The sequence below is a fragment of the Gordonia sp. KTR9 genome, from assembly GCF_000143885.2.
In the GTDB taxonomy this organism is placed as follows: Bacteria; Actinomycetota; Actinomycetes; order Mycobacteriales; family Mycobacteriaceae; genus Gordonia.
This window is the reverse complement of record NC_018581.1, coordinates 4017189-4132531: the sequence shown is the minus strand read 5'-3', so window position 1 is coordinate 4132531 and position 115343 is coordinate 4017189. Positions and strand designations below refer to the sequence as shown.

The window sequence follows — 115343 nt, the reverse complement described above, 5'->3', positions numbered from 1 at the left end:
TGGTTCGCCGAAGTCGCGTCCGAGGCGGTCGAGAATGCCGCGCGTGCCGAATCCCAGGCCGCGGCAATCACCGTCGCACGCCTGAACATGCCCGACCTCGCCGAGGTCGACGTCGTCGAGAAGCTCCACACGATTGCCACCACGGCCACCGCGATCGCTCCCATCATCGCCGGGGCAGCCGCCCAGGCCGAGCGTGCGGTCGCGCACCAACGCATGCGCGCCGCACGCGTGATGCAGACCTATGAGAGTGCCACCGAACCGGTCGCCACGCCATGGAAATCGGCGCGGCCGGCACCGGGGCTCGTGTCCGGTGACGCACTCGCGGCCGAACAGGCGGCGGCGACGCGCGAGTCGGCACCACCTCCGGCTCCGGTGTCCACCGCGCCGCCGATCGCCGCGATGCCCGTGGGCGTCGGGGGAGTGTTCACACCACCGCCCGAGAAGCTGAGGTACGCACCGACGATCGTGGCCGGCGTCCAACCGCAGGTGGCCACGACGACTCCCGGCGGCGCACCGGTAACGTCGGCACCCGGCTCGGGTCCCGGCGTGCCACCGCCCGTGGCCCCGGGCGTCGCGACCGCGGACCGCGGGGCGGTCGTCCGCACGATCAGCGCGGACGCCGCCGATCTCGACTCGCCTGACGAGTCGACGTCCTCGGCAACCGAATCCACCGAACAGGGGGCCACGTGGGCCGACCTGGCCACGTCGGATCGCCCTGCCGCGCACTATGTCTCGGCCCCGGACAGGGGCGGCCACGCCGACGTCGATCCGCGATATCTGTCGGAGACACTGATGCTCGGCGCCCCGGGTGAACACCGATGATGCCCGTGACGTACGACGCCGGGATGGCGTTCGACGCCGCGATTCTGCGTAGGCTCGGCGAACGTTTCGGAGTCCAGACCTGGCCGGTCGTCCTCGACCTCGGCGACCTCGGCGAGGTTCCCGGCGCCGACACGGAATCCGGCGCACTCGCCGAAGCCGAAGCCGAAGCCGAAGCCGACGCAGACGCAGACGCAGACGCGACGATCGCGTCGCTCGACCTCGTCGAGCACGGTGAACCGACCCCGTGGGCCTCCACGGTGCTGCGCGTGCTGGCACAACCGCAGCGCGAGATCGAGATCCGTTCCTACTCCGACGGGTTCGTCCGACGAATCTGTCTGGCGCGCAACGGTCACGACCACGTACTCGCGGCGCGGACCGGCTCTCGCGTCGACGTCACGGTCGTCGATGTCCCGGACGTCGACGCGCTCGCGACTGCCGTTCGAGCGCAATTCGCCTCATCCGGATCCGACGAGGCGTCGCCGGCCGACTTCACAGCCTTCTCGGCTCCGTCCGCCGATGTCGTCGACAGGCTCGGACGGTGCCGGACCGGCGTCGAGACGACCGACGCCCTGCACGCGCTGGGCGCCAACCCGGCCGACGCCGCCATCGTGTCGGCCGCCTTCGCGTCCTGCCGGACGCGCACCGAGATCGTCGCCTCGATGAACGAGGATGGACGATTCGCTCAATCTTCTGGAGCTGTGGCAATTTTCGACACCGAACGGGGTCGAATCGTGTCCAGTCCCAGCAAGTCCCCGGACGGTCGGGTGTGGACCACCTTCTCGCCGGGAACGGGTCATCGAATCGCACAGGCGATCAGCCTGTTGATAGAGACCCTGCCCGACGGGAAATGGATGCCATGATCCGCATCGGGGGATTCCGCGGAACAGACCGCCGCGGGAATCAACTGTCAGGGGTATCTGTGTCACGGATACCAACGGGGGCATCGCCAAACGGTGCCGTTACACAGGAGGAGCACTCATGCTGAACTTGCCCGGAGCAGGCGGCGGCGCCGGCGTCACCGTGAACGTCGCGGACGGACAGGCCACCGCAGCCAAGGTAGGCAGTCTTGTCGAGGACATGAAGGCTGTCATCAATCAGATCGCCCAGCACGCCGGCAATGCGACGCCGACATGGCAGGGCTCGGCCGGTGTCGCGTTCGACGGTACGCACACCGACTGGAACAAGGCCGCGCTGACGATGAACCAGCTGCTCGAACAGATCAAGACCCAGCTCACCAACGGCTTCGCCGGATACGAGGACCAGGACGCGGCGGCGGCGCGCGGACTGAACACCAGCGTCTGACACCGGCCCGCATCCCGCACTTCACGTTCTGCGAAAGGAACCACCATGAACGGCTCGATCAACTACGACTTCGCCGCTCTCGGCGATCTCAGCGGCGGCCTCCGGGCTGCCTTCACCCGGCTCGAGGACCTCAACACCCAGCTGAAGGCGCAGGTCGCCGCACTCGACGGAAACTGGAACTCGCAGCAGGCGAAAGCCGCCTACGTCGACGCGCAGGGCGCATTCGATCGGATCTTCACCCAGTCCCGTGACTCGCTGACCTCGCTCGAGCATGGTGTCACCAACGCCAGCCGCGTCATGCAGGACACCGACGCCGCGATCGGCACGGGTTTCCGCGGTCTCGTCTGATCGACGGACCATCCCACCGCTCGACGCCGGACGGGGATCCCACCGGGCACCACGCCCGTGGGGTCCCCGTTCGCGTTCGGGCGCGTCGAGCGCCAACCCCCACGCGGGCCCCGAGTCGTGCGATAGCGTCAGCACCTACAGGTTTCGGGACGCCATGTCCCGGGCTACGCAGATCTCGACGAGGAGGTAGCGGTGGCATCTGCCAACACCGTCGGAGGTGGTCGGGAGCAGTTCACCCGCAACTCCGGCTTCATCTTCGCCGCAATCGGTTCCGCGGTAGGGCTCGGCAACATCTGGCGGTTCCCGGGCGTCGCCTACGAGAGCGGCGGCGGCGCATTCCTCATTCCGTACCTGGTCGCCCTGCTCACCGCAGGTATCCCTGTCCTGTTCCTGGATTACGCGGTCGGACACCGCTTCCGCGGAACGGCACCACTCTCCTTCCGCCGGATCAGGAAGCCGGTCGAGACGTTGGGCTGGTTTCAGACCGGTCTGCTGTTCGTCATCGGTGTCTACTACGCGGCGGTCATCGCCTGGGCCGCCAGCTACTTCTTCTTCTCGTTCAACCAGAGCTGGGGCGACGACCCGGCGACCTTCTTCACCCAGGACTACCTCAAGGTGGGGGATCCGGGGATCTCGACGACCATCGTCGGGGGCGTCGCGTTACCGCTCGTCGTCGTTTGGCTCGCGGTGCTCGCGGTTCTGCTGCTCGGCGTCGCCAACGGAATCGAGAAGGTGAACATCGTCTTCATTCCGCTGCTGTTCGTCGGATTCGCCGGTCTGGTCATCCGCGCGATCACCCTGCCCGGTGCGGCCGATGGGCTCAACGCGCTCTTCACCCCGCAATGGGATGCCCTCAAGGATCTCGACGTCTGGATTGCGGCGTACAGCCAGATCTTCTTCTCGCTGTCCATCGCGTTCGGGATCATGATCGCCTACGCGTCGTTCCAGCGCCGACGGGCGAACATGACCAGCTCGGGGCTGGTCGTCGCGTTCGCGAACTCGTCGTTCGAGATCCTTGCCGGCATCGGAGTGTTCTCCGCGCTGGGCTTCCTCGCGTATCAGCAGCAGGTGGCGGTGTCGGACCTCGAGGGGCTGACGGGGCCGATCCTGTCGTTCGTCACGTTTCCTGCAGTGATCTCCGAGATGCCCGGAGCTGCGTTCTTCGGTGCCCTGTTCTTCGGGTCCCTTGTCGTCGCGGGCTTCACGTCGCTGATCTCCCTCATGATCGGCGTGTCCGGAGCCCTCCAGGACAAATGGGGGATCAGTCGTACCAAGGCCGCGGTCGGAGTGTCGAGCGTTTGCGGCCTGATCTCGATCGCGCTGTTCTCGACGACCTCGGGACTCATCGCTCTCGACACGGTCGACATGTTCGCCAACAACGTCGGTGTCGTCGCGTCCGCGATCATGATGACGGTCATCCTGGTCTGGGTGCTGCGTCAGGGAGACATGTTGCGTCAGCACCTGAATGCGGTGTCGACGTTCAAGGTGGGCAAGATCTGGCTCGCGCTCGTCGGGGTGGTCGCCCCGATCTTCCTGACGATCATGCTGGTCCAGAAGGTCTGGTCGGTCATCGACGAAGGTTATGAGGGTTATCCCACCTGGTATCTCGGCGTCTTCGGATGGGGGACGATCGCGTTGGTCGTCGTCGCGGCGGTGATTCTGACCCTGCCGTCGTGGAAGGGTCGTGATCAACCGGACTTCCTGCCCTGGCCGCCACTGTCCGATGCGGGTCGCGCGGGCGGCCCGACCACGAAGGAGACCGTCCGATGAGCGGAATCGCCATCGTCATGCTCATCGTGTCGATCACCATCGTGTGGGGTGGTCTCGTCGCGAGCATCGTGTTCCTGCGGCGCCGGCCCGAGGTCGAGGGGCTGGCGGAGGACCCGGACATCATCCGGGAGGACGACGAGCGTGCGACGCGGCCCCACCCCTCTCGCGACACCTGAGCTCTGACGCCCCTGCCCCTCGGAACCCCCAGGTCGTTCCGATAGCCTGGAGCGAACGCATACGCGCCTGCATCGCCGGGCGCCCGACGCGAACGACAAGGGGATCAGATGACGACTGCTCAGGACGAGCTGAAGGCCGACAGCCGCAACGGAATCGACTACAAGGTGGCCGACCTGTCCCTCGCGGACTTCGGCCGCAAGGAGATCGAGCTCGCCGAGCACGAGATGCCCGGACTCATGGCACTGCGTCGCGAGTACGCAGACGTGTTGCCGCTGAAGGGGGCTCGCATCTCCGGCTCGCTGCACATGACCGTGCAGACCGCCGTTCTCATCGAGACCCTGACCGCGCTCGGTGCGGAGGTTCGCTGGGCGTCGTGCAACATCTTCTCCACCCAGGACCATGCCGCCGCGGCGATCGTGGTCGGCCCCAACGGCACCCCGGAGGAGCCGAAGGGTGTACCGGTCTTCGCCTGGAAGGGCGAGACCCTGGAGGAGTACTGGTGGGCGGCCGAGGAGATGCTGACCTGGCCCGGTGAGCCGGCGAACATGATCCTCGACGACGGCGGTGACGCGACGATGCTCGTGCTGCGCGGCGCCGAGTTCGAGAAGGCCGGCGTGGTCCCGCCCGCGGAAGACGATCACCCGGCCGAGTACAAGGTGTTCCTCGAACTGCTGCGCAAGCGATTCGAGACCGACAAGGGCAAGTGGACCGCGATCTCCGAATCGGTCCAGGGAGTCACCGAGGAGACCACCACAGGCGTCCTGCGGTTGTACCAGTTCGCCGCCGCCGGCGACCTCGCGTTCCCCGCGATCAACGTCAACGACTCGGTCACCAAGTCGAAGTTCGACAACAAGTACGGCACCCGTCACTCGCTGATCGACGGCATCAACCGCGGTACCGATGTCCTCATCGGCGGCAAGAAGGTGCTGATCTGCGGCTACGGCGACGTGGGCAAGGGATGCGCCGAGTCGCTCGCCGGCCAGGGCGCCCGTGTCCAGGTCACCGAGATCGACCCGATCAACGCGCTGCAGGCGCTCATGGACGGCTTCGACGTCGTCACCGTCGAGGATGCGATCGGCAACGCCGACATCGTCATCACCTCGACCGGCAACCTGGGCGTCATCACCCTCGAGCACATGCGAGCGATGAAGCACCAGGCGATCCTCGGCAACATCGGTCACTTCGACAACGAGATCGACATGGCCGGACTCGAGCGGTCGGGCGCCAAGCGCATCACCGTCAAGCCGCAGGTCGATCAGTGGATCTTCGAGAACGGCAAGTCGATCATCGTGCTGTCCGAGGGGCGACTGCTCAACCTCGGCAATGCGACCGGCCATCCGTCGTTCGTGATGAGCAACAGCTTCTCGAATCAGGTCATCGCCCAGATCGAGCTGTGGACCAAGAACGACGAATACGACAACGAGGTCTACCGACTGCCCAAGCATCTCGACGAGAAGGTCGCGCGGATCCACGTCGAGGCGCTCGGCGGCAAGCTCACCAAGCTCACCAAGGAGCAGGCCGAGTACATCAATGTCGATGTCGAGGGTCCGTACAAGCCCGAGCACTACCGCTACTGATTCAGTAGCTAGAAAGGGAGCCCCACCGTGCCGGTGGGGCTCCCTTTTCGGTTCGGTGCCGACAACCGAGGCGGCGATCGAGGTGCCGGTGATCAGGTACCGATGATTCAGGCGCCGATGTCGGGTTCGGCGTCGGGGCAGTAGATCCACGAACCCTGCTCCTTGAGGAACCGCTCCTTCGACTTCTCCGAAGCCGTTCTCCCCGTGCCCTTCTCGAGGTGGGATACGACCTCGGACTGGGCGACGTCGCCGTCGAAGACCGTGTCGAGGAACCCGTCGAGGACGATGTCTCCGCCGTCCGAGGGTGGTGCACCGGTGATCCGGTCCCGAGACTGGGTGCACACCGCGGCGCGCATGCGGCCGACGTCGCGCGCGTTGCGGGCGGTGATGTAGGCGAGGAGGGCCGCGCGGATCTCCGTCAGCGCGGCGGAATCGGCCGACTCCGGCTCCGACCCGGTCCCGCTCGGGGACGGGTCGCTCGACGTCGAGGTCGGGTCCGACGACCGGGTCGAAGCGCCGGCGACCACGGAGTCGTCCGACGACGACCTGGTCACGACGACGGTCACCACCAGTGCGATCACCGCCACCACCGCGACGCCGCCGAGCACCCACGCGACGATCACGCCGGTGTTGCGGGGAGGCCGCGGCGGAGGCCCGGGCGGGCCGCCGAAGCTAGTGCCCCCGGGCCCGTGCGGGCCGTACTGTCCGGGTACGAACGGGGGACGGCCATACGAGGCGCCGGGAGGCGGCACCGGTCCGCGGCCGGGTGGGCCGTACCCACCGGGTCCCGGTGGACCGGGGTGGCGACGTCCGAAGCCCTGCTGACCCGGACCCTGCTGACCTGAACCCTGCTGACCCGGCCCCTGCCGCCCGGGGCCTCGCGGACCGTACGGCGGCGGTCCGCCACCGGGTGGAGGTGGCTGATAGGTCATCGAACGCCTTCCGAAATCGTTGGCCCAAGGCTATCGAAACGGTGCGGCGAGAGCATCGACCGTGTCATTCGGTCGGTGCCGTCCGGCCGGTGCCGAGATCATCGGCCAAGTCGTCGATGTTCTCTCCGTCGAACCGGTACCAGGGCGACATCCAGGCGGAGTCGGCGAGCTCGCGGTAGACGGCGTCGACGCGGCGCTGGAGTGCGTCGTCGCGTTCGTAGGCGTCCCGGGCGCGAGTGGCGTCCTGCTCGGCGCGCGCCGCGGCGCGGCTCATCGCCACCTCCGGTGAGACGCCGAGCAGCACCTGGCGGTCGGGGACGGGCATGCCGAATCTCCCGAACTCCAGATCGACGACCCAGCGCACCACCTCACCGCCGGCGTCCTGCCCGAGCCGCGCCGCGTTGTAGGCGGCGTTGGAAGCGACATAGCGGTCGAGGATCACGATGTCGTGGGTTTCGGTGGCGGCACGGATGTCGTCGGCCGCGCCTGCCCGGTCGAGGGCGAACAGCAAGGCCATCGCGTACACGCTGTCGCGGAGGTCACCGTGCGAACCGTGGAGGGCTTCGGCGGCGATGTCGGCGGTCGCGGACCGGCCGTAGCGCGGAAAGGTGAATGTCGCGACCCGCAGCCGGGCCGTCGACCACCGGTCGATCAGACCGGTGACCAGAGTGTTCTTGCCGGCGCCGTCGAGTCCTTCGACGGCTATCAAATGACCCACGCGGGGGAGTCTAGGTGCGAGTGACCAATCGGGTCAGAAGGCCGGTCCCGGCGCGTCGATCACCACGGTTTCATCACGGTGATGTCACCATTGACAACATGAAGCCCCGCATCCTTGTCGTCGACGACGACGCCGCGCTCGCCGAGATGCTGACGATCGTGCTGCGCGGAGAGGGTTTCGAGCCCTTCGTGGTGGGCGACGGGACGCAGGCCCTGACCGCCGTCCGGGAGATCCGTCCGGACCTCGTGCTCCTCGACCTCATGCTGCCCGGCATGAACGGCATCGACGTGTGCCGGGTGCTGCGCGCCGATTCCGGTGTACCGATCGTGATGCTGACCGCGAAGTCCGACACCGTCGACGTCGTGCTGGGCCTCGAGTCCGGCGCCGACGACTACATGGTGAAGCCGTTCAAGCCGAAGGAACTGGTGGCCCGGGTGCGTGCTCGACTGCGCCGGACCGACGAGGAACCAGCCGAATTGCTGTCCATCGGACCGGTGGAGATCGACGTGCCCGCGCACAAGGTCACCCGCGACGGTGTGCCGATCTCGCTGACCCCTCTCGAGTTCGACCTGCTCGTCGCCCTCGCCCGCAAACCGCGGCAGGTGTTCACGCGCGATGTCCTCCTGGAACAGGTGTGGGGATACCGGCATCCGGCGGACACTAGACTCGTCAACGTGCATGTCCAGCGGTTACGCGCCAAGGTCGAAACCGACCCGGAGAACCCCGAGGTCGTCCTGACGGTGAGGGGGGTCGGCTACAAGGCCGGCCCGCCGTGATCGGGCGATCTCGACGACGGGTCAACAGCACTCTCGGACGCTTCACCCGCACCGCCGGCGCTGTCGGACGTGCCTTCGGGCACATCTGGCGGCGCTCGCTGCAGTTGCGGGTCGTGGTGTCCACGTTGGTGCTGTCGGTCGTCGTGCTCCTCATCCTCGGCTTCGTCCTGGTTTCCCAGATCACCGACCGGTTGCTCGACGTCAAGCTGGCGGCGGCGACCGAGGAGATCGATCGCGCCCGCATCTCCGTGGAACGTGATCTCTCGAGCGGCGCGGGCAACATGTCGGTACAGAACCGCCTGCGCCAGACTCGATCACTGCTCACCGACCGGGATGCCGACACCGGCCAGGCGTCGGGCACTGTCGGCGCCTTCGACACCGTGCTCCTGGTTCCGGGTGGCTCGGACAACGGGGTCGCCAGCGGGGTCGGACCGACCGCCGAAGTGCCGTCGAACCTGCGCGACATGGTGCGCGGCGGGCAGGTGGCCTACCAGTACACCCAGGTCCCCGACGGGACGGGTGGGAGGGCGCCGGCACTGATCGTCGGCAGCCCCACGAACGCCTCGGTGCCCGGCCTCGAGCTGTATCTCGTGTTTCCGCTGACCGCCGAACAGAACACGCTCGATCTCGTCCGCGGGACGTTGCTGACCGGCAGCATCGTGCTGCTCGGGCTCCTCGCCGCGATCGCCTGGCTGGTCTCGCGGCAGGTCGTCATCCCGGTGCGTTCGGCCTCCCGGATCGCGGTGCGCTTCGCCGACGGGCGGCTCAAGGAACGAATGCCGGTTCGCGGCGAGGACGACATGGCACGCCTGGCCATGTCGTTCAACGACATGGCCGAGAGCCTGTCCAAGCAGATCACCCACCTCGAGGAGTTCGGCGGTCTGCAGCGCCAGTTCACCTCCGACGTCAGTCACGAGCTGCGCACCCCGCTGACGACGGTGCGGATGGCCTCCGACGTGCTCTACGAGGGCCGAGACGAACTCGACCCGGTCCGTAAGCGCTCGGTGGAGCTGCTCGACAAGGAACTCGATCGATTCGAGACGCTGCTCAACGAGCTGCTCGAGATCTCCCGCCACGACGCCGGTATGGCCGAACTGGCCGCCGAGCGAATGGACATGGCGATCCCGATCGACGGTGCGTTGGCCACGGTCGGCCATCTCGCCGAGGAGACCGGCACCGAGCTCATCCTCGACCTCCCGGCCGAACCGGTCCTGGCCGAGATCGACCCGCGTCGCGTCGAGCGCATCCTGCGCAACCTACTTGCCAACGCCATCGACCACGGTGAGCGGAAACCGGTCACGCTCACCATGCGTTCGGATGGTGACGCGGTGGCGATCACCGTGCGCGACCAGGGCATCGGCCTGCGTCCGGGGGAGGAGAAGCTGGTGTTCAACCGGTTCTGGCGTTCCGACCCGTCCCGGTTCCGACGCTCGGGCGGTACCGGGCTCGGGTTGGCCATCAGCATCGAGGACGCCCGCCTGCATCAGGGTCGGCTCGAGGCGTGGGGCGAGCCGGGCAAGGGTGCGTGCTTCCGCCTGACCCTGCCGCTCGTGCGCGGTCACAAGGTCCTCGGCTCGCCGTTGCCACTCAAGTCGGTGGGCACTGTGCAACGCACGTCCACCCCGAAGGCCGGCGGGCGCGCTCCGGCCGGCCCGGGAGTGGGTGCCGAATGACCCGGTCATCCCGCGGCGTTCTCGCGGTGGCACTGGCCGTCGCGGCGCTGCTCCTGTTCGCCGCATGCGGTGCGATCCCCAACGACTCCTCACCGCAGCCCATCAAGTCGTTCGAGCGGGAGGGCGCGACCAACGCGGTCCCGGTGCCACAGTCCGACATGGATCCCGAGGCGCTGGTGCGGGCCTTCCTCAAGTCCACCGTCGACCCCGATTCGGCGCATCGCGCGGCACGGGCGTTTCTCACCCCGGTCGCGTCCCAGCAGTGGGACGACCGCGGGGACGCGCTGATCGTCGACGAGATCAACACCTTTGTCGACCAGCGCAACGAGGACTCGGTGCGGATGCGGTTGATCGGCGACAACGTCGGGACCCTCAAGTCCGACGGCCAGCTGCTGCCCGCCTCGGGGCGCGTGGAGACCAGCATCAGCCTCACCCGCTCGGGCGACCAGTGGCGGATCGACGGGCCGCTGCCGAACGGCACGATGATCGACCGCGACCAGTTCGACAACACCTACCGCCCGGTGTCGCTGTACTTCAGCGACCGCACGGGGCGCCGGCTGGTGCCCGACCCGCGCTGGCTCTACGCCGGACAGGCCACCGACCCGACCGTCCTGATGAACCGGCTGATCGCCGGTCCCGCGTCGGATCTCGCGGCGGCCGTGGACAGCGGCTTCCCCAACGACGCCGCACTGCGGGGCCCGGTGGTGGGCCTGGCCGGCGGCGGGGTACGGGTGGACCTCGACGGCATCGGGAGCGCGCCGACCCGGGACCGGACCGTGCTCGCGGCACAGATCATCTGGACCCTCGACGGCGCCGACATCTCAGGGCCGTACGTCATCGACGCCGACGGCGCCCCGCTGGCCGCCGAGCGCGCCTCGGGTTGGCAGACCGCCGACGTGCGCGCCTTCGACCCGAACTCCGTGCCGGCGACCGACGTCGGGCTCAACATCGTCGCCGGCGGAGCCTTGCGCGCGGTGACCGACACCGCGACCGTGGCCGTCCAGGGGCCGTTGGGGGCCGCACGCGACGTGCGTTCGGCGACCATCTCCGACACCGGGGTACGGGTTGCCGCGGTCCGTGGCCCGTCCGGTCCCGACCGCAGGCTCGAGTTGGTGATCGGCGACTACGGCGGCGACGTCGGACCGATCGTGGGTGGCTCCTCCATCACCCGGCCGTCGTTCGGTGCCGACGAGAACACCGTCTGGGTCGTCGTCGACGGCAGGCCGGTCCAGTGGCAACGCGACGACGACGGCACCCAGACGGTGCCCGTCGAGGCATCGTCGATCCCGACGGTGGCGCGCGGGGCGATCACCGAGATGCAGGTGGCACCGGACGGTGTGCGGGCCGCGCTGGTGGTCGGCGGCCAGATCGTCTTCGCCGTTCTGTCGACCAACGCCGAGGGCCAGGTATCGCTGACGAGCCCGCGGATCGCGGCCTACAACATCGGCAATCGCGCGGTCTCGGTGGACTGGGCGTCGCCGACGACGCTGATGATCGCGCGGGAGGCGCCGGAATCGCCGGTCGTCCAGCTGTCGATCGACGGCACCCCGGCGGTGGGTCTGCTGAGCGGGAACGTGTCGCCGCCGGTGCGGGCGGTGGTCGCCAACACGTCCACGATCTACGTGGGCGATCAACGTGGGGTGCTCCGGCTCGGCAGCAGCAACGGACAACCCGACCAGTACTGGACCGAGGTCGAGCCGGCGATGATCGAGGGCGCGATCCCGGTCCTGCCCTGAGGCGCGCGTCGCCCCCCCAGCGCGGATCCATGTCAGGTGGCGCTCCTGTCGCGCCGACGCGAGTCAGGCCGCCGCCAGCACGACGACCGCCACGACGTCGATCCCGTTCTCGGACAGCACGCGCACGGACTCGGCCGCGGTCGCGCCGGTCGTCAGCACGTCGTCGACCAGGATGGCGGCGGCCCCGCGGGTGGGTGTGACGCCCGCGCGCAGCCGCACGGCACCGCGGAGATTGCGGGCACGCGCCCGGGCGTCGAGTCCGGCGGAGTCCCGTGCCGTCGCCGAGGTCCTCAGCAGCGGTGCCACCTGTACACGTCGGCCGAGGACCGGTGCCGCATGCGTCGCCACCGAGGTGACCGGGTCTCCACCGCGGCGTCGGGCGGTCATGCGACGTGTCGGGGCCGGGATCAACAGCATCCGGTCGGCGTCGGGCAGCTCGCCCCAGCCGGCGAGCACGCGGATACCGCGTGCGAGTGCGGCGCCGAGTGGCCGCGCGAGATCGCGCCGGTCGTGTTCCTTGATCGCGATGATCGCCTGCCGGTGCGGACCGCGGTACCGGCCCAGCGCCCACACCGCGACGCCCGGCTCCATCCGCGGATGAGCGGCGACCGGCGCGTCGGACAACGCTGCCTCGCACCGCCGACACCACCCGGATCCCGGGCGTCCGCACCCGCCGCAGAGCATGGGGAACACCAGATCGGCACCCGCGTCGAAAACCTCCCGCCGCCATGTCACGCGCCGACGGTAGAACACTCCGCACCGCGGTGGCGGGCCCCGAGCGAAGGTGTGGACAACCGGCGTGCGGGGCTCGACCGGGACCTTCTACCCCGATCGTCCCGACATGCCGACGCGGCACCGGCAAAACGTGGCCGATACCGGAACTTGCGGCTACGGTCGGGGGTACAGCAGGTTGCCGGTGGCCCTCGAGGCCGGTGCCGGCCACGACCGCTTCTGCCGGAGGTGATGCCCCTGTCGCCAGAGTGTCAGCTGTCAGCTGACATGGACACATCCTCGATGCTGTTCGAATCATCAGTGCGACAACAGATCACGATGGTTCAACCGGTTTCGGGACAATTCAGGAGGTAGTTGAATGTCCACAGTCATCCACCGCAAAGGCCAGCGCGAACCGAAAACCGCCGACCCACGACCGACCGTGGAGGAGGGCCTCGCGCCCGACCGCCGGCAACCCGAGAACGATTCCTACGACCCAGAGTTCGCCTTCGTCCGCCCACCGGGAACGAAGGAATCCGACGATCCAGCCGAACCAACAGCGAAGGTCGTGTTCAGCGGCCGCAACGTCGAGATCCCCGACCACTACCGCATCTACGTCGGTGACAAGCTCGCTCGCCTCGAGCGATTCGATCCGACCATCTACCGATTCGACGTCGAGCTGAACCACGAACGCAACCGGAGACAGTCCAAGGTCTGTCAGCAGGTGGAGATCACCGCGACGGGCAAGGGGCCGATCGTGCGAGCGCAGGCCTGTGGCGAGAACTTCTACGCCGCGCTCGAGCACGCGCTGGACAAGGTCGAATCCCGATTACGCCGGGTCAAGGACCGGCGGCGTGTCCACCACGGCAACCGCCGGCCGCTCTCCGTCGCCGAAGCCACCGAGATCGGTGCCCCGCCCCTGCGCGACAATCAGCTCTCGGTCGACGGCTTCGTCGGTGATCCCGGGGCCGATTCCGCACGTGCCGCCGATCAGTGGGACGACGGCGTGGAGGATCACACGCCAGGTCAGATCGTCCGCGTGAAGGAACACACCGCGGTTCCGATGACCGTCGACGACGCGCTCTACGAGATGGAGCTGGTCGGTCACGACTTCTTCCTGTTCCACGACAAGGAGACCGACAAGGCGTCCGTGGTCTACCGCAGACACGCCTTCGACTACGGGCTCATCAGGTTGACGTGAACCCCGGGCGGGCACCTGTCGGCGGTCACCCGGTGGGCATCCGACGTCCACCTCGTCGACCCACCTGACGGTCCGATCAGGGTCTGCTCAGCTCACATCGCTACCATGGGATCCGGTCTGTGCGTTCGCGCGGGCCGGATTCCGTGTGTTTTCTACAGGTGAGGGACTCGATCCACGGTGCTGAACAAGCTGTTGCGTGTCGGCGAAGGCCGCATGGTCAAGCGACTCGATGCGATCGCATCGCACGTCGAGACGCTGTCCGATGACGTCGAGGCGTTGACCGACGCCGAGTTGCGTGCCAAGACAGACGAGTTCAAGGAGCGGATCGCCGACGGGGCGTCGCTCGACGAGCTTCTGCCCGAGGCGTTCGCGGTGGCCCGCGAGGCCGCGTGGCGAGTCCTGGACCAGAAGCACTTCCACGTCCAGATCATGGGTGGCGCGGCGCTGCACTACGGAAACATCGCCGAGATGAAGACCGGTGAGGGCAAGACGCTCACCTGTGTGCTCCCGGCGTACCTGAACGCACTCGCCGGGGACGGCGTCCACGTCGTCACCGTCAACGACTACCTGGCCAAACGTGACTCCGAGTGGATGGGTCGCGTGCACCGGTTCCTGGGTCTGGACACCGCGGTGATCCTGACCGGCATGAGTTCGGCCGCTCGTCGCGAGGCCTACGCCGCCGACATCACCTACGGCACGAACAACGAGTTCGGCTTCGACTACCTGCGCGACAACATGGCGCACTCCCTCGAGGATCTCGTCCAGCGCGGCCACGCCTTCGCGATCGTCGACGAGGTCGACTCGATCCTCGTCGACGAGGCCCGCACGCCGCTGATCATCTCCGGCCCGGCCGAGGGGTCGAGCAAGTGGTACACCGAGTTCGCCCGGATCGCACCGCTCCTCGAGCGCGATGTGCACTACGAGGTGGACATCAAGAAGAAGACGGTCGGCGTCCACGAGGCCGGCGTCGAGTTCGTCGAGGATCGCCTCGGCATCGACAATCTGTACGAGGCCGCCAATTCGCCCCTGGTCAGCTACCTGAACAACGCGATCAAGGTCAAGGAGCTGTTCCAGCGCGACAAGGACTACATCGTCCGCAACGGCAACGTGATGATCGTCGACGAGTTCACCGGCCGTGTGCTCGACGGGCGTCGCTTCAACGAGGGCCTGCATCAGGCCATCGAGGCGAAGGAGGGCGTCGAGATCAAGGCCGAGAACCAGACGCTGGCCACGATCACGCTGCAGAACTACTTCCGCCTCTACGAGAAGCTGTCCGGCATGACCGGTACCGCCGAGACCGAGGCCGCCGAGTTCGACCAGATCTACAAGCTCGGGGTGCTGCCGATCCCGACGAACAAGCCGATGATCCGCAAGGACCAGGGCGACCTGATCTACAAGACCGAAGAGGCGAAGTTCGCCGCCGTGGTCGACGACGTCACCGAGCGCCATGAGGCGGGCCAACCCGTCCTGATCGGTACGACGAGCGTCGAACGTTCCGAGTACCTGTCACGCCAGCTCAAGAAGCGCGAGGTGCCGCACAGCGTCCTGAACGCGAAGTTCCACGAGCAGGAAGCGCAGATCATCGCCGAGGCGGGTCGGCTCGGTGCGGTGACCGTGGCCACCAACATGGCCGGTCGCGGCACCGACGTGGTGCTCGGCGGCAACCCCGACATCATCGCCGACACCCGGCTGCGCAAGGCCGGACTCGACCCGGTGCACACCCCGGACGAGTACGAGGCGGCGTGGGACGAGGCCATCGAGGTCGCCCGCAACGATGCCGCGAAGGACGCCGAGAAGGTCCGCGCGGCGGGCGGGCTCTACGTGCTCGGCACCGAACGCCACGAGTCGCGCCGTATCGACAACCAGCTGCGCGGTCGCTCCGGCCGTCAGGGCGACCCGGGCGAGTCACGGTTCTACCTGTCGGTCGCCGACGAACTCATGCGCCGGTTCAACGGCGGCGCGCTCGAGGCGATCATGAACCGCCTCCCCGACGACGTGCCCATCGAGGCCAAGATGGTCACCAAGGCCATCCGCAGCGCTCAGACGCAGGTCGAGCAGCAGAACTTCGAGATGCGCAAGAACGTGCTCAAGTACGACGAGGTGATGAACGAGCAGCGCAAGGTCATCTACGCCGAGCGCCGCACGATCCTCGAGGGCGAGGATCACCACGAGCAGGTCCAGGAGATGGTCTCCGACGTCGTCGGAGCCTACGTCGACGGCGCGACGGCCGAGGGCTACGCCGAGGACTGGGATCTCGACGAGCTGTGGTCCGCCCTGCGCGCGCTGTATCCGATCGAGCTCGAGCCGAAAGATGTCGTCGGCGAGTCCGAATACGGTGAGCGCGATGACATCTCGGCCGAAGAGTTGCGCGAGAGGCTCGTCGCCGACGCGCGCGCCGCCTACGACGCCCGCGAGAAGCAGATCGACTCGATCGCCGGTGAGGGTGCGATGCGCCAGCTCGAGCGCAGCGTGCTGCTGAGCGTGCTCGACCGCAAGTGGCGAGACCACCTGTACGAGATGGACTACCTGCGCGAGGGCATCCACCTGCGTTCGATGGCCCAGCGCGACCCGGTCGTCGAGTACCAGCGTGAGGGCTTCGACATGTTCCACGGCATGCTCGAGGGCCTGAAGGAAGAAGCGCTGACCATCCTGTTCAACGCGCAGGTGCAGACCGAGCAGCCGGCCCAGCAGCAACCGCTCCCGAGCGCGGCCGATCTGCGAGCGGCAGTCGGCGCGGGCGCCCCGGCGCCCGTACCCGCGGCCCCGGTCGCGGACTCGGGTGCGCAGGCCCCGGCCGCCCTGCGGGCTCCGTCCCAGTCGGGTGACCCGGCGGTCACGTACTCAGGTCCGGGGGAGGGCGGCGGTACGGTCGTCCATTCCGAGGAAGAGGAGCTCTCGGGCGCGGCGGAATCCGCCAGCCGACGCGAGCGTCGTGCTGCGGCTCGCGCGAAGGGGGCACGGCCCAAGCCCCCGAAGTCGAAGAAACAGCGCCGCTGACGAACAGTCGGCCGCCGGCGGTCGGCCCCGGATTCTCCGAGGGTCGACCGCCGGCAATTTTTTTTCGTGCTTGATGGAACCGGGACGGCGCCTGGTGCGTCCAATCCCCATGCGTCCACTCCTCACGGGTCCTGACCTCGCCCACACGGGCACATCCGGGCCACACGAGCCCCGGCCGATGCAGACACCGCGGGTCCGGGTTCGTCCGGCCCCGCCGTACGAGCCCGACGGTCCGGTGGTGACGGCAATCCGCACGGTTGCCCATGTCCCCTCACCCCGTCCGTATCCGGCAGTCGCCCCCGGCACGACGTCGGCACGCAAGACCGCGTCGGCCGCCGCCGAGGCCCGCCGCTTCACCGTGGCGGTGTCCCGGGTGCTCTTCGAGGTGCTCGACCGACGCCGCTCGATCGCCCACCTCGGCGATGTCGTGGCGCCGGCGGTCGCCGACCAGATCGCGGCGCTCGTGCGGCACGACGCCTTCCGCATTCCCGAGGCATCCGGCTCCGGCACATCCGCGACCGGACCGGCGCCCTCGGCGACGCAGGTCCCGACCGGGAACGTGCTGCGGCGGGTGCATGTCCAGTTGTGCGATCCCAGCGCTGCCGAGGTGTTCGGGTCATATGAGGGCGGTGGACGGACCCGGGCGTTCGCCGGACGTATCGAGCGCAAGCCGATCCGGGTCCGAGGTGCCGTGCCCGTGGGCCGGCGCTCGCTGGTTCGCGTCGAGTACCGCTGGCAACTGGTCGCGCTCGAGTTCGGCTGACAGTGCGCGTGGCCGAACGTTCATCGCGCGGCCATCGCGCTGCGCCGACCACGAAACCCAGCATCGGCGATTAGGATCGGCGACGTGGTCACCCGTCTGTCGCCCCGCGACGCGATGTACTACTTCCTCGACGATTCGCGTTCGACGACCCACCTCGGGGCGTTGCTGATCGTCGAGCCCGTGGCCGAGCGCGACACCGCGGGCGGTTCCGAGCCGTCCGAACGTGCGGCGCGCGAGCCGATGTTCGACTACTCGCGTCTGGTGTCGCTGGTGGAGAACCGTCTGCAGCTCATCCCGCGGTACCGCCAGACGGTTCGCGAGGTGACCCTCGGGCTCGCTCGCCCGGTCTGGGTCGACGACCCCGACTTCGACATCAACTTCCACATCCGTCGTGCCGGCCTGCCCCGTCGAGGTGAGAGTGTCGACCTCGACGACTTGGTCGCCCGCGTGATGTCCCGGCCCCTCGACCGCACCCGACCGCTGTGGGAGATGTACCTCATCGAGGGTCTCGCCGACGGCCGGCTGGCGATCCTCACCAAGTCGCACCGATGCCTGATCGACGAGCACGGGAGTCGCGAGATCAGCGAGGTCATCTGCGACGGCGCCGAGGCGGCCGAGCCGCTGCCCGAGGAGTTGTGGATGCCCGGGTCGCCACCGGGGGGCACCAACCTCGTCGTCGGCGCGCTGGCCGAGGCACTCGCGCGGCCGGGCGACCTGGTGGACACGATGCTGCACGGCAACGGGATCGTGTCCGAGATGCGCGCCGCGATGGGCACCACTGTGCGACGCGTCGGAGATGTGGTGTCGCAGCTGAGCGACTCCGCACCGCGCAGCCCGCTGAACAATCCGGGCACGACGACCCGATCCATCACGACCGCCGGGTTGCCGCGTCGGGGATGTGCGAAGGTCGCCGAACACCACGGGTGCACGATCAACGACGTCGAACTCGCGATCATCTCCGGGGTCATGCGCAAGTGGATGCTGTCGTTCGATCCGGCGGAGGTACCCGCCGACACGGTGCGCGTGGTGGTCCCGTTGTCCGCGCGCGATCCGGGAGTGGAGCGCACCGCCGAGCCCGAACCCGGGTGGATCGGCGTGGGCAAGCCGAGTTTCGTGACGGATCTGCCGGTGGGAGAGAGCAATCCGGTGGTTCGGCTGTCCCAGGTGGCGGGACTGGCGGATCGGTACGCGCAGTCGTCACGACGGATGACCCTCGGCCCGAGTCCGTTGTTCCCGGAGCTCGGTGCGGTGCCCTTCCCGGAGTTCAGTTCGCGGGCGTTCCGGTCGCTGAACAGTCGTGCCTACAACGTGCCGGTGGCGATGAGCACCGCCCCCGTCCCGGACCGGTTCGTCCTCGGCGCACCGGTGTCGCAGATGTTCTCGATCCCCACCCTCGTGTCGCAGCGTGCACTGGCGATCAGCATCGTCGAGTACCGTGACCAACTGCACTTCGCCTTCGTCGCCGACCGCGGTGTCATCGCCGATCTGCCGGCGATGGCCGACTACGTGTACGAGTCCTACGAAGAGCTGACCCAGCCCTACCGCGAGCCGACAGGAGCAATCGACGAATGAGGGTGTACCTGCCGGCGACGTTGGCGATGGTGTCGCGACTGACCACCGACGGCGAGTTCCGGCCGCTCGGTGGTACCGGCTTCGCGCTCACGCCCGCGCTCCGGGAGGCCTTCGTGTCCGGGGACGACGAGGAGCTGTCCGAGGTCGCGTTGCGCGAGGCCGCGCGGGCATCGCTGCGCCTGCTCGCCGGGGAGGCGCCGGAGCCGGGCGATGTGGATGCCGACGCCGATCTCGCCGCCGACGAGGCGGTCACCTCGCCGGGCGACACCCCGCGCCTGCCGCCGCGGCGGGTGGTCGTCGCGGCCGATGTCGAGGACGTGACACCGCGTCCCGATCTCGACGACGCGGTCGTCAAGGTCTCCGGTGCCGTACCGCTGTCGGCGATCGCGTCCGTTCACGTCGACGTCGCCGAGGCGGAGCCGAAGGTCCGGGCCGCGGTCGTGGTGATCGACGCCGCCGACATGGGTGACCTCGATGCCGAACTCGCCGTCGGTGACGTCGAGGACTTCGACCTCGCGTGGTACGCCACCCAGGAGCTGCCTTTCCTGCTCGAACTGCTCTGAGCCGGCACGCCAACCTACGGTTCCGTAGGTTACTGTGTGTCCGACACGCTCCCGACGTCGAAGGCGGTTAGTGAGATGGGCTTGCTCGAGCGATTCGAGGAACCGGTTTCGGGGGTCGCGGCCCGCAGCCGCGGCGCGCAATGGGCGCGAGCCGCGCTCACCCGGATCACGACGCCGCTGCTTCCCGACGACTACCTCCACCTGGCGAATCCGCTGTGGTCGGCCCGCGAACTGCGCGGCAAGGTCGTCTCGGTGACCCGGGAGACCGAGGACACCGCGACGATCCGCATCCGGCCGGGATGGGGCTTCTCCTTCGACTACGTGCCGGGACAGTACGTCGGCATCGGCGTGCTGATGGAGGGCCGCTGGGCATGGCGGTCCTATTCCCTCACCTCGACCCCCGATTCGTCGGCGAACGACAAGACGATCTCGATCACGGTCAAGGCGATGCCCGAGGGATTTCTGTCCAGCCACCTGGTCAACGGCCTGACGCCCGGGACGGTCGTTCGTCTCGCCGCACCTCGCGGCGAGTTCGTGCTGCCCGACCCGCTGCCGGCGAAGGTCCTCTTCGTGACCGCGGGAAGTGGTCTCACACCGATCATCTCGATGCTGCGCACCGTCCGGCACCGGGGTCAGCACACCGACATCCGGCTCATCCACTCGACGCCGACTCCGGCCGACCTGCTGTTCGCCGACGAGCTCGGTGGCCTGGCGGCCGACGGCATCGTCGACCTGCACGTGCAGTACACGCGCTCGGACGGGCAGATCACGCCGGAGGTCCTGCCGTCTCTCTGCGCGGACTGGCGCGAGCGCCAGACCTGGGCGTGCGGACCCGCCGGGTTCCTGGACGGCTTGCAGCGCCTCTACTCGGAGGCCCATCTGGCCGAACGCCTGCACATCGAGCGGTTCGCGCTCGAACGCGGCGTCGTCGGGGCCCAGGGAGGGACCGTGACGTTCTCGCGGTCGGGGAAGTCGGCGGCCGTCGACGGCGCGACCACCCTGCTCGAGGCGGGGGAGTCGGCGGGCGCGATCATGCCCTTCGGATGCCGGATGGGGATCTGTCAGAGCTGCGTGGTCATGCTCGACAAAGGATGTGTGCGCGATCTGCGTTCGGGCGTCGAGCATGTCGAGGGCGAACGGATCCAGACCTGCGTCAGCGCCGCGGCGGGGGATTGCACCCTCGACGTCTGACCGGGGAGTTCGCCGCGAGCCGCTCGTACCGACCGGTGACCCGGTAGGGTGAACGACGTGCGTGGCGAGAGGACACCGGCCCGTGGAAACGCCGGCGAAGGCACCCGTGAGAGCTGAGGCTTCGGTCCCCAGCCAGATCCCCGTCCTGAGTGACGGTGGGGTCACGTTGCGGCCGCATGAGCCCCGCGATCTCGATCGCATGGTGGAGCTGGCGGCAGATCCGGCCATGATGCGGTGGACCCCGATCCCGGCACCGTACAGCCGCGCGGCGGCGGAGCGGTTCGCGCTCGCCTATGCGCCTCGGAGCTGGGCGGACGGAACCCGGATGCTGTGGGCTGTCGAGTTCGACGGCCGGTTCGTCGGCACCGTCGACATCGAGGGCGAGGGCCCGCTCACCCGACTCAGCTACGACCTGCACCCCGACGCGCGCGGGTGGGGCGTGATGAAGCGCGCCGTCCTGCTGGCCGTGAACTACGCGTTCGGTGAGGCCGGCAAAGAGGTCGTCCGCTGGACGACGGTGGCCGGCAACATCGACGCGCTGCGGGTGGCCCATTCGTGTGGATTCCGCCTCGACGCCGCGGTACAGAACGGTGTCGAGGTCCGTGGCCACATCCGCGACGCCTGGGTGGGATCGCTTCATGCAAACGATCCGCAGCACCCGAAGACCGACTGGCGGACAGACGTTTTCGAGACCGATCGGTTCCGTCTCCGGCCGCTGGCGGAGACCGACGACCCGCGAATCCGGGAGACGCTCGACGACCCGGCATCGCGCAAGTACCTGTTCGCACGCCCCGATCCGTTGGAACTCGAACATGCCGCGGCCGAGCGGCTCCGCAAGTGGTGGACCGCCGCGCAGGGTACGACATGCACCTGGGCGGTGGCCGACCGCGAGACCGACGCCTATCTGGGCGACATCACGCTGCTGCACATCGACGAGGTCACAGGGGCCGAGGCCGGCTTCTACACGCATCCGGAGGCTCGCGGGAAAGGCGTTCTCGCCGAGGCATTCCCGGCTGCGGTCCGGTACGCCTTCGACAAGCTGGGCTTCCGTCGCCTCACCCTCTTCGCCGCCGACAGCAACGAGGGCAGCAAGAAGCTCGCCCGCAACGCCGGCTTCCGGGAGTTCGGCACCCAGAAGCTCGCCGCCCGGTCCGACGGAGTCTTCGAAGACCTCATCGGCTTCGAGTTGTTCCGCGACGATTATGAGGCCAACCGCAACAAGTGACGGCCCCCGCCTGAGGCCCCTTCGTCGACTGGGCGTCGTTTCCCGTCGACTGGGCGTCGTTTTTCGTTGACTGTGCGTCAATTCGCGTCGACTGGGCCTTGATCCGTCCCGCGGCCGGATGTCCGGGGCCGGATGAGCCCGTCGAAGCCCTCGTCACACTCGCTGGACACATCGCCGTCGCTAACCTACGCTTGCGTAAGTTACGGAAACGTAGGCGTAGGCAGCGGTCACCGGCGCACCTCGAATGCGCGCGACCGACCACCGGCGAAGGGAACCACACATGGCGATCTCCGACATCCCCGAATACGCACATCTGACCGAATCCGACGTGGCCGCTCTGGGAGCGGAGCTCGACGCGATCCGCGCCGACATCGAGGCCGACCGCGGCGAGCGCGATGCGCGATACCTGCGCAACACGATTCGTTTCCAGCGCGGCCTGGAGGTCGCCGGTCGTGTTCTGCTCTTCGGCTCGACCCGTCGATCGGCGTGGTGGGCGGGTGCGTGCACGCTCGGCGTCGCCAAGATCGTGGAGAACATGGAGCTCGGGCACAACGTGATGCACGGGCAGTGGGACTGGATGAACGACCCGGAGGTGCACAGCACCACGTGGGAGTGGGACAACACCGACCCGTCGGCGCACTGGAAGCACACCCACAACTACATCCATCACAAGTACACGAACGTGCTCGGCATGGACGACGACGTGGGCTACGGTCTGCTGCGCGTCACCCGCGATCAGCGGTGGCGTCCGTTCAACTACGGAAACCTGGTCTACAACACCATTCTCGCCCTGGCCTTCCAGTACGGGGTCGCCGTGCAGCACCTCGAGCTGGGCAAGAAGCGCAAGACCCCCGAGGCGCAGGAGGAGTTCCGGCGCAATCGCAACGATGTGCTGTCGAAGATCGGCAAGCAGGTCGCCAAGGACTATCTCGCGTATCCGGCGCTGGTGAGTGCCGCCACCGGGCACAAGGTCGGGTACGGCCGCGCGTACGCCAAGGCCGCGACCGCGAATGCGCTCGGCAACGTGATCCGCAACGTGTGGAGCAACGCCGTCATCTTCTGCGGACACTTCCCCGACGGCGCGGAGAAGTTCACCAGGCAGGACATCGACAACGAGACGCAGGCCGAGTGGTACCTGCGCCAGATGCTCGGCAGCGCCAACTTCGACGCCGGATTCGCCCTCGCCTTCATGAGCGGCAACCTGTCGTACCAGATCGAGCACCACATCTTCCCGGACCTGCCCAGCAACCGGTACGCCGAGATCGCGGTGCGGGTGCGGGCACTGTGCGACAAGTACGACCTGCCCTACACCTCGGGACCGTTCCCGGTGCAGTACGCGAAGGCATGGCGGACGATCGCCAAACTGTCGCTCCCGGACAAGTACCTCTCCGCGACCGCCGACGATGCGCCCGAGACGGCGTCGGAACGTCGCTTCAAGCAGGGGCTCCCCGACGGTGCCCGACTGCAGGCGACGGTCGACGAGACGACCGGTGCCCGCCGCGGGCTGCGCTCGGCGATCGACAGCCTGCGCTCCCGTCGACGCGACAAGCTGGTCCGCTCGCTGCGCAGCCGTCCGGGCCGTGCCGATGTGTCCGAGGGCAACGTCCGCCGCGACGACGAGGCCGCCTGATCCGCGCAGGTCAGACGGTTGCATTTGTCGGACAAGCCGCATGTGCGGACGGCGAGGGCATAATGAGGCGTAATGGCAATCACTGACATCAACGAGTACGCGCACCTGACCGACGCCGACGTGGAAGCACTCGGCGCCGAGCTCGACGCGCTCCGTCGCGAGATCGAGGCGGACCGCGGGATGCGTGACGTCCGATATCTCCGGCGGACGATCTTCGCGCATCGCGCCCTCGAGGTCGCGGGTCGCGCCGCGCTGCTGGGCAGCCGCTCCAGGCCCCTCTGGCTGCTCGGTACCGGTGCCCTCGCGCTCTCGAAGATCATCGAGAACATGGAGCTCGGGCACAACGTGATGCACGGGCAGTGGGACTGGATGAACGACCCGGAGGTCCACTCGACCACCTGGGAGTGGGACATGGTGTGCGCCTCCCCGCACTGGAAGCACTCCCACAACTACATCCATCACAAGTACACCAACGTCCTCGACATGGATCACGACGTCGGGTACAAGACGTTGCGCGTCACTCGCGACGAGCCCTGGCAGCCCAAGATGCTGTTCCAGCCGCTCACCAACATCGTGCTCGCCGCGTTGTTCGAGTGGGGCATCGGCCTGCACGACCTCGACCTGAAGGACGCGCTCACCGGGAAGAAGTCCCGAGAGGTGGCTCTCCCGCAGCTGAAGGTCTTCGCACGCAAGGTCGGTAAGCAGCTGGCGAAGGACTACCTCCTGTTCCCGACGCTGTCGGGCCCGAACTTCAAGCACACGCTGACGGCGAACCTCACCGCGAATCTGATCCGCAACCTGTGGGCCTACGTGGTGATCTTCTGCGGGCACTTCCCGGACGGCGCGGAGAAGTTCACCGCGGACACGCTCGAGAACGAGACGCAGGGTCAGTGGTACCTGCGGCAGATGCTCGGCACGGCGAACTTCAACGCCGGCCCCGCCATGGCGTTCTTCAGCGGCAACCTGTGCTATCAGATCGAACACCATCTGTATCCGGACCTGCCGAGCAACCGGTACGCCGAGATCGGCGTCCGGGTGCGCGAGCTGTGTGACAAGTACGATCTCCCGTACACGACCGGATCGATTGTCGTGCAATACCTTCAGACGTTGCGCACGATCAACAAGCTCTCGCTGCCCGATTCGTTCCTACGCGCGACACCCGACGACGCGCCGGAAACCGCGTCGGAGAAGCGTTTCGCGGGGATGACGCCGCGCGCGAACGGTCTCAAGACCGCCATCCGCGAGCTGCGCGCCCGTCGACGTCGGCGCTGACGGCTCGCACCGTCAGTGCGGCTGCTGGGACTCCGGGGACCGGGGCTCCTCGACCGGTTCACCTTCGCCGCCGCTGACCGCCACCAGCAGGTGGCGCACCGCCATGGCGCGTCGGTACGAGTGACCGGTGAGCTCGTCCAGTGTGCACTCCGGGTCCGCCGGCGGGCCCAGATGGGTGCAGCCCCTGGGGCATTCGGCGATGGCGGACTGCAGATCGTCGAAGGCGGCGACGATGTCGTCGGGTCCGACGTGCGCGAGTCCGAAGGACCGGATGCCGGGTGTGTCGATCACCCAGCCGCGCGGGCCGGTGTCCTCGGGCAGTGCCAGTGCCACCGACTGTGTCGAGGTGTGCCGGCCCTTGCCGACTCCCGACACCACGCCGGTCGCTCGATACGCGTCCGGCACAAGGCGATTGACCAGTGTCGACTTGCCCACCCCGGAATGGCCGATGAACGCGGTGATCCGGCCGCGCAACGTCGCGAGGATCTCGTCGAGCGGGTCGTCGCGACCCGCGCACACCACCGGTAGGTCGAGATCGGCGAAGGCCGCGGTGAACTCGGACGGATCGGCGAGGTCCGACTTGGTCAGGCACAGGATGGGGGACAGGCCGCCCACATACGCCGCTGCCAGCGCGCGTTCGACGAACCCGGTGCGCGGCGGCGGATCCGCCATGGCGGTCACGATGAGGAGCTGGTCGGCGTTCGCCACGACGATCCGCTCATAGGGATCGGAGTCATCTGCGGTGCGGCGCAACACAGTTCGACGATCAGCGACCCGGACGATCCGCGCCAGCGAGTCGGGACGGCCGGACAGGTCGCCCACCACGGACACGTCGTCGCCGACGACGATCGGCGTGCGCCCCAGCTCGCGAGCCCGCATGGTGACGACGCGTCGGGCCGGGTCGCCGCCGAGCACCACGCCCCAGCGGCCGCGATCGACCGACACCACCATCCCCTGCTCGGCGTCGTCATGCGAGGGCCGCTGTTTGGTGCGCGGCCTGGTGCCTTTGCCCGGACGGACCCGGACATCGGATTCGTCGTAACTCGCGGCCCGGCGACTCACCGGGAGGCCCGTTCCCGTCGGGTCATAGGCCCTCGATCATTCTCTGCCACATGGCGGGGAAGTCGGGCAGCGTCTTACTCGTCGTCTCGATGTCGGCGACGACCACGCCGGGCGTCACGAGGCCGATGATCGCGCCCGCGGTCGCCATCCGATGATCGGCATAGGACTCCCACGTACCCCCGCGCAAGGGGGCGCCGGCTGTGCCGGTGATGCGGAGGCCGTCGTCGGTCTCGGCACACGTCCCACCCAGGCGGGTGATCTCCGTGGTGAGTGCGGCGAGCCGATCGGTCTCGTGCCCGCGGAGATGGGCGATCCCCGACAGGACCGACTGCCCGTCGGCCAGCGCGCACAGCGCGGCGATGGTGGGGGTGAGCTCGCCGATGTCACGGAGGTCGAGGTCGACCGCCTTGAGTACCTCGGGTCCGCGAACCGACAGCGTGCCGTCGAGATGCTCCACGGCGCAACCCATCGCGGCCAGCACGTCCGCGATCCGCGCGCCGGGTTGGGTGGTCACGGCGGGCCAGTACGGCACCCGGACGGTTCCGCCGGTCACGGCCGCCGCGGCGAGGAATGCGGCGGCGTTCGAGAGGTCGGGTTCGACGGTCCAGTCGACGGCCGCGATCGGTCCGGGTGCGACACTCCAGACATCGGGTCGCGAGGTGTCGACGACGACTCCGGCCGTCGCCAGCATGTCCACGGTCATGTCGATGTGCGGGGTCGACGGGACGGCCGGCCCGACATGCCGGACCACGACGCCGGCGTCGAATCGGGCCGCCGACAACAGGAGTCCCGACACGAACTGCGAGGACCCGGACGCGTCGATGGTGACCTCGCCGCCGGGAACGGTCCCGCTGCCGTCGATGGTGAACGGCAACCGATCACCGTCGACGGCGACGCCGAGCCGGCGCAGTGCGTCGAGGATCGTGGTCTGTGGCCGCTCGCGCGCATGAGGGTCGCCGTCGAAGAACACCCGACCGGTGGCCAGGGCGGCCGCCGGAGGGAGGAAACGCATCACGGTCCCGGCGAGGCCGCAGTCCACCGCGGCACCGTGGAGGGGTCCGGGTACGACAGAGACGGTGGTCTCGCTGGCGGGGTCGATCCTGATCTCGGCGCCCAGTGCCTCCAGCGCGGCCAGCATCAGATCGGTGTCGCGGCTCCGGAGCGTTCCGCGGACGGTGGACGGTCCATCGGCGAGGGCGGCGAGGACGAGTGCACGGTTGGTGATCGACTTGGAACCCGGCAGCTCCACCGTCGCGTCCAGGCCGCGTCCGGCGGGCGCATCGTGTCCTCCGCTGACCGTCGGCGCGTTCCAGGAACTCATGGCGTCCAGTCTGTCATGGCGCGTCCGCGACCTCGGTCGCCGATCGACCCGGAGGCCCGGGTCCGCCGGACGTCCTGCCGCGTGCGGTGAGCGGTGTGGACGGCTATCGCGTGTCCTTGCGCAACGGGTGATCGGCGGGGATCTGGACGACGATGAGGGTGCGGCCGTCCGGATCGCTCGCGTGCATCTCGATCAGACCCCAGGGCTCGGTGCGCGGTTCGCGGGTGACGGGGACGCCGCGCTCCCGAAACTGCTCGGCGACGGCCTCGGCGTCGCGGACTTGCAGCCAGAGAACGGAATCGCTCGTCGCAGGGGGTGCGTCGGTCGCCATGTGCGTCGAGATCTCGATGAGTCCGTTGCCCGCGAAGAAGACGACGCCACCCGGATACTCGCGGTGCACCGGCAGCTCGAGCCGGTCGCGGTAGAAGGACTGCAGGCGTTCGGGATCGGCCGAGAGCAGGAGCACCCGGCTGGACAACACCTCCATCTACTGCCCCTCGGTGCTGCCGGCCGAACCGCCGAGCGCGTGGCCACGATTGACGTCGCTTCCGTGACTCGCCGCGTCGTAGGCCGCGCGTTCGCGAGCGAGTCGGTCGGTCTCGCCGATCGGTGCCGAATCGCCGAACGCGAACGCGGAATCGTGGGGCCACTCGTGCGGGAGATCGGGGTCGACGATGTCCGCATCGTCGTGTGCCGGGTCGGGATCTTGTCTGGAGGACATGGCTTCCACGATAGGCCGAACCGGAGCCCTCGCGGGGGATCCACGACCGACGGGCTTCGATGCGCGATCGTGCGGTCGTCGCAGTACAACCGCAAGGTCGCGGGCCTAGCGTTGTCCTGGTCGGGCGTCCAGCACGCGATCACCGGGAGGGATCATGACCAGCACCGAGCACCGAACCGAACACCGAGCCTTCGCCGAACCCGACGAGGTACGCACGTTCGGGCACGGCCAGATAGACATAGTCAGCGTGGGGCATTCGGACATCGGCCGGATGACCCTGCAGCCCGGCTGGAGGTGGTCGGTCGACGTCAAACCGATCGCCGGCACCGAGCTCTGCGAGGCGCCCCACTTCCAGTACCACGCTGCCGGCGTCCTGCACGTCGTGATGGCCGACGGAACCGAGTTCGACGCGGGACCCGGGGAGATCACGTCCCTGCCCTCCGGTCACGACGCCTGGGTGGTCGGCGACGATCCCGTGGTCCTCGTCGACTTCTACGGCGCCAGCAACTACGCCAAGCAGCAGCACGGGTGACGCCCGTGCCTCGGGGGACGAAGCCGGGTCAGGACCCGCGCCGGGAGAATCCGCCTGAGGTGTAACCGTCCCAGGTGTCGAAGAGCCGCAACACCTTCGGGTCGCCGAGGCTCTTGATGTGGTCGGCCAGGTCCTTGGGCGTCGCCGGATTGGTGACGATGAACGGGTGCAGCGACGGGGCGTGTTCGGCCAGATAGCGGAGGGTGTCCGCCGGGGTGTCGGGGTCTGCGGCCGCCAGCGCGTCCCGGGGGTCGAAGGCGGCGGCACGAACGCCGTCGGCGCCGGAGAGGTCGGTTGTTCCATCGGGAGTGCCGACCACCGCGATGTCCCCGGTGTTGTGGTAATCGACCGGATCGGCGGAGACACTCCGCGTGTTCAACAGGAGGTTCAGCACGATCGCGGTGAGGGCGCCGGCGGAGATCCCTGAATGGAAGATGGTCTGGAACCAGTCGGGGAACTGGGCGTACAGATCGAGGACGACGTTGACCGGCTCCTCACCGAGTTCGCGGTCGGTGTAGTAGATCTTGGCCTCGGTCAGCATCGCCACACCCACCGAGATGGCGACGACCAGGATGTTGGTGTTGTTGAGCTTCGCCTTGGCGAGCGTCCGGATGCCGCTGGCCGCGACCATGCCGAACAGGGCGACCCCGGCGCCGCCGAGCACCGGCAGGGGTATGCCCTCGATGACCGCTGCCATCTTCGGCAGGAGGCCGAGGACGACCAGGATGATGCCCGCGCAGGTCGCGACGTGGCGGGTCTTCACGCCGGTGATCGCCACGAGGCCGACGTTCTGGGCGAACGCCGTGTACGGGAAGGTGTTGAACACGCCGCCGAGCGCGGTGCCCAGGCCGTCGGCGCGCATGCCGTCGGCGAGCTTGCGGGGTGTGATCTTCTTGTCGACGATCTCGCCGACGGCGACGATGTCCCCGGTGGTCTCGGTCATGATCACGACGCCGACGATGATCATCGAGACGATCGCGCTGATCTCGAAGGTGGGTGCGCCGAACTGAAACGGCTGCGGGATGCCGAGCCAGGGGTACTCGCCGACCTGATCCCAGTGCGTCATCCCGAACGGGATCGAGATCAGGGTGCCGGCCGCCAGGCCGAGCAGGATCGACACCCGCCGGATCGCCGGGGGCGCGAATCGCTCGATGCCGATGATGACGGCAAGGGTGAGGAAGCCGAAGGCGATGTTCTTCGGGTCGCCGAAGTCGGGACCCGCGGCGGTGCCCCCGCCGAACCAGCCTGCCGCCACCCGCATCAGGGACACCCCGATGATGAGGATGATGGTCCCGGTGACCAGCGGCGGGAAGAAGCGGATCAGTCGTCCGACGATCGGTGCGACCGCGATCATGAACACGCCGCACGCGATCACCGAACCGTAGATGGCGGTGATGCCGTACGACGTCCCGATGGTGATCATCGGTCCGACGGCGGCGAAGGTCACGCCCTGCATCAGCGGGAGGCGCACCCCGAACCGCCAGAAGCCGACCGCCTGCAGGATCGTCGCGATGCCGGCGACGAAGAGGTCGGCCATGATCAGGTGCACGATGTCGCCCTGTTGGAGCTGACCCGCGCTCACCATCGCCCCACCGACGATGAGCGGTACCGCCACCGCTCCGGCGTACATGGCCAGCACATGCTGCAGGCCGAGGGGGAAGAGACGAACGAAGGGTGGGATCTCGTCCACCGGATGCGCGGCGGTCTTCCCGTTCTTGATGACGCCCAGAACCGACATGGGTCGATTTCTACGGCTCGCAGGTTTCCGGAATTGAGCAGCCGTGTATCGGCGGGGTTTCCGGCAAGATATATCGGTGACCGCAACCGCTTCCCGCCGCAGCGCGGGCATTCTGCTCTATCGCCGGGCGCCCGCGGACCGCGCCGGCGTCGAGGTCCTCCTCGTGTTCCCCGGTGGCCCGATCTGGGCGCGCAAGCCGGATGCGGGGTCGTGGTCGTTGCCCAAGGGGCTCGTCGAACCGGGGGAGGACGAGTGGGCCGCCGCCCGGCGTGAGTATGCCGAGGAGATCGGGAGCCCGGTACCGGATGGCCGGCCGATCGAACTCGGCGAGGTGACGCTCAAGAGCGGCAAGCGGGTGATCGGTTTCGGCGTGGCGGGTGACCTCGACGTTGCGTCTGTCGTCAGCAACACGTTCGATCTGATGTGGCCGCCCCGGTCGGGCCGGATGCGGGCGTTCCCGGAGATCGATCGCGCCGAGTGGTGTTCGACCGATCTCGCGCGGACCAGGCTCAATCCCGCTCAGGTCCCGTTCGTCGACCGGCTGCTCGAGGCGCTGGCATCGTCCGGGGACGTGGCGGACTCGGGGGACTGAGGCGACGACTCGGCGGACCGGGTGACCCCGGCGTCGCCGAGGAGGTACACGCGGGTGAGGTCCCGCCACAGGGGGAGGTGGGGATCGGTCGTCGGGTCGCGCCGGTCGATGAGGTAGGTCGTCGCCGCGCCGCGCATGCTGGTCAGGAGCAGCGGATAGAGATCGGCGTAACGCGGCGACGCGGTGAGTTCGGGACCGAGGAAACCGGCCACCGCGCGTCGCACGGTCTGGCCGATCTCACGCTCGGTCGGTAGCAGCGCCGTACGCAGATTGGCATTGGTCCGCGCGGCCACCCACAGTTCCATCGACGCGACGAAATACGGCTGGTGGAAGGTCGACCACCCGACGTCGGTGGCCAGCGCGATGCGCTGGATCGGATCTGCCGGCCAGTCCACGCGACTGGGCAGTTCGGCGATCCGGGTACGGGCGAGGTGTCCGACGGCCGCCATCAGCAGCGCGTCGCGCGAGGGATAGTGGTGCAACAACCTGCCCCGGCTGACGCCCGCCTCGTTCTGGATCGCGACCGTACTGGCGGCGGCGTACCCGCTGTCGACGAGGACGCGGATCGCGGCATCGAGGATGCGGGTCTGGGTGACCCCGCTGCGTTGCTGCCGCGCGCGCCGGGCGGCGCCGGGGGAGGTGGTCACGGAGGCATCGTAGTTCGGAGCGTCGCTGATTATCGACGGCCTCAGACGTCGAGGATGTGCGGGAGTCGCGCCCGGTAGCGATCGCGATCGATCTGTTTCAGCGGCTCGAGCATCGGCAGCTCCCAGAGCGGGAACACGGTGGCCGCGCGGGCGGGGCTGTCGGCGGCCGCGATGATCGCGTTGGTCACCCGACGCCCGGATTCGTTGGCGCCTTCCATCGTGGCGAGATCGATGTTGCTCCGGACGTGGTCGCCCCCGATGAACAGATTCGGGATGGATGTGTAGGCGTTCGGCCGGTTCTTGTACGAGCCTGCGGTGTTCACCATCAGCGGGGTGGCGTTGGCGATCGACGGCGACCAGGTGATGCCCGGGTCGAGGGACCAGGTGACGATCTCCTCCGACCGCAGGATCTTTCGCGACCCGGAGTTCATCGCGCGGCTCATCTGTGCCCACACCTCGCGCGCGATCTCGTTCCGGGTGCATTGCCTGGCGGGTTTGCCGTAGAGGATGCCCGGCTTCTCCCATTCCGAGATGTCGATGGACAGACAGTCTTTCACCCGGCCGTCCCCGTAGGTACGCGCGAAGTCGACGTTCCACGGACGGGCCTGGAACAGCCCGGTCAGCGCCCACGGAGTACCCAGCGCCGCGATGTGGCTCGGCGGCATGTCGGCGCGCCGGGAGAGGAAGTACTGGATGCCGACCATCCAGTCGTCTTTCAGGGCATGAATCCCGGCCAGCGACGGGTCGGCGCTGATCAGCTCGGGCGACAGCAGCGGACGGAGCCGGTCGATCGGCATCGCGGCGACGTACCAGTCGGCATCCACCGACGCGCCCGACGCGAGTTGCGCACCGCTGATCCGGCCGCGGGCGAGAGTCAGCCGCGCCAGACCGGTCCCCATCTCGAACCGGACGCCACGACGGCGGAGGTGGGCTACCCAGGGATCGATCCACGCATGGTTGGTGGGGCGGTTGAGGATCCGGTCGACTCCGCCGTGCACGAGCCCGGCGTCGTAGCCGCTGACCAGTCCGGTCGCCGACGTGGCCAGGGCGAGTCCGATCTGGCCGATGGTGCGGGCCGACGCGGTGTCGGGTTTGGCCGCGACGAGTGCTCGCGTGAGCGCTCCGACGAGGTATCGCTGGTAGGCCCGAGACTTGCCCTTGGACTTCACGAACTGCATCCAGGACTGGTTCTCCCACTGGCCGATCCGGCGCTCGGTGCAGCTCGTCGCGATGATCAGCTCGCGGGTGACGAAGAAGGCGAGTTCGGGAGGCGGGACATCGACGACGAACTTCAGCCCGGTCATGAACGCGTTGCGCAGGTTGTCCAGCGTCACTATCTCGGACGCGTGTTGGACAAAACCCATGATCGATGCCGGGGCGGTGGTCGGCGCGTATCCGGCGTCGTCGAAAGCGATCACCGCCGACTCGACGTCGACGAGATGCCGATCTCGAACATTGCTCGCGCCCAGCGGAATTCGCTCCATGGTGTCCGGCACGTGTTGGTAGCAGCCGGGGAAGAAGCGGAAACCGTGCTCGCCGGGGAGCGCGAGGCGCCCGCCCCGCGCGGTGCCCGGGACGTCGTGGCTGTAGGCCTTGCCTCCGAGCCGGGACGGTTCGTAGACCGTGACCGCGAAGCCCCGTTCGATGAGCTCGTGCGCCGCGGACAAGCCGGCCATCCCGCCGCCGAAGATCGCGACGTCGCGACCGCGCCCGCGGCCTTGACGAGGCACCGCCCGTGCGGTGGGTACGCCGACGCCCGGCAACGCCACCGCGGTTCCGGCGAGCACCGCGGCGGCCGCCGATCCGCGCAACACGGATCGACGCGGAAAACCGTTCGGAGAGTTGAGTTTCGAGTTGGAATTGGCGTCCGTCATCCCCACGACCCCTTCGTCGACACGATCTCGGCCGACCGAGAACAGTCAGCGTTGACTCATCTGGTGTGATGTCTACCACAGCGCGAAAGCGGGTCGGACGGTTTTGGCGAATCGTCTCAGTCGGTCGGTGTCGGCGTCCCGGCGGTGGGATCGCGGTCGGCCCACGCCGACGGCTGGTCGCGCACGATGGTCAGGTGCGGCCGGGTTCCGGCGGTAGGTTCCGGGTCGGTGTCGATGCAGTCGGGACAGAAGTCGGTCAGACCGGTGGTCGACCATCCGGCCGCTCCGAGCACTGCGTCGATGCGTGCGGCGCGCTGAACTGCGGATATCCCTCGTCCGCCGGTGATCCTCACCGATATCTCGGCCCCGCATCCGTCACAGCGCACCCGTAGTGTTTCCCCCATAAATGCAGGATGGCACACTAGGAGATGCAGTTGATTGAACTTTTCGGGGGAAGAGAGCGCGATGTTCGTCACCACGCCGGCCGAGATCTTCACGGCCGCAGACCGGTCACGAGTGGCCGCGGCTCAGCGTCGGCGGCCGGAGGTCCGTCTCGACGGGGATCTCTGTGCGCGCATGCCGGCCGCCGCGTGGGCGGTCTATCTCGAGGCGCTGGACCTGCCGGACCTGGCGCAGCGGGTACGCACCCGGCTGCCCCTGTCCTACTCGGACCTGGCCGACCCTCCCGATGCACGGCGAGCAGGGTCCACAAGGCACCGGCGGGCATCGTGAGTGCCACTCGGAAGCGGTCTGTGTATCTACCGCGACCGCGCCCCGTGGAGCACTTGCTCACGACGGTTCGCGGCCGGTGAGGGTGCGCTGGCGGTAGTACTCGTACAGGCCGTCGAAGATGGCGTCGGCGACCTGGAGTGTCCGGGTGTCGTCGCCGGAGAGTGACAACCCGCGGAGGACGACGTCGAGTCCCGGTGCCTCCGGGGCGTCGTACCGGTCGTCTTCGATGTCGGCCTCGTGGACGATCTCGGCGATCGCCCACAGGACGGGGTCGCCCAGGTCGTGCCTGCGCAGGATGGTCTCGAAGGTGCAGTCGCCGTCGTGATGGCCCAGCTCGACCCCGCGCATGTCGAAAGGGGTGGCATCCGAGGGGATTTCGGTGGGATCGGTGACGAAGACGAACTCCGCGGCGGGATCGACGTAACGGCGGATGAGCCATGCGCAGGCCGCCCGGTCGATGTGGACGCCGGCGCGCGTCGCCCACCTCATGACGGCCGCGCCGGTTCGGCCTCGACGACCTGGTCGGCCAGGGTGCGGAGCGCTTGGCGGGCGGTCTCGCGCGATTCGGTCGGAAAATGATCCCGGCGGGTGATCTCGCGGAACCTGCGACGCAGCGCGCCCAGCTGTTTGGCTGGGTCGGCGTGCTCGGCCACGTGTTGTGCCTCGGCCACGATCTCGGCGTACTCGGCGCCGCGCGCCTCCTGGAGTTCGGTCCGGATCCGTTCGAGCTCAGCCGGATTGGTGGGCGCGGCCTCCCAGACCTCGCCCGAGCCGCCGGCGCTGACCGCGTCCTCGGCCACCCATTCGAGTTGTTCGCGGGTTCGGGGGCTCGCGGGCAGCAGGACCACCCCGTCGGTCAGCTGGTATGCGCCGTACCTGCGGAGTTTGCGCCAGATCGCGATTCGCGGCGTCGACGGCTCCCGCGGTACCCGGTACACGAGCATCACCCAGGCTTCGGTCACCGATCACCTCCTCGACATGTCCATCAGATCATGCAACGGCAACCGATGTCGTGACCCGCCGCTCACCCTGCATCAAACCCTGGACAACTCAATTGTAACCGTGGTTGCATCTGCTGCAGTGCACGACGGCCGTGGCACCAGAAGCCCGCGGCATGCGAGAGAGGGTTGGGTGTGGCGATGTCGGAGAGATCCGGTCTGCCCGGAGGTTCGGATTCGTCCAGGCGGTCGGAGGTGCCGTCGGAGCCGGTGGCCGGTGAGTCGGCTGCCGGTGGAACGGGCGCAGTGGTCGATCCGTCGGCGGGTGTGTCGTTGCGAACCGCGACCTGGGCGTGGTTCCTGATCTCGCTGCAGACCTTCGGAGGCCCCGCGGGCCAGATCGCGGTGATGCAGCGCGCGCTGGTCGACGATCGGCGCTGGATCGGTCAGCGCCGGTTCCTGCACGCTCTCAACTACTGCATGCTGCTGCCGGGACCCGAGGCGCAGCAACTCGCCATCTACGTCGGCTGGCTGCTCAACGGCACCGCCGGGGGATTGATCGCCGGCATCCTCTTCGTCTTGCCGGGCGCGATCGCGATCCTGGGACTGTCGGCCGTCTACGTCGCGTTCGGGGCAACCACCATCGTGGCCGCGCTGTTCGCCGGTATCGGCCCGGCAGTGCTGGCGATCGTCGCCCAGGCGGTCACCCGGGTCAGCAAGCGGGCACTCACCGGGCGTATCCAGATCGCCATCGCCGTCGCCGCATTCATCGCGCTCGCGGTCTTCGCCCTTCCCTTCCCGATCGTCATCGCGGCGGCCGGCCTCGTCGGCTGGTTGACCGGCCGCCACCACGTCACCGCCCGTGCCGAGACATCGGACGACGGGCCGGCGCCGGTCATCGCCGACGACGCGATCCACACGGCGTCCCCGAGCTGGCGTCGCGCCGCGATCGTGCTCGGCGTCGGTGTGCTGGCCTGGGTCATCCCGATGGGCATCGTCGTGGCAACCACCGGGACGGGCAGTGTGTTCACCCAGCAGGGCACGTTCTTCACCTGGACCGCCCTCATCACCTTCGGTGGTGCCTATGCCGTCCTGGCCTACATCGCCCAGCAGGCGGTGGACGTCTACGGCTGGGTAACCCCCGGCGAGATGGTGCGCGGACTGGGACTGGCCGAGACGACGCCCGGCCCCCTCATCATGGTCGTCCAGTTCGTCGCGTTCCTCGGCGCCTACCGCGATCCCGGCGGACTCGATCCCTGGGTCGCGGCGACCATCGGCGCGCTGTTGACCACCTGGGTCACCTTCGTGCCGAGTTTCGTGTTCATCTTCCTCGGTGCACCGTTCATCGAAAAGCTGCGCAACAACCGGCATCTCACGTCCGCGCTGAACGGCGTCACCGCGGCGGTGGTGGGCGTGATCGCGAACCTCGCCCTCTACTTCGCCCTGCACACGCTCTTCCGCGACACCACGGTCGTCACCGCCGGACCGTTGCACCTCGCGGTCCCGCACCTCGACACGCTGCGGCCGCTCGCGCTCGTGATCACGGTGATCGCCTTCGTCCTCATCTATCCGCTCAAGCAGTCCGTGCTCCGCACCCTCGGCGTCTGCGCGGTGCTCGGATTGCTCGCCGCCGCGGCCGGCCTGCCCCTGTACTGACCGTCGAGATCAGCGTGTGAGGAACGGGCGAATCCAGTCGGGCGAGACGTCGTGGGCCACGGCCGCCGCGGTCTCCTCCTCGACGTCGACGAGCGCGTAGTGCTCGGCGCCCGCGGCCGTGGCGAGTATCAGCGTGGTCACGCCGCCCCGGCGTTGGAAGAGCGACGTGCGGCTGGCCCAGCCGATCACGCCGTCCCGGTCGACGACCACGCGTTGCCGGGCGACGCTCGGCGGGGCGATGACCACCGAGCGAGCCGTCAACCGATGTCCGAGATGACGGGCGCGGACGACGCCGAGTGCGGTCGAGAAGAGGACTGCGACGACTCCCACCACGAGCCAGGGTGCCGGGATCGCGCGGGTGACGACGGCGATGCCGATGACGATGAGTGCCGCGGCCCCGCACAGGAATCCGCGGTTGAGGCGGCGCAACCGGGCGGTGGTGCCGTGTCCGACGAGCGGTGTGGTCAGCTCGGCCCGTTCGTGGGTGACGAGTCCGGCGACGCGCATGGCCTCGTCGATGGGTGCCGGCGGGAGCAGCAGCGGGTGTTTGGTGCTGCCGGTGGCGATCGCCTGCAGCCGAGCACCTTTCAGTGGCCGCATGAGTACCGGCTCGGTGAGGTGACTGCCACGGATACGCCGCTCGTCGAAGCTGATCGCGTTGGTGGTGAGCAGTCCGCGTTCGGTGCGCAGGGTCCCGTCGGGATGGCGGAGGAGCCGGAAGTTCCAGTAGTTCAGGACGTACCCCAGGACCGACAGGACGCCGCCGACGATGATCACGAGGAGGCACGCCCCCAGGACGACGAATCCGATCGCGGTGTCGCGCACCGCGTCGACGGCGTCGCGCGCGATGCCGATCCCCTCGTCGAAGACCCCGGCGTCGTTGGCGATCTGCGCGGTGAGGCCGGCCGCGCCGGCGGCCAGCGCGAGCCCGGCGACCGAGAAGGGGGAGTAGCGCAGCCAGGAGGTCTGGAACCGGGCCAGCACCTCGGCTTCGGGTTCCGCGGCGGCCGGATCGTCGGGATGTGTCCCGTCGGCCGGCGATGACAGTCCCCGGTGGGTGCGCGTCGCCATCAGGTTGTCGTGCAGTGCCCGCGCCTGGTCCACGGGGAGAGCGGTGAGGACGACCGTCGACGACTCGTCGTCACCGCCGGTGCCGATCTTGACCTTCTGCAGTTTCAGCACGCGGTGCACCGGGGAGGCCGTGAGGTCGACACTGCGGATCCGGTCCCGGCGCGCAGTCGCGACCTTGCGGGTGATCAGTCCGCTGCGCACCCGGACGTGTTCATCGGTGACCTGGTAGCGCGTGGTCAGCCAGGGCACCACCGTCACGAACGGCACGATCACCGCCGTGGCGATCAGGGTGAACAGCGGTGCGCCCGAACCGGCGAAGACCAGCGCGATCACGACCGGCACCAGGGAGGGCAGGAGTTCGACGGGTTTGACCGCCATCATCCACGGCGACAGCCGGTGCCAGTCGTCGGGCCCGTCGACGGCGAACGGCTCAGGTCGCGTCATCGGTGAAAGCCTGTGTGCGGATGGTCAGGTCGGCGGCGGTCGTCCGCGCGACCTCGGCGTCGAGGCCGGCGATGTGGATGGTGCCGGCCGACGACGCCGTGGTGACGGTGAGCGTCGCCAGCCCGAGGAGCTGCTCGAACGGGCCGGCCTCGGTGTCCACCACCTGTATTCGGGCGATCGGGATGATCACGCGGTGCCGGACGAACCAGCCCGATTGCGAGTACACCGCGTCGTCGCTGACCTCCCACCGGTGAAAACGGTAGCGCCACACCGGGACGACAGCGGTGTAGACGACTGCGAGCACGGCGATGAGAATGGCCCCGAGCACCGCGGCCCAACGCGCCTCGTCGACGACCACGGCCACCACGACGGCGGCGACGACGCCGAGTACACCGAGGACGAGAGGGCCGATGCGCCACAGGGTCTTGGCGCGCGGATCGACCCGGTTCGCCGGCTCGCGCAGGGTCGGGTGTACCTCGGAGTGCGCCGGCAGCGGTGGATCAGATGAGGGGTCCATTGCCGTCAGTCTAGTTGTGGAAGAGCCGGTGTCGCCGTCGGACCGACGTCGCGCTAGGTGACCGTGATCCCGCCGTCGACGGGGAGTGTCTGGCCGGTGACGTATCCGGCGGCGGCCGAGGCCAGCCAGATCGCGGTGGCCGCGAGCTCTTCCCCGTGTCCGGTCCGGCCGAGCAGGACCCGTGGCATCTGGGAGTCGAGGTACCCCGGCTGATAGGTGTCGGTCATCTCGCTCTCGAAGAAACCGGGGGCGATGGCGTTGACGCGAATGCCCTTGCGCGCGCCCCACTGCTGGGCGAGATCGCGGGTGAGACCGATGACTCCTGCCTTGCTCGCGGCGTAGGCCGCCTGCGGCAAGCCGGCCGTGGTGATGCCCAGGATCGACGAGATGTTGATGATCGCGCTACCCGGCTGCATGACCCGCCCGCAGGCCTGGGCCATCCAGTAGGAGCCGTTGAGGTTGACGTCGATGACCCCGCGGAACTGTTCGGGTGTCTCGCGGGTCGCGGGGAATGCCGTCCCGACACCGGCGTTGTTGATGAGCACATCGACCTTGCCGAAGGTTTCCATCGCGGCGTCGACGACGCGCTGACACTGGTCGGGGTCGGCCACGTCGGCGGGCACCACCAGCGCCTTGCGTCCCAGCGCCTCGACCGCCGCGGCGGTGTCGGCGAGCTTCTCCGCCCGCCGGGCGGCGAGCACCACGTCCGCGCCGGCCTCGGCGAAGCCACGCGCGAACGAGACCCCCAGCCCGGACGAGGCGCCGGTCACGATGACCACCTTGCCGGTGGTGTCGAACAGATCCATCACGGACATCGTTGTCTCCCTTGGGTACTCGGCAAGACGTCCGACGCGGTGCGCCGGCCGGCAGGAAAAGGCGTCAGAACCAGGCGGGTTCGACGTCGAGAGTCGTGCGGTCGAGGGCGGTCAGCAGGTCGAGCTGGGGACCGGTCTTGGGGAGCTCATACCGGAAGAAGTACTGCGCGGCAGCACGTTTGCCGTCGTAGAAATCGCCGGTCCGGGTGCCGACCGCGAGGAGCTGCTCGAGCCACATCCAGGCGATCACGATGTGTCCGGCCGTCTCCAGGTAGACGGTCGCGTTGGCCAGTGACAGCTTGGGGTCGCCTGCCGACCAGATGTGGGCGGTCACCTTCACCAGGCGGTCCACCGCGGAGTGCAGCGCCTCGGCGTGATCGGCGAGTCCGTCGACCCCACGTGCGCGTCCGACGGTGGTCTCGATGGTCTGGGCCAGGCCGGCGAGTCCGGCGCCGCCCTGCATGATCACCTTGCGCCCGAGGAGGTCGAGTCCGTGGATGCCGTGTGCGCCTTCGTGGATCGGGTTGAGCCGGTTGTCCCGGTAGTACTGTTCGACGTCGAATTCGCGGGTGTAGCCGTAACCGCCGTGGACCTGGATCGCGAGGCTGTTGGCCTCGAGACACCATTGGGAGGGCCAGCTCTTCGCGATCGGGGTGAGCACCTCGAGCAACAGGTTCAACCGATCGCGTTCGGCGGGGTCGGTCGCGGTCGCCGCCTCGTCGACGAGGGTGCTGCAGTACAGCCCGAACGCGAGAGAGCCCTCGACATAGGACTTCTGGGCGAGCAGCATGCGGCGCACGTCGGCGTGTTCGATGATCGGGACCGGCTTGGTCGAGGGGTCTTTCTGGTCGACGGGCCGGCCTTGCGTGCGCACTTTCGCGTACTCGAGTGAGGCCCGGTAACCGGCGTAACCCAGTGCGGTGGCGAGGAATCCGACACCGATGCGCGCCTCGTTCATCATGTGGAACATGTAGGAGAGGCCGCGGTGCTCCTCGCCGACCAGGTAACCAACAGCGCCGGATGTCGGGTCGGCGGCGAACGTGCCGTCGCCGAAGTTGAGCAGGGTGTTGGTGGTGGCGCGGTTGCCCATCTTGTGGTTGAGGCCGACGAGCGCGACGTCGTTGCGGGTCCCGTCGGCGAGGTACTTGGGCACGATGAACAGTGAGATGCCCTTGACGCCGGGGCCACCACCGGGGATCTTCGCCAGGACGAGGTGGACGATGTTCTCGGTGAGTTCGTGGTCGCCGGCCGAGATCCACATCTTGGTGCCGGTGATCCGGTAGGTGCCGTCGCCTGCGGGTTCGGCCTTGGTGGTGATGTCGGCCAGCGACGACCCGGCCTGCGGTTCGGACAGGCACATCGTGCCGGAGAAGCGGCCTTCGACGAGGGGACGGACCCAGGTCTCGCGCTGCTCCTCGGTGGCGTATTCGGCGAGCAGGTTGGCGTTGCCCATGGTGAGGAAGTTGTACGACGACATGGCGGCGTTGGCGGCCTGGAACCACACGGCCGATGCCTGGCGGATGACGGTCGGCAATTGCATGCCGCCGAGTTCCTCGTCGAAGGAGGCGGAGATCAGGCCTGCCTTGCGGTACTCGGCGAGCCCGGCGACGATCTCGTCGGGCAGCACGACCTTGCCGTCGTCGCCGATGTAGGGCTCGTTGGCGTCGCCGATCTTGTTGGCGGGTGCGAAGCACTTCATCGCGATGTCGGCGCTGAGTTCGAGTACGGCGTCGAAGGTCTCGCGTGAGTGCGCGGCGAACCGGTCGCGCGAGGTCAGGGACTCGACATCGAGCCATTCGTACAGCAGGAACTCGAGGTCCCGGCGGGACATGGGTGTGCTCATCGCAAATTCCTCGTCGATCGGGCGGCGGGCGCCGGTATCTGAATGTCCGCCGCTCGTCCATCATGCCCCGGCCGGACCAGGACACGACGACACACCCCGGCTCGGCTCGGCGCCGGGCTGCGTGCGGACCGACGACGCCGGGTCGCGCCGTCACACGTCGATGCCGAACTCTTTGATCTTTCGGTAGATCGTCGCGCGGGAGATGCCCAGCGCGTGGGCGGCGGCCAGTTTGTTGTGACCGTTCTCCTCGAGGCTGCGCACGATGGCGTCCCGTTCGAGCGCCTCGATGCGGGTGAGGGTGTGTCGGCTCTGCGCCCGATAGGTCGGGGGAAGCTGTTTGACCGTGATCGTCCCGGACCGGTGATGGGTGACCACGTCGCGCAGGGCCTGCCGCAGTTCGGCGACGTTGCCGGGCCAGGTGTACTTGCTGAGCTGTCGCATCGCGTCCGGGGCGACCGGGAGTTCCTTTCCCCGGGTGAGTTGTCGGAGGATGGCGGGTACCAGGACCTGTAGGTCTTCGATGCGGTGCCGGAGTGGCGGCACCTCCACGGTGTGGGAGAAGAACGGCAGCAGGGTCGCGCCCAGGGCGGGCAAGGTGTCGACGTTGCCGAGGGTTATTCCGAGCCATCCTGCGTGTTCGCGCCCCTGCAGCACGTCGGCGACGTCGAACAGCATGTCGTCGTCGAACTCGTCGATGTCGCGCAGGATGATGGCGAAGTCGTCGCGCTCGATCTCGGTACCGAAACTGTCGAGGGTGTCGGCGTCGGAGAAGTCCTCGGCGGAGAAGACGCGTATGGTGCCACGGCGGTACTGGCCCGCGGCCGCGCGTAGCACCGCAGCCCGGCCGCTCCCGCGCTCGCCCGACACCGCGATCCAGCGGCCGGCTCCGACGTGCTGGGCGATGCGATCGCAGCATTCTCGCCATGACGAGCTGCGGCCGACGATGCCGGGCAGCGTGGCTGCCGTCGTCGGTCGGCGCCGTGGCTCGGGAAACGACCCTGGATCCATCAGGTGCACGTGGAAGACCGCGATGCCGGCGTCGTTGTCGGAGAACTCGGCGACCGGTGCCAACCGGACGGTGCGGCCGCTGGGCAGGGTGTTGACGCGTCGGGCGGCGCCGGTGTCGAGGGTCAGGTCCACCGCGTGCTCGAGCATCGACACCTGGTCCTGTGGATCGATGCTCTGACGGAGGCGGCGGTTCATCAGCACGACGTCGGCGGCGAGTGCGAGGACCATCATCTGGGGAGCCCGTCGGCAGGTTGCGAGATAGGCTGCGAGAAGCCGTGATTCGCGCTCACTGGCGTTCGTCAGCATCTGTTGCTCGATCTGGACGGTGGCCGACTTGGCCAGCGAGAGAAGAAGTGAACCGCCCTCTTCCACCCAGCCGGTGAGATCGAGTGCGCCGACGATGCCGCCGGAGAACGGATTCCGTATCGGGACCCCGGCGCAGCTCAGCTGGGCGAGGCAGCCCGCATAGTGTTCGGCGCCGGTGACGAGTGTCGCCTGCCTCGTCTCCAGTGCGGTTCCGATCCCGTTGGTGCCGGCGTGTTCCTCGCTGTAGCTGTAACCGGGAGCGAGGGATACGGCGTCGAGTTGGGTGAGCAGTTCACCGCTGCCGGCCGCGCGGGAGAGCACGACACCGTCGGGCGAGGTGAGGATGATGCTCACAGGTTCGTCCGACAGATCGACGGCGAGTTGATCGAGCACCGGCCGCGCGGCGCTCATGAGGGGGCTGTCGGTGTTCGGTTCACGGACAAAAGGCAATTCGAGGCGGTCTGCCTGCACCTTGAACGACCGCGAGCGCCGCCACGAGGTGGAGATGGCGTCTCGGACCGTGCCGTCGATGCGGTCGTCGGGGATTCCGTCGTCGCTCAGGAAGCGTTCGCGTGCGCGAGCGACGAAGGTGGTCGAATTCCGGGCCTGGGCTGTGGGCTGATGCTTCACCGCGGTGGACAACTCCCTACTGTGATGTACGTCTCACATCATCCGCAGTGTACAGAGTAAGTGCTGGTCGCGGGCGTCGAACCTGGTACCGATCCGGCGAACCGACCCGCTTCCGGGCACGCATGTGTCCGCGCGCAGCCGACCCCGGCTCGGCAGTGGGCCGGCCGCGATCGACGCCGAGAACGAATTCCGGTCGCGACCGGCCCGACGTCACCGTTGTGCGGTGACGTCCCCGCCGGGGTCGGTGGCCACCGACCGGCGTGGGCCGGCCGGTGGCGGTTCAGGTGATGCGCGCTCTAGTAGATGTTCGACGGCCGGACCATCCCCTCGGCGAGGTCGCCGAAGCCGGGTGCCTCGATGGCGCCCGGATGAGTCAGGACCTCCTCGACGACCGCGGTCTCCGTGGTGATCAACAGGGCGGCGATGGACGCCGCGCTCTCCAGCGCGGCCTTGGTGACCTTCGCCGGATCGATGACACCCTCGTCGAACATGTCGCCGTAGCCACCGCTCATCGCGTTGAAGCCATGGCCCAGCGGCAGTCCGGTCACGACGCGTACCACCTCGTCGCCGTCGAACCCGGCGTTGGTGGCGATCCAGAAGAGGGGTTCGGCCAGGGATCGGCGGACCACGTCGACGCCGACGCCCTCGTCACCCGACACGTCGGCGAGCGAGTCCAGGGCCCGGTGCGCCTGGGCAAGGGCCGTCCCGCCCCCGGAGACGATGCCGTCCTCCACTGCAGCACGAGTGGCTGCGAGCGCGTCTTCCACACGGAGCATGCGTTCCTTGAGTTCGACGCTGGTGACCCCGCCGACCCGGATCACCGCAACCCTGCCGGTCAGCCGCGCGATCCGGAGCTCCAGGCTGTCGCGGTCGGCGTCGATCCGGGCACGGGCGTGCTGTGCTTCGAGCTGGGCGACACGCGCGTCGACGAGACTCTGCTCACCACGTGCGCCGACGATCGTCGTGGCATCCTCGGTGACGGTGACCCGGTCGCACTGGCCCAGATGATCGGCCGACACCTCCGACAACTCCAGGCCGGTGTCCTTGGCGATCACATGACCACCCAGCGCCACGGCGAGATCCTCGAGTTCGGCGACGCGCCGATGGCCGAAGCCCGGGGCGCGGACCACCACCGACTGCATCGTCTTGTGCATGTTGCCGCCGACGAGGAGTTGCAGTGCCGGACCGTCGACGTCCTCGGCGAGGACCAGCAGCGGACGGTCGGCGCGCTTGGCCGCCTCGATGCTGGGCATGATCTCCTGCACCGTGGTGATCTTCTTGTTCGTGAGCAGGACCACCGGGTTGTCGAGAACGGCTTCCATCCGTTCGTGATCGGTGACCATGTAGCCCGAGATGTACCCGTGGTCGAACTCGATGCCGTCGACCACGTCGACGCCGAGCCCGAGCGCGTCGCTCTCCTCGGTCGTGATGACGCCGTTGCGGCCCACGTACTCGACGGCCGAGGCGATCGCCGACCCGATCACCTCGTCATCACTGGCGGCGAGGGTGGCGATGCGCTCGAGGTCTCCGCGACCGCCGAGTGCGACGGACTGTTCCGACAGCGACTCGATCACAGTCGAGATTGCACGTTCGATACCGCGCCGCACGCGCATCGGGTTGGCACCCTGTTCGACCGCGCGCAGACCCTCGCGAACCATCGCCTGCGCCAGCACGGTCGCGGTGGTGGTGCCGTCACCGACGACCCCGTTGGTCTTCATCGCCACCTCTTTGACCAGCTGGGCGCCCATGTTGGCGAACGGGTCGCGCAACTGGATCTCGCGGGCGATGGTCACCCCGTCGTTGGTGATGGTCGGGGGGCCGGTGAGCTTCTCCAGAACGGCGTTGCGTCCCTTCGGTCCCAGCGTCACCTTGACCGCGTCGGCGAGTGCGTTGACCCCTCGCTCGAGGCGCAGCCGCGCTTCGGCGTTGTAGCGCAACTCCTTGGCCATGGTCGTCCTGCCTTTCGTTCGTTGTTCTCGGCTGTGTACTGCGGTGAATCCGTTGTGTCCCTTCCCTTCGAGGCTCGCTGCGCTCGCACCTCAGGGAGCAGAGGGCGGTGCTGCGCTCGCACCTCAGGGAGCAGAGTGCGGTGCTGCGCTCGCACCTCAGGGAGCAGAGGGCGGTGCTGCGCCCGCACCTCAGGGCGCGGAGAAGGGAGGTCAGGGCACGAGGATCGCCCGCCCGCGGACCCGGCCTGCGTCGAGGTCGTCGAGCGCCTGCTGGAAGTCGTCGAGGGCGTAGGTGCTGGTGTGCAGCGTGACTTTTCCCCGCGCGGCGAGGTCCATCAGTTCCCCGAGGTCGTTGTAGGACCCGACGAGGTTGCCGATGTAATTGATCTCGGTGGAGATCACATCGATGGTCGGCACGTCGATGTTCTCGCCGTAGCCGACGACGAAGAAGTTGCCGGCGCGCCGCAGCATCGCGGTGCCCTCGGCGGTGGCCCCGCCCTCTCCGACGAAGTCGAGCACGGCCTCGGCGCCGTGCCCGCCGGTGAGTTCGAGGACCTTCTCGACGTGCGAACCGTCGGCGACGATCCCGACGTCGGCGCCGATCTGCTGCGCGAGTCCGACGGCATCGGGGTTGCGGTCCACCACGATGAGCCGGACCGCGGAGATGGCGGCGAGGACCTGGATCCCGATGTGGCCCAGTCCTCCCGCGCCGATCACCACGCAGGTGTCACCGGGCCGCGTCATGCGGGCGACCTTGGCGGCGGCGTGATACGCCGTCAGGCCCGCGTCGGCGAGGGCGGCGACGGCGGCGGGTTCGAGTGAGTCGTCGATCCGCACGACGCTGCGAGCGGTGGTCTTCAGGTACTCGGCATACCCGCCGTCGGTGTCGATGCCGGGGAACTGGCTGTTCTCGCAGTGGACATCGTCGCCGAACCGGCAAGCCCGGCAGAGGCCGCACGTGATGAGCGGGTGCAGGATCACCTTGTCGCCGACAGCCACGTTCGTGACCGCGTCCCCGATCGCATCGACCCATCCGGCATTCTCGTGTCCGATCGTGTATGGAAGCACCACACCGGATTTCTCTTCCCACTGGCCCTCGAGGATGTGCAGGTCGGTGCGGCACACCCCCGCGCCGCCGATCCTCACGATCACGTCGAGCGGGCCGGTCACCACCGGCGCCGGAACGTCGTTCAGTTGCAACTTGTCGTGGTAACCCACGACCTGTACTGCGCGCATTGTCTACTCCTGTTCCGTTCGTGTGCTGCTGCCGTGTGTGGTTCGGAGGTCGGTGATGACGGGCCCGCTCTGGCCGTCGCAGGCCGGGTCGTCGGCGTAGCGGGTGGCGAGCAGGCCGCGGCAGAAGTGGCTGTTGCCCTCCATCGAGATCCGCACCGAGCGGGCGAATCGCAGGCGCATGGGCACCTGCTCGGGTGGCAACGGCCGGCCCTCCTCGTCGACGACGACCAGGCTGTTGGGACAGACGCTGAGTCCCAGCTCCATCCGCCGGCGCAGCAACGCCGACTTCCGGTGACCGCGGGGGAGATCGCGGAGCGCAAGGCGGTCGACCTCGGACACCAGCACGCGTCCGGAGGTGATCTCGGCCGCGACGCAGCGTTCCATCGCGGCGGTGTGTGCCTTGCGGCGGAACGTCAGTCGTAGCTCGTCGAGACTGTCGAGCGCCTCCACCCCGAACGTGCCCCGGTACCCCGCGTGGGCGTCGAGGCCGGTGTTGATCTTGTCGCTGTCGTGATGGTCGTCGAGCAGGACCCGCACCTGACCGATTCCATCGATGTCCTCGAGTGCGTCGAGGGCGTCCGAACCCATCAGGTAGGCGAAATTCGGCGAGCAGAACGAGGTCGGCAGGCGCAGATGGACCGTCACCCCGGCGTCGTCGATCCGGATCGACCGGACGAAGCCGAGATCGATTATCGGCTCGTCGAGTTCGGGATCGAGCACCGTGGCCAGCGCGGCGAGGACGTCGGCCTCGAGGCGGGTCGCGTGTCCGGCGCCGGGCGCCGGACGATGGTCCAACGCGGTCATGCGTTCACCGCATCCTTTGCGCCTGCCGCCACCTCGGCATCCGGATCGGCTGCGCTGGTGGGCAGTCGGAGTTCCTCGGGCACCTCGATGTGCGGGTAGAGCGCCGCCGCGTTGAGGCCGAGGATCTTCTTCTTCTGCTCCACGGTGATCGGCGCGTACTCGGTCATGTCTGCCGGGATCTGGAAGTCGACGAATCTCTCGACCAGCCACTGCGGAGTCCACAGGGCGTAGTCGCTGGCGAACAGGATCTTGTCCTCGCCGATCCAGTACAGGAGTTCGCCGATGATCTGCGCGAAGTACCGCGGCCGGGTGTGGATGAACGGGATGGCCACGGCCAGGCCACCGAACACGTTTGACTCCTGTGTCGCGATCCAGCAGAAGTCCTCGAGCCGCGGCAGACCGACGTGCTCGATGACGAAATTCAGGTCCAGGTAATCGGTGGCCACCTTGTCGACGTCGGCAACGTCGAAGGCGTCGCGGTCCAGCGGCCGGATCGTCGGGCCCTTGTGGACGTGGACGTTCTTGATGCCGAGCTTGATGCATTCCTCGAGGTAGCGCCGCGACCACGCGTCGTCGAGCTTGTAACCGCGTGAGTCCCCGAACCATTCGGCGGTGTAGAGCTTGACGCCCTTGAGGTTCATGGTCTCTGCGTCGCGGCGCAGTTGTTCGAGGCCCGCCTCGCCGTGCCGGGGATCGTAGGCGTGGTTGTAGGTCAGCAGGCCGGGGTTGTCTTCGCACAGCTTCAGGCTGTCGTCGACCTGCGCGAAACCGTTGACATAGAAGTCTTTCAGGATGGTGGCCTGGAAGATCGCGTGGTCGGCCGGCCCGTCCTCGAAGAGGTCACGCATGAGCCGATCCGGACCGTAGTAGGTGTAGGTGTCGTAGTCCCACACCTCCTCCTCGGGGCTGAGGTTGCGGTGGTAGTCGTAGAAGCAGTCGATGAACTGCTTGCCGTGAATGTTCCGCTGGTTTGATTCGCGTCCGTCCCAGAGGTGGACATGGGCGTCGACGATGAAGTACTTGTCGCCGTTCTTCTCGTACATCGTGTGCTCCTGAAGATGGTGGGCTGTGGTCTCGGCGGTGAGGCGGGCTGTGTGGCGAAAGTCGTTGACGACGGGCGCGAGATCGGGGTGGGTTGGTATGCGTCGTGACCGCCGGGAAGCGTCCGCCGGCGGTCACGACGCAGGCGCGGTGGTGGACTCGCGGTCGCGGCTCAGCTCTGGGCGGTGAGGTCGAAACCGATGTACTCGGCGGCATCCTCGGGGCTGGCGAACAGGAAGGTCCGGTCGTCGAGGTGCACCATCCGCCCGTAGTGGGTCGAGCTGATCTCCTCGAAGATCGAGCCGTCGAAGTCCTGACCGAGCGCATCGGTCAGTTCGTCGTAGTCGAACTCGAGCCGGTTGACCCCGTCCACGCGGATCATCGAGGGGTACTCGGTGAGTTCCACGCCGTCCTTCGCGCCCATGACGTCGGCGACGACGCGGCCGATCGGGGTGTTCATCAGGGTCACGCCGCACATGTTGGAGAACTCGGTCTCCGCACCGAATTGCATGGTCACTTGGTCAACTCCTCGGGGATGGCGACATCGATTGATGTCAGTAGGTCGGTGAACTTGGCGGTTGCCGCGTCCAGGCTGGTGGCGAAGGTGATCGACTTGTCCGCCGGCTGGGACCAGATCGGTTGCAGCGCACGGGCCGCCTCGAGGCACCGGGGCACCCACACGGCGAGCCACCGGGCGAACAGCTCCTTGTTCTGGTCTCCGAATTCGTCGTCGCGCGTGAGGATTCGGAACAGGCTCCTGGTGTAGGCCAGGTCGCGGTCGTAGTCGTACTCACCGGTGCCGACGATGGTGGGGGTGATGTAGTCGCCGTTGCGGGCGGCGACCTGCATGACCAGCTCCGAGCGGAACAGCGATCCGACGAGCTGTTCGAAGACGATGTTCGTGGCGAAGAGGAGCTCGCACCAGTCGCCGACCGCCGTCAGACGCTCGACCACCTCGCGGGTCGGCTGCCACTCCGGTGCTGCCTGCCACACCGCTTTGTGTGCCTCGCCGTCGAACTCCTCCTCGGCCTCGGACAGATCGAGATTGAACAGTGCGAGGTCTTGTGCGAAACGCATCTTGTGGGCGGCGTTCACCGCCACGGCGGTGTTGATCATGTTGGTCGGACCCGACCGCTGGATGGAGGTGAACACGTGTAGCGCCAGCCCGTTCTCGGCGTGCATCCAGGCGCCGAGGTTGCGCTCGATGAACTTCAGCCACGGTGAGTTCCAGGAATCGTATGCGCGTGCCCGCTTGGCGTTCTGCAGGCACAGGTCGACCTGGTGGACGACCGCGGAGTTGTTCCGGTAGATCGTCTGGTCCCACTCCTCGTTGGGATCGAGGAAGGCGTGCCAGTTGCTCGACTTCGCCGTCGTCCACTCCTGTGGGTATCCACCGGGACCGTTGCCGAAGCCGTAGATCCAGCCCTGGCTGAGGTGCCGCTCGGGATCGGGCTGCACGTCGACCGTGACGTCCTCATACATCGTCGCGCGCTTCTTGGCCGGTTGGTAGTAGCTGTATTTGCGGCTCTTGGAACTGGGGAAGTCCTTGGCGCCGGCCTCGGCGTCGGTGAACTCGATGGACGGGAAACTGCGTTCCCGCTGACTGGCTTTGGGTGCGGTGGGTGCGGACATACTGCGCGCTCCTCGGGGGTTTCGGCGGCTGTCGGGGTGGGGTGGACTAGTCGAATGCCGGGCTGGTGAAACTGTCGTAGAAGATCTGGTCACGCGGCACCGAATGTTGTTCGGCGAGAGCCAACGCCGCGTCGACCATGGGCGGGGGTCCGCAGAAGTACACCTCCGTTCGGGACAGGTCGGATTCGCATCCGTTGACGATGTCGGTGACGTTGCCCTCGGCCACCGAGACGCCTGCGGGTGCGTCGGCGGCGGACTCGGACAAGCATGCGGTGAACCCGAAGTCGGCGATCTTCTCACCGAGAGAGGCGATCTCGTCGAGGCAGAAGAGATCGGCCGCGGTGCGGGCGCCGTAGTAGAAGCGCACCGGACGTTGGATCCCGGATTCGCTGATGTGGCGGAGGAGGGAGAGCAGCGGTGCCATCCCGGCGCCGCCTCCGATGCAGACGAGCGGGAGCACATGCCCGCTACGGAGGGTGCACGACCCGTACGGACCGTTGACCATGATCTCGGTGCCCGGTTCGAGTCCGCTCTCGAGCATGCCGGCGAACACGCCGCCCGGATACTTCTTGATGAGGAACTCGAGTTTGTCCGGGGTCGATTGTGTGGTGGCGATCGAGAACGACCGCTTCTCCTGCGTTCCGGGAATCGAGAGGTCCACGTACTGGCCGGGTTTGAACTCGAAGGTCGCCGGTTCGACGACGTCCAGCCGTAGGGACACGATGTCCTTGGTCATTGATTCGACTGCCGCGACGCGGGTGCGCACGTCTTGAATCGGTGCCCCGCCCAGCAACTCGTCCTCGTCGAAGTTCAGCAACTCGATGTCGCAGTCGCTGTAGGCGTAGGTGCGGCAGAGCAGGACGTAACCCTCGGCTTCCTCGGCGTCGTTGCAGGCGAAGGTCGAGTAGTCGTCCATCTGGACGTCGCCGTCGAGCATGTAGGACTTGCACGCCGAGCACCGGCCCTCCCGGCACCCGTGCATGAGATGGATTCCCTGCCGGAATGCGGCGTCGAGAATGGTCTCGTCCTCGCCCACCTCCATCTCAATGTCGACGGGGGCGAAGTTGATGCGATGTGTATCGGCCACGGTGTCTCCAGTTCGAACTCGGGTGCGAGGACCCTTCGTGACGCTCCGCTCCTCAGGGAGCAGTGAATGGCTTGCGGGACATCCACTCGCTCCCTGAGGAGCGCTCGGAGCTTGCGGAGAGCGCGTCCCCTTCCGCTCCCTGAGGAGCGCTCGGAGCGTGCGGGACATCCACTCGCTCCCTGAGGAGCGCTCGGAGCGTGCGGGACATCCACCCGCTCCCTGAGGAGCGCTCGGAGCTTGCGGAGAGCGCGTCACGAAGGGTCGACGCGACTCAGGCCGGTACGGCCCCGTTGGTGTTGGCGCGGTAGGCCGCGATGTGGGCGTCCCGTTCCTCGTCGGACATCTCGTTGAGCAGCACGTTCGGGCTGTTGAAGACGTTGCCCCGAACGTCGTCGAGTGTCCACATCTTCTTCGGGTCCAGGTCGAGGTGCGGCTGCGGGATCAGGGTCTTGCCGTCGTCGCGGACGTATCCCAGGTCCTCGATGATGTCGGCGAGATCCTTGCCGTGGTGCAGGGTCTCCCATTCGCGGAACCCGGTGAGACGGCCCATGTTCGGTGTCTCGCGGCCCTCGTACTCACCGCGGAAGGCGACCGCGTCGGTCCAGTGACAGGTCTCGGAACAATAGGTCCGCCACTGGCCGTCGACCTTGTCGACCACCATGTCCTCGCGGATGAGTGCCGGGACCATGCAGGTCCAGCACCGGTGCGGGTACTCGTAGCCCACCTCTTCGAAGGCGATCGGCTTGTTGCGGCCGGGGTAGGCGAGACGGTTGTAGTTCTCCCACCACTTGCCGAACTTGTTGTACCAGCCTGGGTACTTCTCCTCGAACCACTCGAAGTCCTTGTCGGTCATGGCGTCGATGCGCCAGTAGTTGACCGGCCAACCGGTGGCGAAGAAGCGGGCGACCTCATGCACGTAGTGCTTGTTGGTGATCCGGTTCCACGCCTCTTCGACGAGGTCGTGCGGGATGGTGAGCCCGTACTTCTCCAGCGGCAGAAGGTAACTGCGGTAGTAGTCGTCGTAGATCCAACGACGCCACATCTCGGCGTAGCTCTCGCGGTCCTTGCGACGGTCCTTGGTGCCGTACTCGATGAAGGTGCCGATGGCCGCGTCGACGACACAGTGGTTGTTCCACCACGCGTAGCGCAGGTCCCGCTCCAGCAGCGGACGATTGCGCTCGTCGGCGAGTGCCATGAGCAGGATCGAGTAGCCGTTGGAGATGTGTCGCGACTCGTCGGACTGGACGGAGTGGAACACGGTGGGCAGCAGATAGTCGCCATTGGCGGCGGCCTCGTCGGGCATGGCGACGAAAAGAGTGTTGGTGAAGGCTGTTTCGGCGACGACGGTCAAGTAGATGTTGGCCGCGGTGATGGCGTCGCCGGTGATGAAACCCTCGCCGAACTGGCGACCGATGGTGCCGGCGTAGTTGTTGGCGAACGCCTTCTCGGTGATGTCGAAGCCGGCCGGGTCGATGTAGTTGTTCATGTACAGCTTCTTGAGGTTCATCTGGATCGTCGAGTGACGAACCTCGTCGATCATCTGCACGGCCAGGCCGTTGTGGATCTCGGGATTGGGGACGGCGTCGATGGCCATCGGCATCGCGCGAGCCGCGGAGATCTCGGGGAACGGGATGATCGACAGGAACAGCTTCTGCCATTCCAGCCAGCGTTCCTGCACCTGGCGGAACATGTTGCCGCGGATGGCGCCGTCCATGGCGCCGTACACGCGATTGTCCTTCTCTTCCTCCATCGGGAAGTACGACCGCATGATCTGCTTGAGCGGGTCCTTTTTGGGGGCCTTCTCGAAGGTGTAGTCGGTACCGAACCGGGTGGCCGGGGTGGCGAAGGTGGGCTCCCAGGACAACTCGGTGATCTTCGCATGGGCTTTTGTCAAGCTCTGCCTGCTCAAAGTGCGCCTCCTCGGTGGAGAGCCGGCGGATTGCCGGCCCGCATGGACTGGAGCGCCTTCGATACAACCCTGTGACGTGGATTACAAACGTCTCACTGTGAGACGACGAAAAGAAGCCGCCACGTGCGGTGTGCACGGGACGGGTCCGGAGTGGGGAGGGGCTGCTACCGCTCGCTGTCGGAGGACGCGAACGACCCGGACGGCAACAGCGGATCGTTGAGGCGCTGGGCGTACTGGTCGAAGTAGATCCGCGCGATCAGTTCGCGTCTGCTGCGGACGCCGGCCTTGTCGAAGATGGATTTCAGGTGATCCTGCACCGTGTAGGCCGACACGTGCAGGGCGGTGGCGATGTCCTTGGTGGCCACACTCTGCAGCACCATTTGGGTGACGTCACGCTCGCGGGCGGTGAGTCCGAACGCCTCGACGACCAGCGGGATGATCTCGGGCGGACGCGCTTCCTCGATCGTCACCACGACCTCGCCCACACGGCCGTCGGCCGACGACAGGGGAGATGCGTGGATGACGAGCCACATGCCCGAGGCGCCCCGCACCCGCAGACGCGGCGGAACGGTGGACTCACCCGAGCCGTAGCGGCGTGCGGCCCCGATCAGGCCGTAGATCGGGTTCATCACCGCCGCGCCGTTCGGGCCGGACGCGAGGTCGGCGATGCGTTCCTGGCTCCCGGCACTCATCTGGACGATCTCGTTGTTGCGGTCGATGATGAGCACCGCCGGGCCGTGACCCGCCGCCGGTGACACGCTCGGTCCGCTTCGCTCGGGCCCGCTCACCACACTGCTCAACAACCCCACGCGTACGCCGTAGGCGAGGGTGCGGGAGAGCGATCCCAGGAAGGCGACCTCGTCCGCATCGAACGGCCGGCACCCCGCGCCGCTGCGGAACATCGCGATCCCGGCCCACGCCCGATCGCCGTCCCGCAACACGAGCCGGGCCTCGTCGTGGAAGCAGTATGCGGGAATCATCAACTGCGACATCCGGTTCGACCGTTCGGTTGCGCCCCGGTTGAGCAGATTGAGTCCGACCGCGTCACGCTTGGCGGAAACCATCTCCCGGAACGCCGACGGCTCGACCTGCCCGTATTCGAGGAGCCCCCAGTCCGGATCCCGGTGATCCTCGCCGAGAAGCGAACCGTATTTGCGGGCGCTGGTGAGCAGCACGGTGTTGGGATCGAAGGTGCCGATGCAGACCGCGTCGACCGGCACCGCGCGGCGCAGCGACGCGACGGTTTCGGCGAAGAAGTCGTCGAGACCGAGGCCGGCGTGGGCCACGACCTCGATGTCGCGACGCACACGCTCGGCGGTCAGACTCGATGTCATCCGCCAATTGTGGCCGTGAGCTGCGGCGGATGTCTATCCCACAATAGTGGGGTCGCCCGGTCGGAGGACGCCGGTCGGATCGTGCCGCCGGCGGATGGTCTCCAACCGGGTTCGCTGGTCTGCCGACCAGAGCGCGTCGCGTTCGGCGGCGGTCCGCCCGGAGAAGTTCAGCAGAGCTCCGCACGAGTGGGCGGCAAGCGCCTCGTTCACGGCGGCGAGATGCTCCCCGACCTGGTCACCCAACGGGCCCGCGGGCACGCCGATGGCGATGACGGAGAACGCGCCCTCGCGACCGACGACGGCGTTGGGCACTCGTTGCGGCGCCCGCAACCGGCCGCCGAGGAGTCGGATCTCGACGATGGCCAGCGGGCTCGCCACCTGGGGGCCGGCGACCGCGAGCAATGCGTCCACGGCCGACGCCGGGAAACCGGTGAGCAGGCAGCCGCGTTCAGCGCTCGGCATCGGGCCGGGCGGGTCCATGTGCACCGCGTCGAGCGCGGCGGTCGGCAGGACGTCGACGTTCTCGAGCAGGACCGGCCCCGCCGATCGCATCGGCGCCAGCAGCGCGGCCGCGGTGGCCGGGTCGCCGGTGTGCGTGTAACGCACGTGGACGGCGAGTTGGCCCTGCAGGGGCGGGGGCAGGTTGGGGTCCGGCGGAAGCCGGAGGATGGCCACCGAGGTGCCGGCCTCCTCGGGCAGGGTCGGTGCCCACTCACGCCACGCATGCAGGACGTCGCCCGCCGACGAACCGGCGAAGAAGATCCCGCCGCCGTAGACCGTGGGCAGATCGAACAATTCGAACTCGAGTGCGGTGACGATGCCGAAGCCGTCGCGTCCGCCGAGCAGTGCCCAGAACAGGTCCGAACCCGCGGACGCGTCGACCGTGCGGACGATTCCGTCGGCCGTGACGAGCTCGATCGACCGGACATGGTCGGCGGCGTAACCGAATTGCCGACCGAGGGGACTCAGGCCACCGCCGAGCGTGTACCCGACGACGCCCACCGACGACGAGGAGCCGACGAGCCCGGTGAGGCCGTGTGGCGCGGTCGCCGCGGCCACGTCGCGCCACCGCACGCCGGCGCCGACGCGAGCGGTCCTGGTGACCGGGTCGACGCTGATCTCGGTCATCCGAGAGGTGGTGACGACCACCGTGCCGCGGCCCTCGATGGGCGAACCGTGCCCGGTGGCCCGCGCGCTGACACGCAATCCGTTGGAGCGCGCGTACCGCACGGCGGCGGCGACGTCGGCGGCATTCGTCGCACCGACGACCACGTCGGCCGCCGGGATCGCCGCGAGGTTGAAGCCGGACAGTTCGCCCGTGTAGCCCTCGTCGGTCGCGGTGAGGACAGGGCCGGCGACCGCGGACAGCAGGGCGTCGAAGTCGGTGGAGTCGATGGGTTCGGAGGTGATGGACACGATGATTCCTTCGGGATCGGGACGTGCGGATGAACGCTGTGCGTGTGTCGGTGGAGCGCCGGGACCGGCTGCTCCATGGGACTCAGAATGGCTGAGCCCCTTTTGTTCCCGCCATCCCTCGAACGCGGGAAATCCGCGCGCCAGAGTTCTGGGCCCGCGAGCGTCCCAGAATTCTGGGGGGGCGGCGGTCAGTCGACCCGACCCCGCTGATTGAGCCGGTACCGAGCGAAGCGACCCCCGCTGGTGAGCTGCCGTCGAACTCCCGCTGGTTGACGCGGTGTTCGACCCCCCGCTGGTGGTTGAGCCCGCGCCCGACCCCCCGCTGGTTGAGCCGGCACCCGACCCCCCGCTGGTTGAGCCGGCACCGAGCGAAGCGAGGAGCCGAGTCGAAGCCACTTGGTGACGTGACTCCCAAACCGGTAACTGTCTCTCACGTCCGACTGGCCACAGACTTGCCCCAGAAGCGATTCCCCACCAGTTCGAGCGAACCCAGAATCACCACTGTTCACCACATTTTCCGACAACGAATGTGACTGGAGTTCATCACGGTCAACGGTCACCCCGCGAGGTCAGTCCGTCAGGGCCCGGTACGTGGCGGCTTCGAAGTCGAGGTATCCGTCGACCGACGCAGGATCGAAGAACGGGAAGATCTGCGTCGCCCAGAAGCCGCCGAGCCGGGTGTGGGGATCGATCCAGTAGTAGAGGTTGGCCAGCCCGGCCCACGACTGGGACCCGGCCGGGCGCCCGGTAGGCGCGTCGGCATCGTTGATCATGAACGGGTACGACCACGATTTCGGTGTGCCGGGGAAGAATTCGACGTCGTGACTCAACGGCAGTATCACGCCGGGGAGTCGTCTGACGGCGAGGTCCCCGATCTGATTGCGTAGCGCGAGCTCGACGGTGTCGGGGCGCAGGATCTGCTCGCCGCCGTCGGATCGGCCGCCGCGCAACCACATCCGCAGGAACGTCAGATAGTCGGGGACCGTCGACCAGAGGCCCTGCCCGCCCATGTCGATCTCGGGGTCGGCGGGCTGTTCCCACCGGTGGTTGGGCACGAGCTCGCCCCGCTTGCGCATGTGGAGGACGGCACGTCTGCTCCGGGCGTCGTCGGAGAGCGCGAATCCGGTGTCGGACATGCCGAGTGGGGCGAGGACCCGCTCGTGCATGACCTCGCGGAGTCGACGCCCGGCGACGGCCTCGATGACCTGTCCGACCCAGTCCAGGCCGGAGCCGTACTCCCAGTTCGTGCCGGGATCGAACAGCAGGGGGGTTCGCAGTGACGCCCCGGTCGCCGTGGCGACGGCGGGCACGCCGTGGTCCGAGGTCAGTCGGCGGTAGGTCTCGTTGAAGAAGTCGTAGCCGAAACCGGCGGTGTGCGTGAGCAACTGGTGTGTCGTGACATCGGACGCCGGCGGGCGGAGACGGGGCCGGCCATCGTCGTCGAAGCCCTCGATCACCTGCAGCTCGCCGATGTCCGGTACATAGGAACGCGCCGGTGCGTGGAGGTCGAGGTCCCCGTCCTCGACGAGCTGCAGCGCCACCGTCGCGGTGACCGCCTTGGTCGCGGAGAACAGTGCGAACACCGAGTCGACGGTCATCGGCTGTGGGTCGTCGAGGGCACGTACGCCGGCCGCGCCCAGGAACACCGTCTCCTCGTCGGTCGTCACGCCCGCGACCACACCCGGGACCCGCGGATCGCCCTCGGTGCGCGCCGCCAGGATCGGACCCACCGCCTCGGCGAGGAGGTCGGAACGGACGGTGCCCGGGGGTCGGGTGTTCATGTGACGGATTCTCCTCATCGACGTGGTTCGCGACCGGCGCCGACGAACGTGCGAAGCCGTTCGAGGGCGAGGGACAGGTCATCGGTGGATGCGGCGTAGGACAGCCGGACGTATCGGTCCGCGGCCGCGACCCCGAAGTCATTGCCCGGGGTCATGGCGACGTGGGCTTCGGCGAGCGCCCGGTCGCAGAACTCGGTCGACGTCAACCCGGTGGAGCTGACGTCGAGATAGACGTAGAACGCGCCGTCGGGGATGACCGGCACATCGAGACCGATGTCGGCGAGTCCGTCGACGACGAGTTGCCTGCGCCGCGTGAACTCGCGGCGGTTGTGTTCGGCGACCGCGAGCGAGTCCGGGGTGAAGCACGCCATCGCCGCGTACTGCGACGGTGTCGGTGGGCACACGTAGAAGTTCTGCGCCAGCCGTTCCAGCACTCCCACCAGTTCGTCGGGGACGATGCACCATCCCAGCCGCCACCCGGTCATCCCGAAGTACTTGGAGAAGCTGTTGACCACCACGGTCTGGGCGATCCCTGGCGACTCGGTGGCCAGGACGCTGCGCGGCGGCCTCCCGTCCGCGGCGGGATCGGACAGGCCGAGGTAGATCTCGTCGACGATCGACCATCCGTCCCGCGCGGCAGCCAGGTCGCACATCGCCACTAGTTCTTCGTAGGGCATCGACGTGCCGGTGGGGTTCGACGGCGTGGCCACGATGACCCCGCGGGTGGAGTCCGTCCACGCCTCGTCGACCTCGGCGGTGGTGAGCTGGAACCGGTTGGCGGGGGTCGTGGGCAGGAGCCTCACCTGCGCGCCGAAGGCGTGTGCGAACTGGCGGTTGCACGGATAGGACGGGTCGCCGATGAGGACCTCGTCGCCCGGGTCGATCAGTGCCGCGCAGGCCATCAGGAGTGCCGCCGACGCGCCCGCGGTGACCGCCACCCGCGCCGGGTCCACCGGGGCCTCGAAATGGTGGCCGTAGAAGTCCGCGATGGCCTCGCGCAATTCCGGTAGTCCGAGGGCGCCGGTGTACGCCAGCGACCGCCCGGTCGCCTCGCGGGCCGCGGCGAGGACCGCAGGCGGCGCCCCGAAGTCGGGCTCGCCGATGTTCAGTTTCACGACGGAATGACCGGCCGCCTCGAGTTCGGCGGCCCGTTTCGCGAACTCCATCGCCTGGAACGGTGCGATCCCTGCGGCGCGTCGAGAGATCCTCATGCGTCACATTGTGCGCGGCGCGGAATTCGCGGTCCGACCCGCACCACCCGGCGATCTCCGACCTCGACGGGCAGGATGTGGGGGTGCCCATCCCCGAATTCATCCGCGATCTGCGAGCACAGGTCGGTCACCGCGAACTCTGGCTGTCCGGCGTCAGCGTCGTCGTCCTCGACGACTCCGGGCGGGTGCTGCTGACCCGGCGCGTCGACAACGGGCAGTGGGCCGTCGTGTCCGGCGTCCTCGAACCGGGTGAGGAACCGGCGCGGGCCGCCCTGCGCGAGGTACGCGAGGAGACCGCGGTCACCGCCGAGATCGTCCGACTGACCAGTATCGACGTCACTCCGCTGATCACCTACCCGAACGGCGACCAGACCCGCTATCTCGACGTCTGCTTCCTCGCGCGGTACGTCGACGGCGATGCCCGGCCCGCCGACGACGAGAACTCCGACGTCGCGTGGTTCGCACCCGATGAACTGCCGTCGGATCTGACCGACACGTCCGCGCTGCGCATCGAGAAGGCGCTCAGCGGCAACGCCGAGGCCTGGTTCGCGCGGTAGGGGTTCCACCGGTAGGGGCTCCCTCAGGGAAGTCCCTGAAGTTCGCCCCAGAAGTGCCGCCGACCATCGCTTTCCGTCTTCGGCGAGCGCAGACTGGGCCCATGAGCACATCGACGAACACCACCGGCATGACCTTCTGGAAGGTCCTGGGAGTCATCGCGGTCGCGCTGATCGCGCTGGCCGTCCTCGGCCCGCTACTCGAGGGACTCTTCTGGATCGCTCTCATCGCACTCGCCCTCTACGGCGGCTACATGCTGTTCCGTTCGAACAAGAAGGGCACGCCGCCGACCGCCTACTGAACCTCGGCCCTATCCCCCGAACAGCAGGTACAGGCCGAGGAACGTGTAGCTGACCATCGTCACCATCATGGTGAGCTGTCCGGTCAACTGGTGCCGGCGGGGTAGGAGCCGCAACGACGCGTCGTGCGCCGCGGCGACTCCGAGCAGGTGTCCGCCGAGCACGAACGCCACCTTGAGTGTCACGGTGACGGTCGGATGATCCGACATCACGTAGACCGGGTGGGCATCGCTGAGCCACAACACATTCCAGCCCCGTCCCAGCGGGTCGCCCAGCGCGAGGACGGCCTCCTGGCCTTGCTCGACCAGCGACTGCAGGTAGTGCGCGAGGATGTAGCCGATCACGATCGGGACGAGCGAGTGCGCCATCAGTCCCGGCAGGCGGCGTCGGAGGTCCGGTTGCACGCCGCCCACCGCGCGGGCGGCCGTCCAGAACGTCACCGCGACGACACCGACGAACACCAGCAGACCGGCGGTCGCGTACAACGTGGCGATCGTCCGGCTGCCGTCGGCTCCCTCGGCGACGAGGTCCTGCCACAGCGGGATCGCCGAGAAACTGTCGAATGCGGTGGAGCCGAGCAGGATAGCGAGGACCGTCACGGTGCCCGGGAGCACCGGCAACGTGGGCAGCGAGTTCATCGGACTCCGCGCGATCACCCGGCCCTCGCTGTTCCGGGCGAATGGCGAGAGTCGTGACGCCACTGTGCTGTACACCGCGAACGGGTCCGCGTCCGTTGTCCAGCGCAGCCCGTAGACGACGCCACCGGCGAGCGTGATCACCAGGTAGCAGATCAGCCAGATCCGCACCGACGACACCGAACTCGGGTCGGGGGACGCCAGTTCCAGCCAGACGAAGGCGAACAGGCCCGCCGCCGCAGGCCACCACCCCAGCCGGCGCGGATAATCCGTGAGCCCGACGACTCGTGGGCCGGCGACCTTCCGGACCACCCGCAGAACGGTCCGGACCGGCGACAGCAGTCGCCAGACCGGTCCGAGAAGCGCCGACAGCACGGTCATTCCGACCCAGAGCAGCACATAGAATGCGCCGGGCAGGGGATTGTCGTCGGTGTCGGGCCCGAAGGCGGACACGATCAGCCACACCGTGAGAACCACGGCGAGGCCGCTGATCACGCCGCGAACCCAGCGGTTGTCGACGGTCTTCGTCACCCATGGTGGCAGCTCTCGACCGGCGTCCGGTCGCCCGTAACGTGGTGTGCGCCAGGCTAAGGCGATGACCGCGAACGAGATCGTCAACGCCCAGGCGCCGCCGATCAACACCGCGGTCAGCGGAACCGGCAGGTACTCCGAACCACCCAGCCCGTGGGCGAGCAGAGCGTCAGTCGGCCTCGCGGGCGGGGTCATCGGCCTCGTTCCGGGTCGGGGGAGCGGTGGGCTCGGGGTGGGTGGCGCGATCGGCAGCGGTGTCGTCGGGTGCGTCGTCGGTGTTGCTGTCGGTGCCGTCGTCGTCCCCGCGGCGGCGGTCGATGATCGCGATCGTGACGATGACACCCACCACCAGGAACGCGGGGATCACCGCCGGCAGGGCCAGCACGAGTGGATGCGTTGCGAGGTGGTGGACGGCGGGGCCGGCCGCGGAACCGATCACGGCTGCGGCTGGAGTTCTGGCTTCCGCGCGCCCGAGGTCGCCTCACGCGCGTTCACCCGGCCGGCTCCCCAGGACAGCGCGGCGATGAGCAGGAGTGAACACACGAGCACCACCAGGGACGCGGCGCCGAACAGCCACGACGGGTAGTCGAAGGTGCGCTCGCGCTGCAGGATCGAGATCTCGGCGACGAACGGTTTCGTCGACGATTGCTGCGCGGGTTCACCTTCCGCACCGATGGCGGGGTCCGCCGGCAGGTACACCGGGACGCCGGCCATGGTGGTCCCGTCCTGCACGCGCAGGATGGTCTTCCACGAACCCGACACCGGCATCGGTTCGGTGGACCGGAACCGGTTGGGACCCACGCGCTCGAGCTGGTCGATGACGATGCCGCGGTCGTTGTCGATCCCGCCCTGCCAGGACATCAACGTGACCCACTCGGGGTCGTCGCTGAGCGCATCGGTGGGCTCGAGGAAGACCTCGGCCGTGACGTTCTGGTCGGCCGCCGCGTTCGGGCCGGCCGGGGTCAGGACGATGCGTGCACTGGTGTCCGCGGGGACGGAAACCCGCAGTCCGTTGGCGACGGCGCCGCCGATCACCAGCACCGAGAGCACGACGGCGGTGACGCTGATCCAACGGCGAGGGAGTCGCTCGCCGACGCTGACGATGCCGAGCATTCCGCCGCACAGACCGGCGACGACGCCCACCGGGACGGCCATCATCAGTGCCTCGCCCCACATGCCGGTGACCCACGGGAACGGATAGGCCGCGGCGATCCACCAGGACTCGATCCAGAGTCCGAGAGTCGCGACGCCCAGACCGGCCACCGCGCCGAAGAGCACCCGGCGCTTGAGCAGCGGGGTCAGCGCAAGCAGTTCGACGACCACCGCCGCGCCCAGGTAGAGCGGGAACACGTTGATCGGGGCGCCCAGAGCCGGTCCGACGACGACGGCGACGACCCCGCGCAACAGGATCGCGAACACCGCCGCGACGAGTGCCGCACCCGGCCCGAGGCTGATCCGGGCGGCGACGAGGGCGAACGCCCCGGCACCGGCGATCATCATGGGCTGCAGGACGAGGCGGAACTGCTCGACGCCGAAGTCGTATTCGATCTGGAACACCGACATGCCGATCACCAGGCCGCCGAACGCCAGGCAGCGGACGAGCCACTGACTCCGTCCGTCCTGCGGCGCATCGGGGCCCATGGCGGCCCGGCCCTCACGGTCGAGGATCACGACAGCGATGAGCGACAGACCCGCACCACCGATCAGCATGAGGTGCGTCGGGCCCCACAGCGTGACGTCCTGGCCGAAGATCCGGTGCCAGACGTCGTCGAGCGGGAATCCGAGCAGCGCGTAGAAACCGCAGCCGGCCAACAGGATTCCACCGACCGGGGCGTACCAGTTGCGGGTGATCCGGATCGCCGAGCGGCCGGGTCTGTCGAACGGCAGGAACACCGACAGCATGCCGGAGATGAACAGCAGGAACAGGCCCACCAGGATGAAGTAGTGCGCGGGGTTCGCGAGCGGCCCCTCGTCGCGGCCGTCGCCGATGTGCAGGCTGACGTCCCAGAGAAAGCCGAACAGCGCGCAGATGATCGTGCTGGTGAACAGGAAGATCGGCAGGGCAGCCCACGGCGGGCGGTTCACGCGGCGCCCGGCCCACTCCGACAGCGTGGTCAGCCAGGTGATCTTACGAGTGCGGTGCAGGTAACCGATCCAGAGCAGACCGATCGACACGACCGCGGCCACCGCGGACATCAGGAAGACCTGGTCGAGAGCCGCCCCGCCGCCTTCGGCGGCGAGATGGAGAGGCGTGACATCGGTTGTTGACATGGTCGAAGTATGCACAACCGCACCCGGGTACCGGAAGTGCTATGCCCAAACCGGCGGTCACGCCGGGCGGGTCAGCCGGTGGGAACGCAGGACGAGGTCGTGCAGATCTCTTCCGGCAACTCGATCTCGGGGAGTCCGGGGATGGCCGGCAGTCCGGGGATGATCGGCTGACCGGGAGTCGCCGGTGCATCGGGACCCGGGGCCGGGGGTGTTGCTGCGCCGCCCGGCACCGTCACCCGGATCGGTGCGGCGACCGTCGGGGTCATGCCGGTCAGGGGCGGGTTCGTGCCCCAGAACTCCTCGGTGGCGCCCGTGCCCGGCGGCAACGTGATCGTGGTGCAGCCCCAGTAGATGTCGTAGGTGCCGTCCGGGATCGTCGTCGATCCGGTGGGGGCGGGTGGCGTGCCCTGAGAAATTCGCAGCGGCAACGACTTCGACGACCCGGGGGTGATGAGCGCGCCGAGCTCCTCGGGGGTCTGGTACCCGAAGACGACGTTCGTCGGGGCGCCGCCCGCCGGGACGCCGACGATCTCGCAGCCGATGCGTTTCGCGGCCTTGTTCGTGACCGTCAGGGTGACCGTGTTCCCGGCTGCGGACGCTGTTGCGGTGACGTCGGTCGGCGCGGCCGCGGCATCGGGTGTGTGGGCGGCGCCGATCGCCGCCGCGGCGCAGACCGCCAGGCCGGCGGTGACCTTTCGGACTCGGATACTCATGCGGTTGTCCTTTCGCGTGGGTTCTGAGCCCGGGCCGAGCTCAACGTGCGGGATGATCTCGGTCGAGACAATCGAGATGCATGGTCGTCGGTGTTCGCGGGATATCGCATTTCGGCGAATTCTCATGAATGTGTGTCGAGTGAGTTTCTCACTGTGCTTCTGAATCGGCCGACCCATTTCATGGATATCGCCGGTCAATGCTCACCGAATCATTGTTACAGATCATCGGAATACCCGCAGAATGAGGGTGTACATCGAGATGGTCGTCTATTTCGCACGTTGCGGGTACGTCGACGTCGGATGGCGCGGGAGCGAACACCCGGTGGCCTCGGCACGGGGTCGGTAATCTGACTCGCGACCCAGGACGACCGAACAGACCGGGGACACCATGCCGACGGTGATCGCGACCATCAGCCTCAAGGGCGGGGTCGGGAAGACCACGCTCACCGGGGGCCTCGCCGACTTCCTCGCCGGTGTCTTCGGCAAGAAGGTCCTGCTCGTCGACCTGGACGCGCAGACCAATCTGACGACCATGACGATCGGCCAGGAGCGTTGGCTCGCGTGCAACGCCAGGCGTCAGACCGTCGCCACGCTGTTCGCCGATGTGCTCGACGGCACCCGGACCTTCGATCTCGAGGGCAGCGTGCAACGCGATGTCTCGACCGTGAGTGGACTCACCGGAATCGACCTGCTGCCGTCCTCGCTGGACCTCATCGAGCTGGCCGAGGAGCTGAGCGCCCATCGGGTCACCGCCGACGACCACCTGGCGGCCGTGGAGGTCCTGCGGAGCGCGCTGGAACCGATCGCCGGGAATTACGACTACATCCTCATCGACTGTCCGCCCAATGTCGGACCGTTCAGCCTCAACGGATTGGCGATGGCCGCCGGCTATCTGATCCCGACCATCCCGGATGTGCTGTCCACCTATGCGATTCCGCACATCCAGCGTCAGGTCGCGGATTTCGGCGCCGAACTGGGACGCGACATCGTCGAACTGGGGGTCGTCATCAGCAAGTACCGGGCGTCGTCGGCTCTCCATCAGGACACGGTGCGGCGACTGCGGCGGGATGCCACGATCCAGAACGTCCTGCCGACCTATGTGCACGAGGGCAATGCGATCGGCGCGGCAGCCGACTTCACGTCCTGGCCCAGCCTGCACGCGAAATACGGTTACCACGGACACTACGAACAGCTCCGCGACCTCACTCGCGCGGTCATGGTCGAGGCCGGCGCCAAACTCTCCGCGACCCTCCCGAGTTCCCGCGTCCCATTCGATCAACTGACGCCGAAGCCCAGCTCAAGCGTCTAAATTCGTCTCAGCCGACCGACCGGGCGGCGTCTCGATTCCTCCTCAAGGGGTTCCCACCATGCGTAAAGTCCACATCACTTCGGTTCTCGGCGCCGCGGCACTGGCCGTCGCCCTCACCGCGTGCGGTTCCGACGACTCGGACTCGGCATCGGCAGGCACCGACGCGGAGGCGACGGTGACCGTCGACGGTCAGGAACTGGAACTGGCGGACAAGACGGTCGGGTGCACGGACGCCGCCGGCAAGGTGACGATCGGGATCGGTGCGGGCTCGGGGGCCTCGGGTATCGGGGTCGTGCTGACGTCGGGCGATTCCCCCGAGGTCGAGTCCGTGGGTCTCGGCTCACTCGACGGAGTCACCCTGGGCTACCAGAAAGGCGCAGGCGGCGGCAGTGCAGACGTCACCAAGGACGGCGACACCTACACGGTGACCGGCGAGGCATCCGGTGTCGATCTCGCCAACCCGACCGAACCGGTCACCAAGTCCTACGAGATCAAGGTGACCTGCCCCTGAGAAGGATTCCCCGGTGCCGGGTCTCGATCCGGTGACAGGACCGGTCTCGATGTGTACACGTTTCTCTCGGTGCCGGTTTGAGCGTCGCCGTTCTGGGTACGTTGACGGATGTAGCAGATCGAACGATCTTGCGATCGGATGATTCGCTCATCGGATCAACGACGACCTCAGGAGGCAGTAATGCTGGGAATTGGCATCATCGCGTGGATCATCATCGGCGGATTGGCCGGCTGGATCGCCAGCAAGATCATGAAGACCGATGCACAGCAGGGGATCATCCTCAACATCGTGGTCGGTGTCATCGGCGGGCTCCTCGGCGGCTGGCTGCTGACCCTGTTCGGGGTCGACGTGGAAGGTGCCGGTTGGATCTTCAGCTTCATCACCTGTCTGGCGGGTGCGTGCATCCTGCTGTTCCTCGTCAAGCTGGTGACCGGGCGGCGCGGACACACCCGCGTCTGAGGTCACTCGGACCCACCGCTCGACTCCGCCCCGGCCCGCGTTCCCTCGGAACGCCGGCGCCGGGGCGGAGTCGTGTCGGTGCCCGGTGCATGTGCGTACGTTGGATTGGGTACGAGGACATGGCGACCGCACAAGTGAGCAACCGAAAGTGAGCATCCAGTGACTCGAGTGGCGATCATCGGCGGACACGGCAAGATCGCACTGCGGCTGGCCCGGATACTGACCGCCCGCGGTGACGAGGTGACCTCGATCATCAGGAACCCCGAACACGCCGAGGACGTCGCGGACACCGGCGCCGTGCCCGTGGTCGCCGACGTCGAGACGCTCGACACCACCGGGATCGCCACCGCGATCTCCGGCCACGACGCGGTGGTGTGGACCGCGGGCGCCGGCGGCGGGGATCCGGCACGGACGTACTCCGTCGATCGTGATGCCGCGATCCGGTCCATGGACGCCGCCGTCCGCGCGGGGGTGCACCGCTACGTGATGGTGTCCTACTTCGGCGCGGGCCCCGACCATGGCGTGCCCGAAGACAATTCGTTCCACGCCTATGCCGAGGCGAAGGCGGCCGCGGACACGTATCTGAAGTCCACCGAGCTCCGGTGGACGATCCTCGGACCCAGCCGGCTGACCGACGAAACCGGGACCGGCAGTATCACTCTGGGTGGCGATCGGGTCGAGGGGGACGAGGTGAGCCGTGACAACGTCGCCCAGGTGGCGGCGGCCGTCCTCGACCATCCCGCCGCCGTGCACGAGGTGATCGAGTTCAACGACGGCGACACCCCGATCCTCGATGCCTTCCCGCGATCGTGAGGACGTCGGTACTCCTGGGATCGGTTCCGGTCCGGGACGTCCGGCGGACATCTCCGGCGTCCTGACCTCCCTTCGCGAGATCGTCGGCGATGCGAATGTCCTGACCGACGCCGACGCGACGGCGGGCTTCCTGACCGACTGGACCGGCCGGTACCGCGGTGAGGCCGACGCGGTCGTCCGGCCCCGCACCACCGGCGAGGTCTCGCGCGTGATCGCCGAATGCGACCGCTCGGGCATCCGGATCTGCGTGCAGGGCGGTAACACCGGGCTCGTCGGCGGTTCCGTCCCGCCGCCCGGTGGCGGCGCGAGCGATCCGCGGATCGTGCTGTCGACGGTGCGGATGACCGACATCGACGAGGTGGACACCGTGGGCCGGTGCGTCGGCGTCCAGGCGGGCGCGACCGTCGAGTCCATCGACCGGCGTGCGGGGGAGTCCGGTCTCTCCTTCGGCATCGACCTCGCCTCGCGCCAGAGCGCGACCGCGGGCGGGGTCGTGGCGACCAATGCCGGTGGGACGCGGATGATCCGCCGGGGCAACGCGAGGTCGCAGATCCTCGGGATCGAGGCGGTCCTCGCCGACGGCAGAGTCCTCCGCCGGTGGACCTCGCTGGTCAAGGACAACGTGGGATACGACCTGCCGTCCCTGCTCGCCGGCAGCGAAGGAACCCTGGCGGTGATCACCCGCGTCCTGTTCAGGCTCGTCACGCCGCCGACGGCCGCCACGGTCGCGGTCGCGTCGGTCGAGCGGGTCGAGAACGCCATCGACCTGATCGGGGCCGCGTCGTCGGCGGGGCTGACCGTCGAAGCCGCCGAACTGATGACCGAAGCGGGTGTCGCACTCGTCTCCGACCACGGGCACCGGCGACCGACCACCACGCCGGGCCCCTACTACGTGCTCGTGGAGCTGTCGGGGACCGGTGACATCGAGTCGGCGGCAGCCGAACTCCTCGCCGCCACCCCCGGGATCGTCGACGCCGTCCTGGAACCGGCTCCGGCCCGCGCGCTCTGGGCCGCCCGCGAAGGCCACACCGAGGCCATCGCCCGGTCGAGTTCGACGCCGGTCGTCAAGCTCGACATCTCGGTGCCCATCAGAGCCCTGCCCGAGGCGTTCGCGGAACTGTCCCGAGTCGGTGCGGACGGCGCATTCCCTTGCCGGCCAATCCTCTTCGGGCACGTCGGGGACGGCAACATCCACGTCAACCTGCTCGACGTTCCGCCCGAGCACGTGACCGCGGTGACCGACTCCGTGTTCGGGATCGTGGCCGCCAACGGGGGCAGCATCAGTGCCGAGCACGGAATCGGGCGCGCGAAAGTGGCCTGGACGCACCTCGGTCGCGACGCCACCGACCTCGCGACCATGCGGGCGATCAAGGCGGCGCTCGACCCGCGGGGTCTGCTGAATCCGGGGGTGTTGTTCGGGTGAGCGCCGTGCCTCGGGCGGGAACCGCGCGGCGCGCACGGCGAGCGCGTGGAAATGCTGCGATCATGCACGGGTGGCTGATGTGAACCTCGATCGGTTGACCGCACTCGCTCACCGCTACGGCGTCGCCACCAGCTACGTCGGCTGGGGCGAGAAGCGTCACGACGTGGACCCCGAGACACTGGTCGCGGTCCTGCGGGCGCTCGAGGTGCCCGCGGGGTCGCCCGAGGAGATCGAGGAGTCGATCCGCGAGATCGACGAACAGCCGTGGCGCGAGTTCGTCCCGGCGGTGACGGTCGTGACCGAGGGCTCGGGCGCCACGTTCGCCGTCCACGTCCCGCACGGTCATCTGGTGAAGGTGTGGATCGTCAGCGAGACCGGCGAGGACGTCGCGGCTCCACAGCTCGACGTCTGGGTCGAACCGCGCGAGGTCGACGACGCCCTCGTCGGCCGCGCGACGTTCGCCGTGCCCGATGACCTGCCGCCCGGGTATCACCAGATCAAGGCACTCGACCTCGACGACTCGTCGGCGTCGAGTGCGCCGCTGATCGTCACGCCGCGTCGCCTGCACACCGCGGACCGGTTGATCGGCCGCAAACGGTGGGGACTCGCCGCGCAGCTGTACTCGATCCGATCGGCGGATTCGTGGGGCGTGGGCGACTTCGCGGATCTCGCCGGCATCTGCGAGGTGGCCGCGAGCGCGTACGGCGCCGACTTCGTCCAGGTCAATCCGCTGCATGCGGCCCAGCCGCAGGCGCCGATCGAGGCGTCCCCGTATCTGCCGGTGACGAGGCGCTTCGTCAATCCGCTCTATATCCGGATCACCGACATCCCCGAACTGGACGGGCTGTCGAAGTCGCAGCGCAAGTGGGTCAAGGCGCTGGGTCGCAGTTTCCTCACCGAGAACACCGCGACCGACAAGATCCGGCGCAACAAGTCCTTCCGCGCCAAGATGGAGGCGCTCGAACTGATCTACGGCGTCCCGCTCGTACCCGCGCGTGCAAGCGCCTACCGCGACTTTCGGCGTCGGGAGGGCAAGGGCCTCAAGCGTTTCGCGACGTGGTGCGCACTCGCCGAACGCTACGACGCCGACGACCCGCGCTGGCACGGAAAGTTCCTCGACCGCGCGTACATGAAGAAGAAGCGCCGAAAGCTGGCCAGGCGCATCGACTTCTACATGTGGCTGCAGTGGATCTGCGACGAACAGCTCGCCACCGCCGCGCATGCGGCGCGCTCCGCGGGCATGGGGATCGGCGTGATGGCCGATCTCGCGGTGGGTGTCGCACGGCACAGCGCCGACGCGTGGGCGCTGGGCGACGTGCTCGCCTCCGGGGCGACCGTGGGAGCGCCGCCCGACGGCTTCAACCAGCAGGGACAGGACTGGGACCAGCCGCCGTGGCATCCCCGGCGCCTCGCCGAGGCCGGGTACGAGCCGTACCGCGACATGATCCGCACCGTCCTGCGACATGCGGGAGGTGTGCGCGTCGACCACATCCTCGGACTGTTCCGGCTCTGGTGGATTCCCGACGGGAGCAGTCCGGCTCACGGGACCTACGTGCACTACGACAGCGAAGCACTGATCGGCATCCTGGCGCTCGAGGCGCAACGCGCCGACGCGGTCGTCGTCGGCGAGGATCTCGGGGTCTTCGAGCCGTCGGTGCAGGACTCGCTCCGCGAGCGCGGAATCCTCGGCACCTCGATCCTCTGGTTCGAACAGGGACCCGACGCGGCAATCCCGCCCGAGGACTACCGCGAGCTGTGCCTGACCTCGGTGACGACGCACGACCTGCCGCCGACCGTGGGATATCTGGCGGGCGACCACATCACGCTGCGATCGCGGCTGGGCCTGCTCGCCTCCGGTGAGGACGCCGAGCGGGCCCGGGACGCGCGCGAACGCGATGCGGTACTCGAACTGGCCTACGAGCGCGGACTGCTCTCCCGGGACACCCCGCTGACAGATCCCAAGGTCGTCGACGCCCTGTACGCGGTGATCGCACGGACCCCGTCGGTGCTGCTGAGCGTCGCTCTGGTGGACGCGGTGGGGGAGCGGCGGATTCAGAACCAGCCGGGCACCGACAGCAGCCAGTATCCGAACTGGTGTGTCCCGCTGGCCAATACCGAGGGCGACGTCGTCCTCGTCGAGGATCTCGTCAGCAGCGTGCGGTTCCGCAGGCTGGTGTCGGTGCTCAACGAGTCGGGCGTGCCAGGTTCCTGACGGACACGATGGTCAGCACGAGCGCGACGAGGGCCAGCACGGCGACTCCGATGTTGAAGGCGATCCCGGCGGGCCGAAGACCCCAGTACTGCGCGGTGATCCCCTGGCCGACGATCGGGATGGAGATCGCCACGTAGGCGACGACGAAGTAGGTCGAGGTGACCTCGGCCTTGCGTCCGGCCGGCGTCGCGGCGACCACCGACGCCAGGCCCTTGCTGAACGACATGCCCTGCCCCACACCGCAGATCACCGCGCCGCCGAGCAGCGCCGGGGTCGACGCGGCGACCAGCCCCAGGATCGACAGGCCCGTTCCGAGGATGAGGAGGGCGCAGCCGGCGATCAGCGCCGGCTCGGTGGGCATCCGACCTATGACGATCTGAGTGAGTGCCGAGGACGCGAACAGCACGAACACCAGGAATCCGGTGAACGCGTGGTCGTCGATACCGAGGATGTTCGTGACGAAGGAGGGCATCACGGAGGTGAAGGTGCCCATCACCGCGAACCCGGCGAAGGCCGCGATCGACGCCCGGACGAACACGCCGCGGATGTCGGCGGGCACCGACAGTCTCTGCACGCTCAGCCGGACGCCCGGGACGACGTCGACGGTCTCGGGGAGTCGCCAGATGCCGACGAAGACGAGGACCAGCAAGACGAGATCGAGCACGAACGGGGTGTGCAGCGGGGCCGGTGCGTACTCGGCGAGGAGGCCGGCGATCAGCGGACCCAGGCCCAGGCCGCCGATGTTGGCGGCGGTCGCCACCGCCGGCGCGCGTCCCCGCCACGAGGCCGGGGCGAGTTCGATGACGGCGGTGGTGGCGGCGCCGGCATAGATGCCGGCGGACAGCCCGGACAGCACGCGGCCCAGCAGCAACTGCCAGACGGGGCCCGCGGTCAGGAACACCACGGCGCTGACCGCCGACAGGATCGCACCGGCGATGAGCATCTTGCGGCGACCGATGACGTCGGACCAGCGTCCGAAACCGATCAGCGCGGCGATGACCCCGGCCGCGTACACGGCGAAGATCACGGTCGTGGTGGTGACGCCGAAGCCGAGTTCCTCGCCGTAGATCGCGTAGAGCGGCGTGGGCAGCGTGGTGCCCAGCATGATCACCGTGAAGGCGTAGACGGCCGCGGCGAACGATGCACCGAAAGGGGCGGAGGAGGAGGCGGGGACACTCGAACGGTCAGACATGGCAGCCGACACGCTACCGCCGCGGCCCTGGTCCAGCGCTGTGTGCTGAGTTACGGTTACTGGTGGTAACAGTTAACTTCCGCAGTGTAGCAAGTTGGGGGTGTGTCGGATGCAACCAGAACTCGACGTCGTGATCGTCGGTGCCGGCTTCGGCGGGATGGGCGCCGCGATCGAACTCAAGCGTCAGGGCTTGGACAACATCGCGATCCTCGAGCGCGAAGACGATCTGGGCGGCACGTGGCACGTGAACCACTACCCCGGACTGGCCGTCGACATCGCCTCGGTCACCTACTCCTATTCGTTCGAACCCAATCCGTACTGGTCCCGACTGTTCGCGCCGGGCGCCGAGCTCAAGCGCTACGCCCACCACGTCGCGGACAAATACGACCTCAAGCGGCACATGGAGTTCGGCACCCGCGTCGAGTCCGCGTCATGGGACCCCGAGGATCAGCTGTGGCGTGTCCGGACAGGTGACGGCGGTGAGCGGACCGCCCGCTACCTGGTGACCGCGACGGGATTCCTGTCACAGCCGCACGTCCCCGACTTCCCCGGGATCGAGAACTTCGCGGGCACCATCCTGCACACCGCTGCCTGGGACGACGGATTCGACTTCGCGGGCAAGAAGGTCGCCGTGATCGGCACCGGCGCCACGGCCGTCCAGCTCATCCCGGAGATCGCCGCCCGTGCCGACACCCTGACCGTCTTCCAGCGCACCGCCATCTGGGTGGTCCCCAAGATCGACTTCGCGATCCCCGCGGTCGTGCAGCGGCTGTTCCGCCGGATCCCGCTCACCCAACGCGCTGCGCGAGGAGTCAATTCGTCGCTGCTGGAACTGTTGATGGTGTTCGGCGTCCTGCACTACAAGCAGGTCAAGCCGGGCAACAAGCTGGCCGCCCGACTGGCCAAGGCCCACCTGCGCGCGCAGATCGACGACCCGGAGCTGCGGCGGAAGCTCACTCCGGACTACGACTTCGGATGCAAACGCCCGACCTTCTCCAACACCTACTTCGCCAGCTTCGCCAAGCCGAACGTGACGCTGGAGACCAGCGGCATCGCCGGTCTCGAAGCCGATGCCATCCTGGCCGCCGACGGCACGCGCACCGAGATCGACACCCTCGTCCTCGCCACCGGGTTCAACCTCTGGGACGTCAACTTCCCGGCATTCGACATCATCGGCCGGGACGGGCGCAACCTCGGGAAGTTCTGGCGCGAGAACCGTTTCCAGGCCTACGAGGGCGTGACTGTCCCCAAGTTCCCGAACCTGCTGTCCCTCAACAGCCCGTACTCCTACAGCGGGTTGTCGTACTTCACGACCATCGAGGGACAGATGAAGCACATCGCGCGACTGTTCGGTGAGCTCCGTCGCCGCGGGCAACGCACCTTCGAGGTCACCGAGGCGGCCAACGATGCCTTCCTCGACGAGGTGACCGACCGCCTGCAGTCGTCGGTGTTCTACAACGGGGACTGCGCGACCTCACGCAGTTACTACTTCAACCAGCACGGCGAGGCGACGCTCCTGCGGCCGGCATCGACGTTGCGCACCCTGCGCGAGATGAACTCGTTCCCGTTGCGCGACTACGAGTTCAGCTGAGCGCACCGGGGCGCGCCGGCGGGAAGGCTTGTCTCACAACAGCTCCCTGAGGAGCGAGCTTGCGAGCGTCCACCGGTCCCTGAGGAGCGAGCTTGCGAGCGTCACGAAGGGTTGAGCAACTCCGGACCGTTGTTCGCGACCCGGTTGACCAGTGGGGCGACCTCGCGGATCGCGATGGCGTCGACCAGTGACCGGGCGGGTGGCGCGAACAGCTCGTCGGGCGCCCGGCCATCCGGATCGAGCCAGGCATCCCAGCTGTCGTACGCCATGATCAGCGGCATCCGGTCGTGCACGTCGCGCAGCTCGCCGACCGCATCGGTGGTGAGGATGGAGCAGCTGAGCAGCGGCGGGGCCGGTTCGGCCGTGTCGGCGTCGGTCTTGGGATGCCAGACCGACCACAGGCCCGCCATGAAGAGCCGGGTCCCGTCCTGCGGGGACATGAAGAACGGGATCTTGGTGGGTTTGCCCTTGCTGTCGACCGGACCCTTCTTCCACTCGTACCACCCGTCCATCGGTACGAGGCAGCGCCGCGACTTGACCGACGAACGGAACGAACTCTTCTCCGCCGCACTCTCGGCGCGGGCGTTGAACAGCAGCGGCCCCTTGCCGACCTCTTTGGCCCACGGCGGCACCAGTCCCCAGCGCATCGCCCGCACCCGCAACAACGGATCGTCGTCGGGATCGTCGGGCGAGTGGCGCTTGACGACGGTCATCACCGTCGTCGTCGGTGCCACGTTGTAGTTCACGCCGGGCGGGCGGGGAGTGGCATCGAGATCGGTGGAGTCCTCACCCGCCGGTTCGGGTACCTCGTTGACGGCGTCGATCTCCGCCGCGAGCTTCGCCGGGTCGGTGGTCACCGCATAGCGTCCGCACATGGTGTCCATGCTGCCCTAGTGGGGGCGACTAGGCGGCGGCGATGTCGGCGACCACGGCCTCGGTGACCGACACCAGATCCGCCGGGGCCAGTTCGATCTCGAGCCCGCGCTTGCCTGCGCTGCACAGCACGCGGTCGAACCCCGTGGCCGAGGAGTCGATCACCGTGGGCAGCAGGGTGCGCTGACCGACGGGCGAGACACCGCCGAGGACATAACCGGTGGTCCGGGTGACCGCCTTGGCCTCGGCCATGGTCGCCTTCGACGCACCGAGCGCGGCCGCCGCCGACTTCAGCGACAGCTTGCCGGGCACCGGGACCACCGCGACGGCCAGACCGGATCGCCCGCCGCCGGAGAGTTCGATGACCAAGGTCTTGAAGATCTGCTCGGGCCGCACCCCGAGGGTGTCGGCGAGTGCGGCGACGGCCTCCGCGCCGTAGGCCTCCGAACGCGGGTCGTGTGCGTACCGGTGTACGGAGTGGGCGATCCGAGCATGTTCGAGTGCGGCGATCGCCGGAGTGGATGCCATCGTCGGTTACCTCCTGGTGGTGAGCGGGGTCGCGGGGGTGGCGCGAGAGGCCTCCGCCGGGATCGGCCCGCCGCGATCGCAACGGCGTCCCGGGAACAAACCGCCCGTCGCGCTCTGTTGGGACTGTTCGGACAGCGGACGTAGGGAAACGGACACGAAGGAGGTCGGGAGGCATATGAGCACAGCGGCCGTGATGGAGCTCCCGCAGCGCACCGAGCCGAGGTCACTCTCGGTGGGGGACGGGTCGGTAAGCTTGATCGACAACATCTCCGTGATGCCTCCCATCGAAGGGATCGTAGTGTCCGACACAGAAGCATCCGACACAGAGTCGTCCGGCCCGGGGTCGTCCGGCCCGGCACAGTCGGCGACCGGCCGGTCCGGTACCGCCAAGGCACCCCGCCGGGCCGATCCGAGCGAATCGCCGGAGCAGCTGACCGAGCGGTTCGAGCGCGACGCGCTGCCGCTGCTCGACCAGATGTACGGTGCCGCGCTGCGGATGACCCGCAATCCCGCCGACGCCGAGGATCTGGTCCAGGAGACCTACATCAAGGCGTTCACCGCGTTCGCCTCGTTCCGGGAGGGCACCAACCTCAAGGCCTGGCTCTACCGGATTCTCACCAACACCTACATCAACGGCTACCGCAAGAAGCAGCGTCAGCCCGCGCAGTACCCGACCGACGAGATCACCGACTGGCAGATCGCCGCGACCGCCGAACACACCTCACAGGGGTTGCGGTCGGCGGAGATCGAGGCGCTCGACGCCCTTCCCGACGACGAGATCAAGGCCGCGCTGCAAGAACTGCCGGAAGACTTCCGGATGGCCGTGTACTACGCCGATGTGGAAGGCCTGCCGTACAAGGAGATCGCCGAGATCATGGACACCCCGATCGGTACCGTCATGTCCCGACTGCATCGCGGACGCCGACAGCTGCGTGAGCTGCTGGCCGACGTGGCGCGCGAGCGCGGGTTCAACCGTTCCGCACGTGCGACGGATGCGGAGGTGGCCCGATGAGCGACGTCGATCCGGAGCTGACCCAGCTCGACTGCTCCGCCGTCATCGCCGACGTCTGGCTCCTGCTGGACAACGAGTGCGACCAGAACGCGCGCGAACGACTCCAGGGCCATCTCGACTCCTGCCCGTCCTGCCTGGCGCATTACGGCATCGAGCAGCAGCTCAAAGCGCTCGTCAATCGCAAGTGCGGCGGCGATCAGGCCCCGCAGGGGCTGCGCGACCGTTTGCGCATCGAGATCCGCAAGACCGTCATCGTGCACGAGGTCTCGGAATCCGAGCGCTGACCCCGACGAACACCGGACAACGCAGAACACACGAAAAAGCCCGGGCGGCCTGATGGCCGTTCCCGGGCTTTTTTCTGCTCGTTCGCCGAGACCGCGGTGAGCGGTGATCAGGCGTTGGGGCGCTTGCCGTGGTTGGCAGCGCTCTTCTTACGAGCGCGCTTCTTGCGTCCACGCTTTCCCATGACGCATCTCCTTCGTTGCGGGGCGGGTGCCGCCTGGGGCGGGTCCGCCGTGTACGGGTTTCAGCCGTGTGCTGAGACAACCCTGGCATCGGCCGGGGAGGACATCCCTGGTGTCATCCGGGGAAGACATCCCTGGTGATCGGGACATCACAGTGTCTCAGGGATTCTCCCATGCGCCAAAAACACCTCCGCGCACGCCCCCGGCACCGGACCGTCCGGGTACGACGCCGTGGGCTAATTTAGGTGCATGGCAGAAGACGTGGTGGCAGAGATCGTCGCGAGTGTCCTCGAGGTGCGCGTCGCTGCGGGCGAGCAGATCGAGGTCGGCGACACGCTCGTCCTGCTCGAGTCGATGAAGATGGAGATCCCCGTGCTGGCAGAGGAGCCGGGCACGATCGCCGAGGTCAAGGTCGAGGTCGGCGATGTGATCCAGGCCGGCGATGTGATCGCCGTCTTCGAGTGACCGTGTCGCGCCCCCGCCGGCCGGTCGACGTCGCCGTCTCCTGAGATGTCGACCCTCTCCGACCTCCTCGCCGAGCACACCACGCTGTCCGACTCGGCCGCCGCCCACCTGCAGCGACTCGTCGCCGAATGGCAACTCCTCGCCGATCTGTCCTTCGCGGACTTCCTGCTGTCGGTGCGCACGGAGGCCGGGGCGGTGGTCACCGTCGCGCAGTGCCGTCCCAACACGGCCTCGACGGTCTTCCCGACCGATGAGGTCGGCCGCGTCATCGACACCGAGGCGCACCCGCAGGTGCTGCGCGCCTTCACCTCCTCCCGCATCCTGCGCGACGAGGACCCGACCTGGTCCGGTGCGACGGCCATGCGTCAGGAAGCCGTCCCGGTCGGTTACGACGGCGAGGTGATCGCCGTGGCGACCCGGGCGGTGGATCTCACGCACCCACGCCTGCCGTCGCCGCTCGAACTCGCATACCAGGACTCCGCCGACGACCTGTGCCAGATGGTGGCCGACGGCACCTTCCCGCACGAGGAGGGCAATCCGCGCGGATTGTCGACTCCGCGGGCCGGTGACGGATTCGTGCGGCTCGACGGCCAGGGCATGGTCACCTACACCAGCCCGAACGCGCTGTCGGCATTCCACCGGATGGGGTGGACCGCCGAACTCAACCACACGCACCTGTCCGACGTCGTCAAACAGCTCATCACCGAACCGTTCGAAGCCGACGACGTCGCCCTGATGCTCGACATCGCGGCCGGGGTGACCGAGGTCCCGACCGGTCCCTACCGCGACATCGGGATGCGGGTGGAGGCCGATGCGCGACGCGCGACGGCCCTGATACGCGCCGTCCCGCTCCGTCCGCGGGGGGACGTCACCGGAACCGTGGTCCTGATCCGGGACGTCACCGAGGTCAAGAGGCGCGATCGCGCACTGATCAGCAAGGACGCGACCATCCGCGAGATCCACCACCGGGTGAAGAACAATCTGCAGTCGGTGTCGGCACTGCTGCGACTACAGGCGCGGCGCACATCCAACTCCGACGCACGCGAGGCCCTCAACGAGGCGGTCCGGCGAGTGGCGTCCATCGCACTCGTCCACGAGCTGTTGTCGGGCAGTGTCGACGAGGAGGTCGACCTCGACGAGGTCGTCGACCGGCTCGTCCCGATCCTGATCGATGTCGCGTCGGGGGAGGCGAGGGTGGCTGTGCGCCATCGTGATCGGCTCGGCGTGCTGACCGCCGAACTCGCGATGCCACTGGTGATGGTCCTCACCGAACTCATCCAGAATGCGATCGAACACGGCTTCGACGGGGCGCCGCCCGACGACGCCGAGATCTCGGTCGTCGCCGAACGAGATGTACGTGGTCTGCGAATAGCCGTCCGCGACAACGGTTCCGGGCTACCCGAGCACTTCGACCTCGCCACCTCGGATCATCTCGGCCTGCAGATCGTGAAGACCCTGGTGTCGATCGAACTCGGAGGCGAACTGGACATCCGCGCCAATCCTGGCGGGGCGGGAACCGAAGTGGGTGTGTACATTCCGCTGCGCTCCTGAGCGCGTAAATCGCGAAGCGGTTGGGCGGCACCGGCTTCGCCGGACGCGGCGAGGCGCGAACACGAAAAAACCCGGCCGTGGCCGGGTTTTTTCGAATCCGGAACAGGGCCGGCCGCGAGGGCCTAGACGCTGCTCCGGGTACGCGTACGTGCGGTACGGCGCTTGAGTGCGCGTCGCTCGTCCTCGCTCATGCCGCCCCAGACCCCGGCATCCTGACCGGACTCGAGAGCCCACGACAGGCAGTCGGCGGTGACGGGGCACCGTGCGCAGACGAGCTTCGCGTCGGCGACCTGCGCGATGGCCGGGCCGCTGGTCCCCACGGGGAAGAACAGTTCCGGATCCTCGTCGCGACAGATGGCCTTGTGACGCCAGTCCATTCCACTACTCCTTCGGGCGCGTTTGCACCACTCGATCGTCTAACTGGTGATTGTTGGCTGTAACTCTCAGTTCACGCGGCGCACCAAATGTTTCCGCGTTGTTGCTTGTGAATACTTTCACGAATCGAGCCGAAGTCAATGGGTTTGCTTAACACGTGGGCAACATCACGTCGCTCGCCTAGCACTTCGGTCTCGGACTCCCAGAGGGGGGCCCAGGCTGTCTGTCTCACGGCCTTGTAGTAGCCTACTCGTCTCGCGCCGGTGCTGTCGATGACTTTCTGCTGGTCGCGCCCCTGTCGCCGGCGAAAATTGCCCGTGACGTGGTCGGACGCTCCGGGGTATTCTTCACCACATGCGCCGACGATGTTGATCCACACCGCATGAACGGACCCGCCGAAGGCTGACAGCCGCGGCGGTGGGTGCCGCCCTCCTCGAAGACCTCATCCCGTTCTACCCGCTCTACGCCGTCCTCTTCGCCGACCCCGGCGTCCCCGGTGCCGGCCTCGGGCCCGCCGAGATCTCGGCACTGTTCGTCGTCTGGTCGGTCTCGTCGGTGATCGTCGAGGTCCCCACCGGTGTGCTGGCCGACCGGATGTCCCGACGGAAGCTGCTGACCGCCGGTCCGCTGATCACTGCTTCCGGCTTCGCGCTGTGGACGGCGGCGCCGTCGTTTCTCGCCTTCGCCGCCGGATTCGTCCTGTGGGCCCTCGGCGGTTCGCTGCGCTCCGGCACGACCCAGGCCCTGGTCTACGACGAGCTCGCCGGTCTCGGGCGCGCGCGTGACTACGCGCGTCTGTCCGGACTCATGCGGGCCGCCGCGGCCCTCGGGGTGATCGGCGGCACCGCCCTGGCCGCGCCGTTGTTCTCCTGGGGCGGCTACGAGGCGGTGGGCATCGCCAGCGTCGTCTCATGCCTGCTGTGCTCGCTGATGTCGGCGATGCTGCCCGAGACGCGCGCCGGCCGGGACGGCACCCCGGCGGACACGTCGGAGTCCGATGGACCCGACCCCGGCGATGCGGACCCGGGAGCGGGCTGGCTCGCGATCGTGCGCAGTGGCAGGCGTTCGCTGCGGACACAGCCGGTGGCGCGGCGGATGTTGCTGTTGGGTGTGGCCCTGACCTGGGTCGCTGCGCTGGACGAGTACCTGCCGTTGCTGATCGGGGCATTCGTGGGCGAGGCGGAGAACGCCGACGCGGTCGGCGCCCCGGGGACCGATCCGGGCGCGATCGCGCTGCTGATGATCGTGGTCTCGATCGGCGACATCGGGGGAGCGCTCGCCGCGGGACGGTTCCGGTCGGTCGCGGCGATCGGGCCCGCCGTGGGTCTGGGCGCGATCATGCTGATCGGGGCGTCGCTGTGGGGGCATCCGGTGGGTGCGCTGGGTATCGCCGTCGCGTTCGGAATCCTGGGCTGGGCGCGGGTCGTCGCCGACGCCGCGTTGCAGGACCGACTGAGTTCGACGTCGCGGGCCACCGTCACCTCGCTGGCCGGGATGGGCGAGGAAGTCGTCGCGATCCTGGCCTATGCCGGCTGGGCGCTGGGGTCGGTGTGGCTCGGGCCGGCCGGACTGTTCGCCGTCGCCGCGCTGCCCTACGTCGTGGTGTCGGCGCTGCTGATCGGCGGTGCGATGACCGTGAGGGCCTCGCGGCGGTGACGAAACCGCAAGTCGCGGAACGCCCCGATGTAGTCGCCGTCCATCTGCACATCGATCGGCGCCTCGGCGCGGAAGCACACCTCGTCGACATCGTCGTCCCGAAAGAGGTGGCGCGCCTTGGGATCTGCCTGGGACAGGAGCCGGGCCGCCAGCGGGAGATTGCGGAGCACGCCGGTGGAGGTCGCCACGAACACGCCGAGTCCGGTGTGGAAACCGGTGTCGGGATTGGTGCGGATCTCGCGCGGTCCGAGGTAGGTCCAGGGGCTGGTGTTCGACACGAAACCGAAACGGGCGCCGGTGATCCGGTCGCGCCCGGGGATCTCGACGTCGAACGTGGCCGACGACCCGGACTGTTTCAGGAAGCTGCTGATCGTGGTCCACAGGTATCGGGCCGGGGTCGCGGTCTTGCCCGCGTGGCGTTTGTCCTCCATCGCGTGGATGACGACCGCATCCATGCCCATGCCCGTGTTGAACAGGAACCACCGGTCGTCGGTGTGTCCGAGACCGATGCGGCGGCTCTGTCCGGTGTCGAGCAGCGAGATGATCTGCTGCGTCGCGAGAAGTGGATCGGGGTCGATCCCCAACGTCCGGGCGAAGACGTTGGCGCTGCCGCCGGGGATCACGGCCAGCGACGGGCGTCGACCGTCGGGGTCGCTCGTCGACGGCGGGTCGAGGAGTCCGTTGGCGGCCTCGTTCACCGATCCGTCGCCGCCGTGCACGATGACGGTGTCGAAATCCTCGGCGACGGCGCGCGCGGCGAGTTCGAAGGCGTGCCCGCGGTGCGTGGTGAGCTCGACGTCGAGGTGGAAGTGCGCGCTCAGGGTGTGCGCGAGCGCGTCGCGGCCCGCGGGACTGGTCGCGGTGGCGAACGGATTGACGATGAGCATGACGCGCACGACACCCGAGGATATGGGGTCGGCCCCGCCCGCGCGTAATCGCGGCGGTGTCGCAGCGTGATCGGACCGGTGTGCACACCCGGGGCGGGGCGTGCGAGCGCACCAAATATCCTGGGGCGGTGAGCACCGAGAACGGCCGTCCGGAGTCCGACACCGATCCATCGGTGACCCCGCGCCAGATCAAGATCGCGGGTGCGGTGACCACGGTCCAGGGTCTGGTCGGAATTGTGGTCGCGGTGATCCTGGTGGTGCGCGGTCTGGCCGGGCACGAGGAGGCCACGATCAGTGGCTATGGCACCGCGGCCTGGTTCGGCATCATCGGCGGCGGAGTGCTCGTCGGCGGGCTCGCACTGCTCGTCGGTCGGCGCTGGGGACGCTCGATCGCGATGGTGGCCCAGATCTTGTTGCTGCCGGTCGCGTATTACCTGTTCACGAGCGGGTGGCCGGTGTTCGGGGTGCCGCTGGCGCTCGCGGCGCTGGCCGTGCTGGTGATGCTGTTCAGCCCGGCGTCCATCCGCTGGCTCGCCGACGACCTCGAACCCGAACGCTGACGGGCCGCTCCCTACCTGACGTCTTCCACGAGGGCGGCCCCACAGACCGGGGAGCCGTGGCGAAGCCGCCGCGCAATCGGCCCGGACTCTCATCCGACGATCCCGGCCCGGGCGGTCGTACAGTAGGGCGCATGACGCGCATCCTCGCGATTGCCAACCAAAAGGGTGGGGTCGCCAAGACCACCACGGTGGAGTCCCTCGGCGCCGCCCTCGCCGACCTCGACGTCTCGGTGCTCGTCGTCGACCTCGACCCGCAAGGCTGTCTCACCTTCTCGCTCGGGCACGAGCCCGACCAGCTCACCTCCTCGGTTCACGACGTGCTGCTCGGCGACGAGGAGATCGCCGACGTCCTCCTCGACACCGAGGACAAGGTCACCCTGCTGCCGGCGACCATCGATCTCGCCGGAGCCGAGGCGCTGCTGCTGATGCGTCCGGGGCGGGAGTACGCGCTCAAGCGGGCGCTCGCGGAGGTGAGCGAGGATTTCGACGTCGTCATCGTCGACTGCCCGCCGTCGCTCGGTGTGCTGACCCTGAACGGTCTCACCGCGGCCGACGAGGTGATCGTGCCGCTGCAGTGCGAGACCCTCGCCCATCGTGGTGTCGGTCAGCTGTTGCGGACCGTCCGGGAGGTTCAGCAGATCACCAACCCGAACCTCACGATGCTGGGCGCGGTGGCCACCCTGTTCGACGCCCGGACCACGCACAGTCGTGACGTCCTCGCGGACGTGTCTGACCGCTATGACCTGCCGGTGCTCGACCCGCCGATCCCGCGCACCGTGCGTTTCGCGGAGTCCTCGGCTTCCGGGACATCGGTCATGCGGGGCCGAAAGAACAAGGGCGCCACGGCATATCGCGCGCTCGCCGAGAATCTGTGGAAGCACTGGGAGGCCGGCGAGAAGGTCGGTACCTTCGAGGTCTGAGGTCGCCGATCAGCCCGGACCGTAGGCCTCGATGCGCGGTCCGTGCTGCTCGATCACGGAGTCGCCGAGGACACGAAGACTCACCACCGGCGCCGCCGGTTCGCTTCGTGCCAGTGGGATGGACCGGATCTCACGGCCGGTCGCCACGTCCCGGACGCTGATCCCCGTCGCGCTCGGCAGCAGGAGTTGCCCGGCCATCACCTGGCCGGGTCCGAGTGTGCCCGGGACCTGATAGATCGGGTTGAGCGTCTGGGCGTTCAGGACGACCGTCGCCTTGCCGGTCCAGTAGGTGACGATCCCGTCGGAGGAGATCGGGACACTCCCGGCCGGCGGCGTCGCGTCGCCCGCGACGGTGTTGGTCCCGGCCGCGTTGCCGTCGGTGTCGAAACGCCGGATCGCCGGTCCGCTCTCGGCGCCGATCGTCGGTGGTTCGGCCGGCGCGGCCCCGCCGTCGTAGACGGCGATACCCGACGACGACATCGCGATCAGTACCGGCGGCGGTCCGCTCACGTCCCCGGTGATCAGGGTCGACCCGTACTGCTCGACGTTCTCATCGCTCCCGAGCACCGCGCCGAGGACCGTCAGCCGGTACCCGGGGTCGTCGGCGCAGCGTTCGATGACGGCGACGCGATCTCCGGACAACGCCGAGGAGAACAACTCGCAGTCTTCGCGGTCGGGCGCGTCCTCCGGACGTACAGGTGCCTCGACCCGCCCGTACTCGATACCGCGGACGAGGTTGGAACCCCAGGTCTCCATCCGCCGGGACCCCTGCGCGACGACGTACCCCGAGTCGGTCGCGAGCCGGATGTCCGGGTCGGCGTCGCTGGTGCGTGCGCCCTCCCGGCTCCCGGTGCCCGCGTCGAGTGCGGTCACCTCCGAGCATCCCCGGCTGTTGCGGTACACGGCCAGCGCCAGGTCCGAACTCGCCGTCCAGGCGGTGCCGACGGTACACAGATCGAGATCGCGGCTGTACGACCAGAGTTCACGGCCGGTGGCCGGGTCGTGCCCGACCACCCGACCGCCGTTGCCGGTGACCACGGCCGAGGTGCCGATGGCCGGGGCGCTGGTGGCGTCGGAGTCGGCCCGCCACCGGGCGACGAAGCGCTCCGGCACGGTCTCCGCCTGCGCGACCGCGGCGGGCTCGTCCTCGGCCTGCACGCTCGTCGTGTGGCGGACCGGACTGAGGGCCCAGGCGGTGACGCACAGGGCGGCGACGACGACCACGATGGCCGCGGTGACCGCGAGATCGATCGGTCGGCGCCGCTCGGGCCTGACTCGTGCCACGCGGGTCAGCCGCTGGTCAGTCGGCGACCGCTGCGGTGGACTCCGACCCGCCGGGGCGATTGGCGCCCCCGCGACGGCGGCGACGCCGACGCGGTTTCGTGGTGCCGTCAGCGGCCGGCGCGGCGTCGTCGGCCGGTGTCGCGTCGGCGGAGGCGGCGGACTCGGTCGAGGTGGACTCGGCAGCCGATTCCGCGGTCGTCGTGTCGCCGCCCGGCTTCCCGGCACGGGTGCGTCGCCGGGTGCGGTTCGAGCGCTTGCGGGGCTCCCGGTCCTCGCGGGTCTCCCTGGTCTCGTCGGGGTCACGCGGTGGCTTGGGTGCGGCGATGCGGCCGGTCTTCGACTCGGGGATCGACAGATCCGCACGGAGGTGTTCCGACGTCGAGTAGGTCTCCGGCGGGTCCGGGATACCGAGGTTCAAGGCCTTGTCGATGAGTTCCCAGCGGTGCAGTTCGTCCCAGTCGACGAGGGTCACCGCGATACCCGTGCGGCCCGCGCGACCGGTACGGCCGATGCGGTGCACGTAGGTCTTGTCGTCCTCGGGGCACTGGTAGTTGATGACATGGGTGACGTCGTCGATGTCGATGCCGCGGGCGGCCACATCGGTGGCGACCAGCACGTCGATGGTGCCGTCGCGGAAGCGGTTGAGCGCCTTCTCGCGAGCGACCTGACCGAGGTCGCCGTGGACTGCGCCGACCTTGAAGCCGCGCTCGGCCAGATCGTCGGCGACCTTCTGCGCGGTGCGCTTGGTGCGGGTGAAGACCATCGTCGCCCCGCGGCCGTCGGCCTGCAGGATGCGGGCGACGAGCTCGGCCTTGTCCAGGGCGTGTGCCCGGTAGGCGTACTGCTTGGTGCGGTCGTGGACCGCGGAGTCGTTGGCGTTCTCGGCCCGGATGTGGGTCGGCCGGTTCAGGAAGGTGCGGGCCAGGGTGACGATGGGGCCGGGCATGGTCGCCGAGAACAGCATGGTCTGCCGAGGTGTCGGCAGTGCGGACATGATCCGCTCGATGTCGGGCAGGAAGCCGAGGTCGAGCATCTCGTCGGCCTCGTCGAGCACCAGGATCGACACCTTGCCGAGGACGAGGTGACCCTGCTGGGCGAGGTCGAGGAGGCGGCCGGGCGTGCCGACGACGACGTCGACGCCCGACTGCAGTTCGGCGATCTGGGCCTCGTAGGGACGTCCGCCGTAGATCGAGGTGATCTTCAGCGGGCGGGTGGTGCCGTCGGCCAGCGTGACATCGAGAGCAGGTGCGATGACCTGGAGATCGCCGGTCACCTGGACGCACAGCTCACGCGTCGGCACGATGATCAGCGCACGCGGGGTGTTGTCCAGGGGCCGCACGCCCGAGGCGGCGGCGTGGGCGAGGCGGTGCACCAGCGGGATGCCGAAGCCGAACGTCTTGCCCATGCCGGTGCGGGCCTGACCGATCAGGTCGTGTCCCTCGAGGGCGAGCGGCAGGGTGAGTTCCTGGATCGCGAAGGAGTGGGTCTTGCCGTCTGCGGCGAGGGCGGAGACGATGCGCTCGTCGACGCCGAGTTCGGCGAAGGTGGGTGCGGTATGGGTGTCGTCGACGATGGTCGTCTGCACGGCGGAATCGCTCATGTGCGGTTGTGTGCCTTTCTGGGCCGGTCTGCGCGCGATGTGTTTCGGTGCGCGCACGGAGAGGGCTCGAAAGTGCACGCGCATATGTCGTAGTGGCACCGGGGATGTGACCGGGTATCGCGAGAGGGAACTCGCACGTCCCGCGAGTCGACTCGCGAGCAACGCCGTCGCCACATCCACACGCTCGCGCCGGCGAGCACGCGCTCTCGCGCAGCTCAGCGGGCAAGCGACGGGGGGTCCCGTCGGAGTGCACCGCCGTCGAGTGTACTTGGTGCCCGCCCGTGGCCCGCTACCATCATCTCATGGCGCCTGCATCCGACCCTTCCGAGTCGATCCCGTCACCTGCGACGTCCACCTCGGTGGCGTCGGTCGAGATGCGGGATTCGGCGATCGGGAAGCTGTTCGCCGTGCTGCTCGCCGGCGAGTTCGCCGCGTTCCACCGGCTCATCGAGGAGTCGGCGATGGCGCCGGATGTGCCCAGCCGGATCGCGATCGCCCGGATGGCGGCGTCGGAGGTCGGACACTTCGACCGGCTCGCCGAGCGGGTGGAGGCGATGACCGGGCTCGGCGCCGCGGAGGCCGTCGAGCGCTATCGCTCGGTGTTCGACCAGTATCACCGCGCGACCACGCCGAAGACCTGGTACGAGGCGCTGGTCAAGGCCTATGTCGGCGACGGACTGGCCGCCGATTTCTACGCCGAACTCGCCGACATGCTGCCGCCGGACTCGCAGTCCGTGATGGCCGAGGTGATGTCGGAGACCGTCAATTCGCAGTTCGCTCGGGAGCAGGTCCGTGCGGCGGTCGAGGCCGACCCGTCGATCAAGTCGGCGCTGGTCCTGTGGGGCCGTCGGCTGCTCGGCGAGGCGATCACGCACGCGCAATGGGTCCTCGCCGCCGAGGAGGAGGTCACCGATCTGCTCTTCGCCGGAGCCAGCTCGCTGACCGGCGTCGCGGGATTCTTCGACGTCGTCGCGAGCAAACACGCCGACCGGATGGCCGATCTCGGACTCGATTGAGCCGCACCTGACCTCCGTGGTTCCGGCCGGTGGCGTTTCGCTCTCAGCGGAGTGCCTGTCCGGCCGTGGCCCGGCTGCACTAGCCTTGTGCGGCAAGCGTTGTTAGACCAGCGTTGATGACACACCGAGGAGGGCGGCACATGGCCGTGGAAGTGAAGATCGGCATCACCGACAGCCCGCGGGAGCTGACCATCGCGTCGACCCTGACCAGCGACAAGGCCTTTGCGGAGGTCGAGGCGGCACTGGGTGGCAAGCAGCAACTGCTGTCCCTCGTGGACGACAAGGGCGCCCGCTACCTCATCCCGGTCACCAAGATCGCCTATGTCGAGGTGGGCGCATCGGAGAACCGGCGCGTCGGGTTCGGTTCCTGACCGGCCGGCAATAGCTCGACGACAAGGGGCCTGTACGCCGATGGCGTACAGGCCCCTTTCTCGTGTCGTCGGCCGGCGTCAGGCGCCGTTCGAATCAGGCCCGCTCCCGGCGCCGCCCGCCTCGGGATCGGTGGGTTCCGCGTCGGCAGCGGCGGTCTGGCGCGGGAAATGCGACAACCCGCCCCACAGCAGGGCGACCGTCGTGTCGACCGCGGTCTGCTTGTCGACCGGGCGCTTGGCCTCCAGCCAGTAGCGGGCGTTGACCTGGCTGGCGCCGACGAGCCCCGACGCGAGCATGCGTGAACGATAGGGGTCGAGTCCGGAGTCGTGCATGACCAGCCCGTACACCGCGTCGACACAGGCCTCGGTCGCGCCCTCCACCCGGCGGATGACGGCGGGGTCGGAGGCGTCGGAGGAGAAGATCAGCCGGTAGCCCGAGTTGTCCTGGTCGATGAAATCGAAGAATGCCTGGACCGCTGCGCGGACGCGGCGGCGGTTGTCCGTCGTCGTCCGCAGGGCGGTGTTGACGTCGCTGACCAGCTTCTCGGCATGCGAATCGACGACCGCGATGTACAGGTCGAGCTTGGATGGAAAGTGTTGGTACAGAACGGGTTTGCTCACTCCCGCGTGCACGGCGATCTCATCCATGCCGGCGGCGTGGTAACCGCGTTCGACGAAGATCTCACTGGCCGCGTCGAGCAACTGCATACGTCGTGCGCTGCGCGGCAGGCGGGTGCTGCGTCCCGGCACGGCGGATGCGTTGGTTGCGGTCGACATGCCCAAGAGAGTACTCGGGGGAGCTTCTTGCGCAGTATCGGTGGTCTGCTGTGAGAAAGTTGACCGGTGAGCCGCACTGAGGACGGTGGCCCCGGACCCGAACGCGGCCGGGTGCGTGCCAAGGACGTCGGCCCGAGATCGTCGGGACGCCCCAGACCGGACCAGCCGCTACGAGCGCGCTGGGACCCGACCGACGACAGCGGACGACCCCGCGTCGACCGCGATGCGCAGCCCGGATACAAGAAGCAGTCGGCGCTCGGGCGATTCGTCTCGACCTACGGCTGGCGCGCGTACGCCATCCCGGTGCTCTCGATCCTGACGATCGCACTGATCGTCGTCACCGTCCGGGACGGCCGTACCGATGCGCTCGAGCCGGCCGCCGCCGCCAGCCCGGACTCCGCGGCACGCAACACCGACATCAGCAAGGAGACCCGCCCGATCGGCGCGCCCACCGGCGACATCCAGGCGGCCGCGCTGCCCGCCGGGACGCTGCCGCAGGGTGGTCCGTTCACCGAGCGGGCCCGCAAGACCTATCGGGTCCTGCGTGGGGGCGGTCCGCCCATCGGTTCCGGCGGGCAGGTTTACACCTACACGGTGGAGGTCGAGAACGGTCTCGACCCGCAGGACTACGGCGGTGACCCGACCTTCGCGAAGATGGTCGACACGACGCTGGCCAACCCGCGCAGCTGGATCGGTGACGGCCGCGTGTCCTTCCGTCGGGTCGACCGCGGCGAGCCCGACCTGCGCATCACCCTCACCTCCACCGGCACGACCCGAGAGCTCTGCGGCTATCAGATCCGGCTGGAGACCTCGTGTTACTACCCGCCGCAGGCCCGGGTCGCGCTCAACGAGGCCCGCTGGGTGCGCGGTGCCCTGTCGTATCAGGGCGATGACGTCGCCTACCGGCAGTACCTCATCAACCACGAGGTCGGGCACGGCATCGGTTACGAGTCCCACGAGGCGTGCCGCGAGGACGGTGCGCTCGCGCCGATCATGATGCAGCAGTCCTTCGGCGTCGCGAACTCCGAGATCATGGCCCTCGATCCGCAGATGAAGGCCAACCGCACCTTCGTGTGCCGACCCAACCCGTGGCCTTTCCCGACCCGCTGACCCGGGAATGCCGCTGCGGGCCCGGTCGTTGTGCCAGGAGTCCGTAGTCAGCCTGAACAATGGAGGCGTTCGTGTCGTCGCAAGGGTCGCCCACAGGGTCGCTGCCGCCGCTGGTGGAACCGGCCGCGGAGCTGAGCAACGAAGAGGTGGCCCGCTACAGCCGTCACCTGATCATCCCCGATGTGGGAATGGACGGTCAGAAACGTCTGAAGAACGCCAAGGTGCTGGTGATCGGTGCCGGCGGCCTCGGCTCGCCGACGCTGCTCTACCTCGCCGCGGCCGGGGTCGGCACGATCGGCATCGTCGAATTCGACATCGTCGACGAATCCAATCTGCAGCGCCAGGTCATCCACGGCCAGTCCGACATCGGCCGGCCGAAGGCCGAGAGCGCACGGGACTCCATCCTGGAGATCAATCCGTTCGTCACCGTCAACCTGCACGACCAGCGGCTGGAGCCCGAGGGCGCGATCGAACTGTTCTCGCAGTACGACCTCATCCTCGACGGCACCGACAACTTCGCGACCCGGTACCTGGTGAACGACGCCGCGGTCCTCGCGCACAAGCCCTACGTGTGGGGTTCGATCTACCGCTTCGAGGGCCAGGCATCGGTCTTCTGGGAGGACGCCCCGGACGGTCGCGGACTCAACTACCGCGATCTCTACCCGCAGGCGCCGCCGCCCGGGATGGTGCCGTCGTGCGCCGAGGGCGGTGTCCTCGGCATCCTCTGCGCCTCGATCGGCTCGATCATGGGTACCGAGGCGATCAAGTTGATCTGCGGTATCGGTGAACCGCTGCTCGGCCGTCTGATGGTGTACGACGCGCTGGACATGACCTACCGGACCATCAAGATCCGCAAGGATCCCGAAGGTGAACGCGTCGCCGGTCTGATCGACTACGACGATTTCTGCGGTGTCGTCTCCTCGGAGGCGTCCGACGCCGCGGCCGGGTCGACGCTGACCGCCGTCGAACTCAAGTCGAAGATCGACGCGGGGGAGAAGCTGGCGATCATCGACGTCCGGGAGCCCGTCGAATGGGACATCGTCCGCATCGACGGCGCCACGCTCGTCCCGAAGGGCGACATCCTCTCCGGCGAAGGTCTCGCCAAGGTGCCCCACGACCGCCCCACGGTCCTGTACTGCAAGACCGGTATCCGGTCCGCGGAGGCACTCGCCGCGCTCAAGCGAGCCGGCTTCGCCGACGCGACGCATCTGCAGGGTGGCGTGACCGCGTGGGCCAACCAGGTCGACAAGACGCTCCCGGTCTACTGATCTCGGTCGTCGATCCGGGTGTCTGCGCACGTGACTGCCGCGTGCCTTCCGGAAACGGACACCCACGCTCGGTAATCTGGCCAACGTGAACACCGTCGAGCCGCCCGAACATGTGCTGAACACGTTCGGGCTCACCGCCCACCCACCCATCGCGATGGGGGAATCGTGGGCCGGCGGGTGGCGTGTCGGCGAAGTCGTGCTGTCCCTGGTCCCCGACCACGCGCGTGCCGCGTGGTCGGCGTCGGTCCGGGAGTCCCTCTTCGTCGAGGGCATGCGCATCGCGCGTCCTTTCCGCGCCACGGACGGCCGATACGTGGTGTCCGGGTGGCGGGCGGACACCTACATCGCGGGGACACCCGAGCCGCGGCACGACGAGGTCGTCCTGGTGGCCGACCGCCTGCACGAGGCGACCGCCTCGCTCGAGCGGCCCCGGTTCCTGCTGCAGCCGCCGGCCCCGCCGCACACCGACGTCGATGTCTTCACCGCCGCCGACCGCGCCGCCTGGGAGGACGTGCCCCTGCGGTCGGCCCGCGCCGCGGGCATGGCCGAGCCGACCGCGCCGGACGGCGTGCAGAGCGTCGACATGCTGAAAACCCTTGCGAAACTCCGCAAGCCGGTGGATCTGCCGTCCCAGGTCGTGCACGGTGACCTGTTCGGCACGGTCCTCTTCGCGGGCGCCGCGGCTCCCGGGATCACCGACATCGTCCCGTATTGGCGACCGGCCCCGTGGGCGGCGGCGGTCGCGGTCGTCGACGCCCTCGCCTGGGGCGGCGCCGACACCGAACTCATCCAGCGATGGTCCGATCAGCCCGAGTGGCCGCAGATGATGCTGCGGGCGACGATGTTCCGGCTGGCCGTCCACGCCCTGCACCCGCGGTCGACCTCGGGCGCACTGCCCGGGTTGCAGCGAGTCGTCGAACATGTACGTTTACTCGTATAATCGCAGCTCACAGCCCTGACTGACTGCTGACAGGGTTCTCACACCGTCGTTGTGACGGAGTGAGGACAACGTGACCATGTGGTCACCTCGCGGCAAATCCGCGCAACACGCCCCCTCCACACTTGGTCTCGAGTCGCACGACATCGGTGTCGGCGTCCCACACGACAGCCACCACTGCACGTCCAGCTCAGTGCACGGCAGTGACACCAGAGACCACCACAGCATCGGAGGCGGAGCCTTGGCATTCGCAGACCTCAAAGCCCAACTGAGACGAGACCACACCATCACCGACTGGGATCCCGAGGATCGGGAGGCCTGGGACAACGGCAACGCCGCGGTCGCCAAGCGCAACCTGATCTGGTCGGTGATCTGCGAGCACGTCGGCTTCTCGATCTGGTCGCTGTTCTCGGTGATGGCCCTGTTCATGGGTCCCGAGTACGGCATCAGCATGGACCAGAAGTTCATCATCGCCGCCACCGCGACCCTCGTCGGTTCGTGCCTGCGGATTCCCTACACGCAGGCCACCGCCCGGTTCGGCGGCCGCAACTGGGCCATCTTCTCTGCGGTCGTGCTGCTCATCCCGACCGGACTCACGATGATGCTGATGATGAATCCGGGCGAGTTCGGATTCGGCTGGTTCCTCGCCGTCGCGGCGATCACCGGCTTCGGTGGCGGCAACTTCGCGTCGTCGATGACCAACATCAACGCGTTCTACCCGCAGCGGCTCAAGGGCTGGGCCCTCGGACTCAACGCCGGCGGCGGCAACATCGGCGTCCCGGTCGTCCAGGTCATCGGTCTGCTGGTCATCTGGCTCTTCGCCGACAAGCCGGAGATCGTCTGCGCGATCTACCTCGTCGCATTGGCGGTCGCCGGCGTCGGCGCCGCGATCTACATGGACAACCTCGACCACCAGACCGCCAGCGGACGCGCGATGATCGACTGTCTGAAGCACCGCGACACCTGGCTGATCTGCCTGCTCTACGTCGGCACGTTCGGCTCGTTCATCGGTTTCGGCTTCGCGTTCAGCCAGGTCCTCAACATCAGCTTCACCTCGGCGGGGGCGGCCAAGCCGGCCCTGGCCGCAGCCCAGATCGCCTGGATCGGACCGCTTCTCGGATCGGTGGTGCGACCCTACGGCGGCAAGCTCGCCGACCGTATCGGCGGCGGCAAGGTGACGTTGTACTGCTTCATCGCGATGGCCGCGTCGGCCTCCATCCTGGTGGTCGCCGGCATGTCTGCCGACGCCAACGGCAAGGTCATCAGCGGTGGCGTGCTCGCTGCGTTCATCGTCGGGTTCATCCTCCTGTTCCTGCTGTCCGGGATCGCCAACGGATCGGTGTACAAGATCATCCCGACGATCTGGGAACACAAGGCGCAGTCCTTGAGCGGCCTCAACTCGCACGGCAGGACCAAGTGGTCGCGCAGCATGTCCGGCGCGCTGATCGGGATCGCGGGCGCGGCCGGTGGCCTGGGTGGCGTCGGCATCAACCTCGTGCTGCGCGCCAGCTACAAGTCCAATCAGTCGGCAACACAAGCCTTCTGGGTGTTCCTCAGCTTCTACGTGATGGCGGCGGTGGTGACCTGGTGGTTCTACGCCCGTCGGCCGATCGTCATCGGGGAGACCACGGATCTGCCGATCGCGGGTACCCCGGAGGGCGTTCCCGCCGCAGGCGACGAGGTCCGACCCAGCGGTGTCGCATCGGAGGGCACCGACAAGCAGGCAACCAAAGAAGCGCTGGCCTGATCCGTCGAGGACACGGGTACCGGCGAGGCAAGGGAGTCAAGAGCAGTGAACAGCGAAACCGCAACGCGCACCACCAAAACGGTGGTGGTGGTGGGCCATGGCATGGTCGGCCACCGCTTCGTCCAGGCGCTCCGCGAGCGTGACGCGACCGACCGGTGGCGGATCGAGATCGTCAGCGAGGAGCTCGATCCGGCCTACGACCGTGTCGGACTGTCCTCGTACGTCGGTGCCTGGCTACGTGATTCGCTCGCCCTCGAGGGCAACACGTACGCCGGCGACGATCGTGTGGTCACCCATCTGGGCGAGACCGTCACCGACATCGATCGGTCCGCCCGGCGGGTGGTCACCTCGAGCGGTCGCGAGATCGACTACGACGCGGTGGTTCTCGCCACCGGCTCTTACGCCTTCGTCCCGCCGGTTCCCGGCCACGACAACGATCGGTGTTTCGTCTACCGCACCCTCGACGACCTCGACGCCATCCGGGCCGCGGCCGAGGCCGCCGGTCCGGGCGCGACGGGCGTCGTGGTCGGGGGTGGGCTGCTCGGGCTCGAGGCCGCCAACGCCCTCAAGCTCCTGGGCATGACCCCGCATGTCGTGGAGTTCGCTCCGCGCCTGATGCCCATGCAGGTCGACGAGGGCGGTGGCGCGATCCTGAAGAATCTCGTGACCGATCTGGGACTCGAGGTCCACACCGGGGTCGGCACGTCGGAGATCGCCGACGCCGAGGACGGCGGCCTGCGGGTGACACTGTCCGACGAGTCGTCGATCGAGGCGTCGCTGGTCGTCTTCTCGGCGGGCGTGCGGCCGCGCGATCAGCTGGCCCGGGACGCGGGCCTGGCCGTCGGCGAGCGCGGCGGCGTGCTCGTCGACGCCGGCTGCGTCACCGACGACGAGAACATCTACGCCATCGGTGAGGTAGCCGCCGTCGACGGCCGCTGCTACGGACTCGTCGCCCCCGGGTACTCGACCGCCGAGGTGGTCGCCGACCGCCTGCTCGGCGGCACGGCCGAGTTCCCCGGCGCCGACCTGTCCACCAAGCTCAAGCTCCTCGGCGTCGACGTCGCCAGCTTCGGCGATGCGTTCGGCGCCGCCGAGAACGCGCTCGAGATCACCTATCACGACGCGGTCGCGGGCAAGTACGCCAAGATCGTCGTCAGCGACGACGCGAAGACGCTCCTCGGCGGAATCCTGGTCGGCGACGCATCGGCCTACGCCATGCTCAAGCCGATGGTCGGCCGGGAGATCCCGGGTGACCCGGCAGCTCTCATCGCGCCCGAGGGCGGCGCGGCGGTGGGCATGGATGCACTGCCCGACGACGCGGAGATCTGCTCGTGCAACGGTGTCTCGAAGGGCACGATCTGCTCGGCGATCGCGGCGGGTGCGTGCGAGATCGCCGACATCAAGAAGGAGACCTGCGCCGGCACCACCTGTGGTGGCTGCCTGCCGAGCATCAAGCAGCTGCTCGCCGCGTCCGGGGTCGAACTGAGCAAATCGCTGTGCGACCACTTCGCCCAGTCGCGCGCCGAACTGTTCGAGATCGTCGCGGTCACGGGCATCCGGACGTTCTCCGAACTCATCGAGCGATACGGCACCGGTCAGGGTTGTGAGATCTGCAAGCCGACGGTCGCCTCCATCCTGGCCTCGACCTCCAGCGAGCACATCCTCGACGGCGAGCAGGCCGCCCTGCAGGACACCAACGACCACTTCCTCGCGAACATGCAGAAGAACGGGTCGTACTCGGTCGTGCCGCGGATGCCCGGCGGCGAGGTCACACCCGAGCAGCTGATCGTCATCGGTGAGATCGCCCGCGACTTCGGTCTCTACACGAAGGTCACCGGTGGTCAGCGCATCGACCTGTTCGGCGCGCGCGTCGACCAGCTGCCCGAGATCTGGCGTCGCCTCGTCGACGCGGGCATGGAGTCGGGGCAGGCGTACGGCAAGAGCCTGCGGACGGTGAAGAGCTGCGTCGGGTCGACCTGGTGCCGGTACGGCGTACAGGACTCGGTCGGGATGGCCGTGCTGCTGGAGAAGCGGTACCGCGGGTTGCGTTCGCCCCACAAGATCAAGTTCGGCGTGTCGGGATGTGCCCGCGAGTGCGCCGAGGCCCGGGGCAAGGACGTCGGCGTGATCGCCACCGAGCACGGCTGGAACCTGTACGTGGGCGGTAACGGAGGCCAGAGCCCCAAGCATGCGGTCCTGCTCGCCAGCGGAGTGGATGACGAGACCCTCGTCGCCTACATTGATCGGTACCTCATGTTCTACATCCGAACCGCCGATCGACTGCAGCGCACAGCGCCGTGGCTGGAGTCGCTCGAGGGTGGCCTCGACCATCTGAAGGACGTCGTCTGCGAGGACAGCCTGGGACTCGCCGCCGAACTCGAGGACGCGATGGCCCGCCACGTCGGCGGTTACCAGGACGAGTGGGCGGCAGTGCTCGCGGACGAGGACAAGCTGAAGCGGTTCGTCTCGTTCGTGAACGCGCCGGACGTCGTCGACCCGACCATCCGGTTCTCCGAGTACGAACGGAAGGCGCCGGTGCTGCTCGACATGCCGTCGGTCCGACCGGGGACGGATGCATCGGGCACCGATGTGGCGAGCACCGAACCGGTGAGAGAAGGAGTGCCCACATGACCATCGCGCCAGGGGAGGCCGACACCATGTCCGCAGAGACCACGTCCGCCGACGCCACCGTCGGGGTGCGCGAGGGGAGCTGGGTGCGTGCCTGTCCGATCGACGACCTGATCGTCGGACGCGGAGTCGCCGTGCTCGGTCCGGAGGGTGTGCAGGCCGCGCTGTTCCGCCTGCCGGCCGCCGAGACGGATCGCGAGGCGGCCCCCGGCCGCTCACGCCTGTACGCCATCGGCAACATCGACCCCTTCGGCCGCGCCGCGGTGCTGTCGCGGGGGCTCACCGGCGATCGAGGGGGAGAACCCACCGTCGCCTCGCCGCTGGGCAAGCAGATCTTCGCACTGCGCACCGGCGTCTGCCTGGACGACGAGACGGTGTCGGTCCCGAGTTACGGAGTGCGTGTCGTCAACCGCATCGTCGAGGTGTTCTTCCCGGCGTGAACACCATGACCCCCACCGGTGCAGACCCCGCCGGCGCAGGCTCCCCGGAAGCGGATCCGCTACCGCTCGCCGGCTTCACGATCGGCATCACCGCGGCACGACGCGCGGAGGAATTCGCCGCGTTGCTCCAACGACGCGGCGCCGAGGTGATGCTCGCCCCGACCATCCGTATCCTGCCGCTGGTCGACGACACCGAACTCGAGCGGGTGACCGAGGAACTCATCGGGAACCCGCCGGAGGTGATGGTCGCGACGACCGGCATCGGTTTCCGCGGGTGGGTCGAGGCGGCCGACGGCTGGGGCAACGCCGAGGCCGTCCTGCGTGCGCTGTCCGAGAGCCGGCTCATCGCCCGCGGCCCGAAGGCCAAGGGGGCGATCCGTGCGGCGGGGTTGCGTGAGGAGTGGTCGCCGGAGAGCGAGTCCTCCTCCGAGGTGCTCGACAAGCTGCTCGAAGAGGGCGTCGAGGGTGTGCGGATCGCCGTGCAGTTACACGGCGCCACCAGCGAATGGGAACCGCTGCCGGACTTCTGCACGGTGCTGCGCGCCGCCGGTGCGCAGGTGGTGCCGATTCCGGTGTACCGCTGGCACATGCATCCCGACGTGGCCGGCATCGACAAGATGATCGCGGCGGTGATCCGCGGGGACCTCGACGCGATCACCTTCACCAGTGCCCCCGCGGCGGCATCGATCCTGACCCGCGCCAAGGAACTCGGCAAGCTGCAACAGTTCATCCATGCGCTGCGGACCGCGGTGCCGGTCATGTGTGTGGGTTCGGTCACGGCCAGTCCGCTGGAGGCGTTGCAGATCCCCACGATCTACCCGCGCCGGTTCCGGCTCGGTGCTCTCGCGCGCCTGATCACCGACGAGTTGCCGCGGCGCAGCCACCTGCTGCGGGTCGCCGGTCACGACACCGCCATTCGCGGACAGGCCGTGGTGGTCGACGGCGAGCTCCGCGACATGTCGGCGACGAGCCTGCTCCTGCTCAAGCTGTTGGCCCGCAACCCGGGCCGCGTGGTGTCCCGCCAGGAGATGCTCGCCGGGTTGCCCGGCGACAGCTCCGACACCCATGCGGTCGAGGTCGCCGTCGCGAGACTCCGCGCCGCGCTGGGTGATTCGAAGATGGTCCAGACCGTGGTCAAACGAGGATACCGACTGGCCGTCGACCTCGAGTACGACGCCGAAGACGAGTGAGGAAGGGAGCGAGAACACATGCACGACAACCATGTACGGCTTCCGCACGGTGACCGGCTGCAGGGGTACAGCCCCGTCCTGGTCGCGCACGGCACCCGCAATCCGCACGGCGTCAACGTGATCGCCCAGATCGCCGAGGCGGTCAGCGACCGGATCGGACTGACCCGCACCGCGTTCGTCGACGTCCTCGGGCCGACGCCGAGCGAGGTCATCGCCGATCTGGATCGCCCGGCCGTCCTGGTCCCGGCATTCCTGGCCTCGGGGTATCACGTCCGCAAGGACCTGCCCGAACACGTCTCGGCTGCCGGCCGGGACGACACGGTGGTCACCCGGGCGCTGGGACCCGATCCGGCGATCGCCTCGGTCGCCCGCCTCCGCCTCGTCGAAGCGGGCTGGGAACCGGGCGATGCGGTCGTGCTCGCCGCCGCCGGTTCGTCGGACGAGAGTGCCTGCGGCCAGGTTCATCTGGCCGCGCGGCAACTGGAGTCGCTCATCGGCGGGCGGGTCGAGGTCGGGTTCATCACGACCGCGACGCCGACGGTCCCCGACGCCGTCGAGCGGGCCCGGCGGACGGGCCGCCGAGTCGTGATCGCCAGTCACCTCCTCGCCCCGGGTCTGTTCCACCAGCGTCTGAGCACCTACGGCGCGGACGCGGTCGCCGCACCGCTCGGACCGGACCCGCGGATCGTCGACCTGATCGTGACGCGGATGCGCGCGGCGATCAGTCCGTACCGGCGGACCGCCGCGACCCGGCGGGGATAGTGCGCGTCACACCGAGATGTCCCAGCGACACTCGCGGAGGCGGATCCGCCCGTCGGTGATCGGAACTCCCTCCGCCCGTAGACGTTCGAGCTGTCGGTGCACCAGGTGAGGAGCCGGCCGGCCGCTGGCGGGCACCACCCGGTGCCAGGGCAGATCGGCGGAGTCGGTCCGCATGATCCAGCCGACGATCCGGGGGCTGGACAACCCGGCCGCGGCGGCCAGGTCGCCGTAGGTGCTCACCCGGCCGGCCGGGATCGCCGACACCAGTGAGCGGATCTGTTCCACCTGCTCCTCGGTGATGGCCGCCATCGTCGCCACCCTCCCCTCGTCCCGTCGAGCCGGTCGCGACACGACCGTCGCGAAAGATGCTGTCTCAGAGCAGCGATCGGATCAGTGAGGCGCAGCGCTCGGGTTCGAGGAACGGCACCATGTGCCCGCAGTCGGCATGGTGGACGGTGACCTCGGTGCCGCGTTCGCTCGCGCACGCATCCAGGAAGGCCGGCCGCACGAACGGAGGCTGCACCTGGTCGGCGACCACCACATGGGTCGGTGTCCCGGGCGGCGGAAGAACCGCGGGTCTGGCCATCTCGCTCCACGACGCCGCCGCGGCAGGTGCGCTGACCCGCCATCCGACCCGGCCCCGCGGCCGGGGGACGAGGTGTTCGGCGAGCTCGGCCTCCATGAGGGCGTCGGGCACGGCCGCCCAGCCCTCGGCGCGTTTCGCGGACCGAGCGGCGTCGGTGTCGGCGTAGTCCCAGTTGTCGAGACTGTCGGTGGCCGCCTCGAGTGCGAATTCGGGGTCGAGGCCTTGCGCGGGGTCGAGCAGCACGAGGCCCTTGACCGCGTCCGGGCGGCGGTTGGCCAGGTGCAGCGCCAGCGCGCCGCCGAAGGAGTGACCCACGACGACCACCGGCTGCTCATCGGTGGGGATGTGGTCGTCGATCACGGCGGACAGCGCCCGCACCTGATGTTCGATGCTCCACGGCGGGCGCCACGGCGACCGGCCGTGACCGATCAGGTCCGGCGCGACGAGACGGACGCCGGGGAGGTGGTCGGTCAGCGCTGCCCAGCGGCGGCCGTGACCGGTGAGCCCGTGAATGGCGAGAACCGCAGGACCGCTGCCGAAGACATGGGTGTTGAGAGCTGCCACCCGTCCATCCTGCCGTACGCCGTGCGGCGGGATCCGACGCAGGTGGCGGGCGCGTCGGGAACAGCGTCGGTGGGCCGTGATTCGATGGGGACATGAGTCGGAGACCGGGCGCCCAGACCCAGCGCAGCGCGCTGCGTGCGCGACTCGTCGCGGCCCCCGACCAGACGGATCGGCCCCGGCACTGGCCGCCGTCGGTGACCCAGGTCATCGACCCGCCCACGAGCCGACCGGCGGACGAGGAACAGGCCTGGCGTCCGGTGCGGGTGCACGGCGGTCCGGGGAGCGGGAAGACGGCGCTGATCGTCGATGCCGCGGTGGCCCGCCTGCTCGATCCGTCCACCGATCCGGAGTCCGTCCTCGTCCTGGCGTCGAGCCGGCGCGCCGCGGTCGCACTGCGCGAGGAGATCACCCGGCGCGTGCTCTCCGCCGGGTCGAGCGGCCGCCGGGTCCTCGGCGGCGCCTTGCGCGAGCCGCTCGTGCGGACCGTGCACTCCTATGCCTTCGCGATCCTCCGTCTACAGGCCCAAGCGCACAACAACCCGCCGCCACGACTCATCACGGGCTCCGAGCAGGACGTCGTCCTGCGTGAACTGCTCGCCGGCGACATCGAGGACGGCGCCGGGTACTGGCCTTCGCACCTGCGGCCCGCGCTGGGCACCGACGGTTTCGCCCAGGCCCTGCGCGACCTGATGATGCGGGCCGCCGAACGCGGCGTGGGTCCCGAAGAGCTTGCCGCACTGGGACGCACGCACAAGCGCCCGGAGTGGGTCGCGGCCGCTCGTGCGTATGCGCAGTACGAGCAGAACATGTTGTTGCGCGGGGCCGTCGGCCTCGAGACCCCGGGTGCCTCGGCGCCCGCGGTCGACGCGGCCGAGCTGATCGGCTCGGCCCTCTCGGCCTTCGCCACCGACCCCGAGCTGCTGAGCGGTGAGCGCCGCCGTATCCGGCACCTGCTCGTCGACGACGCGCAACATCTCGATCCGCAAGCGGCGCAGCTCATCACGCTCGTCGGCACCGGTACGCTGTCGACGATCATCGCGGCCGACACCGACCAGTCCGTCTTCGGGTTCCGGGGTGCGAGTCCGCGCTTCGCCGACGGCCTGGCCGAACCGGGCAGCCCGCACGACATCCTCCTCGAGGACGACTTCCGCGCCCGACCCGAACTGTCCCGGCTCGGTCGCGCGATCGCCGCCCGATTGCCCGGTGCCCGCCCGCATCCCTATCCGCGGCCGGTGGCAGATGCGGATGTCCAGGAACCCGATGCGCCGGGCCGGACACCCACGGACGGGGGCGGCGCGGCCGCCGTGCGGGTGTACGGGTCCGCGGCCAAGGAGGCCACCGCCATCGCCGACCTCCTGCGGCGTGCCCATCTCTTCGACGGTGTGCCGTGGTCGCAGATGGCGGTCGTCGTGCGGTCGGTGTCCCTGGCGCTACCGCCGCTGCGCCGCGCCTTCCGATCCGCGGGCGTGCCCTTGACGACTCCCGCGAGCGACCTGCCGCTGCACCGGCAACGTGCGGTCATCGGGTTGATGCTGGTGCTGCGCGCGGTCGCCGCACGCACTGCACCGGGGGCGGCCGCCGAACCGTCCGACCCCGGCACGCCGGACCCCGCCCCGTTCGCACCCGAGCCGTTCACGACCGACCTGTTCACCACGGAGGACACGCTGACCCTGCTGTCGGGTCCGATCGGCGCCGCCGACCCGGGTGCGATGCGCCGGCTCCGGCGCGGTGTGCGACGCCTCGACGACGCCGACGACCCGGCGGGACAACCGGATTCACTCACCTCGCTCACCCGCGCGATCCTCGATCCGGACGTCGGCGCGCGCTATCGCCGCAGGCTCACCGAGACCGAGGCGGCGCCGCTGGCCCGCGTGCTCGACGTCGTCGGGGCGGCGCAGCGTGTCCACGACGCGCGTCGTGGGATCGAGGAGACCCTGTGGGCGGCGTGGCAGGCCACCGGACTCGAGCGGCGATGGGCGGCGTCGGCGGTTCGCGGCGGTCCGGCCGGCGAGCAGGCCGACCGCGACCTCGACGCGGTCATGGCGATGTTCGAATCCGCCGCGGACTTCTCCGACACCCTGCCCGCGGCCGGGCCCGCCGGATTCGTGCACTACCTCTCCCAGCTCCAGATCCCGCGTGACACCCGGACAGCCACCGCGACGACCGACTCGGTGACGGTGCTGTCCGCACACGCCGCGGTCGGACGCGAATGGGAGGTCGTCGCCGTCGCCGGCGTCCAGGACGGGCTGTGGCCGTCGTTGCGCAGCCGCGGCGGTGTTCTCCAGACCGGGCAACTCGTCGACATCCTCGACGGCATGGCCGCCGACGCCGTGGACACCGTTGCCCGCGGGGCGACGGCGCTCGCCGACGAGCGCCGGCTCTTCCTCGTCGCCTGCACCCGGGCGCGTGGCCGGTTGCTCGTGACCGCGGTCGAGGACGGCAGCGGGGACGCGTCGCCGTCGCGGTTCATCACCGAACTCGCGGACCTGGTGGGTGATGCCGACGATCCGGCAGAGTCCGCCCGCGCCGAGATCCGACTCGATCCCGGCGTCGACCGGGTGCTCTCGTTGCCCTCGTTGGTCGCCACGCTGCGATCGGCGGTGATCGCCGGGGCCGACGAGCCCGACGCGCCTCGCACCGAGGCCGCGGCGCGCCTGCTGGCCGAGCTGGCCGATTCCGACATCCCGGGCGCGCATCCGCGCGACTGGTTCGGGCTCGCCGCGCCCAGCACCGACGAGCCGGTGTGGACGCCGGAGTCGGGGGCGCTGACGCTGTCCCCGTCGAATGTCGATGCACTGACCCGCTGTTCACTGCGCTGGGTGCTCGAACGCAACGGCGGCCGCGACGGCGACGGCACCCCGGCACTGACCGGCAGCCTCGTGCACACACTCGTGCAGGCAGTCGCCGGTCAACTCGACCCGGCCGAGGTGACCGCGGCGCTGCGCGGCATCTGGGAGCGGGTCGACACCGGGGCGGGTTGGTACTCGGCTCGCGAACTCGAACGTGCGGAGAGCATGCTCGGGCACTTCCGGGAGTGGCTGCGCATCTCACGCACCGAGCTCGAGGAGGTGGGTGTCGAACTGCCGGTCGACGCAACCATTCCCGCTGACCCCGGGTCGGAGTCCGACGAGCCCGCGGTCCGTCTCCGCGGGCGCGTCGACCGGCTCGAGACCGATGCCGACGGCCGGCCGGTCGTCGTCGACGTGAAGACCTCCAAGAACCCGATCACCAAGGCCGACGCCGACGAGCACGCCCAGATGGCGGCCTACCAGGTGGCGTTGGCGCACGGCGGGGTGCCGCAGTTCGGCGATGCCGCCCCGGGCGGTGCACGACTGGTCTACGTGTCGACCGCGAACCGCAATTCCGGTGCGGCCGAACGTGTTCAACCGCCGCTCACGCCGGAATTGCTCGACGAGTGGATCGGGGTGGTGCGCCGCGCGGCGCGGGCGAGCATCGGACCGACGTACACCGCGACACCCAATCCCGGTTGTGTGCACTGCAACCTCACCACCAGTTGTCCCGCGCAGATCCCCGGAAAGGCGGTGACCGATGACTGACCTCCAGGACCGGACCGAGCGTCCGATCGTCGGGGCGAAGTCACTGGCGGCGGCGCTGGGCCTGCCCGATCCCACGCCCGAGCAGGTCGCGGTGATCGAAGCACCCATGGAACCGATGCTCGTCGTCGCCGGCGCCGGTGCCGGCAAGACCGAGACGATGGCCTCGCGTGTGGTGTGGCTGGTGGCCAACCAGCTCGTGGCCCCCGACGAGATCCTCGGCCTCACGTTCACACGCAAGGCCGCGAGCGAACTCGGTGCCCGGATCCGGCGCCGGCTCTCGATGCTCGCCGGGTCGCCGGCGCTGCGGAACTGGGATCCCGACGGCGCGTTGGCCGCCCGGCTGCGCGGTGCCGACCCCGAGGTGAGCACCTACCATGCCTACGCTGGCCGGCTGATCGCCGACTACGGGCTGCTCCTGCCGGTGGAACCGTCGTCGACCCTGCTCACCGAGACCGAGCTCTGGCAGCTGGCGTTCTCACTCGTGTCCGCCTGGCCGGGCGAACTGAACACCAAGAAGGTGCCGGCGAGTGTCACCGAGGCGGTCCTCAAGCTGTACGGCGAGATGTCGGAGCACCTCGTCGACATCGCCGACCTCGCCCAGGCGGGTTCCACGCTGTACGACCTCGTCGACACCCTTCCGAAAGGTCCCAAGCAGCGCGACAAACCGACTCAGGCGCTGCTGAAGGTCAAGGAGGTCATCGACGAGCGCCGCGAGCTGATCCCGATGGTGATCGCGCTGGGGGAGACGATGCGCTCACAGTCCGCGCTCGACTTCGGCAGCCAGATGTCGCTCGCCGCGCGGCTGGTGGTGTCCAATCCCGAAGTCGTGACGGCCGAACGGACCGCCTTCCGCGCGGTCCTGCTCGACGAGTACCAGGACACCGGTCACTCGCAACGGGTGCTGCTGTCGACGCTGTTCGGCGGGCACGGGCGCGCACCGGCCGCGGTCACCTCGGTCGGCGATCCCATCCAGTCCATCTACGGGTGGCGAGGTGCCTCGGCGGCCAACCTGCCGCGGTTCGCGCGTGACTTCCCGCGTCCCGACGGGACCCCGGCCCGGCGCCTGGAACTCCTCACCAGCTGGCGGAATGCGGCCCAGGGCCTGCGGCTGGCCAACCAGATCTCCGAGGAGCTCCGACGCCGCGGTATCCCGGTCAGCGTGCTCCGGCCCCGCCCCGACGCCCCGCACGGAACGGCGACGATCGCCCTGACCGAGACCGTCGTCGACGAACGGAACTGGATCGCCGACGCGATCGAGGAACGGTACCGAGCGGCGGAGGCCGCGGAGGTGGCACCTCCGACCACCGCGATCCTGGTGCGGCGCAACGAGGATTCGGCACCACTGGCCGCCGAGCTCGAGAGTCGGGGCATCCCCACCGAGGTGGTCGGCATCGGCGGGCTGCTGCATGTCCCGGAGATCGAGGACATCGTCGCGACCCTGCGCGTGATGGCCGACCCGATGGCCGGGACCGCGGTCATGCGCCTGCTCACCGGGGCACGCTGGCGGCTGGGCGCCAAGGACCTCGCCGCGCTGTGGCGGCGGGCCACCACCCTGGCGGCGGAGAGTTTCGCCGAGGCGGGCGGGGTGGTCACCAGCAGAGAGGCGCTCGACGCGGCCCTCGACGCCGTGCTGCCCACCGAGATCGTCGACCGGGCGGGCATCGCCGACGCCGTCGTCGACCCGGGCGAGCCGACCGACTACAGCCCGGAGGGCTACGCGCGCATCCGGGCCTTCGGCGCGCAGCTGGAGTCACTGCGCCGCCGCATCGGTCAGCCGCTGCCCGAACTCGTCGCCGACGTGGAGAACACGATCGGTGTCGGCGTCGAGGCGCAGATCCGTGCACGCCGCATGCGGGGCGCGATCACCGGTCGCGAACATCTCGACGCCTTCGCCGACTACGTCAGTCACTACGCCGATCGCCAGGGCGCGAACCTGCCCGGTCTGCTGGCTTTCCTCGATGCCGCCGAGACCATCGAGAAGGGCCTGGAACCGGGACGCATCGAGGTGGCCGAGCAGCGCGTGCAGATCCTCACCGTGCATGCGGCCAAGGGGCTCGAATGGGATGTCGTCGCGATCCCGCACCTGGCGAAGGGCATCTTCCCCAGCGCCAAGGCCGACACCACGTGGCTGGGCAGCGCGCGTGAACTACCAGCCGACCTGCGCGGCGATCTGGCCATCCCGGCCGAATCGGCCGACGGTGCGCCGGAAGGATTTCCGCTCCTGAAGATCGACACCGTCGCCGACCGCAAACAGCTCGAGGACGCCCTGACCGACCACAAGGCGGCGATCGGTGAACGGCGTCTCGAGGAGGATCGGCGGCTGCTGTACGTGGCCCTCACCCGTGCTCGGCACGACCTGCTGGTCTCGGCGCACCACTGGTCGGAGACCGGTGACAAACCGCGCGGCGGATCGGATTTCTTCGAGGAGCTGATGGTCGGGATCGACGAGGCCATCACTGACCCGAGCGTCGATTCGACCGGTCTGTCGGTCGCGGTGCGCACGCCGCCACCCGAACCGGACAGCCCGAACCCGTTGGCCGAGCGCGCGATCGCGGCGCCGTGGCCGCGCGATCCGCTCGGCGGACGCCGCGACTCGGTGCAGCGGGCGGCCGACCTGGTCACCGACGCCATCACCGCACGCGCAGCGCCCGCCCTGTTCGACGCCCCGGCCGGTGACGCCGGGTCCGCCACCGCTCCGCCGCCCGATCCGGCGGACGAGATCGGCGCATGGGAAGCGGAGGTGTCGGCCCTGCTCGCCGAGCACCACCAGGCCAATCAGGCACTCGTCGAGGTGTCCCTGCCGACCCACCTGTCGGTCAGCCAGCTCGTCGAACTCGACGCCGACGAGGCCGAGTTCGCCCGTCGGCTGCGCCGCCCGACACCGTTCCGGCCCAACCCGATGGCGCGGCGCGGCACCGCCTTCCACGCGTGGGTGGAACGCTGGTTCGGGGCGACACGACTCCTCGACATCGACGAGTTGCCCGGCGCGGCAGACGCGACCGCGAGTCCGGACGCCGATCTCGAGGAGCTCCGGGCGGCGTTCCTGTCCTCGCCCTGGGCGAATCGCAGTCCCACCGAGGTGGAGGTGCCGTTCGAAACCGTCATCGGCGGGATCGTGGTGCGAGGACGGATCGACGCGGTCTTCGCCGAGAAGGACGGTTCGTGGACGGTGGTGGACTGGAAGACCGGCGTCGTCCCCGAGCCCGCCCGCCGGGAGTCGCTGTTCATCCAGCTGGCCGCGTATCGCCTGGCGTGGGCGCAACTGGCCGGGGTGGAGACGACCAAGGTGCGGGCCGCGTTCCACTACGTGCGCGACGGGCACACCCTGGAGGCCGACGATCTGCCCGACGAGGCCACCCTCGCCGCCAAGCTCGCCCGATGAGGTCCGCGTCGAGAGGTTGGTCCCGCCAGATGAGTTGCGATGCGCCGCGGTGGGCTACATTGCAGCGTGTGAGCGAACTCGACGGGCGCGAGCGCGCCGGTGGCTAGCCGCCTGCGCCGACGTTTCGGCGGCACCGAGCTGGCCAACCGGCCCGACCATGCCCTGGTCGGTGTCGTCCGTATCCCCGAACTGCAGCAGAGTCCGAGCCGGGCGATCGGCCGGCGCGTCTTCTGGGCAACCCTCGCGCTGCTGTTCACCTCGGTGGTCGTCTGGCTGGATCGCGCCGGTTATCGCGACGCCCAGGACAACGAGCTGTCGTATCTGGATGCGCTGTACTACTCGGCGGTGACCCTCTCCACGACCGGCTACGGCGACATCACGCCGATCACGCCGTTCGCCCGTTTCATCAACCTCGTCATCATCACGCCCTTGCGCGTGCTGTTCCTGATCGTCCTGATCGGTACCACCCTCGAGGTGCTCACCGAACGGTCGCGCCAGGCGCTCAAGATCCAGCGTTGGAGGAATACCGTGCGCAATCACACCGTGGTCATCGGTTATGGCACCAAGGGCCGCACCGCGGTTGACGCGATGCGGGGTGACGGCATCAAGCCCTCCGAGATCGTCGTCGTCGACGCCGACGCCACCGTGCTCGAGGCGGCCGCCTCCGACGGGCTGGTCACGGTGCGCGGCGACGCCACCAAGTCCGACGTCCTCCGCCTGGCCGGTGTCGCCCACGCGACGAGCATCGTCGTGGCCACCAGCCGCGACGACACCGCGGTCCTCGCCACGCTCACCGCCCGCGAACTCAATCCGCGGGCGAAGATCGTCGCGTCGATCCGGGAGTCGGAGAACACCCATCTGATGCGTCAGTCCGGCGCCAACTCGGTCGTGGTGTCGTCGGAGACCGCCGGCCGCCTGCTCGGGATCGCGACGATGACCCCGTCGGTGGTCGAGGTGATCGAGGATCTCCTCACCCCGGACGCCGGGTATGCCATCGCCGAACGGGAGGTCGACCCGACCGAGACCGGCGGATCGCCCAGCCACACCCGCGACATCGTCCTCGGCGTCGTACGGAACGGTGTGCTGCACCGCGTCGACGACAGCGCGGTCGAGCAGATCGAGGTCGGCGACCGTCTGCTGTACGTCCGCAAGAGCCCCAACGACGACTGACCGATCCGCTGTATCCGAGAAAGGATTGTGCGACAGTGCATTTCGAGCTGCCCGAACCGCCCCTGCTGTCGCGAGCGGTGTTCGACCGCGCGGACGCGATCCGCGACGACGCGCCACGGATGGCCGCCGGCTGGCCGACGGCGAAGGTGCTGCTGATCGACGCGGCCGGTCGCTACCCGGTGACCGATGCCGGTGCGCTGCACTGGGTCGCCGCCACCACCGTCGCCCAGGCGCCGCCCGCGGACGCGGTCATCCTCGGGTTCGACGCAGCGGACGGCGACGGGGGAGCCGACCTGTGGACACGGCGGGTGGACCACATCGACGGACCGACCGATGACGCCCGACGCGGTGCGACGCGGCTGTCCGCCGACGAGGCGGGCCTGCTCGCCACCGCGCTGGGAATCCTGAACTGGCACGAGACCGCCCGTCATTCACCGGTCGACGGTTCGGTCACCCAGCCCGCGCGAGGCGGCTGGGTCCGGCGCAGCGTCGACTCCGGACGGGACGAGTTCCCGCGGACCGACCCGGCGATCATCACCGTCGTCCACGACGGCGCCGATCGGATCCTGCTCGGCCGGCAGGCGGTGTGGCCGGCCGGCTGGTATTCGACGCTGGCCGGTTTCGTCGAGCCGGGGGAGTCGCTCGAACAGTGTGTGCTGCGGGAGGTGCACGAGGAGGTCGGGATCGTGGTGCGCGAACCGCGCTACCTGGGAAGCCAGCCGTGGCCGTTCCCGCGATCGCTCATGCTGGGTTTCGCGGCGATCGGCGACCCGGCCGACGAACTGGCATTCCTCGACGGCGAGATCGGCGACGCGCAGTGGTTCCACCGCGACGAGGTCCGGGAGGCACTGGCCCGCGGCGACGGCGGGTCGCGCGCCGAGGCGCCGGGTTCCGACGACGCCGACCGCCTGCGTCTTCCCGGGTCGATCTCTATCGCGCGGTCGATGATCGAGGCCTGGGCGGCCGGTTAGCGCGGCCGCCTGCCCTGCTCCTGAGAATGAGAGATGCGACCCCCATCGCCCCCTGAGGAGTGCTCCTGAGGATGAAAGATGCGACCCCCATCGCCCCCTGAGGAGCGTCCGGAGCTTGCGGAGGGCGCGTCACGAAGGGTCACAAATCGGAGCGAAGGGCTCCGCGAGATGCCCAGCGTGTCAGACGGCCAGCTTGGCCTTGACGTCGGCGATGGAGGGGTTGGTGGCGGTGGTGCCGTCGGCGTAGAGGACGGTGGGCACCACGTGATTGCCACCGTTGACACTGCCCACGAACTCCGCGGCGTCGGGGTTCAGCTCGATGTCGATCTCCTGCCAGCTGATGCCGCTGCTCTTGAGGCCGGTCTTGAGGCGGGCACAGAATCCGCACCACGACGTCGTGTACATGGTCAGTTCGCCGGTGTCGGAGGTGCGGGCGCCGGCCTCGTCGTCGATCACGTTGCTCATGGGTCTCATAACACCATGTCCGGGCCGGCTGTTCCCGGTTGCGTCGTTCTCCCCTGCGGGCGGCGTCGGTGGTTGGTGACATAGTGGACGCCGTGCCTCACCCGACTTCTGCTGCGAACCCCGAGTCCTCGCCTCGTGCCTCGTCGCCGGTGAGTCGAGGCGCGGTCGAGGGGCTCGACCCCGAACAGAGTGCCGCGGTCCTGGCGCCGCGCGGACCGGTGTGTGTGCTGGCCGGGGCGGGTACGGGCAAGACGCGGACCATCACCCGACGGATCGCCCACCTCATCGACACTGGGCAGGTCAATCCCGGTCAGGTGCTCGCGGTCACGTTCACCGCACGGGCAGCCGGGGAGATGCGGACCCGGTTGCGCGGTCTCGGTGTCGGCGGCGGTTCGGGGGGCAGCGTCGCGGCCCAGACCTTTCACGCCGCTGCGATGCGCCAGTTGCGGTATTTCTGGCCGCGGGCGTTCGGCGACGCACGATGGGAGCTCCTCGACAACAAGTTCCCGCTCATCTCGCGCGCGGCCCGGCGCTCCGGTCTCGACACCGCCACCGACACCCTGCGCGACCTGTCGTCGGAGATCGAGTGGGCCAAGGCCTCGCTGATCTCACCGGAGAACTATGTCGAGGCCGTCGGCCGGCTCGGCCGCGAGTCCCCGGCGCCGCCGGCGAAGGTCGCTGCCGTGTACGGGCACTACGAGGACGCTAAGGTCTCACCCGACGGCGACCGGTTGCTCGACTTCGACGACATGCTCATCTACATGACGCAGATCCTCACCGCCGAACCGGGAGCGGCGGACGAGTTCCGTTCGCGGTACCGGTGTTTCGTCGTCGACGAGTATCAGGACGTGACCCCGGTGCAGCAGGGTCTGCTCGACGCCTGGCTCGGCGAGCGCGACGATCTGACGGTCGTCGGTGACGCCAACCAGACGATCTACACCTTCACCGGCGCGTCCCCCAACCATCTGCTGGACTTCAGCCGCCGGTTCCCCGAGGCGACGGTCGTCCGCCTGGAGCGGGACTACCGGTCCACTCCCCAGGTCGTCGACCTCGCGAACCGGGTCATCGGTGCGGCCCGAGGACGGATCGCGGGCACCCGGCTCCGCCTCGTCGGACAACGACCCGCCGGCCCGGCACCGCAGTTCGCCGAGTACGACGACGAGCCCGCCGCGGCAACGGCTGTCGCCATCGAGATCAAACACCTCATCCGTGCCGGGGTCGCGCCCGCGGAGATCGCGATCCTGTACCGCGTCAACGCGCAGTCGGAGAACTACGAGCAGGCGCTGACCGAGGCGGGCATCCCGTACCAGGTCCGCGGCGGCGAGGCGTTCTTCGCGCGCACGGAGGTCCGGCAGGCCATGCGGCAGCTCGCCACGGTCGCCGGTCGCGAGGTCAGGCCCGACGTGGAGATCCTCGACGTCGTGCGAGCAGTCCTCGGCGAACTCGGGCTCACGGCGGAAGAGCCGTCGGGTACTCAGGCGCGCAGCCGCTGGGAGTCGCTGAAGGCGCTGGTCCAACTGACCGAGGACATGGTGGCCGAGAACCCCGGGCTGACACTGCCGCAGCTGTCGGCGGAGCTCGCGGCCCGCGCCGAGGCGCGCCATCCGCCGACCGTGCAGGGCGTGACGCTGTCGTCGCTGCATGCGGCCAAGGGACTCGAATGGGATGCGGTGTTCCTCGTCGGACTCACCGACGGGTCACTGCCCATCAGTCAGGCGATCAAGGGGTCGTGGGAGGAGGTCGAGGAGGAACGCCGGCTGTTCTACGTCGGCGTCACCCGCGCCCGCGAGCACCTGCACCTGTCGTGGGCGCTCGCCCGCAACGAGGGAGGCCGCGCCCGCCGGCGGTCACGGTTCCTCGCCGACCTCGTTCCCGACGACTCACCCGCCTCGCCGATCGCGAAGGAGCGCACACCCCGCCGCGGACCGACGTGCCGGGTCTGCGGTTCACGGCTGATGGATTCGACCGCGACACTGCTCGGCCGGTGCGCCGGATGCCCGTCGGACCTCGACGAGGGGCTGTTGGTCTCGCTCAAGGAGTGGCGTCGCGAGCGGGCCCTGGAGAAGAAGGTTCCGGCGTTCGTCGTCTTCTCCGACAAGACGCTCACCGCGATCGCCGAGCAGCGGCCCACCGATACCGCTGCGCTGGTGGCGATCTCGGGGATCGGGGCCAAGAAGGTCGACGAGTACGGCGAGGACATCCTCGACCTCGTCAAAACTGCAGGTCAAAAATAGGTTGTGCGTGTTTCGGCCCAGCGTCTAGTCTGATTTCCGTCAGTACGGGGATCGGCCGAGTGCGTCCGTCACGCGGCCCCAGCAGAATCACCGACGACCGACGACAACGCGGAAAGCCACGAGACCAGAAAGGAGCGGATCAGTGAACGGAATCATCGTGCGCCAGGCCGGCATCTGCCAGTCTGCGGCGAAACTGAGCGCGGCGAGCGCGTATGCGACCACATCGCATGCGGCGACGCCGAACCAGCCCGCCATCGCGCGTACCGGTCGCACCCGCTCCTGGATGCCGGTCGCCCGAGCGTGCACGAGCTTTGCACGCCCGGTCGCCCTCCCTCCGGCGGCTCTGCACCTGGCAGCCGAAGCGCGCGTAGCGCGAATCGCACCGCCCGCAGCAGCAGCACCCGCGCCGCGTCGGTTCCCCGTTCTGTTCCGAAGTTCCCGGAGTTAGATCTCCGAGACAATCCGGGCCACGGGCGAATCGCAGAGGCGACACCCGTGGCCCTCTTTTTTCTGTCATCCGAATCTCCGCCCCGCTAGGGGTCTCGGACACAGAGCCACATCGAGGACTCGGGTTCAACACCCCAAACGAGCAGATGTGGAGAATCCCAATGACTGTCGAATGCGTACTCGAGTCCTGTATGTCGGCGGACCGCGCAGCGACCGCCCGGCTCGACCTGCCCTGCCAGGTCGCCGACGCAGATCTGTGGTTCGCCGAAGACCCCCGTGACCTCGAGCGTGCAAAGGCGATGTGCGCCGAGTGCCCGCTGCGGACCCAGTGCCTGCAGGCCGCACTCGATCGGTCCGAACCCTGGGGGGTCTGGGGCGGCGAGATCTTCGAACGAGGCGCCGTCATCGCACGCAAGCGCCCCCGCGGCCGCCCGCGCAAGAACGTTGCGTGACAACGACAACGAACGAAACGACACCGACGCCGTGAGCAGTGATGCTCGCGGCGTCGGTGTCGTTTCTGTGTGTCGTGTCTGCCGGGGGGCGGGGTCAGTCGCCCAGGCCGGGAACCCACTCCTCCATGATGGCGCGGTAGGGAGCGTGCGCCTCGAGTTGCGAGGCGATGCCGACGCAACCGCCGAGCACGCGGAAGACCATCACGAATCGCTTGGGCACGTTGAGGTTTCGTGACGTCTTGTACACCTCGCCCCGGACGTCGGTGGCCTTGCCCGCGGCCCGTTGCATCCACTTCCGCGTGAAGTGGAACGACTCGGAGAAGAGCGGATCGACGTACGGACGCAGGTAGGCCTCGAGGTCGGCACTCGTCACCTTGTTCGCGTGGGACGGACGGATGAACTCGGCCGAGATCATGAGTTCTTTGAGCTCGTCGTACTTCTGGTCGCGCGCCAGTCGCAGGATCGGGCCGGTCTCGGGCGGGAGACCGTCCGGATAGTGACCCACCGCACCGAAGTCGAGGACACCGAAACGTCCGTCGGTGGCCAGGAAGAAATTGCCCGGATGCGGGTCGCCGTGCAGGAGCCCGACCCGATACGGGGAGCTGACCTCGAACTCGGCCATCTTCGCGGCGGCATCGTCGCGGGTCTTCTGGTCACCGGTGGTGATGACCTTCGACAGAGGAACGCCGTCCACCCACTCCGAGACGACGACCTTGGGTGCGCTCGCGACGACCTTGGGGACGAGGAAATCGGGATGACCGTCGTAGGCCTTGGCGAAGGCGCGCTGGTTGTCGGCTTCACCGAGGTAGTCGAGTTCGGCCTCGGTCCGGTCGATGAGTTCGTCCATCATCGCCTTGACATCGGTGCCGGGGGACAGGCGCTGCAGGAGTCCGGACATGCGGGACAGGGTCTTCAGGTCGGCCTTCAGGGCGTGATCGGCGCCGGGATACTGCACCTTGACCGCGACCTCGCGACCGTCGGACCAGACCCCCTTGTGGACCTGTCCGATGGACGCAGAGGCAGCGGGCACATCGGAGAAGTCCTGGAAACGCTCGCGCCAGCGGGTACCGAGCTGCTGGTCGAGCACCTTGTGGACCTTGTCCGCCGGCATCGGCGGGGCGTCGGCCTGCAATTTGGTGAGGGCTTCGCGGAAGGGCTCGCCGAATTCGTCGGGGATGGCGGCTTCCATGATCGAGAGCGCCTGCCCGACCTTCATGGCGCCGCCCTTGAGTTCGCCGAGGACGGCGAAAAGCTGTTCGGCGGATTTCTCCAGGAGCTCTTGGTTGACCTCGTCTCGGTCCCTGCCGACCATGCGCTTGCCGAAACCGGCAGCGGCCCGACCGGCCATACCGATCGGAAGAGAAGCCAGTTTCGCGTTTCGGCGACCCTGTCCTTTGGTGATGTCGGTCATAGCATCCTTTCCGCGTCACACATTAGACGACCTGGCTCGTGAATCCGGTACGGGACGACAATCGCAGTCCGGGTGCGGCGACCACCGCTTGATGTCCAGTCGAGTCGGGTCGTCGCGCACCTCCAGCACGCGATCCAGCAGCTGCGGGACCGGCGGCGGATCCGAACTCGGCCGCTCGTCGTGCACGGCGGCCACCAGCCGTTCGATCTGGGAGTGCGCGATGGCGGTGGTCATCGCCAGGATGGTCGGACTCGCCTGTCCCGACGTTCGGATCAGTTGCACGGCCAATGCCGGCCACTCCGGGTCCGCGTCGGACCGGTGCCGGTCGGCGCACATCAGGCAGCTGGACAGACCGGGCAACACCAGCGGCCCGACTATGCCCACCCCGTCTCGCACCCGGACCAGCAGGTGGGGGATCCGGGCGCGGGTCAGCGCGAAGACGACCCGCGGGTCGTGGACGACGAAGTCGGTCAGGATCACCAGGTCGGTGTCGATGGCGTCGAGCGAGCCGTCGGGGAGTCGGCGCATGGTCCGCCGGGCAGATCTGCCCGTGCCACCCAACGAACTCGTCAGCTGCTCGCTGATCGGTCCCTGACCGTGGATCAGGATGCGGAATTCCGGCGTGCGGCGATCGACATCGACGACCGCGCGGCCGGCCGCCACCAGACTGCTCAGGACGAGGTCGAGGTCGTCGTCGTGCAGGCCCGCGCGGCGGGCGCGGCGGGCGAAGGTGTCCGTCGTGCACGTGTCCTCCAGCGACCGCAGCAGCGCGGCAACGGAATGCGCCGACACCGCGGCGTCGAACTCGAGGAGCAGGCTGTCGGCCGGATCGATCCCGACCCGGACCGAGTTCCCGGGCTGAACGAGAATCGGCGTACCCGGTAGCAGCCGGGGCAGAGCGGTCGAACGATCCGCGCGGGTGGGAGCCGAGATGGCGCTGGAACTCGTCCGGGCTGGCGACATGCGGCAACTCTGCCAGCCGGACGCCTTCAGTGACGTTCGGTGAGCAGGTTATCCACAACACGGCCGGATCCACCGAGGGTGTGGATCTACGATCCGCCTTGCGCCGAGTCGTCACCGGGGTCGCCTCCGGATTCGGGTGTCTGGGGACCGGGGCGCTTGCGCTCATCGCCGCGCGCCTTCTCGTCGGCGATGGTCTTCTCGAGTTGTGCGATCGGGTCGTCGAGTTCGTCGCCGGCCAGGAGACGATCGATGAAACCGGCGGGATTGTCGAGGTCGTCGGAATCGGGCAGCAGATCCGGGTGAGCCCACACGCCGTCCCTGGTCGCGACGTCGGTCGCCTCCAGCGTGCGACGCCACAGCTCCGACGCCTCGCGGACCTTGCGGGGTCGGAGCTCGAGACCGACGAGGGTCGCGAACGTCTGCTCGGCCGGCCCGCCCGAGGCGCGCCGGCGGCGCATGGTCTCGGTGAGTGCGCCGGTGCTCGGGATCCGATCGCCGAGTGCTTGCGTCACGACCTGCTCCACCCAGCCCTCGATGAGGGCGAGCAGGGTCTCGAGGCGGCCGAGTGCTGCCTTCTGCTCAGGTGTCGTGGTCGGCTCGAACGACGTCGACGAGTTGATGAGCTCCTCGAGTTTCGAAGGGTCGGAGAGCAATTGGGTCGGGTCGATCCCGGCGGTGGCGTCGGTGATCCCGCTGAAGTCGATACTGATGCCGCGGGCGTATTCCTCGACGGTGGTCAGCAGTCGCTGACGCAACCAGCCCACGTGGGTGAACAGGCGCACATGTGCGGCCTCACGCGCGGCGAGGAAGACGATGATCTCCTGCGCCGGCTGTTCCAGACCTTCGGCGAACTTCGCGATCGCCTCGGGAAGCAGGACGGCGATGCCCTCGGGCGCCAGCGGCAGGCCGACGTCGGTCGACGTCAGCACTTCCTTGGCGAGCTGTCCGAGGCCCTGGCCGAGCTGCGTGCCGAACGCCATGCCGCTCATCTGGGTGAGCATCCCGATCATCGGGCCGGCGAACTGCGCGGCCTCGGCGGGGAGGTTGTCCTGCCAGGTCCGGGCCAGCTGTTCGGCGACCGGATCGCACAGACCCTTCCACGTGTCCATGGACTCCTCGAGCCACTGGACCGGGGTCCACGCCACGGTCTGGGTGACCCCGCTGGGGAAGTTCGTCGCGTCGTCGAGCCAGACGTCGGCGAGGCGGACGGCGTCGGCCGACGCGGTGTTCTCCTTCTCGAGGATGGGGGTGAACGAACCGATCTGCTGCCGAGCCAGATTGGTCGCCACCGAGTAATTCACCGGGCCGTCCCCGCCGCCGGCCATTCCCGCCCCCATGCCGCTGAACATGTTGCCCAGTTGCGAGAACATCTGGCCGATCATGTTGGGGTCGAAGTTCGACGG

Annotated in this window: 106 protein-coding genes (2 of these 106 cut by a window edge); 55 read left to right on the top strand and 51 right to left on the bottom strand. The window is 68.5% G+C overall.

Features of this window, described 5'->3' with window-relative positions; genetic code table 11:
* From KTR9_RS19420 to ahcY, 7 genes are all read left to right on the top strand, one after another.
* Positions 1-822: the 3' portion of a PPE domain-containing protein gene (locus tag KTR9_RS19420; RefSeq protein WP_014927792.1), read on the top strand. The gene continues 237 nt to the left of window position 1, outside the view; 822 of the gene's 1059 nt are visible here — the last part of the coding sequence; the start codon falls outside the window, past its left edge; its stop codon occupies positions 820-822.
* On the top strand, positions 819-1682 hold the full coding sequence (locus tag KTR9_RS19415) for an ESX secretion-associated protein EspG (protein WP_014927791.1): 864 nt from the start codon (positions 819-821) through the stop codon (positions 1680-1682). Before KTR9_RS19420 ends, KTR9_RS19415 begins: the two co-directional genes overlap by 4 nt.
* Before the next feature lie 118 nt (positions 1683-1800).
* Positions 1801-2124 (top strand): WXG100 family type VII secretion target, encoded by a 324-nt coding sequence (locus tag KTR9_RS19410; RefSeq protein ID WP_014927790.1) that lies wholly within the window; start codon positions 1801-1803, stop codon positions 2122-2124.
* 45 nt (positions 2125-2169) lie between these two features.
* A complete protein-coding gene (locus tag KTR9_RS19405) occupies positions 2170-2472 on the top strand; it encodes a WXG100 family type VII secretion target (protein ID WP_010842179.1) in 303 nt (100 codons plus the stop codon).
* Between the two features lie 192 nt (positions 2473-2664).
* Entirely contained in the window at positions 2665-4242 is a 1578-nt protein-coding gene (locus KTR9_RS19400; RefSeq protein WP_014927789.1) for a sodium-dependent transporter, read from the top strand.
* The gene (locus KTR9_RS19395) at positions 4239-4418 is read left to right on the top strand and encodes a methionine/alanine import family NSS transporter small subunit (protein WP_014927788.1); all 180 of its coding nucleotides are present in this window, start codon (positions 4239-4241) and stop codon (positions 4416-4418) included. Before KTR9_RS19400 ends, KTR9_RS19395 begins: the two co-directional genes overlap by 4 nt.
* A 108-nt stretch (positions 4419-4526) precedes the next feature.
* A complete protein-coding gene (ahcY, locus tag KTR9_RS19390; protein ID WP_014927787.1) occupies positions 4527-5996 on the top strand; it encodes an adenosylhomocysteinase in 1470 nt (489 codons plus the stop codon).
* Positions 5997-6103: 107 nt separating this feature from the next.
* Here the strand turns inward: ahcY and KTR9_RS27750 are convergent, their stop codons facing one another.
* Positions 6104-6928 carry a hypothetical protein gene (locus KTR9_RS27750; protein WP_044507115.1) on the bottom strand — a complete coding sequence of 275 codons (825 nt, stop codon included), beginning with the start codon at positions 6926-6928 and terminating at the stop codon, positions 6104-6106.
* 64 nt (positions 6929-6992) lie between these two features.
* Positions 6993-7646 (bottom strand): dTMP kinase, encoded by a 654-nt coding sequence (locus KTR9_RS19380; protein WP_014927785.1) that lies wholly within the window; start codon positions 7644-7646, stop codon positions 6993-6995.
* An 89-nt stretch (positions 7647-7735) separates the two neighbouring features.
* Between KTR9_RS19380 and mtrA the strand changes: the two genes are divergently transcribed.
* Genes mtrA through lpqB form a run of 3 tightly spaced genes read left to right on the top strand, consistent with a single transcriptional unit; the run spans position 7736 to position 11831 of the window.
* Entirely contained in the window at positions 7736-8422 is a 687-nt protein-coding gene (gene mtrA, locus KTR9_RS19375) for an MtrAB system response regulator MtrA (protein WP_091344371.1), read from the top strand.
* Positions 8419-10095, top strand: coding sequence for an MtrAB system histidine kinase MtrB (gene mtrB, locus KTR9_RS19370; protein WP_014927784.1), 1677 nt, complete (start codon positions 8419-8421; stop codon positions 10093-10095). The genes mtrA and mtrB overlap by 4 nt, the downstream gene beginning before the upstream one ends.
* Positions 10092-11831 carry an MtrAB system accessory lipoprotein LpqB gene (gene lpqB / locus KTR9_RS19365; protein ID WP_014927783.1) on the top strand — a complete coding sequence of 580 codons (1740 nt, stop codon included), beginning with the start codon at positions 10092-10094 and terminating at the stop codon, positions 11829-11831. The genes mtrB and lpqB overlap by 4 nt, the downstream gene beginning before the upstream one ends.
* A 63-nt stretch (positions 11832-11894) precedes the next feature.
* Here lpqB and KTR9_RS19360 read toward each other — a convergent pair whose 3' ends face one another.
* Positions 11895-12515 (bottom strand): ComF family protein, encoded by a 621-nt coding sequence (locus KTR9_RS19360; protein WP_148281305.1) that lies wholly within the window; start codon positions 12513-12515, stop codon positions 11895-11897.
* Between the two features lie 406 nt (positions 12516-12921).
* Between KTR9_RS19360 and hpf the strand changes: the two genes are divergently transcribed.
* From hpf to KTR9_RS19315, 9 genes are all read left to right on the top strand, one after another.
* Positions 12922-13743, top strand: a complete 822-nt coding sequence (hpf, locus tag KTR9_RS19355) for a ribosome hibernation-promoting factor, HPF/YfiA family (protein ID WP_014927781.1) — start codon at positions 12922-12924, stop codon at positions 13741-13743.
* A 177-nt stretch (positions 13744-13920) separates the two neighbouring features.
* A complete protein-coding gene (gene secA / locus KTR9_RS19350) occupies positions 13921-16740 on the top strand; it encodes a preprotein translocase subunit SecA (RefSeq protein WP_014927780.1) in 2820 nt (939 codons plus the stop codon).
* Positions 16741-16918: 178 nt separating this feature from the next.
* Positions 16919-17503: an Rv3235 family protein gene (locus tag KTR9_RS19345; RefSeq protein WP_193363202.1), complete on the top strand. Its 585-nt coding sequence runs from the start codon at positions 16919-16921 to the stop codon at positions 17501-17503.
* Positions 17504-17587: 84 nt separating this feature from the next.
* The gene (locus KTR9_RS19340) at positions 17588-19075 is read left to right on the top strand and encodes a wax ester/triacylglycerol synthase domain-containing protein (RefSeq protein WP_014927778.1); all 1488 of its coding nucleotides are present in this window, start codon (positions 17588-17590) and stop codon (positions 19073-19075) included.
* Positions 19072-19638 (top strand): DUF6912 family protein, encoded by a 567-nt coding sequence (locus KTR9_RS19335; protein WP_014927777.1) that lies wholly within the window; start codon positions 19072-19074, stop codon positions 19636-19638. The genes KTR9_RS19340 and KTR9_RS19335 overlap by 4 nt, the downstream gene beginning before the upstream one ends.
* Before the next feature lie 75 nt (positions 19639-19713).
* A complete protein-coding gene (locus tag KTR9_RS19330) occupies positions 19714-20829 on the top strand; it encodes a ferredoxin reductase (protein ID WP_014927776.1) in 1116 nt (371 codons plus the stop codon).
* Positions 20830-20911: 82 nt separating this feature from the next.
* A complete protein-coding gene (locus tag KTR9_RS19325; protein ID WP_443134908.1) occupies positions 20912-22054 on the top strand; it encodes a GNAT family N-acetyltransferase in 1143 nt (380 codons plus the stop codon).
* Between the two features lie 280 nt (positions 22055-22334).
* Complete coding sequence (locus KTR9_RS19320) at positions 22335-23684, top strand: fatty acid desaturase family protein (protein ID WP_014927774.1); 1350 nt, start codon at positions 22335-22337, stop codon at positions 23682-23684.
* A gap of 72 nt (positions 23685-23756) precedes the next feature.
* A complete protein-coding gene (locus tag KTR9_RS19315; protein WP_014927773.1) occupies positions 23757-24956 on the top strand; it encodes a fatty acid desaturase family protein in 1200 nt (399 codons plus the stop codon).
* A gap of 12 nt (positions 24957-24968) precedes the next feature.
* Here KTR9_RS19315 and rsgA read toward each other — a convergent pair whose 3' ends face one another.
* The 4 genes from rsgA to KTR9_RS19295 form a co-directional block, all read right to left on the bottom strand.
* A complete protein-coding gene (rsgA, locus tag KTR9_RS19310) occupies positions 24969-26018 on the bottom strand; it encodes a ribosome small subunit-dependent GTPase A (protein ID WP_044507107.1) in 1050 nt (349 codons plus the stop codon).
* A gap of 22 nt (positions 26019-26040) precedes the next feature.
* Positions 26041-27339, bottom strand: a complete 1299-nt coding sequence (aroA, locus tag KTR9_RS19305) for a 3-phosphoshikimate 1-carboxyvinyltransferase (protein WP_014927771.1) — start codon at positions 27337-27339, stop codon at positions 26041-26043.
* A gap of 103 nt (positions 27340-27442) precedes the next feature.
* On the bottom strand, positions 27443-27826 hold the full coding sequence (locus KTR9_RS19300; protein ID WP_014927770.1) for a VOC family protein: 384 nt from the start codon (positions 27824-27826) through the stop codon (positions 27443-27445).
* On the bottom strand, positions 27827-28060 hold the full coding sequence (locus KTR9_RS19295) for a hypothetical protein (protein WP_010844631.1): 234 nt from the start codon (positions 28058-28060) through the stop codon (positions 27827-27829). It lies immediately after the preceding gene.
* 154 nt (positions 28061-28214) lie between these two features.
* Between KTR9_RS19295 and KTR9_RS19290 the strand changes: the two genes are divergently transcribed.
* Positions 28215-28592 (top strand): cupin domain-containing protein, encoded by a 378-nt coding sequence (locus KTR9_RS19290; protein WP_010844630.1) that lies wholly within the window; start codon positions 28215-28217, stop codon positions 28590-28592.
* A 28-nt stretch (positions 28593-28620) separates the two neighbouring features.
* On the opposite strand, the gene KTR9_RS19285 is transcribed toward KTR9_RS19290, so the two are convergent.
* On the bottom strand, positions 28621-30330 hold the full coding sequence (locus KTR9_RS19285) for a nucleobase:cation symporter-2 family protein (protein ID WP_014927769.1): 1710 nt from the start codon (positions 30328-30330) through the stop codon (positions 28621-28623).
* Positions 30331-30406: 76 nt separating this feature from the next.
* On the opposite strand from KTR9_RS19285, the gene KTR9_RS19280 reads away from it, so the two are divergent.
* On the top strand, positions 30407-30922 hold the full coding sequence (locus KTR9_RS19280) for an NUDIX domain-containing protein (RefSeq protein WP_044507105.1): 516 nt from the start codon (positions 30407-30409) through the stop codon (positions 30920-30922).
* Here KTR9_RS19280 and KTR9_RS19275 read toward each other — a convergent pair.
* The 3 genes from KTR9_RS19275 to KTR9_RS27425 form a co-directional block, all read right to left on the bottom strand.
* Positions 30850-31569 carry a TetR/AcrR family transcriptional regulator gene (locus tag KTR9_RS19275; protein ID WP_014927767.1) on the bottom strand — a complete coding sequence of 240 codons (720 nt, stop codon included), beginning with the start codon at positions 31567-31569 and terminating at the stop codon, positions 30850-30852. The genes KTR9_RS19280 and KTR9_RS19275 overlap by 73 nt on opposite strands.
* 41 nt (positions 31570-31610) lie before the next feature.
* Positions 31611-33443: a hydroxysqualene dehydroxylase gene (locus KTR9_RS19270; protein ID WP_044507102.1), complete on the bottom strand. Its 1833-nt coding sequence runs from the start codon at positions 33441-33443 to the stop codon at positions 31611-31613.
* 116 nt (positions 33444-33559) lie between these two features.
* Positions 33560-33796: a hypothetical protein gene (locus KTR9_RS27425; protein ID WP_148281217.1), complete on the bottom strand. Its 237-nt coding sequence runs from the start codon at positions 33794-33796 to the stop codon at positions 33560-33562.
* 112 nt (positions 33797-33908) lie between these two features.
* On the opposite strand from KTR9_RS27425, the gene KTR9_RS19265 reads away from it, so the two are divergent.
* Positions 33909-34175: a hypothetical protein gene (locus KTR9_RS19265; RefSeq protein WP_010844625.1), complete on the top strand. Its 267-nt coding sequence runs from the start codon at positions 33909-33911 to the stop codon at positions 34173-34175.
* Between the two features lie 57 nt (positions 34176-34232).
* Here the strand turns inward: KTR9_RS19265 and KTR9_RS19260 are convergent, their stop codons facing one another.
* Together KTR9_RS19260 and KTR9_RS19255 are read right to left on the bottom strand one after the other, a co-directional pair.
* On the bottom strand, positions 34233-34664 hold the full coding sequence (locus KTR9_RS19260; protein ID WP_010844624.1) for a chromate resistance protein ChrB domain-containing protein: 432 nt from the start codon (positions 34662-34664) through the stop codon (positions 34233-34235).
* Positions 34661-35137, bottom strand: a complete 477-nt coding sequence (locus tag KTR9_RS19255; RefSeq protein WP_010844623.1) for a Chromate resistance protein ChrB — start codon at positions 35135-35137, stop codon at positions 34661-34663. The genes KTR9_RS19260 and KTR9_RS19255 overlap by 4 nt, the downstream gene beginning before the upstream one ends.
* Positions 35138-35308: 171 nt before the next feature.
* On the opposite strand from KTR9_RS19255, the gene chrA reads away from it, so the two are divergent.
* Positions 35309-36769, top strand: coding sequence for a chromate efflux transporter (gene chrA / locus KTR9_RS19250; protein ID WP_014927765.1), 1461 nt, complete (start codon positions 35309-35311; stop codon positions 36767-36769).
* A 9-nt stretch (positions 36770-36778) separates the two neighbouring features.
* Here the strand turns inward: chrA and KTR9_RS19245 are convergent, their stop codons facing one another.
* The 17 genes from KTR9_RS19245 to KTR9_RS19165 form a co-directional block, all read right to left on the bottom strand.
* Positions 36779-38284: a PH domain-containing protein gene (locus KTR9_RS19245; RefSeq protein WP_014927764.1), complete on the bottom strand. Its 1506-nt coding sequence runs from the start codon at positions 38282-38284 to the stop codon at positions 36779-36781.
* Positions 38271-38801, bottom strand: a complete 531-nt coding sequence (locus KTR9_RS19240) for a PH domain-containing protein (protein WP_014927763.1) — start codon at positions 38799-38801, stop codon at positions 38271-38273. Before KTR9_RS19240 ends, KTR9_RS19245 begins: the two co-directional genes overlap by 14 nt.
* A 53-nt stretch (positions 38802-38854) precedes the next feature.
* Positions 38855-39616, bottom strand: coding sequence for an SDR family NAD(P)-dependent oxidoreductase (locus KTR9_RS19235; RefSeq protein ID WP_014927762.1), 762 nt, complete (start codon positions 39614-39616; stop codon positions 38855-38857).
* 64 nt (positions 39617-39680) lie between these two features.
* Positions 39681-41459, bottom strand: a complete 1779-nt coding sequence (locus KTR9_RS19230; protein ID WP_014927761.1) for an acyl-CoA dehydrogenase — start codon at positions 41457-41459, stop codon at positions 39681-39683.
* Between the two features lie 150 nt (positions 41460-41609).
* Positions 41610-43403: a sigma-54-dependent Fis family transcriptional regulator gene (locus KTR9_RS19225; RefSeq protein WP_014927760.1), complete on the bottom strand. Its 1794-nt coding sequence runs from the start codon at positions 43401-43403 to the stop codon at positions 41610-41612.
* A 296-nt stretch (positions 43404-43699) separates the two neighbouring features.
* The gene (gene groL / locus KTR9_RS19220; RefSeq protein ID WP_014927759.1) at positions 43700-45352 is read right to left on the bottom strand and encodes a chaperonin GroEL; all 1653 of its coding nucleotides are present in this window, start codon (positions 45350-45352) and stop codon (positions 43700-43702) included.
* Positions 45353-45562: 210 nt separating this feature from the next.
* Positions 45563-46588: an NAD(P)-dependent alcohol dehydrogenase gene (locus tag KTR9_RS19215; protein WP_014927758.1), complete on the bottom strand. Its 1026-nt coding sequence runs from the start codon at positions 46586-46588 to the stop codon at positions 45563-45565.
* Positions 46589-46591: 3 nt separating this feature from the next.
* The gene (locus tag KTR9_RS19210; RefSeq protein ID WP_014927757.1) at positions 46592-47392 is read right to left on the bottom strand and encodes an iron-sulfur cluster assembly protein; all 801 of its coding nucleotides are present in this window, start codon (positions 47390-47392) and stop codon (positions 46592-46594) included.
* The gene (locus KTR9_RS19205; protein WP_014927756.1) at positions 47389-48435 is read right to left on the bottom strand and encodes an amidohydrolase family protein; all 1047 of its coding nucleotides are present in this window, start codon (positions 48433-48435) and stop codon (positions 47389-47391) included. Before KTR9_RS19205 ends, KTR9_RS19210 begins: the two co-directional genes overlap by 4 nt.
* Before the next feature lie 170 nt (positions 48436-48605).
* Positions 48606-48944 (bottom strand): propane 2-monooxygenase effector subunit MimD, encoded by a 339-nt coding sequence (mimD, locus tag KTR9_RS19200; RefSeq protein ID WP_014927755.1) that lies wholly within the window; start codon positions 48942-48944, stop codon positions 48606-48608.
* A 2-nt stretch (positions 48945-48946) separates the two neighbouring features.
* Positions 48947-50065, bottom strand: coding sequence for an aromatic/alkene monooxygenase hydroxylase subunit beta (locus KTR9_RS19195; RefSeq protein ID WP_010844611.1), 1119 nt, complete (start codon positions 50063-50065; stop codon positions 48947-48949).
* Between the two features lie 46 nt (positions 50066-50111).
* Positions 50112-51152, bottom strand: a complete 1041-nt coding sequence (locus KTR9_RS19190; protein ID WP_010844610.1) for a 2Fe-2S iron-sulfur cluster-binding protein — start codon at positions 51150-51152, stop codon at positions 50112-50114.
* 271 nt (positions 51153-51423) lie between these two features.
* Entirely contained in the window at positions 51424-53061 is a 1638-nt protein-coding gene (locus KTR9_RS19185; RefSeq protein ID WP_014927754.1) for an aromatic/alkene/methane monooxygenase hydroxylase/oxygenase subunit alpha, read from the bottom strand.
* A gap of 164 nt (positions 53062-53225) precedes the next feature.
* Positions 53226-54395 (bottom strand): helix-turn-helix transcriptional regulator, encoded by a 1170-nt coding sequence (locus KTR9_RS19180; RefSeq protein ID WP_014927753.1) that lies wholly within the window; start codon positions 54393-54395, stop codon positions 53226-53228.
* Positions 54396-54428: 33 nt separating this feature from the next.
* Positions 54429-55811 carry an FAD-binding oxidoreductase gene (locus tag KTR9_RS19175; RefSeq protein WP_014927752.1) on the bottom strand — a complete coding sequence of 461 codons (1383 nt, stop codon included), beginning with the start codon at positions 55809-55811 and terminating at the stop codon, positions 54429-54431.
* A gap of 569 nt (positions 55812-56380) precedes the next feature.
* Positions 56381-57592, bottom strand: coding sequence for a serine hydrolase domain-containing protein (locus tag KTR9_RS19170; RefSeq protein WP_014927751.1), 1212 nt, complete (start codon positions 57590-57592; stop codon positions 56381-56383).
* A gap of 14 nt (positions 57593-57606) precedes the next feature.
* Positions 57607-58803, bottom strand: a complete 1197-nt coding sequence (locus tag KTR9_RS19165) for an aminotransferase class I/II-fold pyridoxal phosphate-dependent enzyme (RefSeq protein ID WP_044507093.1) — start codon at positions 58801-58803, stop codon at positions 57607-57609.
* 83 nt (positions 58804-58886) lie between these two features.
* Between KTR9_RS19165 and KTR9_RS19160 the strand changes: the two genes are divergently transcribed.
* Together KTR9_RS19160 and KTR9_RS19155 are read left to right on the top strand one after the other, a co-directional pair.
* The gene (locus tag KTR9_RS19160) at positions 58887-59360 is read left to right on the top strand and encodes an NUDIX hydrolase (protein ID WP_035717939.1); all 474 of its coding nucleotides are present in this window, start codon (positions 58887-58889) and stop codon (positions 59358-59360) included.
* Positions 59361-59461: 101 nt separating this feature from the next.
* A complete protein-coding gene (locus KTR9_RS19155) occupies positions 59462-59659 on the top strand; it encodes a hypothetical protein (protein ID WP_010843904.1) in 198 nt (65 codons plus the stop codon).
* Positions 59660-59668: 9 nt separating this feature from the next.
* Here the strand turns inward: KTR9_RS19155 and KTR9_RS19150 are convergent, their stop codons facing one another.
* From KTR9_RS19150 to KTR9_RS19135, 4 genes are all read right to left on the bottom strand, one after another.
* Complete coding sequence (locus KTR9_RS19150) at positions 59669-61018, bottom strand: hypothetical protein (RefSeq protein ID WP_014927747.1); 1350 nt, start codon at positions 61016-61018, stop codon at positions 59669-59671.
* On the bottom strand, positions 60993-61262 hold the full coding sequence (locus KTR9_RS19145) for a hypothetical protein (protein WP_014927746.1): 270 nt from the start codon (positions 61260-61262) through the stop codon (positions 60993-60995). Before KTR9_RS19145 ends, KTR9_RS19150 begins: the two co-directional genes overlap by 26 nt.
* Complete coding sequence (locus tag KTR9_RS19140) at positions 61259-63094, bottom strand: hypothetical protein (protein ID WP_044507091.1); 1836 nt, start codon at positions 63092-63094, stop codon at positions 61259-61261. Before KTR9_RS19140 ends, KTR9_RS19145 begins: the two co-directional genes overlap by 4 nt.
* 71 nt (positions 63095-63165) lie before the next feature.
* Positions 63166-63807: a hypothetical protein gene (locus KTR9_RS19135; protein WP_044507089.1), complete on the bottom strand. Its 642-nt coding sequence runs from the start codon at positions 63805-63807 to the stop codon at positions 63166-63168.
* A 388-nt stretch (positions 63808-64195) separates the two neighbouring features.
* Here KTR9_RS19135 and KTR9_RS19130 point away from each other — a divergent pair, with 388 nt between their 5' ends.
* The 6 genes from KTR9_RS19130 (at position 64196) to malQ (ending at position 70534) form a co-directional block, all read left to right on the top strand.
* Positions 64196-65116: a ParA family protein gene (locus KTR9_RS19130; protein WP_014927743.1), complete on the top strand. Its 921-nt coding sequence runs from the start codon at positions 64196-64198 to the stop codon at positions 65114-65116.
* Between the two features lie 58 nt (positions 65117-65174).
* Complete coding sequence (locus KTR9_RS19125; RefSeq protein ID WP_010843910.1) at positions 65175-65627, top strand: lipoprotein LpqH; 453 nt, start codon at positions 65175-65177, stop codon at positions 65625-65627.
* A 180-nt stretch (positions 65628-65807) separates the two neighbouring features.
* A complete protein-coding gene (locus KTR9_RS19120; RefSeq protein ID WP_010843911.1) occupies positions 65808-66086 on the top strand; it encodes a GlsB/YeaQ/YmgE family stress response membrane protein in 279 nt (92 codons plus the stop codon).
* A 159-nt stretch (positions 66087-66245) separates the two neighbouring features.
* The gene (locus KTR9_RS19115) at positions 66246-66899 is read left to right on the top strand and encodes an SDR family oxidoreductase (RefSeq protein ID WP_014927741.1); all 654 of its coding nucleotides are present in this window, start codon (positions 66246-66248) and stop codon (positions 66897-66899) included.
* A complete protein-coding gene (locus KTR9_RS19110) occupies positions 66880-68322 on the top strand; it encodes an FAD-binding oxidoreductase (RefSeq protein ID WP_014927740.1) in 1443 nt (480 codons plus the stop codon). The genes KTR9_RS19115 and KTR9_RS19110 overlap by 20 nt, the downstream gene beginning before the upstream one ends.
* Before the next feature lie 79 nt (positions 68323-68401).
* On the top strand, positions 68402-70534 hold the full coding sequence (gene malQ, locus KTR9_RS19105; RefSeq protein WP_014927739.1) for a 4-alpha-glucanotransferase: 2133 nt from the start codon (positions 68402-68404) through the stop codon (positions 70532-70534).
* Here the strand turns inward: malQ and KTR9_RS19100 are convergent.
* Positions 70506-71726, bottom strand: coding sequence for an MFS transporter (locus tag KTR9_RS19100; RefSeq protein ID WP_044507085.1), 1221 nt, complete (start codon positions 71724-71726; stop codon positions 70506-70508). The two genes, malQ and KTR9_RS19100, sit on opposite strands and share 29 nt — an antisense overlap.
* A gap of 109 nt (positions 71727-71835) precedes the next feature.
* Between KTR9_RS19100 and KTR9_RS19095 the strand changes: the two genes are divergently transcribed.
* Positions 71836-73317, top strand: coding sequence for a flavin-containing monooxygenase (locus KTR9_RS19095; RefSeq protein WP_014927737.1), 1482 nt, complete (start codon positions 71836-71838; stop codon positions 73315-73317).
* A gap of 101 nt (positions 73318-73418) precedes the next feature.
* Here KTR9_RS19095 and KTR9_RS19090 read toward each other — a convergent pair whose 3' ends face one another.
* Together KTR9_RS19090 and ybaK are read right to left on the bottom strand one after the other, a co-directional pair.
* Positions 73419-74192: an SOS response-associated peptidase gene (locus KTR9_RS19090; protein WP_044508118.1), complete on the bottom strand. Its 774-nt coding sequence runs from the start codon at positions 74190-74192 to the stop codon at positions 73419-73421.
* A gap of 28 nt (positions 74193-74220) precedes the next feature.
* Positions 74221-74718 carry a Cys-tRNA(Pro) deacylase gene (gene ybaK, locus KTR9_RS19085; RefSeq protein WP_014927735.1) on the bottom strand — a complete coding sequence of 166 codons (498 nt, stop codon included), beginning with the start codon at positions 74716-74718 and terminating at the stop codon, positions 74221-74223.
* A 175-nt stretch (positions 74719-74893) separates the two neighbouring features.
* Here ybaK and KTR9_RS19080 point away from each other — a divergent pair, with 175 nt between their 5' ends.
* Both KTR9_RS19080 and rsrA read left to right on the top strand, forming a co-directional pair.
* On the top strand, positions 74894-75730 hold the full coding sequence (locus KTR9_RS19080; protein ID WP_014927734.1) for a sigma-70 family RNA polymerase sigma factor: 837 nt from the start codon (positions 74894-74896) through the stop codon (positions 75728-75730).
* Complete coding sequence (rsrA, locus tag KTR9_RS19075) at positions 75727-76014, top strand: mycothiol system anti-sigma-R factor (protein WP_010843921.1); 288 nt, start codon at positions 75727-75729, stop codon at positions 76012-76014. Before KTR9_RS19080 ends, rsrA begins: the two co-directional genes overlap by 4 nt.
* A gap of 107 nt (positions 76015-76121) precedes the next feature.
* On the opposite strand, the gene KTR9_RS28300 is transcribed toward rsrA, so the two are convergent.
* Complete coding sequence (locus KTR9_RS28300) at positions 76122-76196, bottom strand: 50S ribosomal protein bL37 (protein ID WP_109239415.1); 75 nt, start codon at positions 76194-76196, stop codon at positions 76122-76124.
* 247 nt (positions 76197-76443) lie between these two features.
* Here KTR9_RS28300 and KTR9_RS19070 point away from each other — a divergent pair, with 247 nt between their 5' ends.
* Both KTR9_RS19070 and KTR9_RS19065 read left to right on the top strand, forming a co-directional pair.
* Complete coding sequence (locus KTR9_RS19070) at positions 76444-76659, top strand: biotin/lipoyl-binding carrier protein (protein WP_010843922.1); 216 nt, start codon at positions 76444-76446, stop codon at positions 76657-76659.
* A gap of 45 nt (positions 76660-76704) precedes the next feature.
* Positions 76705-78210 (top strand): sensor histidine kinase, encoded by a 1506-nt coding sequence (locus tag KTR9_RS19065; protein ID WP_010843923.1) that lies wholly within the window; start codon positions 76705-76707, stop codon positions 78208-78210.
* A gap of 122 nt (positions 78211-78332) precedes the next feature.
* Here KTR9_RS19065 and KTR9_RS19060 read toward each other — a convergent pair whose 3' ends face one another.
* Together KTR9_RS19060 and KTR9_RS27410 are read right to left on the bottom strand one after the other, a co-directional pair.
* Entirely contained in the window at positions 78333-78587 is a 255-nt protein-coding gene (locus tag KTR9_RS19060) for a WhiB family transcriptional regulator (RefSeq protein WP_004023450.1), read from the bottom strand.
* Positions 78588-78658: 71 nt separating this feature from the next.
* Positions 78659-78964, bottom strand: a complete 306-nt coding sequence (locus tag KTR9_RS27410; RefSeq protein ID WP_148281216.1) for a hypothetical protein — start codon at positions 78962-78964, stop codon at positions 78659-78661.
* A gap of 38 nt (positions 78965-79002) precedes the next feature.
* On the opposite strand from KTR9_RS27410, the gene KTR9_RS19055 reads away from it, so the two are divergent.
* Positions 79003-80241 (top strand): MFS transporter, encoded by a 1239-nt coding sequence (locus tag KTR9_RS19055; RefSeq protein ID WP_014927732.1) that lies wholly within the window; start codon positions 79003-79005, stop codon positions 80239-80241.
* Here KTR9_RS19055 and KTR9_RS19050 read toward each other — a convergent pair.
* Positions 80178-81128, bottom strand: coding sequence for a diacylglycerol/lipid kinase family protein (locus KTR9_RS19050; protein WP_193363290.1), 951 nt, complete (start codon positions 81126-81128; stop codon positions 80178-80180). The genes KTR9_RS19055 and KTR9_RS19050 overlap by 64 nt on opposite strands.
* 128 nt (positions 81129-81256) lie before the next feature.
* Between KTR9_RS19050 and KTR9_RS19045 the strand changes: the two genes are divergently transcribed.
* Entirely contained in the window at positions 81257-81688 is a 432-nt protein-coding gene (locus KTR9_RS19045) for a hypothetical protein (protein ID WP_014927730.1), read from the top strand.
* A gap of 131 nt (positions 81689-81819) precedes the next feature.
* Entirely contained in the window at positions 81820-82608 is a 789-nt protein-coding gene (locus tag KTR9_RS19040; RefSeq protein ID WP_010843927.1) for a ParA family protein, read from the top strand.
* Between the two features lie 9 nt (positions 82609-82617).
* Here KTR9_RS19040 and KTR9_RS19035 read toward each other — a convergent pair whose 3' ends face one another.
* A complete protein-coding gene (locus KTR9_RS19035; protein WP_014927729.1) occupies positions 82618-83892 on the bottom strand; it encodes an Rv3212 family protein in 1275 nt (424 codons plus the stop codon).
* 16 nt (positions 83893-83908) lie between these two features.
* Positions 83909-85492, bottom strand: a complete 1584-nt coding sequence (locus tag KTR9_RS19030) for a DEAD/DEAH box helicase (protein ID WP_014927728.1) — start codon at positions 85490-85492, stop codon at positions 83909-83911.
* A 302-nt stretch (positions 85493-85794) separates the two neighbouring features.
* Between KTR9_RS19030 and KTR9_RS19025 the strand changes: the two genes are divergently transcribed.
* Both KTR9_RS19025 and KTR9_RS19020 read left to right on the top strand, forming a co-directional pair.
* Positions 85795-86508: a ferritin-like fold-containing protein gene (locus tag KTR9_RS19025; protein ID WP_083889033.1), complete on the top strand. Its 714-nt coding sequence runs from the start codon at positions 85795-85797 to the stop codon at positions 86506-86508.
* 140 nt (positions 86509-86648) lie between these two features.
* Positions 86649-86879 carry a DUF3107 domain-containing protein gene (locus KTR9_RS19020; protein ID WP_004023442.1) on the top strand — a complete coding sequence of 77 codons (231 nt, stop codon included), beginning with the start codon at positions 86649-86651 and terminating at the stop codon, positions 86877-86879.
* Between the two features lie 78 nt (positions 86880-86957).
* Here the strand turns inward: KTR9_RS19020 and KTR9_RS19015 are convergent, their stop codons facing one another.
* Positions 86958-87656, bottom strand: coding sequence for a TetR/AcrR family transcriptional regulator (locus tag KTR9_RS19015; RefSeq protein ID WP_010843931.1), 699 nt, complete (start codon positions 87654-87656; stop codon positions 86958-86960).
* Positions 87657-87722: 66 nt separating this feature from the next.
* On the opposite strand from KTR9_RS19015, the gene KTR9_RS19010 reads away from it, so the two are divergent.
* The 8 genes from KTR9_RS19010 (at position 87723) to KTR9_RS18975 (ending at position 97738) form a co-directional block, all read left to right on the top strand.
* On the top strand, positions 87723-88766 hold the full coding sequence (locus KTR9_RS19010; RefSeq protein ID WP_010843932.1) for a DUF3152 domain-containing protein: 1044 nt from the start codon (positions 87723-87725) through the stop codon (positions 88764-88766).
* 59 nt (positions 88767-88825) lie between these two features.
* Positions 88826-90034 (top strand): adenylyltransferase/sulfurtransferase MoeZ, encoded by a 1209-nt coding sequence (moeZ, locus tag KTR9_RS19005; protein WP_010843933.1) that lies wholly within the window; start codon positions 88826-88828, stop codon positions 90032-90034.
* Between the two features lie 85 nt (positions 90035-90119).
* Complete coding sequence (locus KTR9_RS19000) at positions 90120-90974, top strand: TIGR02569 family protein (RefSeq protein ID WP_010843934.1); 855 nt, start codon at positions 90120-90122, stop codon at positions 90972-90974.
* A 238-nt stretch (positions 90975-91212) separates the two neighbouring features.
* Positions 91213-92718 carry a nitrate/nitrite transporter gene (locus KTR9_RS18995; protein ID WP_014927723.1) on the top strand — a complete coding sequence of 502 codons (1506 nt, stop codon included), beginning with the start codon at positions 91213-91215 and terminating at the stop codon, positions 92716-92718.
* Between the two features lie 45 nt (positions 92719-92763).
* Positions 92764-95349, top strand: coding sequence for a nitrite reductase large subunit NirB (gene nirB / locus KTR9_RS18990; RefSeq protein ID WP_014927722.1), 2586 nt, complete (start codon positions 92764-92766; stop codon positions 95347-95349).
* Positions 95346-95786 (top strand): nitrite reductase (NAD(P)H) small subunit family protein, encoded by a 441-nt coding sequence (locus tag KTR9_RS18985; RefSeq protein WP_014927721.1) that lies wholly within the window; start codon positions 95346-95348, stop codon positions 95784-95786. The genes nirB and KTR9_RS18985 overlap by 4 nt, the downstream gene beginning before the upstream one ends.
* Before the next feature lie 5 nt (positions 95787-95791).
* Positions 95792-96976: a uroporphyrinogen-III synthase gene (locus tag KTR9_RS18980; protein ID WP_044508113.1), complete on the top strand. Its 1185-nt coding sequence runs from the start codon at positions 95792-95794 to the stop codon at positions 96974-96976.
* A gap of 18 nt (positions 96977-96994) precedes the next feature.
* Positions 96995-97738 (top strand): sirohydrochlorin chelatase, encoded by a 744-nt coding sequence (locus tag KTR9_RS18975; RefSeq protein ID WP_010843939.1) that lies wholly within the window; start codon positions 96995-96997, stop codon positions 97736-97738.
* A gap of 6 nt (positions 97739-97744) precedes the next feature.
* Here the strand turns inward: KTR9_RS18975 and KTR9_RS18970 are convergent, their stop codons facing one another.
* Positions 97745-98047 carry an MGMT family protein gene (locus KTR9_RS18970; RefSeq protein WP_044508110.1) on the bottom strand — a complete coding sequence of 101 codons (303 nt, stop codon included), beginning with the start codon at positions 98045-98047 and terminating at the stop codon, positions 97745-97747.
* 64 nt (positions 98048-98111) lie between these two features.
* A complete protein-coding gene (locus tag KTR9_RS18965) occupies positions 98112-98888 on the bottom strand; it encodes an alpha/beta fold hydrolase (RefSeq protein WP_010843941.1) in 777 nt (258 codons plus the stop codon).
* Positions 98889-98980: 92 nt separating this feature from the next.
* Between KTR9_RS18965 and KTR9_RS18960 the strand changes: the two genes are divergently transcribed.
* From KTR9_RS18960 to nudC, 4 genes are all read left to right on the top strand, one after another.
* Entirely contained in the window at positions 98981-102445 is a 3465-nt protein-coding gene (locus tag KTR9_RS18960) for an ATP-dependent helicase (protein ID WP_044507079.1), read from the top strand.
* Positions 102438-105827, top strand: a complete 3390-nt coding sequence (locus KTR9_RS18955) for an ATP-dependent helicase (protein ID WP_014927718.1) — start codon at positions 102438-102440, stop codon at positions 105825-105827. The genes KTR9_RS18960 and KTR9_RS18955 overlap by 8 nt, the downstream gene beginning before the upstream one ends.
* A 99-nt stretch (positions 105828-105926) precedes the next feature.
* Positions 105927-106997, top strand: coding sequence for a potassium channel family protein (locus KTR9_RS18950; RefSeq protein WP_010843944.1), 1071 nt, complete (start codon positions 105927-105929; stop codon positions 106995-106997).
* Positions 106998-107032: 35 nt separating this feature from the next.
* Positions 107033-107968 carry an NAD(+) diphosphatase gene (gene nudC, locus KTR9_RS18945; protein ID WP_014927717.1) on the top strand — a complete coding sequence of 312 codons (936 nt, stop codon included), beginning with the start codon at positions 107033-107035 and terminating at the stop codon, positions 107966-107968.
* A 180-nt stretch (positions 107969-108148) separates the two neighbouring features.
* Here nudC and KTR9_RS18940 read toward each other — a convergent pair whose 3' ends face one another.
* Positions 108149-108433 carry a mycoredoxin gene (locus tag KTR9_RS18940; RefSeq protein ID WP_044508108.1) on the bottom strand — a complete coding sequence of 95 codons (285 nt, stop codon included), beginning with the start codon at positions 108431-108433 and terminating at the stop codon, positions 108149-108151.
* A gap of 83 nt (positions 108434-108516) precedes the next feature.
* Between KTR9_RS18940 and KTR9_RS18935 the strand changes: the two genes are divergently transcribed.
* Positions 108517-110667 (top strand): ATP-dependent DNA helicase UvrD2, encoded by a 2151-nt coding sequence (locus KTR9_RS18935; RefSeq protein ID WP_044507077.1) that lies wholly within the window; start codon positions 108517-108519, stop codon positions 110665-110667.
* Positions 110668-110754: 87 nt separating this feature from the next.
* Here KTR9_RS18935 and KTR9_RS27620 read toward each other — a convergent pair whose 3' ends face one another.
* Complete coding sequence (locus tag KTR9_RS27620) at positions 110755-110940, bottom strand: hypothetical protein (protein WP_158409759.1); 186 nt, start codon at positions 110938-110940, stop codon at positions 110755-110757.
* A 335-nt stretch (positions 110941-111275) separates the two neighbouring features.
* On the opposite strand from KTR9_RS27620, the gene KTR9_RS18925 reads away from it, so the two are divergent.
* Entirely contained in the window at positions 111276-111566 is a 291-nt protein-coding gene (locus KTR9_RS18925) for a WhiB family transcriptional regulator (RefSeq protein WP_044507075.1), read from the top strand.
* A 94-nt stretch (positions 111567-111660) separates the two neighbouring features.
* Here the strand turns inward: KTR9_RS18925 and KTR9_RS18920 are convergent, their stop codons facing one another.
* From KTR9_RS18920 to KTR9_RS18910, 3 genes are all read right to left on the bottom strand, one after another.
* Complete coding sequence (locus KTR9_RS18920) at positions 111661-112977, bottom strand: ABC1 kinase family protein (RefSeq protein ID WP_014927713.1); 1317 nt, start codon at positions 112975-112977, stop codon at positions 111661-111663.
* Positions 112978-112992: 15 nt separating this feature from the next.
* Positions 112993-113940 (bottom strand): hypothetical protein, encoded by a 948-nt coding sequence (locus tag KTR9_RS18915; RefSeq protein ID WP_014927712.1) that lies wholly within the window; start codon positions 113938-113940, stop codon positions 112993-112995.
* 86 nt (positions 113941-114026) lie between these two features.
* Positions 114027-115343, bottom strand: partial view of a zinc-dependent metalloprotease gene (locus KTR9_RS18910; protein WP_014927711.1) — the 3' portion only. 180 nt of this gene lie beyond the right edge of the window; the window shows 1317 of its 1497 coding nt (coding positions 181-1497); its start codon lies beyond the right edge, outside the window; the stop codon is at positions 114027-114029.

What these genes read in the sequence shown, in the direction of transcription:
- KTR9_RS18920 (WP_014927713.1), bottom strand. Translation starts at nt 112,977, where the DNA reads ATGACCGACATCACCAAAGGACAGGGTCGCCGAAACGCGAAACTGGCT.
- KTR9_RS19410 (WP_014927790.1), top strand. Translation starts at nt 1,801, where the DNA reads ATGCTGAACTTGCCCGGAGCAGGCGGCGGCGCCGGCGTCACCGTGAAC.
- KTR9_RS19015 (WP_010843931.1), bottom strand. Translation starts at nt 87,656, where the DNA reads ATGTCGACCGCAACCAACGCATCCGCCGTGCCGGGACGCAGCACCCGC.
- KTR9_RS19080 (WP_014927734.1), top strand. Translation starts at nt 74,894, where the DNA reads ATGAGCACAGCGGCCGTGATGGAGCTCCCGCAGCGCACCGAGCCGAGG.
- KTR9_RS18960 (WP_044507079.1), top strand. Translation starts at nt 98,981, where the DNA reads ATGAGTCGGAGACCGGGCGCCCAGACCCAGCGCAGCGCGCTGCGTGCG.
- KTR9_RS19060 (WP_004023450.1), bottom strand. Translation starts at nt 78,587, where the DNA reads ATGGACTGGCGTCACAAGGCCATCTGTCGCGACGAGGATCCGGAACTG.
- KTR9_RS19155 (WP_010843904.1), top strand. Translation starts at nt 59,462, where the DNA reads ATGAGCACATCGACGAACACCACCGGCATGACCTTCTGGAAGGTCCTG.
- KTR9_RS18925 (WP_044507075.1), top strand. Translation starts at nt 111,276, where the DNA reads ATGACTGTCGAATGCGTACTCGAGTCCTGTATGTCGGCGGACCGCGCA.
- KTR9_RS19090 (WP_044508118.1), bottom strand. Translation starts at nt 74,192, where the DNA reads ATGTGCGGACGCTATGCGGTGACCACCGACCCGGCGAAGCTCGCGGCG.
- KTR9_RS19020 (WP_004023442.1), top strand. Translation starts at nt 86,649, where the DNA reads ATGGCCGTGGAAGTGAAGATCGGCATCACCGACAGCCCGCGGGAGCTG.
- KTR9_RS19320 (WP_014927774.1), top strand. Translation starts at nt 22,335, where the DNA reads ATGGCGATCTCCGACATCCCCGAATACGCACATCTGACCGAATCCGAC.
- ybaK (WP_014927735.1), bottom strand. Translation starts at nt 74,718, where the DNA reads ATGGCATCCACTCCGGCGATCGCCGCACTCGAACATGCTCGGATCGCC.
- KTR9_RS19150 (WP_014927747.1), bottom strand. Translation starts at nt 61,018, where the DNA reads ATGACCCCGCCCGCGAGGCCGACTGACGCTCTGCTCGCCCACGGGCTG.
- KTR9_RS19270 (WP_044507102.1), bottom strand. Translation starts at nt 33,443, where the DNA reads ATGACGGACGCCAATTCCAACTCGAAACTCAACTCTCCGAACGGTTTT.
- KTR9_RS19405 (WP_010842179.1), top strand. Translation starts at nt 2,170, where the DNA reads ATGAACGGCTCGATCAACTACGACTTCGCCGCTCTCGGCGATCTCAGC.
- KTR9_RS19345 (WP_193363202.1), top strand. Translation starts at nt 16,919, where the DNA reads ATGCAGACACCGCGGGTCCGGGTTCGTCCGGCCCCGCCGTACGAGCCC.
- KTR9_RS19260 (WP_010844624.1), bottom strand. Translation starts at nt 34,664, where the DNA reads ATGAGGTGGGCGACGCGCGCCGGCGTCCACATCGACCGGGCGGCCTGC.
- KTR9_RS18970 (WP_044508110.1), bottom strand. Translation starts at nt 98,047, where the DNA reads ATGGCGGCCATCACCGAGGAGCAGGTGGAACAGATCCGCTCACTGGTG.
- KTR9_RS27750 (WP_044507115.1), bottom strand. Translation starts at nt 6,928, where the DNA reads ATGACCTATCAGCCACCTCCACCCGGTGGCGGACCGCCGCCGTACGGT.
- KTR9_RS19395 (WP_014927788.1), top strand. Translation starts at nt 4,239, where the DNA reads ATGAGCGGAATCGCCATCGTCATGCTCATCGTGTCGATCACCATCGTG.
- KTR9_RS19205 (WP_014927756.1), bottom strand. Translation starts at nt 48,435, where the DNA reads ATGTACGAGAAGAACGGCGACAAGTACTTCATCGTCGACGCCCATGTC.
- KTR9_RS19050 (WP_193363290.1), bottom strand. Translation starts at nt 81,128, where the DNA reads ATGCTCATCGTCAATCCGTTCGCCACCGCGACCAGTCCCGCGGGCCGC.
- KTR9_RS19285 (WP_014927769.1), bottom strand. Translation starts at nt 30,330, where the DNA reads ATGTCGGTTCTGGGCGTCATCAAGAACGGGAAGACCGCCGCGCATCCG.
- KTR9_RS18985 (WP_014927721.1), top strand. Translation starts at nt 95,346, where the DNA reads ATGACCATCGCGCCAGGGGAGGCCGACACCATGTCCGCAGAGACCACG.
- groL (WP_014927759.1), bottom strand. Translation starts at nt 45,352, where the DNA reads ATGGCCAAGGAGTTGCGCTACAACGCCGAAGCGCGGCTGCGCCTCGAG.
- KTR9_RS19170 (WP_014927751.1), bottom strand. Translation starts at nt 57,592, where the DNA reads ATGAACACCCGACCCCCGGGCACCGTCCGTTCCGACCTCCTCGCCGAG.
- KTR9_RS19180 (WP_014927753.1), bottom strand. Translation starts at nt 54,395, where the DNA reads ATGACATCGAGTCTGACCGCCGAGCGTGTGCGTCGCGACATCGAGGTC.
- KTR9_RS19165 (WP_044507093.1), bottom strand. Translation starts at nt 58,803, where the DNA reads ATGAGGATCTCTCGACGCGCCGCAGGGATCGCACCGTTCCAGGCGATG.
- KTR9_RS19295 (WP_010844631.1), bottom strand. Translation starts at nt 28,060, where the DNA reads ATGTCCTCCAGACAAGATCCCGACCCGGCACACGACGATGCGGACATC.
- KTR9_RS19130 (WP_014927743.1), top strand. Translation starts at nt 64,196, where the DNA reads ATGCCGACGGTGATCGCGACCATCAGCCTCAAGGGCGGGGTCGGGAAG.
- KTR9_RS19245 (WP_014927764.1), bottom strand. Translation starts at nt 38,284, where the DNA reads ATGACGCGACCTGAGCCGTTCGCCGTCGACGGGCCCGACGACTGGCAC.
- KTR9_RS19120 (WP_010843911.1), top strand. Translation starts at nt 65,808, where the DNA reads ATGCTGGGAATTGGCATCATCGCGTGGATCATCATCGGCGGATTGGCC.
- KTR9_RS19070 (WP_010843922.1), top strand. Translation starts at nt 76,444, where the DNA reads ATGGCAGAAGACGTGGTGGCAGAGATCGTCGCGAGTGTCCTCGAGGTG.
- KTR9_RS19265 (WP_010844625.1), top strand. Translation starts at nt 33,909, where the DNA reads ATGTTCGTCACCACGCCGGCCGAGATCTTCACGGCCGCAGACCGGTCA.
- KTR9_RS19110 (WP_014927740.1), top strand. Translation starts at nt 66,880, where the DNA reads ATGCCTTCCCGCGATCGTGAGGACGTCGGTACTCCTGGGATCGGTTCC.
- KTR9_RS19215 (WP_014927758.1), bottom strand. Translation starts at nt 46,588, where the DNA reads ATGCGCGCAGTACAGGTCGTGGGTTACCACGACAAGTTGCAACTGAAC.
- aroA (WP_014927771.1), bottom strand. Translation starts at nt 27,339, where the DNA reads ATGAGTTCCTGGAACGCGCCGACGGTCAGCGGAGGACACGATGCGCCC.
- KTR9_RS19135 (WP_044507089.1), bottom strand. Translation starts at nt 63,807, where the DNA reads ATGAGTATCCGAGTCCGAAAGGTCACCGCCGGCCTGGCGGTCTGCGCC.
- mimD (WP_014927755.1), bottom strand. Translation starts at nt 48,944, where the DNA reads ATGCAATTCGGTGCGGAGACCGAGTTCTCCAACATGTGCGGCGTGACC.
- hpf (WP_014927781.1), top strand. Translation starts at nt 12,922, where the DNA reads ATGTCCACAGTCATCCACCGCAAAGGCCAGCGCGAACCGAAAACCGCC.
- KTR9_RS19210 (WP_014927757.1), bottom strand. Translation starts at nt 47,392, where the DNA reads ATGACCGCGTTGGACCATCGTCCGGCGCCCGGCGCCGGACACGCGACC.
- KTR9_RS19095 (WP_014927737.1), top strand. Translation starts at nt 71,836, where the DNA reads ATGCAACCAGAACTCGACGTCGTGATCGTCGGTGCCGGCTTCGGCGGG.
- KTR9_RS18975 (WP_010843939.1), top strand. Translation starts at nt 96,995, where the DNA reads ATGCACGACAACCATGTACGGCTTCCGCACGGTGACCGGCTGCAGGGG.
- KTR9_RS19125 (WP_010843910.1), top strand. Translation starts at nt 65,175, where the DNA reads ATGCGTAAAGTCCACATCACTTCGGTTCTCGGCGCCGCGGCACTGGCC.
- KTR9_RS19240 (WP_014927763.1), bottom strand. Translation starts at nt 38,801, where the DNA reads ATGGACCCCTCATCTGATCCACCGCTGCCGGCGCACTCCGAGGTACAC.
- KTR9_RS18980 (WP_044508113.1), top strand. Translation starts at nt 95,792, where the DNA reads ATGACCCCCACCGGTGCAGACCCCGCCGGCGCAGGCTCCCCGGAAGCG.
- ahcY (WP_014927787.1), top strand. Translation starts at nt 4,527, where the DNA reads ATGACGACTGCTCAGGACGAGCTGAAGGCCGACAGCCGCAACGGAATC.
- KTR9_RS19030 (WP_014927728.1), bottom strand. Translation starts at nt 85,492, where the DNA reads ATGAGCGATTCCGCCGTGCAGACGACCATCGTCGACGACACCCATACC.
- lpqB (WP_014927783.1), top strand. Translation starts at nt 10,092, where the DNA reads ATGACCCGGTCATCCCGCGGCGTTCTCGCGGTGGCACTGGCCGTCGCG.
- KTR9_RS18915 (WP_014927712.1), bottom strand. Translation starts at nt 113,940, where the DNA reads ATGTCGCCAGCCCGGACGAGTTCCAGCGCCATCTCGGCTCCCACCCGC.
- KTR9_RS18955 (WP_014927718.1), top strand. Translation starts at nt 102,438, where the DNA reads ATGACTGACCTCCAGGACCGGACCGAGCGTCCGATCGTCGGGGCGAAG.
- KTR9_RS19195 (WP_010844611.1), bottom strand. Translation starts at nt 50,065, where the DNA reads ATGTCCGCACCCACCGCACCCAAAGCCAGTCAGCGGGAACGCAGTTTC.
- KTR9_RS19140 (WP_044507091.1), bottom strand. Translation starts at nt 63,094, where the DNA reads ATGTCAACAACCGATGTCACGCCTCTCCATCTCGCCGCCGAAGGCGGC.
- KTR9_RS19025 (WP_083889033.1), top strand. Translation starts at nt 85,795, where the DNA reads ATGGCGCCTGCATCCGACCCTTCCGAGTCGATCCCGTCACCTGCGACG.
- KTR9_RS19335 (WP_014927777.1), top strand. Translation starts at nt 19,072, where the DNA reads ATGAGGGTGTACCTGCCGGCGACGTTGGCGATGGTGTCGCGACTGACC.
- rsrA (WP_010843921.1), top strand. Translation starts at nt 75,727, where the DNA reads ATGAGCGACGTCGATCCGGAGCTGACCCAGCTCGACTGCTCCGCCGTC.
- KTR9_RS18940 (WP_044508108.1), bottom strand. Translation starts at nt 108,433, where the DNA reads ATGAGCAACGTGATCGACGACGAGGCCGGCGCCCGCACCTCCGACACC.
- KTR9_RS19300 (WP_014927770.1), bottom strand. Translation starts at nt 27,826, where the DNA reads ATGGAGGTGTTGTCCAGCCGGGTGCTCCTGCTCTCGGCCGATCCCGAA.
- KTR9_RS19040 (WP_010843927.1), top strand. Translation starts at nt 81,820, where the DNA reads ATGACGCGCATCCTCGCGATTGCCAACCAAAAGGGTGGGGTCGCCAAG.
- KTR9_RS19235 (WP_014927762.1), bottom strand. Translation starts at nt 39,616, where the DNA reads ATGTCCGTGATGGATCTGTTCGACACCACCGGCAAGGTGGTCATCGTG.
- KTR9_RS19330 (WP_014927776.1), top strand. Translation starts at nt 19,714, where the DNA reads ATGGGCTTGCTCGAGCGATTCGAGGAACCGGTTTCGGGGGTCGCGGCC.
- KTR9_RS19290 (WP_010844630.1), top strand. Translation starts at nt 28,215, where the DNA reads ATGACCAGCACCGAGCACCGAACCGAACACCGAGCCTTCGCCGAACCC.
- KTR9_RS19415 (WP_014927791.1), top strand. Translation starts at nt 819, where the DNA reads ATGATGCCCGTGACGTACGACGCCGGGATGGCGTTCGACGCCGCGATT.
- moeZ (WP_010843933.1), top strand. Translation starts at nt 88,826, where the DNA reads ATGGAGGCGTTCGTGTCGTCGCAAGGGTCGCCCACAGGGTCGCTGCCG.
- KTR9_RS19360 (WP_148281305.1), bottom strand. Translation starts at nt 12,515, where the DNA reads ATGCTCTGCGGCGGGTGCGGACGCCCGGGATCCGGGTGGTGTCGGCGG.
- KTR9_RS19315 (WP_014927773.1), top strand. Translation starts at nt 23,757, where the DNA reads ATGGCAATCACTGACATCAACGAGTACGCGCACCTGACCGACGCCGAC.
- KTR9_RS19230 (WP_014927761.1), bottom strand. Translation starts at nt 41,459, where the DNA reads ATGAGCACACCCATGTCCCGCCGGGACCTCGAGTTCCTGCTGTACGAA.
- KTR9_RS19065 (WP_010843923.1), top strand. Translation starts at nt 76,705, where the DNA reads ATGTCGACCCTCTCCGACCTCCTCGCCGAGCACACCACGCTGTCCGAC.
- KTR9_RS19100 (WP_044507085.1), bottom strand. Translation starts at nt 71,726, where the DNA reads ATGTCTGACCGTTCGAGTGTCCCCGCCTCCTCCTCCGCCCCTTTCGGT.